Raw genomic sequence first — 115,343 nt, forward strand, 5'->3', positions numbered from 1 at the left:
GCTGCCCGTGAACGACGAGTTCTCGTCGAACGAGATCGGCTCCGCGTGGACCACCTTCGGCCCGTCGGAGGACAAGTACTCGGTGACGGACCGCCAGGGCTGGCTGCGGATCAAGCCGGGCGCCGGGGAGACCACGCGGGTGGTGCAGAAGGACGCGCTGCGCTCGAGCAACGTGGTCGTGAAGCTGCAGTTCAAGCCGGAGGCCGAGGGCGACGCGGCTGGCATCAGCGTGGGCAACGGTTACTGGCAGGACGAGCAGGTGCTCGCGGCCCCGACGTGGATGAACAGCGGCGAAGGCTTCATGCTCCCCGCCATCATGGAGGTCTCCGTGGCGCGGGTCATGGAGAACAAGACCGATACGATCCGGTTCTCGTTCCGGTCGCGCTCGGTGAAGCCGCTCGGCGAAGGGGCAAGCGCGTACACCGAGCTCGAGGAGCCGGTCGTGGTGGGCGGGTCGGTCCCGGCCCCCGAGGACGCGACGGTCTGGCTGAAGCTGGTCCGCACGGGCCACAAGGCCACGGGCTGGTTCAGCACCGATCGGCTCGAATGGACGCAGGTCGGCCCCGAGATCGACATCTCCACGCTCGACCACTTCTATGCGATGGCCCACACCTGGATCGGCAACCAGGCTGGCATGTTCGCGACCAACAAGCGCGCTGATTTCGATCTGTTCACGTACCGGGACGGGTTCACCCGGATCCCGGCGGCGGATGCGAACCAGCAATCGGGCGCCGGTGTCGCGTCGAGCGCGTCGGCGGGTCCGGTGCTGGACGGGCTGGAGAACGGCGACTGGGCCATGTACGGCAGCGTCGATCTGGGCAGCGGCGGCGTGCACGCGAAGGCGATCCAGCTGAAGGCCTCGAGCGCCGGCGAGGGCGGCGCCGTGGAGGTCTGGATCGATCCGCTGGCGGGCGGCTCGGCCATCGGCACCTGCAACATTCCCGGCACGGGGGAGTGGGAGGAGTGGAAGAACATCACGTGTGATGTGAAGCCGACCGCGGGCACCCATGAGGTCTATCTGAAGGTGACCGGCGGCACGGGCGAGCTGCTGCGCCTCGCGTCCCTGCGTTTCCTGCCCTCCAAGTGACCTGTCGGCCACGGCGCGCGGCGGCTCGCGGGGCCGCCCGCGGCGTGGCCCTCGTCGTGGGCTTCGCCGCTCGCGGCCCTCGCCGTCGACTCCGCCGCCGGCCCGGCGGGTGCGCCTCCTGGGCTCCGGCGCTGCGGTCGTGGTAGGGGGCGCGGATGCACCGCCGTCCTCGCTCCGCCGCGCCTGTTGCGGCGCTCATCACCCTCCTCAGCAGCTGCAGCACCACGCCCGACGCTGCCGCGCCAGGCAGCGGCGCCCCGCGCGATCCTGCAAGCCCCGCGCAGGCCACCCACGCGGGCCACGGCCCCCCGCACGAGCAGCAAGGCGCCGGCCCCCCGGGGCACGCCCACGGTGCGGGGCACGCCCACGGCGCGGGGCACGCCCACGGCGCGGGGCACGCCCACGGCGCGGGGCACGCCCACGGCGCGGGGCACGCCCACGGCGCGGGGCACGCCCACGGCGCGGGGCACGCCCACGGCGCGGGGCCGCTCGTGCACCGCTTCGAGCGGGCCGAGGACTGGGTGCCCGAGTTCGAGGGCCCCGAGCGCGACGCCTGGCAGAAGCCCGCGGAGGTCGTCGCCGCCATGCGGATCACCCCCGGCATGCGGGTCGCCGATCTCGGCGCCGGTACGGGCTATTTCCTGCCGCACCTGTCCCGCGCGGTCGGGCCGGCCGGCGCCGTGATCGGCCTGGATATCGAGCGCGACATGGTCCGCTACATGACGGAGCGCGCCGCCCGCGAGCGGCTCGGCAACGTCACCGCGCGCCAGGTCAGCCCCGACGATCCCGGGCTCGAGCCCGGCTCGGTCGACCGCATCCTGGTGGTCGACACCTGGCACCACATCCCGGGCCGCCCCGCCTACGCGGCGAAGCTGAAGACCGCGCTCCGCCCTGGCGGCGCGGTGGTCGTCGTCGACTTCACCGAGGCCGCGCGCCACGGACCCCCGAAGGAGTACCGCATCTCCGCCGAGGCGGTCTCCGCAGAGCTCCGCGCCGGTGGCCTCGTGCCGGAGACCGTCGCGGAGGACCTGCCCGAGCAGTACATCGTCGTGGGCAGACGCGCTGACACCAGCGCGCCGCGCTGACACCAGCGCGGCGCGCTGACGCGGGCGGAGCGCCCGTCAGCGCGCCGCCCCGGCTTCAGACGGCCATCGTGGGTCGGGTCATCGGCGCGTCACTGCCCGAGGTACGCGGCCACGTCCGCCGCACGCCCCTTGGCGTGGGCGATCAGCGCCTCGAGGCCCCTGTCGAAGTCCTCGGGCGACGCGAGGTGGGTGTGCCCCTCGATCTCGCCCTCCGCCCCGACGACATACGGCGCGATCAGGTCGTGCGCCGCCTGGAACCACGTCTCCGCGGCGGCCGGCTCGTACTCTTCCTGCGCGGCCTGCGCCACATAGTCGCGGTACACCTCGAGGTACACCGGATCATCCAGCAGGTAGCGGATGAGCGGCCACTTCTCGTCCACCCCCTCCATCGAGAGGGGCAGCGCCGGCATCGGGGTCACTCCGCCCGCCTCGGAGTCGATGAACGCGAAGGTGTGGTCCCACGGGATCCACGTGAATTGCCCGTTCTTGTTCGGGTCCGAGTAGAGGTAGTAGTTGTGCGGCAGGCGGCCGTACACGTCCCAGTCCTCGATCACCGTGTTCAGCGCGAGCCAGTGCAGGAAGCCGTCGACGTCGAGGCGCGCCTCGAGCCCCGCACGCCAGGCGGCGGCGTCGGTCCGGTTGGCGTGCAGCGCGTCGAACAGCGCGCGCGCGTCCGAGAAATCGGCCTCCTCCTCGTTGTTCTCCTTGACGAGGGTGTCGGGATCCCAGGTCTCCCATCGCGCGCCGGTGCCGTCGGGCTTGTAGACATTGCCCTTGTGACCGCCGAAGTGCGTGTCGAGGAACGAGTCGTCCGACGGGACCTCGATCCCCGTGTACAGCCCGAAATAGACCGGCCCCTCCCCGTGATCGATGAAGACGCGGTAGAACGCGGCCGCGGGCGCGGGGATCCCCGCCTTGGCGAAGATGTCGGTGCCGAGCTTCTCGCGCAGGAGCGACGGATCCAGGTAGCTGCTGGTGAACGCCAGCCCGTCGAACCCGTAGAAGCGCTGGTTCTTGGTCTCGGGGTAGGTGTCCTCGAAACGGTCGAAATTGAGGCGCAGCGGCAGCTTCCAGTTACCCGCCCCCCAGGGCAGGAGCAGGCTGGCATTGCCCCGGAAGCGGATGCCGACGTGCTGCCACTTTCGGTCCTCGGTGGCGACGTCGCACTCGACGTAGACCGGCGAGCGCGGGATGAGATCGACGCTGCTGATCAGCCCGGGGTCGCCGCCCACCCCTCCCGGCCCGTTGGGCATGCAGGCCAGGCCGGCCTCTTGCTCGGTGCACGTCCCCTGGGTCTCGGTCCCGAAGAGGTCGACCGTGCAGGGGTCGGACGCCGCGAGATCGTTGCAGGCGTCGATCCAGTCCTGCGGCGGCTCGAACTCGCCGGGATCCGGCGGCCTCGGCTGGCAGGTCAGGCCGCCGGGGAGCTCCCCGCACGTCCCCTCGGCGGGGGACCCGAAGAGATCGACCGTGCAGTCGTCGCCGGCCGCGAGCCCGTTGCAGGCGTCGACCCACTCCTGCGGCGGCACGAACCCGCCGGGTCCCTGCGCCCCGAACTCGCCGATCATCGACGTCAGGTCGTCGACCATCTCCTGCCACTTCTCGGGCGTGATGGTGATGTCGATGCGGGGAACCCGGTCCTGCGGGAACGCGTTTTCGTAATCGGGCTGCTCCTCGGGCTTGTCGTCCCCGCCGCCGGTTCCACCCGTGCCTCCCCCATCCGAGCCACCCCCACCCGTACCGCCGCTCGTGCCGCCGCTCGCGCCGGTGCCCGTCCCGGCAGGGTTGGATTCGTTTCCGCCACAGCCCAGGAGGGGCGCGGCGGTCAACACGGCAAAGGGCAACACGTAACGCAGGTCTCGTAATCTCATCGGCCACTCCTTAAACCCAGCGGTCCAATGACGATTCTATGTCGATAGCGCTTCGGTTGTGTGACAAAACCACTCGCCGCGGGACGCCGGTCACGCCCCCTACGCGCTGAGGTGCCGATGCAGAGGCCGTGAGCACAGCCCGCCTACAAAGAGACCGGCCTACGGGAAAATCCCTCGGTAAAAGCAAAATTTTGCTGAAGCACGGTACGGGCGGCTCGACGACCGGCTCGCGCCGGCGGCTCTGCTCCGGCGTCGACCCGCCGGCAGCGGCGCCTTCAGTGGTGCGCGATCAAGCCGTGCATCTCGATCGGATTCGCGTCGTATTCATCCGGCGTCACGAAGTCCTCGAGGTCGAGCCACTCCACCAGGCGCCGGCATTCATGGACCTTCCACGGTCCGATGAGCTCCGCCATCTCCTCGGGTCTGCGCGGGTAGACCTTCATCCCTGCGAGGGACGCGGCCGCGTTCACCAGGCCCCCTCCCGAGGCGGCGCGCGCCACGGCGAAGCTGACGGCCAGCACGCTGCCGGGGGCGCAGAACGCGTGCAGCTTCCGCATGAGGCCGCGCGCGTTCTCATCGTCCATCATGTACATGATGCCGATGCACCCCACCGCGAGGCGGCGCTCTGCGCCGAAGAACTCCGCCCCCGTCGCGAGCAAGGGCGACGGCTCTCGCACGTCCGCCTGGATGTAGCGCATGTTCGGCTTGTCAGCCAGGATCTGCTGTCCGTAGGTCACGCTCACCGGGTCGATGTCCGAGAACAGGATACGAGCCTCGGGCAGGTAGTCGTTGAGGTGGCCCTGCGTCGGCAGCCCCGAGGCGAGATCGAGCACGTTCGTGATGCCCCCATCCGACCATAACTGCCCGACGAGCTGGATGAACCAGCGGTTGAGCTTCGCCCATTTCGGATAGGTCGGCAGGATCTTCATCATCGCCGTGGCGGCCTGGCGATCCACCTCGTAGTTGTGGTGCCCTCCGAGGACATAATCGTAAACCCGACCGATGTGCGGCTTGGTGGTGTCGATCTCCATTGTTCCCTCCTGGATCGAATTCGCGGCGCGCTCGTCAGCGGCCGCGGTACCCGTGAGTAGACCTGCGCTGCGAGAGCGGGCTGCTGGAGACCTCGAGCCCTTCCCGGCGCAGCGCGTAGACGATGCCGCTCTGAAGGTTGGAAAGGACGACGATGCCCGCGAGGTCGACGCTGTGCTCGCTGAGGGCGCGGGCGATCTCGGGGCGGATGCCGACCAGCACCGGGTGGGCGCCGAGGAGCTCGAGCGCGCGCGCGGTGCGCACGAGCGCGGCGACGACCTCCCCGTCCACGGCCGGCACCCCGGTCACGTCCAGGATCGCGGTGTGCACCTGCCGCTCCACCACGGCCCGCAGCAAAAACTCCGTGATCCTGGCCGCCCGCTCGGCGTCGATCTTCCCGATGAGCGGCAGCACCACGATGTGGTCGTACACGGGCATGATCGGCGTCGAGAGCTCGAGGATGATGCGGCGAAGCTCGCTCTCGCGGTTCTGTATCGCGCTCTCGAGCGCGAGCTGCATCTCGTCGCGCTGGACGCCGATCTCGCGGCGCTCCTTCTCCGCCACCGCGTCCACGAGCAGCGTCAGGTAATCGTTCACGCGCGCCACCTGCTCCAGCGCCTCGGGCGCCGTCCCGGGGAGGCGCGCCAGCACCTCGCGCACGAGGGCGCGGCTCAGGCCGAGCAGGGCGCGCAGCCCGAGCCCCTGGTGACCGAGCTTTTCCCCGAGCGACAGGGCGGGCCCCGTGTCCCCCGTGGAGAGAAAATGGAGCAGCTCGGTGAGGATCTGCTGCGCGACCTGCGGCAGCCGGAACGGCGGGAGGCCGCTCCGGTTGTGCACGGCGTTGTCCTTGAGCGCCTTCGTCGCGCCCTTCGTCAGCGCCTGGTGCTCAGGGTCGATCCAGCTCTGCATACAAGCTCCGCTTTCTTGGCCTTGGCAATGCCATGTCGCATGGGCGCACAGGAAGTAGGAGACCCCCGACCTTCGAACCGCGCGCGCCCGTGAGAGCGCCGTCCGAAGCTGGGCCTCGGCGCCGCGCCGCGATCCGCTCGCCGTGACGACAAATGTCGTGACTTTGCAAGACTCTCCATGAGATGCGGCCGCGCGCCCCCCCGAGCCGCGCATCCATCCTATCAGTGTCCTGGACGGTTGTGCTCGATCGCAAACGCCGCGTGCGGCGGAGCTCTCATCGCACCAGGTGAGCCTGCACCTCAATTCACCTGGATCGCCGCGGATGTACCCAGGGCAGCCCACACCTCCGGTGGCGTCGGTCGCGTGCTCCGCGCGCGTGCGGCGGTCCGAGCGGCGTGCGAGCCCCGGCGGATCGGCCAGGAGCGGTCTTGCCGCCGGTCAGTCAGCCCAGGAAACCCCGCTCGGCCAGCCAGAGCGTCGCGCCGGCGCGGCTGTACAGGCCGAGCTTGTCGTACGCGTGGGCGACGTGATGCTGCACGGTCTTCTCCGAGATGCGGAGTACGAAGGCGATCTCGCGGTTGGTCTTGCCGGCCCCGACGAGCCGCAGCACCTCCAGCTCGCGCGCCGTGAGCGCCTTGCGCGGCCGGACGAGCCGACCGCGCCCTGCGCCTGCGAGATCGCCGCGCGGAGGAGCGGTGGGGACAGGATCGGTGGTGAGCAGATAGGCGTACGTCGTCCCGCGTCCCCCGGTCAAGCGATGCGTCCAGACCGGGTTGGCGCAATAGAGCTCCAGCATCTCCTTCGTGTACCCGACCACGAAGTATTCGAAATAGGGATGCCAGGCCGGGAGGTCACGGACCCGAAACTCGATGCCGGAATCGCTCAGGGTCGCCTGGGAGCGGCTCTCCGTATCGGCGAAGTACCGGTGCCATACATCCTGAATGGTCGTGACCAGCGAGGAGATCTCCGGATCCTGGACGAGGCGCTGCAGCGGGCCGTCGACGAGCGCCCACCGAGCCGACTCGGCCCCGAGCTCGAAGAGCGCGTCCTTGCCGTCCGGATAGAAGCGCCGCACGAGCTCGTCGTGGAACCCGAGGAACGCGGGCAGCGGAACCAGGCTGCTGGCCGTAATCGGCCGTCGGAACCACGGGTTGGCCAGCGCCACGTCACGAAAGAAGCCGCGCCACGCCTCCGAGCCGAACCTCCGGCTCACCAAGGTCTTCCGCGTCAGGATTGTGGTTCCGCTGACCTTCATAACCAAGCCGGTCGGCTCCTGCCCTGGCCCTGAACGACGAGGCCGCTCAGGAAGCAGGATCGCAAGATATCAGCTGCCAGTATGGACGATCGAGGCGTCAGCGGTCAACGCGCGCGCTCGCTCGCCCCACGGCAGCCGCGACCAGCGCGGTGCAGCAAGAGCAGATTCTTCCGGCAAGGCTACGGCAGGGTGTGCCGTTTCAGCACGGGCCATCCGATCCGCGCGTCGCCGGGCTCGTGACCACCGCCCTGCTTCGTGCACAGGATCACATCGACGCCGTCCTGGCAGTTCGAATAGGTCGAGCAGCCCTGGGCATCCTCGGCCGAGGCCGGGCCGGTGCATCCGTTGATCTCGGCCCACTTCTCGGAGCTCGCCTTCGCGCCGAGGAACGTGATGGGCATGCCCCGCACCACCGAGGAGTATCCACCGGCGTAGGGCACGATGGGATCCGAGGTGCCGCGGAACGAGATCACGCTGATGGGACGTGACGGGTTGCAGCCGCCTTCGTTCTCCTGCGCGAGATCGAAGGCGGCGGGCGCCACCGCCGCGAACACGTCGGCCGCGTGGCAAGCCACGTAGTGGGACATGCCGCCGCCCATGGAGAAGCCGACGGCATAGACGCGCTTCGGGTCGATGCAGGCGGTCTCCTGGACCTTGGCGACCAGCGCCCTGGCGAAGGCCACGTCGTCGGTGTCGGCGACGCAGCAGGGGCCCACGTTCCAGGCGCCGCCCGAGGGTCCGGACAGGCCGCTCGGGAAGGCCATGATCACCCCTTCTGGGTCGGTCTGCGCCGGGTAGGGCGAGCCCGATCGCTCCGACGGGCCAGAGCCGCCGAGAGGGTGGAAGTCCACGACGAGCGGCACCGGCTTGCTGCCGTCGTACGCGGCCGGGACGTGCAAGACGAAGCTGCGGCTCGAGGATCCCACCGTCACCGTCTGGTTCGTGTCGCCAGCCCTCAACGCGGGGGACGGGCACGTGATGCTCCCGCCGCCGCCCGTGTCGTTGCCCCCGGTGCCCGCGCCCCCGGTGCCCGCGCCGGTCGCGCTTCCACCGGCGCCGCTCCCGCCGGTGCCGTCACCGCCGGAGGAGGCCGTCGTGCCTCCCGACGCGGGGCTGCCGCTGCTGCCCGAGGAGGTACCACCCGCGCTGGTGCCGTCGCCGGGACCGCCGCCGTCACCGCCGCCGCTGGTGTTCCCGTCGCCGCCGCTGCCGCAGCCCCAGAGGGCAGCACCGAGCGCTCCTACCAGCAGAACCTGCTTTGGTAAACTCGTTCGTCCGTTCATCATTGGTCGCACCTCGCTCCGAGGAGCTCATAGCCGGGATCGCGGGCTCGCGGCATAGGCATACTGGCCTATGCCTCGATGCGAGTCGTCGCGCCCGCGCTGGTGGGCTGGGCGATCCGGGCGAACGTGGGACTCAGGTCAATCAGCGACCGCGGCGCACTGTCCCCAGGCGCTGCAGCTTAGGCCCGCGGCGCACGCGCCGCACGTCGTGCCGCACCCGTCGTCGCCGCACGAGGCGCCCGTGCAGTCCGGCTGGCAGGCGTGGTCCGCCGTGCCGAGGTAGAGGTCATCGATGTACACCTCGGTGCCGCCGTGGCTGTTCGCGCCGTCGCCGCCGAGGTCGATCTCGAGCTTGTAGGCGCCGGCGCTCGGCGGCGTGAAGCGCGGGGGGCTGCAGGTCGACCACGCCGTCCCGACGTCGCAGTCGAAGGCGGCGACGGTCGTCCAGGGATCGTGGGCCAGCACGACTTTGATGGGCACGACGCGGGGCGCGCTGGCCCGGAGGTCCACCTGCCACGTGTACTCCGTGGCGGCTGCCAGCGGGAAGCCCTCCTGCCGGACCTGGACGTGCCACGGCTGGGTGCCGCTGTTGTCGACGCGCACCCACTGCACGTAGCCGTGGTCGCCGCCCTCGTCGACGATCTCGGTGAGGCCGCCGGCGCCTTCGAAGAAGATGTCGCTGCGGTGGTACGTGTGGTCCTCGTTGAACCCGCAATTCTTGATGATGTTGTCGGGCTCGCCGTCGCCATCGCCGTCCTGGCAGGCGGCCGACGGCGGCCTGGGGTACCCCGAGGCGCGGTGATACCAGCGGACGTAGTCGACCTCGAGCTTGGCCAGGTCGCCCTGCGTCGCCCAGTCGACGTCGATGCACGACGCCGCGGTCTCGTCGCATTGGCCGTCCACACACGCGGCGCCGTTCGCGCACTGCGCGGCGGAGGAGCACGTTCGGTCCTTCCAGCCGAGACAGCCGAGCTCGCCGCCCACGGCGAGGTTCATGATGAGGTACATGGGCTGGCGGAACTCGGTCGCGCCCTCTCCGACGCTGAACACGCCGACGGGCGTTCCGCCGTCCTGCGGCAGGTCGTCGATGTAGATCGCGAAGTGGTCCTCGTCCCAGAGGAATCCCCACGTGTGCCAGGCGTGGTAATCGATGGTCGCGCCGTCCCAGGTCGACCGCGCGCCGCCCACGTCGGCGTCGCACTTCGCGTCGCCGCCGTTCGGCCACGCGCTGCAGGCGTTCGGCTCCCAGCCGCCGGGGTTCGCCGCGAGCTCCCCCGCCTCGGGGCGCTCGCGCCAGAGCGCGTTGAACCCCATGGCTTTGTTGTCGGGGTACAGGGCGGGGTTCTCCTTGATCTGGGTGTACTCCATGACGTCGATCTCGCCGGTCATCGGCCAGCCGACGCTGTCCTCCACCCCGCCGTCCTTGAGGGCGCCGTTCGCGCCGAGCAGCCAGATGGCGGGCCACATGCCGTTCGGCGGGACGTCCCCCGCCGCGAGCTCGGCGAAGGGCATACGCGCCCGGAACTCGAGGTAGCCGTACCGGAGCTCGACCTTCTCGTCCGTGCTGAGGCGGCCGGACGTGTACGTCATCCCGTTGGCAGGCGGGTTGGCGATGCCGGTGTGCGGGGCGCACTCGTCGTGATCCCAGACGCCGTTCTGGTTCTGGTCGTTCAGGCAATAGCCGTCCATGCAGGTCCCGTTCGCGTCGCAGTCCGCGGGGCCCGCGCACGTCTTCCAGACCACGCAATCGAGGGGCTCTTCCCGCGCGAGCAGGGTGAGCTTGCCGTCTTCAACGCAGTAGTTCCAGGTATCCGGGTGATCGGTGCACTCGCGGTTCGTGTAGGCCTGCTGCTCGAAGTTGACGCCCAGGTTTTCTTTGCCCCAGAAGCCGGCGTTGATCTGCGATCTCGGCTGGCCTGCGCCGAGCTCGCCGCCGAACTCGTCGGCCCAGGTGAGGGTGTGCGTCTCGCCGTCGATGACGATCGACGGGACGGCAGGCGCGCCGCCGCCCGCGCCGCCGCCGCCGCTGTCCGACCCGCCGCCGCCGCTGTCCGCTCCACCACCGCCGCTGCCCGTCGTCGCCTGCGTCGTGCTCCCGGTGCTCGAGGTGGTCCCGGTGGGTTCGCCGCGGCTGTCCTCACCCTCGCATCCGAACACGACGAGGCCGAGCGCGAGCGCGCCGCAACCGAGGGGGCCCGGCAGCCGGCTGATCGCGCGGGAGCTCGAGTGTCGTCCGTGAGATCTACCATCGAGGTCTTCGTTGCGCATGAGGCGACCATACACAAGAGAGAGAGCTCGCTCCAGATTTCATGACGAGCACCTGGGCTCGTCCACCGAAACTTGACTCAACATTTCAAGCTCATGACGACGAGACGAGGAGGTAAAGCCTCTTTCTTAAGTTTTCCTCCATCGCCACGCACTTCAGCTCGAATGCCGACGGACCTCCGGTTTTCACCACGTCAGCAACGAAGGCTGCGCTGCTCCTGCGGGCCCTCGCGAGATCCGAGGCGCCGTCGTCCCGCGGTGGAGCGACCACGAGCGCATACAAGCGCCCACTCACCAGCTGGACGAACGTCTCGTATCACGCGTCGAAAACCTGCGGCGAAACCGCCGATCGACGTCCAGCCCACGCGCCCCTTCACGCCGCGACGTGAGACGCCGCGCTCTCCATCACAACCGCAACTTTACAATGTCGTCGACGAGCCGGGAAGCGGCATTTTGCAGTGCGACGGATTATGGCTTTCCTGGTTGGGAAGTGGATGTGATGGAGCGCTGGCGTTGACGGAGCTCCGCGACAGCGGCTACGATTGTCCATCATTGCTGCGTCCTCCTCAACGGTGGCCGCGCTGTGCTCATCAGCCTGGGGCGAGACGCCGTGAAGGAGCTCGACACGCCGGTACATGTAGGAGACGTCCTGCTCGGCAAGTACGCGGTGGAGCGCGTCCTCGGCTGCGGCGGGATGGGGATGGTCGTGGCGGCTCGCCACCGTGAGCTCGGCGAGCTCTTCGCCATCAAGCTGCTGTTGCCCCGGGCGCTCGCCGATGCCCAGGCCACGGAGCTGTTCCTGCGCGAGGCGCGCGCCGCGGTGCAGCTGAAGGGCGATCACGTCGTCCGCGTCCACGATGTCGGCAAGCTCGAGACCGGCGCCCCCTACATGGTGATGGAGCACCTCGTCGGGAGCGACCTGCAGCAGATCGTCTTTGAGCGCGGGCCGCTGCCCGTCGGCGAGGCGGTGGACTACGTCCTGCAGGTCTGCGACGCGCTGGCCGAGGCGCACGCCCAGGGGCTCGTGCACCGCGACCTCAAGCCGGCCAACCTGTTCCTCACGCGCCGCCCGAACGGGGCGCCGCTCGTCAAGGTGCTCGACTTCGGCATCTCCAAGCGGATCAAGCCCGACGCCGCGGATCTGACCAACACCCTCGTCCTGCTCGGCTCCCCTTTTTATATGGCGCCGGAGCAGATGGCCCGCGCCAGGCGCGTGGACACGCGGAGCGACGTCTGGTCGATCGGCGTGGTCCTGCACCACCTGGTGACGGGGATGATGCCCTTTCCCGCAGAGACGCTGACGGAGGTGGTGGCGAGCGTGCTGCAAGAGGAGCCGATCCTGCCCAGCCGGCAGCGGACGGGGCTCCCCGACGAGCTGGACACGGTGGTGGCGTTGTGCCTGCAAAAGCGGCCGGAGCACCGGTTTCAGGCGGTCGAGGAGCTGGCCGCCGCGCTGCGCGTGCTCACGTCCGCCCGCGGGCCGGATCCCGCGGCGCCCTTGGCCATGAGCTCGCGGCCCGCCGCGGCGTCGGCGCTGGCGGACACGCAGTCCGCGCTGCACCGGATCCCCGCGCGCCCGCCGTTGCCGACGGCGGAAGCGCCGGCGCCGAGCTCGGGCCACGAGCAGGCAGAGTCCCTCTCGGAGAGCGCAGAGCCGGCCGCGCGCACCAGCGACTGGGTGTGGAGCAGGCTGCACAGGGTCCCCCGGAGGGCGTCGATCGCGGGCGCGGCGCTGGCCGCGCTCGCCGTCGGGATCGGCTGGCTGCCCTTGTCGGAGCAGCAGCGGTCCGCTCCGGCGGCGCCGTCGATCGCGGCGCAGGAGATCGCCGGTCCCGTCGTGCCCCCGGCCGGACACGAGGTGCCTGCTCCGACCACGGTGAACACCGCGGCGTCCAGCGCTGTCGAGCGCTCCCCGGCGGCGGCGCCGGCGCCGCGGCCGGGCGCCTCCGCGCTCTCGGCGCCGGCCGCGCCGGCGAGCTCGCCCAGCGCGCCGCTGCGGCGGACAGCGCCCGTGCGCCCGCGCTCGGCGCCGGCGCCGAGGCACACCACGACGGCGGCCGGCGCGGCCGGCGCCACGATCGCGGCGCCGGCGGTGCCGCCCAGGAAGTACGAAGGAATCTACTGAGCGCGTGCTCGCGCGGCAGCCCAAGCCGGACCCACGGGAGGAGTGAAGCACCGATGTTCTCAGCGGATCGAGGCGCGCGCGAGCTCGCCCCAATCGCACTTGCCGCGGCCCTGATCGCGCCCGGCCCGGCGCAGGCCCAGGAGGTCGACAGGCACGCCGCCTTGACGGCCCAGGCGCTCTACGACCAGGCCACCGCGGAGATGGACGCCGGGAGCTTCGCGAGCGCGTGCGGCAAGCTGGAGGAGGTCGCGCGGCTCGTGCCAGACGGGCTGGGCGCCAAGCTGACGCTGGGCCAGTGCTACGAGGCGTGGGGGAAGCTCGCGAGCGCCTGGGCGCAATACACGATCGTCGAGGCGCTGGCGGCCAAGGCCGGGCAGGCGGAGCGATCGGCGCGCGCGGGCGCGTGGGCCGCGGCGCTCAAGCCCAGGCTCGCGACGCTGACGGTCGACGTCCCGGAGGTGGTGCGGGGCTACCGAGGGCTCGAGATCAGGCGCGACGGCGTGCCGCTCGGCCAGCCGCAGTGGGGCGCGTCGCTGCCGGTGGACACGGGAGAGCACGAGATCGTGGCGACAGCGAGGAACCGCAAGCCGTGGAAGCGGTCCGCGGTCGTGACGGCGGACGGAGAGGCGGTGTCGGTGGCGATCCCCGCGCTGGAGCCCGACGGGCGCGACGCGCCTGCAATCGCGCCGGGAGGCTCACGCTCCGCGACGGGAGGCGCCCAGCGCACCGCGGGTCTCGTGGTCGGCGGAGCCGGGCTGATCGCGGCCGGCATCGGTGTGTTCTTCGGGGTTCGCGCGGTGATCAAGCTGAACGAGAGCAACGCGGCTGGCCATTGCCACGACGGAAACGTCTGCGATGACGTCGGGTACGAGGCGCGCGAGCAGGCCGTCGTGGCGGGCGACGTGAGCACGGTGCTGCTCCTCGCCGGCGGCGCCGCGCTCGCCGGCGGCGTCGCGCTGTTCCTGACGGCGCCGAAGCCGGAGCGCCCGGACGCGCACATCGCCCTGGGGCCGCGCGGGATCGCCCTGCGAGGGAGCTTCTGATGCGGCGTCGCCGGCGCAGGGCGGACGGCGGGGCCATGGCGCGCGTGCCTCTCGCGGCGGGAGCCGGCGCGCTCTGCGCTGCCGCGGCATGGCCCGGATGCAACGCCATCGTCGGGATCGAGGCGCCCGTGCGAGAGGACGTCGCGGTGGCGACGGGCGCCGGCAGCGGGAGCGCTGGAGCCGGCGGCGATCGCCCCGACTGTACCAGCCTGGAGGTATCGCCGGAGGAGGCCCTGGAGCTGTCGATGATCGACGACATGGAGGATGGCAACATCGGCATCCTCAAGAGTGACGACGCAACCCCTCGGCAGGGGTCCTGGTTCGCGTACAACGACGGATCCGAGGGCGGAGCTCAAGCGCCTTCCGAGCGGGCCGAGCTCGTCGCGGCGATGATGCCTGCGCGCGTCGACAGCGAGAGGGCCGTGCACACGAGCGGCAACGAGCTTTTTACCTCCTGGGGAGCCGGCGTCGGCTTCGAGCTGAGCACCGCCTATTACGACGCCACCGGGTACCGCGGCATCACCTTCTGGGCCCGCGCCGAGGGCGAGTCGTCCAGGGAGATGTTCGTGACGTTCGTCGATCAGCAGACCGACGCGGGCGGTGGGATCTGCGGCGCCATGGCGGGTCAGGTGCCCTGCTACGACCATTTCCACACGAGCGTCGCCCTGACCTCGGACTGGAAGCACTTCAAGGTCCCTGTCGGGTGTCTCACCCAGAGCGGATATGGCCTCTTCGAGGCGATCGCGCAGGACAGGATTTCAAAGATACAGTTCAGCTTCGGTCCGGGCCAGGCGTTCAACTTCTGGATCGACGACGTCGCGTTCTACAAGTGACCGCTGCTGTCGCCCTCCGCTGTCCGCGTTCGCGAGCGCGCGTCGCGTCGATGCGAGCCAATCACCAGCGGAGGCCGGAGGCTCTGCCACTCATTCGCTCTCTTCCAGCTGCAGCGCCGCGCCCGGACAGATGCTCACCGCCTCGCGCACCGCGCTGTATTGCTCCGGTGACGGCGTCTCGTCGAGCAGCATCACGATCCCGTCATCGCGCTGATCGAAGACCTTCGGCGCGACCACCACGCATTGCCCCGCGCCACAGCACTTCTCATATTCCACGAGTACGCGCATTCTCATGACGCACCTTCTTCATCTCGGAGCTCTGGGAGCGTCGCCGCCGCCTCTATCATCGGCTCCTGTCACCAGGTGACCGGAAACTCGTGCATGCCGTACACGGCGGCGTCATCCTTGAATGACAGCTCCTCCTCGCGCGCGGCAGGGCGCAGCGTGGGGATCCGCCGGAACAGCGTGTCGATGACGATTTGCAGCTCGAGCCGGGCCAGGTTCTGACCGAGGCACTGATGCGGACCGAAGCCGAAGGCGACGTGGTTCCGGGCGCCACGCTCGACGTCCAGCTCGCCTCCGTGCTCGAAGACCGCCGGGTCGCGGTTGCCCGTATTCGCCAGCACGACGACGCCTTCCCCGGCCCGGATGAGCGCGCCGCCGAGCTCCACGTCCTCGATGGCGACCCGAGCGACGGCGCCTTCCGCGATGGTGAAGTAGCGCAGCAGCTCCTCGACGGCCGCGGGTGTCTTGGCAGGGTCTTGCCGGAGGACCGCGAGCTTCTCGGGATGCTTCAGCAGCACCAGCGTGCTCAGCGAGATCATGTTCGCGGTGGTCTCGTGCCCCGCGAGCAAGAGGAGGAACGACATGTTGACCATCGCCTCGCGATCGTAGGCGCCCTCCTCGCGCAGCTTGACGATCTGGCGACCGAGCAGGTCGTCGGTCGGGTTCTGCTCCTTGTCGCGCACCAGCTTGTCGAGATAAGCCAGGAGCTCGAAGAAGGAGCGCGCCTTTTCTTCGTTCGACGACTTGCGGCTCACCAGGCTCGCGGAGCGCGCCTGAAAAAACTCGTGATCGGCGTAAGGCACGCCGAGCAACTCGCAAATGACCAGCGAGGGCACCGGCAGGGACAACGCCCGCACCAGGTCGACCGGGCGGGGCCCGGCCAGCATGGCGTCGATATGCTCGTCCACGATCTGCTGGATGCGCGCCGCGAGCGCGGCCATCCGCTTGACGGAGAACTCACCGACCACGGCCCGGCGCGAAGACGCGTGCTCTTGCCCGTCCATGTCGAGCAGCAGCGGCTTCGAGATCAGCTGCGGCGGCGGCTCCGGGGACAGGTGGGGAAAGCTCGGGTGGCGCCGGTTGGCGCTGAACCGTGGGTCGGACAGGACCGTCTTGATGTCCTCGTGCCGGGTGACGGCCCACGCCGTCGCGCCCGACGGCAGCTTGACCTTGGCGACGGGGGCCTCTCTTCGGAGCTGTTCATGCTGCGCAGGCGGCGCGTAAGGACAGGTCCTGTTGATGGCGAGCGTCGGAATGGCATCGGCGGTCATGGTTCCTCCTCGGTTCGTCGGATGCGGCACGGAGAAGTCCGGTCAGCGCCTCCGGCAAGCTAGCCGATCGGCTAGACAGGCGCAAGCCGATCGGCTAGCAGGAACTTCCCGACCGGCTAGTCTCGTGCTGGACCATGGGAAGGCCTGGGCGAGCGACGAGGAGCAGAGTTACTCTCTTGCCGTCCCGCGAGGAGCACGCATGACCGCCGGCACCGCCATCCACGACACCCGGGCACGTCTTCTGGACACCGCGCTGAAGCTGTTCAGCGAGCATGGAATGGAGGGCACGTCGTTGCAGATGATCGCCGACGCGCTCGGCGTCACGAAGGCCGCCGTCTACTACCACTTCAAGACGAAGGACGAGATCGTCGAGGCCATCGTGGGCCCCCCGGTCCAGGAGCTGGACCAGATGCTCGACGAGGCGCTGACGAAACGCAGCCGGAGCGCGCAAATCGACCACGCCTTGCAAGGGTTGGTCGATCTTATCGTCCGCTACCGCGCGCTGTTCGGTCTCGTCAACAGCGATCCCGGGTTCCGACGGGTTGTCAACATGACGTCGGAGGCGGCGAGGGTCGATGACGTCAAGACCAAGATGCAAACGGTGCTCGCCGGCGCCGCTCCCAACCTCGCCGCCGCGATCGCGGTGCACGTCGTGTTCGCGGGGCTCTCCATCGTCGGCGGCGACCCCGCCTACGCCGGCATCGACGACGCCACCCTGCGCCAGCACCTCCTCGACGTCGGAAGGCGCCTGCTGGGCCGTCCCCGGCGTTAGCGAGCGCCCGGCTCGGGCGCGGCCGTTCGGCGAATACGGGCGCTGCGCGCGAGCGTGGATGGAGTCACCGCTGCTCCTCCATCGAGGCGCCGCGGGGGTAAACGGTGCGGGTATCGAGGGTGCCCTCGCCCGCGAGGCGATGGCCGCGGTCGAGGTGCGACCCGGCGCGTGCAGTACAGGCAGCGTCCCCAGCGGGATTCGAACCCGCGTAGCAGCCTTGAAAGGGCTGAGTCCTGGGCCGGGCTAGACGATGGGGACCGGCGATGCGGCGCGGGAAGCTAGCGTCCGTCGCCGAGCAATGCAAGCCTTTAGCTGCTCCCACGCGGACATCGCCGCGGCTTCCTGAGCTCGCTGGCTCCGAGGCGTCTTTTCCGCCGCGGGCATGGGCTCCACGCGCATGCCCCAGGTACCGACGGCTCCCCGTGCCGCTCCGGGCTGCGCCCGCGTGGACCACCGCCCCCGGCGCGCCCGCTCCGCCGCCCCAGCCGACGGCCGCGCCTCTCGCCCGTCCCGCGTGCGCCGAACCCGCTGGACGGCCGCCGCTGATTCGGGCAACCATGCCGCACCTCCTCCGACGCGCTGCGACGCGCCGACCAGGCCCGAGATCGCCCGCATGCCTCCGCTCCCGGCGCCGCGAGCCTGCTCCTTGCCTTGCTGCGGAAGGCTCGTGCTCCGCGACCTCGTGCCCCGCGGCCCGGGCCTTCCGCGCCGCAGGTCGCTCGCATCCTGCCTCCTGCTCGCGGCGAGCTCCTCGTTCACCTCGCCGCGCCCCGCGCTCGCGCAGCCTTCTCCTGCCGCCCAGCCCTCTGCTGCCGCCCGGCCCTCCACCGCCCCCTCTCCCCCCGCCCCGCCCCCGCTTGAGGTCGTCGTCACGGGCACGCGCACCCCCGAGAGCACCCAGCGCGCCACCGTGCGCACGCGCGTCGTCACCCGCGAGGAGGCCGAGCGCCGCGGCGCGACCAACGTCGGCGAGGCGCTCGACGGCGAGCTCGGCGTCCAGGTGAACCCGAGCTCCTACGGCTCGCTCGGCAACCCGAGCGCCATCCAGATCCAGGGCTTCGACCTCCAGCGCGTGCTCGTCCTCGAGGACGGCGAGCGCGTCATCGGCGACAGCGGCGGCGCCATCGACCTCTCGTCCCTCCCGCTCGGCGACGTGTCGCGCATCGAGCTCGTCACCGGCCCCACGAGCTCGCTCTACGGCACGAGCGCCATCGGCGGCGTCGTCAACGTCCTCTCCGCCCCGCCCGCGCACCCCGGCGGCAGCGCGCGCGCGCGCCTCGAAGGCCGCTCCCGCGCGGGGATCCTCCTGCAGGGCTCCGGCGCCTACCGCGGCGAGTCCGCCTGGGCCAGCGCCGACGCCTCGTTCCAGCGCGGCGACGCGGTCGCGCTCGACCCGGACGACCCCACGACCGCGCTGCCCGAGCGCTCGCAGCGGCTCATCGGCCTGCGCGCCGGCGCCTCGCTCGGCCGCGGCGTCGAGCTCCGGCTGCGCGGGCGGTGGATCCACGACGCGCAGGACGGCATCGAGACGCGCTCCTTCCCCGCCACCGCCACGGGCGCCCCCCGCCGCTTCGTCTACGACCTGCCCGAGGTGACCGACCGGCTCACCGTCCACCTCGCCGAGACGATCGACCTCGGCCAGGGCTCGAGCCTGCGCTTCGCCGCCGGCCGCCAGTGGGCGCTCCGGACCAGCGACCGCCGCCCGCGCGGCTCGCCCGAGCGGGACCTCCGCGACCGCTCGGGCGTCCTCCAGAGCTTCGAGGCCATCACCACCCTCGCCGAGGGCCAGCGCACCTGGGTCGCCGGCGCGCGCTTCGAGGTCGAGACGCTGGAGCAGCGGCACAAGACCACGACCGTCTCGCAGATCGACACCGCGCAGGGCGACACCGCCGAGGTGCCCTGGACCAAGCTCGGCAGCGCGTCGCTCTACGGCCAGCTCGCGTGGAAGCTCGGCGACGCGCTCACCCTCATGCCGGGCGTCCGCGGCGAGCTCCACCTCTCCCACGGCGGCGCCGTCGCGCCGCGGCTCGCGCTCGCGTACCGGCCCGCGCCGGCCGTCACGCTGCGCGCCTCCGGCGGGCAGGGCTTCCGCGCGCCCAGCGCCAAGGAGATCGGCTTCTCCTTCGACCACGCCTACCTCGGCTACGTCGTCATCGGCAACCCGTCGCTCGTCCCCGAGACGTCCTGGGGCGTGAACGCCGACGCCACGCTGAGCCCCGACGACCGGATCACCCTCCGGGCCGGCGGCTTCGTCAACTGGGTCAAGGACCTCATCGACATCAGCCTCGATCCGATCCGGTCGTCCGACGGCGTCGACACGTACGAATACGTCAACATCGGTCGGGCGCGCACCGCCGGCGTCGAGACGTCGGCGACGTTCCGCCCCGCCTCGTGGCTGCGCGCCGAGGTCGGCTACGCTTACCTCTGGACGCGCGACGACACGAACGATCAGCCGCTCAGCAGCAAGCCGCCGCACACCGTCCAGGCGTCGATCCGCGCCGATCTGCCCTGGAAGCTCGAGCTCGTCACCCGGTTCCGGGGCATCGCGAGCACGTTCGTCGGCGTCGACGAGCCGACCTCCCCCGGCGGCCCGCGTCGCGCGCTGCGGGCGCGGGGCTTCAGCACGATCGACGCGCGGCTCGCGCGCCCGCTCTGGCCCTCGTCGCAGGTGTACCTCGGCGTCAGAAACGTGCTCGACGTGCAGAAGGAGCCGAGCCGCTCCGACGATGTGCAGCCGGATCAACGGCCCCTCGAGGGCCGCACCCTCTATCTCGGCGTCACCGCCGAGCTACCGTGGGAGGACTCATGACCAGATGGGCAGTCGCCACAGCACTTCTCCTGCTCGCCGCCGGGTGCAGCGAGGAGGTCGGCCCGGGGACCTCGAGCGGCGGCGCGCCGACCGACGACGGCGCGCGGCTCGTGGTCGACGTGCCCGCGTCCGGCCGCGTCTTCCTCCGGCTCGCCGCGCCGGAGGTCGTGGTCCCGGCCGGCGACGGCGCCGAGTCGACCGACTGGGATCTCGCGTTCTCGGGCTACGACGTCCTGACCAACAGCGGCCTCAGCGGCCCGGGCGAAGGCGGCGCCCTGCCGGTCAGCCTGGAGGACTACGAGACAGGCGAGCTGCCGGGCACGCCGTACCTCATCGAGGACGACGCCGGCGGCGCCTTCACGCGCTGGTACGCGTACGACAGCGCCGAGCACGTCATCTACAGCCGCTTCCACGTGCACGCGATCGAGCACGAAGGGCGCTACTGGAAGCTCCAGATCATCACCTTCTACGGCGAGGTGCAGGGGACGCCGGTGCGGGCGCTCTACCGCCTCCGCTACGCCGAGGTGCTCCCCGAGGGCCCGGGCCCGACGGTGGACATCGAGGCGCTCGACGCGACCGCGGGCGGCATCGAGACGGACGACACGGCGCCGAGCGCGTGCCTCGACCTCGCGGGCGGCCAGGAGCTCATGCTCACGCCCGAGGAGGCGCGCGCGTCGACCGCGTGGCACGTCTGCTTCCGCCGATCGCTCATCACCGTCAACGGCGAGCTCGGCGGCCCCGGCAAGACGCGCGGCGCCGATCTCCAGGACGCGGAGACGGCCGACGAGGACAAGGACCTCGCCGCGGTCATGCAGCGGACCGCCGAGTCCGAGGCAGCGCGGTTCGAGGCGATCGGGTACGACACCGTCGCCGACCCCGCCATCCCCTACCGCGGCGACCACATCGCGACCGCCTTCACCGGCAGGTGGCTCGAGCCCGGATCGACCCCTCCCGCCCCGGCGAAGGACGTCGCGTGGCTCATCCAGGGCGCAGACGGCCAGTCGCGGTTCGTCCTTCTCGTCGACGGGTTCGAGGGCGCGACGGCGTCATCGCCGGGGCGGGTCTCACTGCGCGTCAAGCAAGTGGAATGACCTCCACTCCGCCTCTCTCGCGCGTCGCCGCCGCGGGACCGTGCGGCGCGCGTGACATCGCGAGACCGCAGGATCATACTGCTGGCCCAGCGAAGGCTGACTTCACGGAGCGTCAAGAAACATGCTTATGACAGAGTCGCTTGCACCCGCATCGATGGCGCCGGATCCGTCGCCCGGACAGGGGGCGCCGGGCGGCGGGCGCGGGGCAGCGCGGGCGCGCCGCGGGGGCCTGCTCGCCGCGGGCGCGCTGGCCGCGCTGGCCGCCGGCGCCTGCGGCGGCAAGGTGGTGGTCGACGGGTTCGCGCCGGAGGGCGCGGGCGGCGCCGGCGCGGCGAGCTCCGCGGTCTCGAGCGCCGCGGTGACGAGCGCCTCGAGCTCCGGCGCGGGCGGCGACCCCGGCGAGGGCGGCGCGCCGCCCATCGCGCCGCTCGTGGAGGAGGACTTCGGCGAGGTCGCCTTCGGCGTGCCGGTCGGGGTGGAGCTCCCACCGGGCACCCTCGGCTTCACCGCGATCGCGGAGCTCCCGAGCTCGCCCTCGACCTTCGATGTGATCGGGATCGAGCAGATCGTCGGCCCCAGCGGCCGGCTGCACGCGGCGGACTACTCGCTCCCGGGGACGTGGGCCTTGTTCTACAACTACGGGATCGGCACGGCGGCCGTCCCGCAGACTGGCACGGACGCGGCTGTGCCCTTTGTGCCAGGCACGTACTGGATCACCCTCGGCGACGGCGGCACCGGCGTCGCGCCGCGATCGGCGCGCCTCAAGGTGTGGCGCCGCCAGACGCTCGACGGGCGCTTCCACGGCGGGAGAATCGACGTCAACGCCTTCATCGCCGGGAACGCGGTCTCCGAAGAGTACCTGGAGAGCGCCTTGCGGACGGCGTACCACGGCTTCGTGGGCCTCCGCATCGGCCAGATCACGTTTCACCGCCTCGGGCGAGAATGGGCCTACGTCGACGAGGCCGTCGTCCCGCTCCTGCTGGAGCAGACGGCCGGCGCCCCGGGCAGACCTGCACTCAATGTGATCGCGGTGTCAGCATTTGGTGGCGAGATCGCCAACGCATCCGGCGTGACGCCGTCCGTCCCCGCGGTCGCCGTTCAGCACGGCACCCATCTCAGCGGCATCGTCGTCTCGCTCTTCGGGGAGCCCACGGCCGACACGGTCATTTTGCGCCACGAGCTGGGCCATTTCGCCGGGCTCTTCCACACAACCGAGTTCGAGCCCGATTTCGGCGACCCGCTCGACGATACCCTGCGGTGCGACGACGTGATGTCGAAGCTGGAGTCTTGCCCCGATTACGACAACATCATGTTTCCGACGGGCGGCGACTTCTCGGCCAGGATGACGCCGCAGCAGAGGACGGTCGTGCAGGCGAGCACGTTCTACCGCGGAATCGTCGAGGACGGCGGCGGCGCGGCCGACCCGCTCCCGACCGATCCGGGCACCCCGGCGCGGGGGTCGCGCTCCTCGCCTCCGACCGGGGGCGACGCCCCGGCGCCGGGCCACGGGCACGGGGCCTGGGCGGCCGCGCTGCCGCCGCGCGCCGCGACCCTGCTCGCGGGCCATTTCTGCGGGCACAGCGCGGCCGCGGGCGCGGATTTCTTCGCGCTGCTCCGCGCTGCCGGCGGCGCCGATCTCGCCCCGCTGCTCGCGGTGGGCCGGGATCCGGCCGCGCCGGTGCAGGTCCGGGCGCGCGCCCTCGCCGCGGCCGGCCGCGCCGCCGCGGAGCTCCACGTCGCCGCGCCCGCCGCGCGTGCGGTCGCGGATCTCCAGGCGCTCGCCGCCGACCCGCGGCAGCCGCGCGGCGCCCGGCTCGGCGCGATCCAGGGGGTCGCCTCCGCCTCCCCCGCCGCTGCCCGGGCGCTCGCCGCGCGCCTCGTCGCCGACCCCGACGACGTGGTCGAGCGGGTGGCCCTCCGGGCCGCGCGCTGACCAGGCGCCGCGCGTCCCGCCGCGACGTGAAGGCGAGGGATCCGACAGGGATCCCTGGTGCCCCGACTCAGCCCGCCCGCGACCGCGCGGCCACGGAGATCACCCCCGTGCCGGCGACGGCGCGCGCGAAATCCAGCCCGGTCAACACGCCGCGGAGCCGCCGCCCCTGCACCACGAGCACGCGCCGCGCCTGCGCCGCGTGCGCGGCGGCCGCGGCCCGGTGGAGCGGCGTCCGGACGTCGAGGCAGACCATCGCCGGGCTCATCACGTCCTCGACGGGTGAATCGGAGAGCACGCCGTGCGCGAGCAGCGCCTCCGTCTGGGTGAACATGCCCACGGGCCAGCCGTCGGGATCCACCACGACGAGCCCGCTCACCTGCGCCGTCGTCAGCCGGTCGGCGGCGAGCGCGAGCGGCGCCTCGAGCGGGATGGTGTACGCCGGGGCTGACATCAGCTCGGCGATCGGGGTCGCCAGACGCGACTCGACCAGGGCGAGAAGGAGGTCCTTCGTGCTGAAGACGCCGGTCAAGGCGTCGCCCTCGCGGACGAAGACGCGGCGGATGCCGTGCTTGAGCAGCACGCTCGCCGCCTGCACGACCAGCGTCGTGCGCCCGATCGTCAGGATCCCTGGGCGCAGCACCTCCCGCGCTTGGACGTCGGGCAGGGTGAGCAGCATGCCGCGGCTGTTCGTCTTGGTCTCGAACCGGCCGAGCCGGAGCAGATCGGTGCGCGAGAGCACGCCGCTCGCGCGCGATTCCGCGTCGACGATGGGGACGCAGGAGATGGAGTGCTCGCCGAGCATGCGGTGCACCTCGGGCAGCGGGGTCGTGTCCAGCGCCGTGATGACGTCGCACGTCATGTAACGCGAGACGGGTGTCGCAAAGCGCATCATGGGGAAGTACCTCGACGGGACGCCGGCGCGGGGCTCGAGCAGGCGGCGCATCAGCGCGCAGCTCAACATTCAGCAAGAACCGATCCGTAATGAGCATGCGCCTGGTCGAGCTCGGTGGCACGGACGCGCCTGCCTGCTCCCGGTGCCGGGCACAACGTTGCGCCGCACGGTCGCGCTCGCGCCCGGCGCCGGCGCAAACGCGGCGCGGCGGCGCGCACTCTGCGCCGTTCTGGGCAGCGGGCTGGGCAGCGCTGAGAGGCGGCTCACCCACGCAGGTTTTGCCGACAGGGTATGTCCTAAAATGCAACACCTGGGGAGCCCTGGAGCGCTTGCGCCGCAGGAACACCGGTGTTGCAGGACGTGGAGGTGGGCGCCGGGGCGCGCGGCGCGCAGGAAGCGCGCGCTGCGCGCTCCCGGCGGCCGGCGCCTCGGTGATCCTCCGGAGCAGCGATCCGCCGCTCCGCCGCCGGCCTCAGGGCGCGGCGGCGGCGGCTCGCAGCCGGAGCCCTCCCTCTTCCGGCGGAGGCGCGGGTCCGGATCCCGCCTCCGCGAGAGGGCGCCGAGCTACCAGGGCCTGGAGCAGCCGAACGACGGGCGCCCGCACGGCGAGCGCCAGGCGCCGCCGCAGCCGGGGCCGCCGAAGCCGGGGCCGCCGAAGCCGGCGCCGCCGAAGCCGGGGCCACCAAAGCCGCCGGTGATTCCAGGGGTGAATCCGCCGGAGCAGCCGCAGTTGCCGGAAGGACCGAAGTTGCCGAACGGCGGCTTCCAGCACGACGGCGACCAGCTCGACCCCGGCCCGAAGCCGGAGTACGGGCGCCCGAAGCCCCAGACCGGGTTGCCGCCGCCCCACCCCGACGAGAACGGATAACCGCCGTACAGCGCCTGGGAGGTCTCCTCGACCTCCACGGCGTCGGTGTCCTCCATGTCGCTATCGTCGACGCCATCCTGGCCCGCCGCGCAGCCGGCGGTCAGCGTGGCCATCACCATGGCGACGCGCATCAACCTGCTATTCAACAGCTCGATCATTTGTCCTCCTCCCAAGGCCCGCGCCTTCGCAGGGCCGTTTGCCAGTCGGACCGCGGAGAGAGCAGCGCTCATGCCTGAGAGCTCGTGTGCACAGGCTGCCGCCGGAAGGCGCGCGCGGCGGGCGCGGGTCGCAGAGAAAACGACATTCCTAAACAGCGCCCACCGCCGCGACGCCGCGCTGTCCAATCGCGCCGGATCGCTGCGCAGAACCAGCGCTCCGAGGCGCGCAGGGCGTGCAGCGGAGCCGCCCGGCGCGCCGCCGCGCGACTAGAGGACTCCGACAAAAAGGCCTTTCACGAGGGATAGACTTTCGCAGCACCGGGCGGCCCGACAACAAGGCATCTCCGACAACTTGAAGCGTCGATGGCGACAGGGTAGGCAAACAGGCGACAGCGACACCGGACCCCTCGCTGTCCTCGGGCGATCGACGCTGCCAGACGCGACGTGCTCGACACATCTCGCCCTGCGCACATGTCAACCCAAAGTAGGTCAATGCATACAAGCACTCACCTTGCACGCATAAGCGCCCGCGCGAGGCGCTCAAGGAGTCGCGCCGCCTTGCGAGAGTGCCTGTCGCGTGGGCGCGCCGCTCAGGGTGCGGCGGTCCAGGTCTGCCAGGCGAGCGCGAAGTCGTCCGCGTGGATCTCGTGGCCTCGCCCGGGGTGCGTCACGAGCGTGTGCTCCCACCCGTGCTGGGTGAGCACGTCGGCGAGGTTCTCGGCGCTGGCGATCGTGGACGCGAGCTCGCGCTCGCCGACGGCGATGTAGATCGGCGGCCTCGCCTGCGAGAAGAGGTGCTCTTCGATGACCTGGCGCCCCGCGCCGACGAGCCCGGCGCCGTCGACCTCCACGAGGCCCTCCAGCGCGACGTAGCTCGAGAAATATCCCCCGTTGGAGAAGCCCATGACATAACGCCCGCCGAAGGCCGCCCCGAGCACCCGCGCGAGCAGCGCCTCGGCGCGCATCCATTCCGCGACGAGGGCCGGCGCCGCGGCGTCGACCGTCTCGCGGCGCGTCGGCCAGCAGAAGTAGGGCTCGACGGACGGATCCCACGTGCAGAGCCCCGGCTGTCCGCGCGGGAACACCGCGACGACCCCGAGCGCGTCCGCGGCCTCGGCGGCGATCTCCTGCAAACCCACGGGCAGCGAATCGGGCGCCATCGTCCCGTGCAGCACATAAAGGATCGGCGCGCCGCGCGCGGCGGTCTCGGGCACATGGAAACAGGTGTGTTCGTCGAGGCCGATCCACCCGTCCGAGCACCAGTCCGTCTCGACCGGCTCCCAGCTCAGCGCCCCGCCGCCGCCACCGTCGCCGGCGCCGCCCTCCCCGCCGCCGCCCGCGGAGCCGCCCTCCCCGGAGCTGCCGCTGCCGGCGCTGCCGCTGCTCGCCGCGGCCTCGTGCGAGCCGGCGCCGGCGGCGCCGGCCTCCCCGCCGCCGCCCTCCGCGAGGGCCGCGGCCGGCGCGCCGCCGACAGCGCCGTCACACGCGGTGAGCCCGAGGGCCGCGACCAGCGCTGCGCGATTGGCGAGGAGGATCCCACGCTGCGTCCGGCTCATGAGCCCTGTCACGGTGCCCTGTCGCGCGCGGCGCCGCAACCGTCTAGGCTCGTTCGTATGCTTCGCCTCGCAGCCCGTCCTGCGACCCCGGCCGATTACGACCGCTACGCCCGACTGTTCCCGGAGCTCGGCGCCGACCAGGCGGTTCCGTCGCGCGACCGCTGGGAGCGCGCGCTGGCCAAGGACACGCTGCTCTTCGAGGAGGACGGCGCGGTCATCGCCTATGCCTACGCCCAGCCGCTGCGCGAGACGGGCTACGTGCGCAACGTCGTCGTCACGCGCGCCCATCGCGGCCGCGGCGTCGGCGGCGCCGTGATGCGCGCGGTCGCCGCGCACCTCCGGGCGCGCGGCTGCTCGCGCTGGTGCCTCAATGTCGTTCCGGACAACACGGCTGCCGTCCGGCTCTACCGCGGCGCCGGCATGGAGCAGGCCTATACCTCGACCTCCTTCCGCTTCACCTGGGACGTCGTGGCGCGCCTCCCCCGCCCCGATCGCGCGGTCGCCGTCCGCCCGGTGGACCCCGCCGACGACGCCGCCGTGGAGGCGGCGTTCGGGCTCGTCCCGGGCCAGGTCGCCGAAGCCCGCGGCCGGGGCAAGCTCGTGCTGCTCTCCCTCGTCGATCCGGCGGCGCCGTCCGCGCCCCCGCTCGGCTTCGCCAGCTTCGACCCGCAACACCCCGGCGCCTTCCCCTTCCGTGTGGTCGCTCCCGGCCTCGCCGTCCCGCTGCTCGAGGCCATCCGCCCGCACGCCCCGCCCGACCCGGCGTTCATCGGGGTCGTGGTCGAGGACGACGACGCGCTCGCGTCCGCCTTCCTCGCGGCCGGCGCCGCGGTGCACCTCGCGCTCCTGCACTTCCGCGGCGACATCCCGGCCTTGTCCTGACGCGCAAAGGCGGCTTGCCGTCTGACACGCGAAGGCGGCTTGCCGTCGCCGCGACGCCGCAGTACCGAGCCGGCCATGAGCCCCTTCCCCGCCGCCTTCACCGCGGCCCTCGAGCGCGATTTCCCCTCGGATTTCCTCTCCACCGACGCCGCCGACCTCGCGACGTTCGGCCGCGACTGGACCAAGGTCGTCGCGCCGAGGCCCTCGGCCGTGGCCCTCCCGCGCTCCACCGACGAGGTCTCCCGGCTCCTCCGCCTCTGCTCCGAGCACCACATCCCGGTCGTGCCCTCGGGCGGGCGCACGGGGCTCGCGGGCGGCGCCGTGGCCGCCCGGGGCGAGATCGTCGTGTCGCTCGAGCGGATGCGCCGCATGGGCCCCGTCGACGTGCTCGGCGCGACCGTCCGCGTCGAGGCCGGCGCCGTCACCGAGGCGGTGCACCAGCACGTCGCGCCGCACGGCCTCACCTGGCCGGTCGACTTCGCCTCCAAGGGGTCGAGCCAGGTGGGCGGCAACATCGCGACCAACGCCGGCGGCGTGAAGGTCATCCGCTACGGCCTCACCCGGCAATGGGTGCTCGGCCTCACGGTCGTGCTCGCGAGCGGCGCGGTGATCGAGCTGAACGGCGCGCTCGAGAAGAACAACACCGGGGTCGACCTGCGCCAGCTCTTCATCGGCAGCGAGGGCACGCTCGGGATCATCACCGAGGCGACGCTGAAGCTCACGCGGCTGCCCGAGGGGCTCAACGTGTTCCTGTTCGCGGTGCCGGACCTCGCCGGCGTGCTCGCGCTCTTCCGCGAGGCCCGGATGGGGCCGTTCGTGGTGATGGCGTACGAGTTCTTCACGGAGAAGTGCCAGGCGCGGCTGCGCCGGCACCGGAACGTGCGCATGCCGCTCTCGGCGCCGTCGGACTACTACGTCCTCATCGAGGTCGAGCGCGGCGAGCCCGAGGCGCTCGAGGCGTGGATCACCTCGCTGTTCGAGCGCGGGCTGGTCACCGACGGCACGCTCGCGCAGCACTCCACGCAGGCGGCGGAGCTCTGGGCCCTGCGCGAGGGCATCAGCGAGAGCCTCTCGGCGACGGGGCTGCCGCACAAGAACGACGTGGCGCTCCCCATCCAGGAGCTCGAGGGCTTCTGCGCCGAGCTGGAGAGCGTCTTCGAGGCGCGTTACCCGGGCTGGGAGATCGCGCTCTTCGGGCACATCGGGGACGGCAACCTCCACATCAACGTGATGAAGCCCGACGACCTCGATCGCGAGGAGTTCCTGCGGCGCACCCACGAGGCGGACCACGCGATCTTCACGCTCGTCAAGAAGTACCGCGGGAGCATCTCCGCCGAGCACGGGATCGGGCTGCTCAAGAAGGACTACCTGCCTTACTCGCGCTCGGCCGAGGAGCTCGCGATCATGAGGTCGATCAAGCGGGCGCTGGATCCGCTGAACATCATGAACCCGGGGAAGATCATCGACGTCGGCTGAGCTCCAGCGCGGAGCCGGTATCGCCCTCCGGGAAGAAAGCGATACCGGCTCTTCTATTTCATTCGCAGCGCCCCGCCTCGTCCCCTGATCACCGGGTCTCGGCGAAAGAGATGGCCGCGGCGCTCAGTTGGGGGAGCCGGTCGGCGAGCCGCCGATCGTGAGCTCGTTGTCCACCAGAGACGTCGGCGGGGCGGTCCCGTCGCAGCGATCGTTGATGAACGTCTCGAGGACCCTCTTCCTGCCCGGGAGGAACGTCCCGGTCAGGGCCTCGGACAGCTGGCTCGCCTCGTCGATCTGCACGAAGAAGAGCGAGCGGGGCCACGTGACGCCGCCGCCGAGGTCCTGCCCGTCCGAGAGCAGGTGGCAGCCGGCGCACGTCTGCGTCGTGGCGCGGTTCAGGATGTTGTCCACGGTGAGCGTCGAGTTTCGCGCGACCAGCTTGTCCGCGATCTTCTGGCGAATGACCGGACCCGCGGTGTTCGCGTAGATGACGTCGTCGCGCTGCGATACGCTCTCGAACTCGTTGTACAGGTCGCCGGTCTTCATCTTGATGTCGTTCGCCTTCTGGGCGGAGAGGTTGCCGACCTGCCGGACGAACGCACTCTCGAACGCGGCCGAGTTCTCGTGCGTCCCCTCGAAGACCTCGTCCGCAGGGTTCGTCTTCACCGTGACGTGATCGACGAAGAGCGAGCACGTCGACGCGTCCGCGGTGTCGCTGCACTTCCGCCGCAGCTTGAACTCCCGGAGGTGCCACTCGGTGAAGTCCACGAAGAAGTTCGTGCGGATCTGCCCGGGGATGCTGGGCCCGGGGACCTTGTTGGTCGCGAGGCCGTAGTTCGCCGCCTGCACGACCGGGCCGAAGCCGGGCACGGCGTAGCCGGTGAAGTAGAACTGCTCGAGCTTGTACGCGCGGCTCGCGACGTCCTCGTCGTTCGAGAGGTCTTGCCAGAACTGGGCCACGGGCAGGCAGGCGTTGACCCCCTGCTCTGGCGTGGGGTTCGGCAGCGCGCCCTCGAAGATGATGAACGCCCTCCCGCTGACGTTCGGATCCGAGGTGCTCATCGCGTACACGATCCGGAACTCGCCGCAATGCGCGCCGTTCGACGGGGCCAGGTCGAACCGGTTGAAGAGCCCGACGGGGTTGAACCTCACGAGCGACGAGGGCGGGAACGGATCCACCGAGGCGAGTTTCAGCTCCGGCGCCCTCGGGCAGGCGAGGCCGTAGCCCTCCCGGTCGATCCGGCTGTCGTTGCAGTCGCCGGCGGCGTCGCTCGATCCGAAGGTCCGCATCCACTGCTGGAAGATGCCGGCCGAGGTCTCGGACGCCCGGACGCCGGCGCTCGTCCGGATCTGGTCCATCGTGCGCTCGAACGAGAACCGCGAGAGGATGTCCTGATCCGTGATCACCAGCGAACGCTGGACGTCCGTGTCGCTCACGTCGGGGCACACGGCCGCCTGCGCGGCGTCGTCGACCGACTCGATCTCCCCGGCGTCGTCGCTCGACGCGACACAACCGGCGATCGACGCCGCGGACACGAGACAAACACTGAAGACGATATTTGCCCTCATACCCTATCCTTTCGATGTAGCGCTGGCTTGGCCGCGCGTCGGTGCCAACCCGACTTGGTTGATTCTTGGGGCGACGACGGCATCTCTTAGGCTAAGTCGCGATCTCCCGCTCGCCACGCGGCGTTCATGCTTCGCACTGTTCCGTCGTCCGCCCGAAGTCCGCTGTCGACGCCCGCTCAGCAATCGAGCGCAACGCCGCGACTCCCCTGTCCCTCAGCGGGCCTCGGGCTCCGGCGGAGCGCCGCGCGCGGGCGCGCGCCGCAGCTGCCCTGGCGGCCGCGGCGTCGTCAGGGGCCGATTGCGCCGTCGACGGACAGCGCACCTCTGCGCCGAGACCCTCTCTCGGACGCGCGGCAGGCGCCGCGGTGCCGTGCCTTCGTCTCCTTCTCCCTGGGGCGAAGAAGGCGCCGTCGTGGTCATCGCTTCGTGGTACACGGAAGGGACGATGAAACTCGACGAATCCCTGCTGTCGCACCGCTTCACCGAACGAAACGGCGTCCGTCTCCACTACGTGGAGGCGGGCGAGGGGCCGCTCGTCGTGCTCCTCCACGGCTTCCCCGAGCTCTGGTTCTCGTGGCGCCACCAGATCCCCGCGCTGGTCGAGGCGGGCTTCCGCGTGATCGCGCCGGACATGCGCGGATACAACCTCTCGGACAAGCCCGAGGGCGTGGCGGCGTACGCCATCGACGAGCTGACCGCGGACGTGGCGGCGCTCATCCGGGCATCTGGCGCCGCGCGCGCCGCGGCCGTCGTCGGGCACGACTGGGGCGCCGGCGTCGCCTGGGCGTTCGCGGCGCGTTACCCCGAGCTCTACGACCGGCTGGTCATCCTGAACGGGCCGCACCCGGCCCGGCTCATCGCCTCGTTCCGCACCGCGCGGCAGCTCCGCAAGAGCTGGTACATGTTCTTCTTCCAGCTCCCGAAGCTCCCCGAGCTCCTCGCGCAGCGGAACGATTACGAGCTGTTCCGCGTGGCGCTGAGGGACGATCCCCGGAGACCCGGCGCGGTCACCGACGAGGAGGTCGCGCGTTACGTCGAGGCGTGGTCGCGGCCGGGCGCGCTCACGGCGACGATCAACTACTACCGCGCTGCCTTCCGCCCGGCCAGCTTGGCCGGCTCCGGGAAGCTGCCCCGCATCGAGGCCCCCACCCTGGTGATCTGGGGCGAGCACGATCGTTACCTCGGCGCCGAGCTCGCCGCGCCGGACGCGGCGGCGGTCCCGAACGCCCGCGTGGCCCGCGTCCCCGACGCCGGCCACGCCGTGCACTACGACCGGCCGGAGAGGGTCAATCAGCTCCTCCTCGAGTTCCTGCGAGAAAACCGCGCATGACGCGCCGGCTCCCCGGACCCATTTGACATGGGGCAGCGGCCGATCGAATGTGCCGGCCGAACATGCTCCGCCGCATCCCTGACCGGAACATCTGGCTCATCTACGGCGCGATTTTCCTGCTCGGGCTCGCGTACGGCATCGCCATTTCACTCACGGCGGTCTTCCTCAACGATCGCGGGTTCACGAAGAGCGATATCGGGCTGCTCGCGTCGTGCTTCGCGCTCGGCATCGCCCTGTTCTCGCTGCCGATGGACGCGCTCATCCGCCGGTTCTCGGCGAAGACGACGCTGGTGTTCTCGCTGGTCGGGTACGCGGCGGCGGTCGGCGCCTTCCCTTTCCTGCCCGGCTTCGCCGCCATCGCCGCCGTCCGTTTCCTGGACGGCGCCTGCTCGGTCGGCATCTGGGTGAGCTGCGAGACAATCCTGCTCGCCCGGTCGGACCGGGAGAACAAGGCGTTCGTCACGAGCCTGTACGCCGTCTCGATGGCGCTCGGCTACGTGCTCGGCCCGCTCTGCGCGCCGTACATCGTCGCGTTCTCCTCGATGCAGGCGGCGTTCCTCCTCTCGTGCGTCATCTCGACGGTCTCGGCGTTCCTCGTGCTGGCGCGGCTCGACCGCGACCTGCCGGGCGCGGCGCACGGGGAGGCCGCCGCGGCGAGCGGCGCCGAGCCACCGGCGACCTCGGCCTCGATCCTCTGGCGCATCAAGACCGCCTGCTTCGCGACGTTCGCGTACGGCTATTTCCAGGCGTCCGTCGTCCTGTTCCTCCCCCTCTACCTGATGGCGTCGAAGGGCGTCACGCTCGATCAGACGATCCGGATCCCCGCGTTCTTCGCGGTGGGCATGCTCGCCTTCAGCAACGTCGCCGGCCGGATCGGCGACCGCCGCGGCCACCTGTTCCTCATGCGCGTGCTCGGCGCCATCGGCACGCTGATGGTCCTCGGCTTCGTTTACCTCAACCGGTACGACGTGATGTGCGCGGTCGTCCTCGTCGCGGGCGCGACGCTCGCGTCGATCTCGCCGCTCAGCCTCGCGCTCCAGGGCGTGGTCACCGCGCCGCGGGACTACAGCCGCGCGAACTCGCTCTACAACGTCTTCTACGCCGCGGGGATGCTCCTCGGCCCCCCGCTGTCGAGCATCATTTACGAGCGGCTCAGCGGGGTCGCGATGATTCTCCACCTCGCCGCGCTGTGGGCCACGTTCGTCGTGTTCACCATCGTCTTCGCCGGCGACGATCCGGCGGCGCGCCGCGGCGAACGAGGCGGCCTCCAGGCCGCCGCCTGACCGCAGCTACGGTATCGACGCAGACCGCCGGGGGCCGGACGGCCCCCGACTTCGTCCGTGTGAGTGACAGCGTGAAGCGTCAGTAGAGGACGCGCGTCCGGATGCTGGTCTCCAGGGCCCCGATACGCCGGCTCACCTCCGCCGACACGTCCTGCGACAGATCCATGATCAGGTAGCCGATGTTCGCGTCCGTCGACAGCACCTGGCTGTCGATGTTCGCGTTCACGTCCGACACGATGCGGTTCACGTCGCGGAGCACGCCGGGCACGTTGCGGTGCACGTTGAGGATGCGGTGCGTGCCCTTCAGCGGCGGGAGCTCCACGTTCGGGAAGTTCACCGCGCTCGTCGTCGCCCCGATGGTCACGAGCTGCGTCAGCGCGCGCGAGACCTCGCGGCCGATGGACTCCTGCGCCTCCTCGGTCGAGCCGCCGATGTGCGGCGTCAGGATCACGTTGGGCAGGCGCTGCAGCGCGGTGTGGAAGCCGTCCGAGTTCGACTCGGGCTCCTCCGGGTACACGTCGATCGCCGCGCCCGCGAGGTGCCCGCTCTTCAGCGCCTCGGCCAGCGCCGGGATCACCACGACCGAGCCGCGGCTCGCGTTGAGCAGGTACGAGCCCTTGCGCATGTGCGCGATCTCGGCGGCGCCGATCATGTTGTGCGTCTCCGGCGTGGCCGGGACGTGGAGCGACACGAAGTCCGACTCCGCGAGCAGCGCCTCCAGCGTCGGCAGGACGCGGTTGTTGCCCATCGGGAGCTTCTGGGCGATGTCGTAGTAGACGACGCGCATCCCCATCGCCTCGGCGAGCACGCCGAGCTGCTGGCCGATGTGGCCGTAGCCGATCAGGCCGATCGTCTTGCCGCGGATCTCGTAGCAGGCCTTCGAGACCTTCTTCCAGGTGCCGTCGTGCACCTCGCGCGACCGGTCGCCGAGCTGCCGGGCGAGCATGATGCACTCGCCGATGATCATCTCGGCCACGCTGCGCGTGTTGCTGAACGGCGCGTTGAACACCGGCACGCCGCGCCGGTTGGCGGCCTCCAGGTCGACCTGGTTCGTGCCGATGCAGAAGCAGCCGATGGAGATCAGCTTGTCCGCCTTCTCCAGCACCCGCGCGGTGACGTGCGTCTTGCTGCGGATGCCGAGCACGTCGACGCCGGCGAGCGCGGCGATCAGCTCGTCCTCCTTCAGCGCCGAGCTCCGCGTCTCGATCTCGAACGACCGCGACCGGAAGATCTCGTGCGCGCTCTGGTGGATGTTCTCGAGGAGGAGCACCTTGACGGGCTCCTTCACGGCCGGGGGGGTGGTCTGAAATTTAGTAGAAGAGGGCATGGTCGAATCCGTCAGCGCCACCTCTACCGCAAGTTGGCCGGATTGCACCCGGGATCCGATCCGGCGCGGACGCCGAGGTCCCGCCGCCCCGCGCAGCCGCTCGGCGCCGGGCCTCCCCCGCGCCGCCCGCGGCGCCGCCCCGCCGTCGCCGCGCGCCCCCGCAAAGAAGACGCCTCGCCCGCCGCGGGCTAGATTGCGCCGCATGCGCCACCACCGACACGCTCGCCACCCTGCCCTCGTCGCCGTCGCCGCGCTCGCCGCCGCCCTCAGCTGCCTCGGATGCAAGGGGAAGCCCAGCCCGGGCGGCCAGGCGCCGAGCGCGACGCCCGTGCCCCTGACGCCCCAGGCGTCCCAGGCGCCCACGGCGATCGAGACGCAGCCGCCCGTCACGCCGCCGTCGAAGAGCTCGCTCATCGAGGACGAACGCAACTCGATCTCCGTGTTCCGCGAGGTCGCGCCCTCGACGGTGTTCGTCACGCAGCGGCGCCTCGTCGTCGACCGCATGTGGGGGACCGCGGTCGAGGTGCCCGCCGGGTCCGGGTCGGGCTTCGTCTGGGACGCCGACGGGCACATCGTCACGAACTTCCACGTCGTCGACAACGCACAATCGCTCCTGGTCCGCCTGCAAGGCGAGAAGACGTTCCCGGCGCGGCTCGTCGGGATCGAGCCGCGCAAGGACATCGCGGTGCTCAAGATCGAGGCGCCGAAGGAGCTGCTCAAGCCGATCCAGGTCGCGCCCCTGCGCGAGCCGCTCGAGGTCGGCCAGAAGGCGATCGCGATCGGCAACCCGTTCGGCCTCGACCACACGCTGACGACCGGCATCATCAGCGCGCTCGGGCGCCAGGTCGAGGGCGCCGGCGGCGTCACCATCCGCGACATGATCCAGACCGACGCCGCCATCAACCCCGGCAACTCCGGCGGCCCGCTGCTCGACTCGAGCGGGCACCTCATCGGCATGAACACGATGATCTTCTCGAAGAGCGGCTCGTCCGCCGGCATCGGCTTCGCCGTGCCCTCGACGACGATCGCGCGGATCGTCCCGCAGATCATCAAGACCGGCAAGGCCGAGCAGGTCGGCCTCGGCATCCAGCTCGACCCGGCCCACCGCCTCGAGCGCCGCAACGGCATCCGCGGCGTCATCGTGATGGCCGTCATCCCGGGCGGCCCCGCCGACAAGGCGGGCCTGCGCGGCCTCTCCGAGGGCGACCGCGGGCTCGTGCTGGGCGACGTGATCGTCGGCATCGACGGCAAGCCCATCGAGGACTACGACGCGCTCTACAACGAGCTCGACCAGAAGAAGCCGGGCGACAAGGTGAAGGTCGACCTGCTCCGCAACGGGCAGAAGGTCACGGTCGAGGTCGCGGTCGAGCTCATCTCCTGAGCCGCGGCCCCGCTCCTCTCCTGAGCCGCGGGCCCGCTCCTCTCCCGAGCCGCGGCCCCGCCCACACCGCGCCGGGGCCGCCGTCCGGGCGCCCGGGCGCGGGCCCCCGCGCCGCGATCACTTGATGATCTCGCCGAGCAGCCCGCCCTCCAGGCTGGGGTCGCCGAAGTCGTCGAGCGGGCCGCCGGAGGTGTTCTTGCACCCGACCGCCGCGCCGATCGTGCTCAGGAGCTTGTTGTTCTTGGCCGACACGTCGACGAACTGGCCGGTCTTCAGGTAGCCGGCGGCGCCGCCGGCGAGGATGTACGGGACCCGGCGGAACGAGTGCCACTTGTCGCCGAGGTCGTTGAGCCACACGGCCACGCCTTGGTCGAGCAACGTCCCCGACCCGAGCTCGTACGCCGAGAGCCTGTCGAGCAGGTGCTTGAACATCCGCGCGTGGATCCGGTCGATCTGGTGGTGCAGCTCCTGCGCGCCCTCGATCGGCGGGCCCTCCTCGCCGTCGCCGTCGATGCGGTGCGAGATCTTGTGGAAGCTCTTCTGCCGCACGCCGTGGATCGTGTACTCGGTCGAGTCGTTGCCGTCGCCCACCTGCAGGGTCGCGGCGCGCGTGACGCCGCACGCCATCGCGAGCGCGATGATGTCGAGCTGCATGCGCGCGACGGCCTCGATGTTGTCGTGGCTGCCGACCGCCCCGGCGATCGCCTCCATCTCCGCGACCCTCTCCGGCGGCAGCGCGCACGTCATCGCGACCTCGACGTCCCGGATGCTGTCGAAGTGGAGCTCCAGCCGCTCGCGATCGCCCTTGCTGAGGTCCTTCCGGCTCATGAGCGCCTGCATCTGCCCGCGGACCAGGTCGTTCACGCTGGCGCGGCGCTCGGAGAGCGCCTTCTGGACCTCGGGATCGACGTCGGAGAGCCCGAAGAGCTTCTGGTACGCGTTGTACGGGTTGCGCTCGGCGGCGCGGAGCTGCTTCGGCCCGCGGTACGAGAGCACCTCGTCGAGGTACCCGACCTTCCTGCCCGCGTAGAGCGTCAGCGGCTCGACGCCCGCCGGGTTGAGCTCGCGCGCGATGCGGTTGTCGATCGACTCCCCCATCGCGAGCGACTCGTTCCCCGACGGGTCCTCCGAGACGCGCGCGGCCGTGAGGCACTGGTTGCCGCCGCCGGCGTGGCCGCACCCGTTGTCCCGGAACGCGAAGCTGATCCCGCGCACCATGATCAGCTTCTCCGCGTAGTCCTTGAGCTCGCTCACCGCCCGATCGGCGTCCTGCTCCAGGGCCTCGGCGGTCAGGGCGCCGACGCGGCTCGGCCAGAACATCTCGGGCTCGTCGTCGAGCTCCTGCGCGACGCCGTTCGCCTGGCGCATGAAGATCGCGAAGGGGGGCACGTCGCCCGTCCCGGCCGAGGCGCGCCGCGGCGCGAACGTCTCGAGGAACGGGAGCGCGACCGTGACGCCGAACAGGCCTCGAAGCACACGTCGTCGGGTGATCATGGCGCCTCCGCAGGGACACGAGCAAGGAAGGGAGTGGACGAGACGATCTGGAGGAGGAGCTCCTTGGTCGAGGCGCCGCCGCGCGACGCCTCGCCGAGCTCGTCGATGAGCGCGCGGTCCTCGTCGCCCGCGGCGCGGCCGTGCGCGAACTCGATCCAGTGCTTCGCGTAACAGGCGTGCGCCTCGCTGCTCTCGGCGAGGAGCTGGCTGAACTCGATCGCGTCGGCGTAGGCCCGCTGCTGCCCGCCGAGCACGTAGACGTCCGCCGCGTTGACGGGTGCCCCGTTGTCGGTCGTGCGGTACTTGCCGATGGCGTCGTAGTGCTCGAAGGCGAAGCCGACCGGGTTGATGAGCGTCCCGTGGCACGACGCGCCGCACGTCCCCGTGTGCGCCGCGACGCGCTCGCGGTTCGTCGCGTGCTCGCCCGGCGGCAGCGAGGTCGCGTTGTTCGGCGGCGGCGCCAGGAAGGCGCAGAGGATCCTGAGGTTCACGAAGACGCCCCGGTGGATCGAGTCGGGCTGCCGCGCCGTCGCCTTCGCCGCGAGGAAGCCGAGCCGCGTGAGCAGCCCCGAGCGCTGCGCCGGATCGAGCTCTACCTCCTGGAACTCGCTCGTGAATTTTCCCTGGACGCCGTAGACGGGCGCGAGCTTGTCGTTCACGAACGCGGTGCGGGCGGTGAGCAGATCGGTGAGCCCGCCGCCCTCCTCGAAGACGACGTGATCGACGAAGAGCTCCGCCTCGCGCTGCATCGCGTCCCCCATCCCGGGGACGAACTCCGGGTAGAGGTCAGGGTCCTTGTTCAGGTCGTGGTACAGCTTGTAATCGTAGAGCTGGCGGTGGAACGCGCCGACGACCTCGCGCGCCCGCGGGTCCTCCAGCATGCGCGCCGCGTACGCGCGGACGCCCTCGCGGCTCGAGAGCTCGCCCGCCTTCGCCGCCTGGAGCAGCTCGTCCGACGGCATGGTGTTCCAGAAGAGGTACGCGAGCTTGGTCGCGATCTCGTGCCCGCTCAGCGGGACGAGCCCGCCCTTCGCCGGCCCGGCGCCGACCTCGACGCGGTAGACGAAATGAGGCGACTGCAAGAGCGCCTCGAGCGTCACGCGCACGCCCGCGGCGAAGGGATCCTGATCGGCGAAGAGGTCTTTGCCGCGGCCGAACAGGGCGACGTAGGTGTCGACCTCCCCGGCCTCGAGCGGCCGGCGATAGGCCCGCTCGCCGAACCGCTCGACGAACGCCCGCGCCCGCGCCTCCGGCTCCCCGGGCAGATCCGCGGGCAGGAGGCGGCTCAGCCGGGCCTCGTCCGCCGTGACCATCGCCGCGAGCTCCTCGGCCGCTTCCTGGTAATCGGCCCAGAGCAGCGGCGCCACCAGGAGCGCAGCCTCGTTGTTGTCGAACACGCCGCCGAGCGGGTCTGTCGTGAACGACGCCGTGAGACCGGGCCTGTCGTCGAGCCGCAGGAGGTCACGTACGGTGTTCTCCCACTGCGCGTGGCTGAGCCGGGGGAACATGCTGCGCTCCGCCACCTGCTCCTCTGCCGCGCCGCCAGGAAGAGGGGTGTCGTCCTGAGGCTCGCCCACCGTCCCAGTACACCCGGAGATCAAGAGCGCCGCGGCGCAGGATCCCGCGCCGAGGAGCCGCCTCCACCGAGAGCGAGTCAACGCATGAGACGGTGCAGTCATGGATCTCTCCTGATTAAGCCAAGCGACGATTTCAAGTTATGTCAGAGAGCGCATTAACCTCAACCCCAAATTCGAACCGAAGAGTTGATAAAGGCACCTTACTATGCCTCGGTGTTGCACAAATCGAACAGCATCGTAACGCTCGTGTCGTTCTCTCCGCCGCGCGGCGATGGCGCATGCGTGGAGGAGCGCGCGCACGGGCGCGGCGGGTGTAGGTTCGCTGTTGCTGCCGCGGCGGCGATTCAGCAGGCTCCTCCCGTGCGCCGCTCCCGCTCCCGCCTCCCCTCCGCCTGGCTCGCGCTCGCGCTGGCGTCGCTCGCCGCCCTCGCCTGCGAGCGGCGGGCAGCGCCGCCCGCGGGGGGCGCCCCGGCCGGCTCCGGCGCCGGGCCCGAGGCGCCGCCCGCCGCGCCGGTCGCGAGCGCGCCGGGCCCCGCCGCGCCGCCGGCCGGGGTCGAGTACCTGGAAGTGGTCACGGGCGGCGCGGACGCGAGCGAGGCGCTCCCCCTGGTGGTCGCCCTCCACGGCCTCGGCGACCGGCCCGAGTCGTTCGTGGGACTGCTCTCGGACGCCGACTTCAAGGCGCGCCTCATCGTGCCGCGCGGCCTCACGCCGTACCACGACGGCTACTCGTGGTTTCCGCTGCGGCAGGCGCTCGCGAGCGACGCCGTCGGGCAAGGCGTCCTGCGCGCGGCCGGCGCGGTCGCGGCGACGATCGAGCGGCTCGCGGCCGAGCGGCCGACGCGGGGCAAGGCGATCGTGACCGGCTTTTCCCAGGGCGGCGCGCTCAGCTTCGCGCTCGCGCTGCACCACCCGCGCGTCGTCGGCGCCGCCTTCCCCGTCGGCGGCTGGATCCCCGCCCCGGTGCTGCCCAGCGCGAGGCCGCTGGATCCGGCGACCCCCGCGATCGTCGCGCTGCACGGCGAGCAGGATCAGCGCGTGCCGATCGGCCCCACCCGCGAGGCGATCGCGGCGCTCCGCGGGCTCGGCGCGAAGGCGCGCCTCGAGGGCTACCCGGGCGTCGGCCACAGCGTGAGCGGCGACATGCGGCGGGACCTCCTGCGGCTCATCCGCGGCGCGATCGACGAGCTGCGCTGAGGGCCTCGCGGACGGCTGATCGCCGGGCGAGGGGCCGGGCCAGGCCCGGGGGGGCCGGGCCAGGCCCGTGCCTTCCAGGATCGGTCGCTCAGCCGCAATCCTTCTTGTCGTCGCAGATCTTTTTACAGTCCTCGAGCTGCTTGCGGACCCTCTTCACCACGTCCTGGGGATTCTTGACGTTGTCATCGCCGGCCTTGATCTCCGGATCGTTGACGATCCACAGGGCCTTGTCCAAGCATTCACAGACATCTTTACACTCGTATTCACCGTCGTAGCCGCCGCCGTGATCGGGCGCGCTGTCGCCGCTGGCCAGGGCCTCTGGCGAGCCGAAGAAGAGGCCGCAGGCACCGGCGATGACGAGAATCGAGGCACCGTAACCGACAATCTTGTTCATGGCTCAACCCCCTCTCGACACGTCCGACGCACCGTCGCGTCGCGATGTCGACTCGTTACGATGGCAGAACGTAGCCGCGAGAATCGGCCCGTCAATAAATTTCATAGCATTGACTTTCTCCTCTCCGGCGCCGCCAACCAATGGTGCGTGCGCAACAGACTCGCTAGCTCAGGCGTCGTGGTGCGCCGCGGCCGTGTGCGCTGCGGTGGCCGCGCGGCGCTCGGCGCGGTGGTCCCTTCCTGCTGTGTGAAGTTTCGAACAGCGGAGTCAGGCAGGAGCCCAGACGGGCTGAGGCATCACCACGAATGCATGGATCCGCCCCGAGCGAGTCCAGCCGGAACAACGGCGGCGACGCGCGCTGCCGCGCTCAACGCCGACGCAGCATGGGGCTCGCGGAGATCGCGCGATCTCACCATGTTGCGCGCGGAACGTAACGGCCGCGCCTCAAGATCACGCTGCGCTCCTCTGCAACAGGGCTCGAGCAACGCGACCCGCGCGAGGCGTCCTGCGTCACATTGGTGAGGTTCTTCACACTAGCGTCGCGCGGGAAACGCCGCGGTCACCATCTACACCGCGCGCGCGGCATACCCTACGTGCTCGACCGGCATGGCATCGCACCCCTCAAGCCGCATCGAGCGGTGGCTCTGTCACCCGTATTTCTACAGAGCCGTCCTGCTCCTCGCCGCCGTCCTGGCGGCGCCCTCGATCGCGGTGGGCTTCTACGCCGACGATTACCACTTCTTCAACTATCTCGCGAAGAAGTACCCGGGGTCGCCTCCGTGGTATGATCTCTATCGCTTCCTCACCGGAGACCCGCGCGCAACGCAGGCGCTCATCGAGATATCGGGGGTGCCGTGGTGGACCGATCCCGAGATCAAGATTCACCTCGTCCGGCCCCTGTCGAGCGCGCTCCTCTCGCTCCAGCACGCCCTCTTCGGCGAGGCTCCGCTCCCTTACCACCTCGTCTCCATCGCGCTGTACGTCGCGCTGGTCGCGGCCGCCGGCAAGCTCTTCCAGCGCGTGCTCCCCGGCAGGACCGGGGCGCTCGCGCTCTTGATCTTCGCGATCAACGAGAGCCACGCGGGGCCGGCCGGCTGGATCTCCTGCCAGCACCTGCTGCTCGGCACGCTCTTCGTGGTGCTCGGGCTGCTCGCCTCGCTCCGTTACAGCGAGGAGGGATGGCGGCCCGGACGCTACCTCGGCCCGCTCGGCCTCCTGGTCGGGTTGCTGAGCGGAGAGGTCGCGCTCGGCGGGGTCGGCTACTGGATCGCGTACAAGCTCGCCGGACCGGCGCCGCAGGGTCGCGCGGGTGGGTGGCGCGCCCGGGTGACTGCCGCGCTCCCGGCGCTGGGCGTTTTCGTTTACTTCACCGCTTACAAGGCCATCGGCGGCGGGGCCGCGATGACGGACGCCTACATCGAGCCCTTCTCCGATCCGCTCGGGTTCGCGGCGGCGGCGGCCCAGCGCCTGCCCGTCCTGCTCGGCAACGCGATCGCGTCCATCCCCAGCGAGTTCTATACCGCGTTCCCGAACGTCGCCTTCATCGCCGCCGGGCTCGCGGCGATCGCCGGGGCCGCGCTCCTCTACCGGGCCTGCCTCCCGTCGATTCCCGACCACGAGCGGGTCGCGCTGCGCTGGCTCGTCCCCGGCGCGGTGCTCGCGCTCCTCGTCACGGTCGGCGGCTTCCCCGGGGCGCGGCTGCTGCTCCTGCCGAACCTCGGGTTCGCGCCGCTGCTCGCGGTCCTCATCCTGCACGGGCTGCGCCGCGCGCCGTCGCCCGGGATCGCGGCCTCCGCACGCCGCGCCGGCGCGGGTGCGCTCGGCTTCGTGCACGTCGCGCTGGCGCCGCTCCTGTTCGTCGGCGGCACCGCCATGCTCGCGGACGTCGCGCGCAAGGTCGAGGACATCGCCCGCACCGCGGAGGTCGGCGCGCCGCCCCGCAAGCGCGTCTTCATCACCAACGCCTCGGATCCCATGGCGGCCACGTACCCGGCGCCGATCCTCTTGGCGAGCGACTCCGACGCGATCTCCTGCTGGGCCGCCCTCTCGATGAACAAGGCGCCCCACCGGCTCACGCGCACCGGCGCGTCGTCGTTCACCCTCGGGCCCGCCGAGGGGACCATGCTGACCGGGATGTTCGAGACCCTGTACCGATCGACCGAGGTGGCGCCGCTCCGGGTGGGCGACACGATCGACCAGTGCGGCGCCGCGATCCGGGTCGCGGGCGCCCTCGGCGGGAAGCCGACGCGGATCGAGGTGGATCTGGGGGCGCCGCTCGAGGATCCGGGGGTCACGCTCCTCACGTGGCGCGATGGGCGCCTCCGGCGGCTCGCGCTGCCGCAGATCGGAGAGACCGTGGAGCTGCCGTGGTGGCAAGGGCCGACCGGGTTCTTTTGAGGGGCGGAATCGCGGCGCGCGGCGTGTGCCGGGCCGGCGACGAGGAGCTGAATGGCGAGGGGGTTGCTGTGCAATCGAGCACGATCACGATCACGAGGACGAGCACGAGAGACGAGAGACGAGAGACGAGAGACGAGAGACGAGAGACGAGAGACGAGAGACGAGAGACGAGAGACGAGAGACGAGAGACGAGAGACGAGAGACGAGAGACGAGAGACGAGAGACGAGAGACTCAGGCCCCCTCGGGCGCCGGCCGCCACACGGCGCGGCCGCAGAAGAAGACGAGCAGGCCGAGGGCGATCCAGACGATCTCCTTGGCCCGCTTGACGAGGACGAAGGCGGCGCCGACCGTCGCCGCGCCGGGCACGCCGAGCGCGCTCAGGAACGCGACGTACCCGGCGTCCTGCACGCCGAGCCCTGCCGGCACCATGAAGGCGGCCGCGCGGAGGAGCGCGAGCACGACCTCGAAGGAGAGGACCTCGGCGAGCGAGACGTCGACGCGGAGCAGGTGGAGCAGGAAGAACGTCTCCAGCCCCTCGGCGAGCCACATCCCGAGCAAGAGGAGCGCCGCCCACGCGAGCGCGCCGCGCCGCTCCCCGAGCGCGGCGCCGTACCGATCGGTGGCGGAGAAGGCCGCCGCCTTCGCCTCGACGTAGGCCCGCGCGCGCCGGCCGGGCAGCCGCTTGAGCAGCGCGAGCACGCGCGCCGCGACCGTGCCCGAGAGCAGGGCGCCCGCGATCGCGAGCGCCCCGGCAAGCAGGCCGAACCCCGAGAGGACCACGAGCCACGGGAGCCCCGGCGCGCCGAGCAGCGGGCGCGAGGCGCGCTCCAGGTGGCCGTAGCCGAGCGCGAGGGCGATCGCCACGTACGCCGCGTTGGCGAGCAGGATGAGCGACCTGCGCGCCGCGAGGCCGGCGACGCCCTGCGGCCCGGGGACCCCGCACCACCTCTGGAGCAGGACGAACGTGACCGACTCCGAGAGGGCGGCCCCGGCCGGGACGCTCATGTTCAGCGCCTCGGTCGACAGCGTGAGCGAGAGGTACCGCCCGAACGGCGCGGGCCGCCCGAGCGCCTCGAAGACGCGCCGGCTCGCCTCGGCCTGGAACACGCGCGCGAAGAGGTTGGGAATCAGGGCGAGCGCCATCATCGGCGCCCCCACCGACGCGATGAGCGCCGCCACCCCGGGCAGGTCCGCGCCGCGGAGCGTGCTAGAGAGCGCCGCCGCGGCCACGGCGACGCCGAGCCACTTCAGCAGGGCGGCGCTCGCGCCCGTGCGCTCCTTCGCGCCGGAAGGCGGCTTGTCGGTGAGGGCGGCGTTCATCGTGCGTGGCCGTTCGGGGCGTCGCCCGGAGGCCGCTCGTATCACCCACGCGCGTCTCGACCTCATGACACCGACGCAACTCGGACGCGACACACGCGCTCTGCGCCGCGATGGAACACCGCGTTTGCGCCGGCGTAACCGGGCAGCCGCGCGGCGGTCGCGCGACGGCCACGGCCGGGTCATCGCGTCATCGAATCACCCCATGTCCGGGGAGGGCTGAACCCGGACATGGGGTTATCGCTCACGCCGAGGCCGGCGGGAAGACGAGCAGGAACGTCGCGCCCCGCGCCTCCGGGCCGGGCTCCACCGAGAGGCGCCCGCCCATCTCCTGCATCGCCGTCGCGCAGAAATGCAGCCCGAAGCCGCGGCCGAAGCCCTTCGTCAGGAACCCGTGCGAGAAGAGCCGCTCGACGTCGTCTCCCGCGATTCCCCCGATGCCCTCCCCCGAGTCGGAGATGCGCACGGCCACCTCGCCCTCGGCGGTCGGCTCGACCTCGACCGTGAGCCGCCGGTCTCCAGGGGGCGCCTTGTTCATCGCCTCCTTGGCGTTGTTGATGAGGTTGATGAACACGTGGGTGAGCTTCGTGCGCTGCGCGCGCACGAGGCCGACGGGCGCGAGCCGCCGCGCCACGACGACGCCGTGGCGCGCGAGCGCCGCGCCCTGGATCTTGAGCGCGTCCTCGAGGACCTCCGCCACGGAGAGGAGCTCGGTCAGCGCGACGCCCTTCGCGTAGTCCTGCTGCGACGCGATGACCTCCTTCATGAGCTGCACCCGGAGGAGCAGCTCCCCGGCCCGCTCCGTGGCGCGCCGGAGCTCCTCCTCGAGGGCGCCGCCGAGCGTGATGTAGTAGCTCGGCAGGAGGCTCAGCTTCGGGTGGCCGGCGAGCGCCGCGTCGACCTCCGCGCGGTGCTCCGCGAGCAGCTCGTTCGCGCGGAAGAGCCGCGGCAGCCTCGACTCCCTCAGGATCTGCGCCACCTCCTCCGCGTCGAAGAGGACGCTCGTGCACAGGTTGCCGAGGTTGTGGAGCACGTGCGCCGCGACCTCGGCCATGCCGGCCCAGTGCGCCTGCGCCTCCTGGATGCGCAGCGCCTCGAGCTGGCGCTGCTCGGTCACGTCGCGCACGAGCAGGCAGCTGCCGATCCCCCCGACGAGCGGCAGGCGGATGGGCCGCATCTTCACCGCGAGGGAGCGCTCCCGGTACCGGAACGCGTCGCGGACGACGCCGCCCCCCTCGCGCCCCGCGGCCTCCTCGGCCGCCTCGCGGACCCGATCGAACTCGGCCGTCCGCACGAGCTCGAAGAAGTCGAGGCCCAGCACGGCGTCGTCGCCGAGCACCCCGAGGGCGGCGCGGAGGTCCAGGATCTCGATGAAGCGGGCGTTGCACTCGACGAGGCGCCGCTGCTCGTCGAGGATCGCGATGCCGTCCTCGCAGCCGCGGAAGACGCTGTTCCACCGCTCCTTGGCGAGGAGCATCTCGTAGACCAGATCGCGCTCGACGAGCGCGTGCTCGACGTAGACGAGGTAGCCCGCGTCGAGCCGCTTCATGCGGAGCCGGGCGTACGTCTCCCTGCCCGCGATGCGGAGGCCGAGCGCGACCTCGATCATCGGGCCGCCGTGGCGGCTCACCCGGCCGAGGAAGCCCTGCGCCCCGTCGACGTCGCTCGGGCTGAACAGGTCGTCGAGCGGCCTCCCGACCACCGCGTCCGGCTCGCACCGGAAGATCTCGCAGAACCGCCGGTCCGCGGCGACGATCTGGTACGCCTCGTCGAGCCTCAGCACCCCGATGGGGAGGTGCTCCAGCGCGGCGCTCTCCTGCATCGGGGGGACCTCCGGCGCCGCCGGCGTCAGCAGGAGAGGCCCGCCGCGCGCTCAGGCGTCATGGTTCACCCGGATCCGGGCGATGAGCTCGCCCGCCGAGCCGACCTGCGGCCCGAGCGGGGTCAGCGTGACGCTCGCCTCGATCGGGCGGCTGTGCGGGCAGACGAGGCGGCTCCGGGCGACCGCGCGCGCGCCCGGGAGCGGGGCCTGCACGTCGACGAGCACCGACGCGACGTCGCGCCCGTAGAGGAGCCGCTCGTCCACGCCGAAGAGGTCGTGGGCGCTCGGGTTCGCGCCGAGGATCTCGCCCTCGCGGTCGAGCAGGAGGCAGGGCTCGGCGATCTCGGCGAGCAGCGCCCTCGACCGCTCCTCGAGCTGCGACACGCTCTCCATCGCGATCACGAGCTCTTCCTCGAGCTGATTCACCGAGGTCTTCACGCCAGAGAGCGAGTCGTACATCCGCGCGAACGTGGTGGCGATCTGGCGGACCTCGATGGCCTCGAACGGCTTGCGGAGGATCAAGAGGTTCGGCGCGCACCCGAGCTCGCTCGCGATCTCGTCCCAGCTGTAGTCCGAGTAAGCGGTGCAGATGACCGTATAGATGTCGGGCGCGACGCTCCAGATGCCCTTGATCGTCTGGATCCCGTCGATCCCCGGCGGCATCCGCATGTCGACGAAGGCGAGGAAGTACTTCCTCGGATTGGCCTGCACGAGGGCGATACCATCCCTGCCGGAGTGGGCCGAGTCGATGGAGAACCTCAGCCCGTGGAGCAGATCGGGCGGCTCCGCGGGCGGCTCGGCGCCGAACAGGCGGGCCTCGAGATCGTTCAGCCCGCGGAGCATGTCAGGATCGTGAATCGGCTTGGGGACGAGCATCCGCTCCATCAGCACATGGATGTCCGGATTGTCGTCCACGACGAGGATGGCTCGATTCATCGGTTCCGCAGGCATGAAGCTCCTCTCAAGTCCACCCCGGCCCGGCAGCGGGCCCCCCGAGGCCTACCGCCGACTCCGCTGCTCGAGGCTGCGCCGGACCGCCGCGACGCGCAGCTCCGTCCGCGCGATGCTGGCCGCCGTGCCGATCACCCCCGGCAGCGCCGCCAGGCTGTCGAGCACCTGGTAGGCGGCCTCGAGCGGCAAGTTGGCGTCTTTCTCCTTCAACCCGAGCTTCTTCCCCTCCCGATCAACCACCTCGGCCGCCACGGTGCTCCCGAGCGTCCGACCGAGGAGCTGCACCAGCTCGGCGCGCTCACATCGAGGGTTGCTGCCAGGAGGTCCCATACCTGCGTTTCCTCAGCGATCGCTACTCCGCAGAGCATTGGACTCCCTGGGACCGGAGGTGTCAACCACTAGCTCGGTCGCCCGCGGACACACCTCACGCATTGACCCAAACTCAATAGACGTAATCCCAATTACATGCCGTCCGGGATCCGGGCCCCTACACAGGGGAACGCTGTCGGGCGCTGGCCGAGGCGCGTCTCCTCGGGGTCGGGCGCGCCCGCCGCGGCGCGAGCTCCGCGAAGGTCCGTGTTCCCCGTCCCCATGGCAAAAAAGGCGTTCCTCTCGACGAGAAATGAGCGATTCTAGGGCCCTTGCGAGCATGCGATTCTCGTCCGCCTTGCAGGGGCAGGCCGCTCAGGAGGGAGCCCGATCCGTGAGCGTGCGCTCGATCCGGCGAGCGCCGAGGCCGCGGTGGAGCTCGGCGGCTGTCCCGCCGGGCGGCGCGCCCCGGGAGCGGCCCTGCTCGGGGTGCGGCGGTGCGCGGCGAGGTGCGGAGGAAGAGCGAAGGTGACGACGGATCAGGACGGCATCGAGCGGCTCCGGGCGGAGAACGCCGCGTTGCGCGAGGAGCTCGGGAAGCTGCGGGAGCTGATGGCGAGGCGGGAGGAGCGGACGCGGCGCATCCTGCAGTCCGCCCGCGAGGGGTTCCACGAGGTGGGGCTGGACGGCAAGATCCTCGACTGCAACCCGTTCTTCGCGAGCATCGTCGGGTACGACCGGAGCGAGCTCCTGACGATGAATATCGGCGAGCTCGACAAGCGGCCGCCCGATGAGCTCGCCGCGGCCATCGCGGACATCAAGGCGAAGGGTGCGGCCCGCTTCGTCGCGCGGCACGTGCGCAAGGACGGCGTCCCGGTCGACGTCGAGGTCAGCACCCACCTCGTCACGCTGGAGGACGAGCAGTTCTTCTCGTCGTTCTCGCACCCGATCACGGAGCAGCTGAGGCGCGAGCGGGCGCTGCGCGAGAGCGAGCAGAAGTTCCGCGCGATCTTCGACGAGACCTCGATGTTCATCAGCCTGCTCACGCCGGAGGGGCACCTGCTCGAGTGCAACCGGACGATGGCCGATTTCACGGGGGCGCTGCCGCGCGGGGGCGAGGGCGAGCCGCTCTGGGAGGCGCCGTTCTGGGGCGACACAGGCGAGTCCGCGGAGCACGTCAGGGCGTGTGTGCAGAGAGCGGGGTCGGGCGCGTCGTCGTCGTGCGAGGTGGAGCTCCACGGGCCGGGAGGCCGGGTGGCGACGCTCGATCTCAAGATGAAGCCGATCCTGGACACGGCGGGCAAGACCGTCCTCGTGATCGCCGAGGGCTACGACGTGACCGAGCTCCGGCGGGCCGAGGCGGAGCGGGCCTCGCTGCAAGAGCGGATGATCGACGCCCAGGAGGCGACCATCCGGGAGCTGTCGACGCCGCTCATCCCGCTCGACGAGGGGATCCTCGTCATGCCGCTCGTCGGCCGGCTGGATCGGGTGCGCATCGGGCAGCTCCTGGAGCGGCTCCTGCAAGGGGTGGTGGCGCAGCGGGCGGCCACGGTGATCCTCGACGTCACCGGCGTGCCGGTGGTGGACGCCGAGATCGCGGACGCGCTGATCAGGGCGGCGCAGGCGGTCAAGCTGCTGGGCGCGGAGGTCATCCTCACCGGGGTGGGCCCCGAGGTGGCGCAGACGATGGTCAGCATCGGCACCGACTTCCGGGAGATCATCACGCTGAGCTCGCTGCAGAGCGGGCTCCACCATGCCCTCGGGCGCTCGCGCCGCGGGGGCAGGTCCGGGTCGGCGCGGCGGCGCGACCGGCGATAGGCGTCAGCAGGTCGACGCCAGGGGAGCCCGGCGCTGCGCGACGGCAGCAGCGGGCACCTTCGGCGCGACGCCGGCGCGCCTGGGAGAGGCATCACCCCGCGCGAAACGCCTCACGAGAAGACGTCGTCCGCGGTCTTGGCTCCGAGGACGTTGTCGACCCACCGATCGAGGGTCGCCGCGTCCGCACACTGCTGGACGCGGGCACGCTCGTCCTCGGTCAGCGGGATCCCTGCGCGCGCGAGGAGCCGCAGCAGCATGTCCCGTTTGCCTTGCAGCTTGCCCTCGGCGAGCCCCTCCCGGTGCCCTTCCCGGTGCCCCTCCCGGTGCCCCTCCTGGCGCGCCACCACGAGCGCTCCCCGCGCGTCCTGCTCGGCCATCTTCGCCCGCTCGTACGCCTCCCACTCCCCGGGCGAGAAGGTCGCCGTCCGGGCGACCTCGAGCGCGTCGCGGAACGGCCCCTCCGACAGCGCGGGCGGCACCACGTTCAGGTTCTTCGCCTCACGGAAGAAGTAAGCCCACTTGTCGATGAGCGTCTCCGGAGCGTCCCCCGCCGCATATTTGGGCAGCTCGAGGAACACGTACTGCACCTGCGACAGCCCTCGCTCGCCGCTGTGCTGCTCCTGCATGCGCCACCGGCTCAGCATCGGCACCCTGGGGCGGCCGCACTCGTCCCGCTCCGGCCACAGGTTGAAGTTGCATATCGTCACGCCAACGACGTCGCACAGCGCCGGATACTCGTCCGCGTTGCGGAGCTGCATGACGTACGCCTTGCTCGCGTTGTACACGACGCGCTTCTCGAACCCCTCGACCTTGAGGACCTGCATCTCCACGACGAACCGGCGCCCGGTCGCGTCCGTACACTTGACGTCCACGATCGAGAGCTTCAGCTCCGGCACGCCCACGTGCTGGTCGCCGCTGAGGTGCTGCACGTCGAGGATGCGGCGCTCGCCGTCGAGCTCGAGCAGGTGGTTGAGCAGCGCGATGAGCAGCGGTTTGCGCCCCTCGGCCCCGAAGATCCGCTTGAAGACGAAATCGGTCTTGGGGTCGGCGAAGACGGCGTACACGGCCAGGTTCTACGCCCCGCGGACGGGGCTGGCAACGGACCCCTTCGAGGGGCGGCGTCCTCCGCCGGCGCCACCGAGACGGGACCCCGCGAGCCCGTCCCGCCGCCAGCCGCTCAGGCGGTGCGCCCGCGCGCCTCGCGCACGAGCGCCACCATCACCTTCCGGACCTCGTCCGACGTGGACACCGCCGCGGGGAACGCGAGCCGCGCCGCCTTCGGGCCGGCCGGCGTGATGACGTCGAGCTCGAACCCGTAACGATCGACCGCGATCATCGTGGCGCCCGTCGCGTCCTTGATCCCGGCGAGGCTCTTCGCATACGCGAGCACGGCGTCGGCGTGATCGGCGTTCATGTGCTCCAGGATGCGCGCGGCGTCGGCCGCGAGCGGATCGGGCTCGGCCGCCGCGTAGTCGCTCGCGTCGACCCACGACATCCGGCCGAAGCCGCCGACGTAGCGGATCGACACGGGGTCGAGCCGGTAGAAGGCGAAGTCGGTGAAGTCGACGTAGTACGACGCGCGCGGGTGCGCCGCGAGGAACCTCGTCCGCGCGGCGGCCGCCTCCGCGCCGTCGAGCGGGCGGCACGGGCCGATCAGCGTCGCCCGCCCGAGCGCGAGCGGGTCGGCGCGGCCCTCCGCTGGCTCGGCCACGAGCAGCGACGCCTCCGGGCGCTCCTTCAGGTTGCCGGTGTGCTCGGCGAGCGCCGACAGGAGCAGCAGCGGGCGCCCGTCTGCGTCCACGGCGACGGTGACGAGCGATCCGTACGGGTACCCCGCCGGGTCGCGCGCGATCGTGCACAACGTGGCGGAGCGGGCCTTTTGCGCCAGCGTGCGGCAACGCTCGGCGTGGCTCGGCGCCGTCGCGCTCGGGGCAGGGAGCTCGGCGTTCGATCCGTCCGATCCAGCGCCCGGCCGGCCGTGGTCTGTGCTCGTCGTCGTCGACATGCGAGGGCGGGTAGCACGCCCCGAGGACCGCCGGAACCGGGACGCGCCGCGCTACGACGGCACGACGCGGAGCCGCCCGCGCTGCGCGGCCGCGTCCCTGCCGGCCTCGGCCGCGCGGGCCGGCGCCGGGCGCGGCGCGGCGGGCGCCCACGTCGCGAAGTCCTCGGGCAGCGGCCCCGGCAGCGCGGGCTGCACCGTGCGCTCCAGGAGCTGGAAGTCGCAGCGCGCGACGAGATCGAGCGGGAGACCCTTGCCCGGCCCGCCCTTCGCGTACCACGCCCGCGCCGCCTGCACGTTGCGGATGAGCACGGCGTGCTGCGGATCGCGCTTCGCCGCCGCCGTGAAGTGATCCTGCATCGCTTGAAAGGCGCCCCGGCGCGCCGCGACGCAGGCGAGCGTGTTGTACGCGAGCCCCGGCACCGGGACCTCGAGCTCCAGCGCGCGCGCGGCGTGGCGCTCCGCCAGGTCGAGCTCCCCCGCGTCGAGGTACGCCACGCCGAGCTCCAGGTGCGCGGCGTGGTGGTCGCCGAGCCGGGCGAGGATCGCCCGGCGCTCGTCCACCCCCTCGCGGTAGAGCTCGCGCAGGCCCTTGTTCTCCTGGAACCACGCGCTCATGAGCGCGGTGTCCTCCTCCGAGGCGTCGAACGGCGTCTTGAGCTCCTGGAAGTCGCCGCGGAAATAGACCTCCCGGTCGAGCCAGCCGGCCGCCTCCGCGTCGTCGAAGTCGCGCGTCCCCGGGTAGATCGACAGGCACGAGAAGATGTACTGGTGCGGCCTCGCGGCCTCCAGGAACGCGAGCGTCTCCCGGAACGTCTCGGCCGTCTCGCCGCGATTGCCCAGCATCATGTAATACCGCACCTGGATTCCGTACTTCTTCGCCAGGTCGGTCGACTCGATGATCTTCTTGACCGTGATCTTCTTGTCGATGTTCTTCAGGATCGACGGCGAGCCCGACTCGACGCCGAGGCTCAGGCGCTGGCAGCCGGCGAGCCGCATCTCGCGGAGCAGGTCGTCGCCGAGCACGTCGACGCGGGTGTCGCAGCTCCACAGGAACGAGATCTTCCGCTCGCGGATGCCGCGGCAGATGTCGATGACCCGCTTGCGGTTCGTCGTGAAGGTGTCGTCCTTGATCTGGAGCATCTTCACGGGGGCCTTCGCCACCGCGGCCTCGAGCGAGTCGAGCACGTAACGCACCGACTGGCCGCGGAAGCCGCGGCCCCACGTCGCCTCGGCGCCGCAGAACGTGCAGGCCCAGGCGCAGCCGCGCGACGTCATCACGATGTGCGTGGCGAAGTGGTCGTGCGGCGACGCGAGCGCGTCGAGCTCCTCGATCGCCGGCCGGGGCGCGCCGAGCTCGACGCGGCCCTCGGCGCGGTAGGCCGTGCCGGCGATGCCGAGCGCGGGACGGCCGGCCTCGAGGCGCTCGAGCAGCTCCATGAACGAGAGCTCGCTCTCGCCGAGCGTCACGGTGTCGATCTCGGGGTGGTGCCGGAGCATCTCGGCCGCGAGCGGGGTCGCGTGCGGCCCGCCGACCACGATGTGCGCGCCGGGGTGGAGCCGCCGGATGCACCGCGCGGTGAGCGCCACGCCGCGCCGGTTGGCGGTCCAGCAGGACATGCCGAACACGTCGGCGTCGAGCGCGCGCACGATCCGCTCGACCTCGGAGAACGGGTACGAGGACAGGTTCAGGACCTTCACCTGGTGGCCCGCGCGGAGGGCCTGCGCCCCGAGCGAGTAGAGCCCGTAGGGCGTCTGGTGGAAGTCCGGATCGAGGTCGCCCTCGTGGTAGTCGGCGGGCGGGCCGTCGCCGTTCGGGTCGGGCGCCTCGCCCGGCGCGGGGATCTTCCAGGGCGGTGGGTACAGCAGCGCGATCCGCATGGGTCCTGCCTTTCGGGTGCCGCCGTTCACGCCGGCGCGGCGCCGCCCTCGAGCGGCACGCCGGCCGTGCCGTCCGCGTCGATGCGGCGCGCGCGTGCAATCCGGGCGTAGAGCTCCGCGCTCGGCCGCGGGCTGCGCTCCTGGGTCGTGTGGTCGACCTCGACCAGCCCGAAGCGCGGGGCGTAGCCCTCGGCCCACTCGAAGCCGTCGAGCAGCGACCAGTGCATGTAGCCGCGCACGTCGATGCCGCGCTCGATCGCCCGCGCGACCTCGGCGAGGTGCCGCACGAGGAACTGCGGGCGCTGGTCGTCGTCGGCGTCGGCGATGCCGTTCTCGGTGATGTAGATCGGCACCCCGGCGCGGGGCCACCACGCGTCCAGCACGTAGCCGAGCCCTTCCGGGTAGATCTCCCAGCCGAGGTCGCTGACCTCGGCCCCGTCCGGGACCAGGCGCCGGACGAACCCCTCGCGCGCGTGGGCCGGCGAGAAGCGGACCAGGTCGCGGCTGTAGTAGTTCACGCCGAAGAAGTCGTGCAGGCGGCTGTCGCAGACGGCGCGGGCGAAGGCGTCGTTGAACAGGCGCTCGAAGAGCGCGGCCCACATGCGGTCGGCGAGGCGCCCGAACCGCTCCGGCTCGATGACGCGCAGGTGGTGGGCGACGCCGACGGCGATGGAGTGGCCGCGGCGGCCCGCGGCCTCGTGCATGGCGCGGTACATGGCGGCGTGGGCGCGGAGGAGGTTCTGGTGGGCGCGCACGGCCTCGACCGGCGAGCTCCGGGCCGGGGGCCAGACGCCGAGCAGGTGCGCCTGGAGGGCGAGCATGTTGGGCTCGTTGAGGGTGACCCACAGGTCGCACAGGTCGCCGAGCGCCTCGACGGCGCGCTCGGCGAAGCGCGCGAGGAGCGCGGGCAGCTGCTGGGAGAGCAGCCCGCCGCGCTGGGCGACCCAGCGCGGCAGGGTGAAGTGGTGGACGGTGACCATCGGGGTGATCCCGGCCTCGCGGTGGGCGCCGAGCACGTCGCGGTAGTGGTCCCAGGTGGCGGGATCGAACTCTCCCGGCTGCCGCTCGACGCGGGCCCACTCGATGGACAGCCGGTGCGCCCCCATGCAGAGCCGGGCCTGGAGCGCGACGTCCTCGCGGAAGCGGTGCAGCTGGTCGCACGCGCTGTCCGGGGTATCGCCGCCGCGGACGCGCCCGGGCTCGCGCGCGAACGCGGCCCAGTCGCTCTGCTCGCAGTGCCCTTCCACCTGCGTGGCGGAGGTGGCGGTGCCGAACAGGAACGCGTCCGGGAAGCGCAGGACCTCACCCATGGCCGCGCATCCTACGCGAACTCGCGCCGCGTGGCTGCTTCGGGGCACACATTGCCCGCCCGTCCGGCCGCGGTAGGCTCCGGCCGGTGTGCGCTTGGCGGAGCGGAGGTGCGGCGAGCGCGGGGCGCGGGCGCATCGGGGGATGGTGCGGCGAGGCGCGGCGCGGCGCGGGATGGCGCGGCGCGGGGCAGCACGGAGCGGGATGGCGCGGCGCGGGATGGCGCGGCGCGGGATGGCGAGCGCGGGCCGCCGCGGCGGTCGCGCTCGCCGCGGCGCTGCTGCACGGGGGCGTGCAGGCCCGGGCGGACGCGCCGGCGAGGGCGGATGCGCCGGCCCGGGCAGACGCGGTCGGCTGGGCGACGGCGCAGGCGGCCGAGCTGACCCGGCAGGCGGGCGCCCGCGCGGCGGCCGGCGAGGCCGACGTGGCGCTCTCGCGGTACCTGGAGGCGATCCGCTTCGACGCGACGTACGGCCCGGCGTACCTCGGCCTGGGCGCGTTGTATGAGCGGGCGGGTGATCCGCGCGAGGCGGAGCGCGCGTACTCGGTGGGGCTGGACCACGTGAACGGCTTCGTCGAGGGCTACCGCGCGCGGGCGGCGCTCCGGACGCGCGAGGGGCGGCGCGGCGAGGCGCTCGCGGATCTGGAGGCGGCGGTGGCGCTGCGCGGCGACGACGCGGTCCTGCTCCGGGAGCTCGCGGCCGCGTACGTGGCGGCGAGCGCGCTGCCGGCGGCCCTCGGGGTCGCGCGGCGGCTCGCGGCGCTCGGCGCGGCCGCGGGCGACGGCGCGCTCGAGGCGGAGGCCACGACGCAGGCGCGGGCGCTGTCGGTGCTGGTCGGCGAGGCGGATCCCGTGCGCGCGGGCGGCGGCGATCGGGGGCACGTCCGGCGCGCGCTCGCGCGCTACGCCGCGGCGCCGGCGCGGGGACGGGCGCGCGGCGCGGGGACGGGGCGCCACGGCGGCGCCACACCGGGGCGCGAGGGGCGGTGAACACGCGCCGGGGACGCCGCGCGAGCAGGCCAGTCGGCGCCGGGACGGACTGGCCAGCAGGCGGCGGGCGAGCGGTGGCCTGAGCCTCGTCGTGCTCTTCTATGCCAAGGGTGGCCCCCCGTTGCCTGCCTGCGGCCGCCCCTTTCTCGCGCCGCGCGCTGCCAGTACCCCGATCACCGCCATGAGCTCCGTCGGCTGGATCGGCTTCGCAAGGTGCGTCTGGAACCCGGCGAGCAGCGCTTTGGTGCGGTCCTCGTTTCCGGCGTACGCGGTGAGCGCCACCGCCGGCACGTCCCCGCCGCGCTCCTGCGGCAGCGCCCGCACCCGGCGGATGAGCTCGTAGCCATCCATCCCGCGCATCCCGATATCGCTCACGAGCACGTCCGGCCTCTCCAGCTCGAGCAGTCGCAGCGCCTCTTCCCCTGATCCTGCGAGCCTGACGCGCGCCTTGCGCTCTTCGACGAAGGTCCTGACCATGTCGCGCGTATCCGGGGCGTCGTCCACGAAGAGCACCGAGATGCCGCTCAGGTCGGAGAGCTCGCAGAGGTTATCGCCGCTCGCCCGGGTATTGAGCTCCCGCCCGTCCGCGGCGTCGTCCGCCGGGGCGTGGGCGACGCCGAGCGGGAGCTCCACGGTGAAGGTCGTGCCCTTTCCCACGCCGGCGCTCGTCGCCCGCACGGTGCCGCCGTGGAGCTCGACCAGGTGCTTCACGATGGCGAGCCCCAGGCCCAGCCCGCCGTGCCGCCGCGTCGTCGAGGCGTCGGCCTGGCGGAAACGCTCGAAGACGTAGGGGAGGAACTCCGGCGCGATGCCTTCCCCGGTGTCCGAGACGGTGATTTCGACGTGATCGCCGGCGCGGGAGACCTCCACCTGCACGCTCCCGCCCTCCGGGGTGAACTTGATGGCATTGCTCAGGAGGTTCCACGCCACCTGTTGTAGCCGGCTCGGGTCGCCGCGCGTCACGCCGACGGCGGGACTCGAGATCTTTACGAGCCGGATCCCTTTCGCCTCCGCCGAGGGCGCGACGGACGAAATGGCCGCGCCGACCACGTCGTGCAGGTCCAGAGGCTGCACGTCCAGACGGATCTTGCCAGACGTGATGCGGCCCATGTCGAGCAGGTCCTCGATGAGCTGCGCCTGCGCGCGGGCGTTGCGGTCGATGACCGCGAGTCCCTTGCAGAGGTCCTCGTCCTCGCGGCTCACCCGCCGGCGCAGGAGGTGCGACCAGCCGAGGATGGCGGTGAGCGGGGTGCGCAGCTCGTGGCTGACCGTCGAGAGGAACTCGTCCTTCATCCGATTCGCCCGCTCGGCCTCGCTGCGCGCGGCCTGCTCGACCTCGAGCAGGCGCGCCCGCTCCTCCTCGGCCTGCTTGCGGTCGGTGATATCGATGACGGAGCCGACATACCCGAGAAACTCGCCGCTCGGGCTGAACCGCGGGGCCGCCGCGTCGATGCACCACCGGTACTGCCCATCACGGCGGCGGAGGCGGTAATCGAGGCGGAACGGCTCCCGCCTCGCGCTGGCGGCGCGGAAGCTGCTCGCCGAGCGCTCGACGTCCTCCGGATGAAGCATGTCGAGCCAACCGAACCCGAGGCCGGCGGCCTGAGCCTGCCCCGTGAAATCGGACCAGACCTTGTTGAGGTAGGTGCAGCAGGTGTCGGGCCGGGTCACCCATATCATCACGGGGGAGTTGTCGGCGATGTTGCGGAATCGCTCCTCGCTCTCGCGTATCGCGTCCGCGGCCGCTCGCTTCTCCGTGATGTCGGTGACCATACCGATCATCGAATGAGGCTGTCCCGCCTCGTCGCGCTTGATGGTGCCGAGGTCCGTGACCCAGCGGATCTGCCCGTCGGGGCGGACGATGCGGAACTCGATCGCATAACCCGCCCGCCCGTTGACGGCCGCTTCCGCCTCCGCCCGGACCCGCGCCCGGTCGTCAGGGTAAATCCTCCGCTCGAACGCCTCGAGTGTCCCCTCGAACGTGCCCGGCTGGATCCCGAAGATGCCGCACACCTCGTCGGACCAGACGACGCGGCCGGTGACGAGATCCCAATCCCACACGCCGGTCTGCCCGGCGCGCAGCGCCAGCCGCAGCCGCGCCTCGTTCTCCCGCAGCGCCGCCTCCGCCCGCTTGCGGTCGGTGACGTCCACGTCGATGCCGCCAACGCCGATCGCTCGCCCGGCCGCGTCGCGGCGGATGCGCGCCAGATCGAGGATCCACCGCTCGCCCCGCCGGGGGTGAAGCACGCGAAACTCCTCCTGCCAGCCCTCGGTCCGCGATTCCAGCGCGCCCCGGATGGTCTCGAGCATGCGCGGGAGATCGTCCGGGTGGACGCAGCGCTGCCATCGCTCGTCGTTTGGCGCCTCGCCCTCGGCGATCCCGTACAGGACGCGGAACTCATCGCTCCAGTAAATCGTGCGCGGCTCGAGCGCGACGTCCCATACACCCGCCCGCGCGCCCTTCAGCGCGAGCCTGAGCTGCGCCTCGCTCTCCCGCAGCGCCTCCTCTGCGCGCTTGCGCTCGGTGATATCCCGGACGACCCCGAGCATCACCAGCTCGTCCCCCGCGCGCTCGAAGGCGCCGGTCGACGCCAGCCAGAGGACGGTGCCGTCGGCGTGCAGGACGCGGTACTCATCCTGGTAATGGGCTTCGGACAGCCTGGATCGAGCTTGCTTTATCGCCTGGTCGGCCGTGCGGACGACGGCCGCGCGGTCCTCGGGATGGATACACGCAACCCAGCGCGCGTAGTCCACGGGGCCGCGCCCCGGACGGCCCCCCACGAAGAGCGCCCAGGCCTCGGGCGTCCAGGCTGCCGCTCCGCTGTCGATGTTGAATTCCAGCAGGCCGATCCGCCCGGCGCGGCAGGCTCGCCGCAGCCGCTCCTCGTTCTTGTGCAACGCCTCGCTGTTGCGTCTCTCGTCGGCGACGACAGCCAGCACCAGCGTGGTCACGGCGGTGGCGCCGATGAACTGCTGGAGCAGCTCGAACTGCAGCGCCGCGGGGGTGCCGAACGGCCCGTGCCCCGCGGTCGTGGCCTGGGTCGCGACGGCGGCGACCGGGAGCATCGCCGCCGTCGCGCCTCGAACGCCCCATGTCAATGCCGCCCAGGTCAGGGCGGCAAAGGCCAGCCATGGGCGGACCATGCGGGAGGTTTCAGGCCCGAAGCTCAGCCAGGCCAGGGCCCAGGCAGCCGCCGTGCTCAGCGCGAGGTGCAGCCACCGCCCCCAGTCCCGGCCGACCGGCTCGCCACGCGCCCAGCTCAGCACGAGGGGCGCCACCACGATCACCCCCGTCACGTCGCCCGCCCACCCGTTGAGCCATGTCACAAGAGCCTGCCTGAAGCCCTGGTCGAACGCGCCGGCCAGCGCGAAGGTCCTTGCAGTGGCGGAGACGGCCGAGCTGCCCAGGGCGGCGGCGCTGACGAGGAGCACGTCGTTCAGGCGCGTGAGCGCCGGCCGCAGGCGAGCGCGGCGCAGCGCCCACGCGCCGCCCAGGGCTGCCAGCGTGTTCCCGGACGCAAGGGCGGCCTTCCCCCACAGCGGGAGGGACGGCGCTTCCAGGAAGAACGCGGCCATCGTCCCGGCGAACACCGCCGGCCACAGCCTCTGGCCCCCGAGCAGGAGCCCGGCGAGCGCGACCCCCGCGGCAGGAAACATCGGGGAGGCGACGCCGCGGACCGTCCCCCACCGGAGACCCAGCACAGCCAGGAGGAAGTAGCTCGCAAACAACGCCGCGGCAGGGCCAAGGGGACGTGGCCAGCCAGCGTTTCCGCCTGTTTTCACGACGCACCTCCTTCCGCCGTCCGCCGCGCGATGCGCGGGGCGTGCCGGCCGGCTGTTGCTCCGTTGGCGGTTTCAGCCTCTCGCGGATCACTTCGCTCGCAGGGCCGCAGACGCTGGAGAAAACCTTCTGGGCGATGCGTCTCCGAGGCCCCAGAGCGAATTAGATGGTGAAGGGGCATTTCACGGACAAAACATCCTTCATGACTTGCGTGCGAGCTTTCTCTTACGCACGAAGGAGGAGCCGTCCAGGCTCCCAGTCGCTGCGCTGACAAGCGCATCACGCGGCGGCGGCGGGAACGGCGGCGGCGGGCGGCCGGCTGAGGCCGCACCGGCAAGCGCTTGCGGTCTACGAGGCGCTGGGGGACCGGCGCGAGCGCTCGGTGACGCTGTTCGACGTCGCCCGGATCGTCGGGTCGCGCACACCTGTGTCCAGGCAAACAGGCCCGTGGCTCCCGGAGCGCTGCGGCGCGGTGTAGAAGCCATCGCTCGTTCACCGCGAGAATTCGATACGGACAACCGTGGATGGGTGGACGCGGAATCTTGAGCTTGCCCCCACCTGCGCAGTGGGACAGCCCACAGCCACGATGTGCTTGTCGTCAGGGTCGGCGCGCCCGTAGCATATGGGCGCAGCGTGCGATCACCGGCTTGGTATCACCCGGAATCCGGCGTGAAAAGGGGGGCGCATGAAATACATCGGGAAGCACACCGCTTGCGTCGGTGATGTCGAAAATACGTTTGAGGTGGCCTTCCGGGGCGATCTGTCGGTGGAGGATGCGAAGCAGCTCCTCGACTTCATGACATCCGAGTCCGCCGGCTGGAGTTACGTGCTGCTCACCGGCGACCTTTCCGAGATGGGCAAGCTCTCGCCGGATGTCCGGAAAACCCTCGCCACGCTGGGGCGCCGTCTGCCGCCCGTCCGCGGGATCGTCTATTACCGCGCGTCCTTCGCGGTGCGGGTCACCAACGAGCTGGTGATCCGCGCGTATGCGCTCCTCACGGGAGTCGACGTCGCGTTCCACTTCGCCGACGACGCGGCGGAGGCGCGGGCGTGGCTGGCGCGGCGGCAGGAGGAGATCGCATCCAAAGCGCAGCACCAGGTGAGCTCTTGATCGGCGGAGCTTACCTACGGCATCGCCGACGGTCTCTCCGGGGCAGCTGAGCTCACCGCACGCATCGCCGACGGTCTCTCCGGAGCAGCTGAGCTTACTGCCGGCACCGCCGACGGTCTCTCCGGGGCAGCTGAGCTCACCGCCCGCATCGCCGACGGTCTCTCCGGGGCAGCTGAGCTCACCGCCCGCATCGCCGACGGTCTCTCCGGGGCAGCTGAGCTCACCGCCCGCATCGCCGACGGTCTCTCCGGGGCAGCTGAGCTCACCGCCCGCATCGCCGACGGTCTCTCCGGGGCAGCTGAGCTCACCGCCCGCATCGCCGACGGTTCTCCGGAAGCAGCTCCACTGCATTTTCCGCACCCTATTGTCCCCAACCGAGACAATCCGCCACGACCTGCCCTCCAGAGGAGCACCCCGCCCCACCGACCTCGGCAGCCCCCTCGCCCCGCCCCCGGCTTCCCCCCTCCCCCCACGCCATCCCGCCCGTTCCCTCGATCGCCCCCACCTCCGCCCCTCGCGCTGGCACGGGATCCGCACAGACATCCCGCGTCCGACCCCTCAGCCATCTCAGCGGCGCTCGCCGGCCTGCTCCTTCCGCGGCAGCCCGGCGCGCCATCCACCCCTGAAGGGAGAAAGCGAGAACCAATGAAGGCGGTAGTCTTTCACGGCATCGGCGACATCCGGATGGACGACATCAAGGAGCCCAAGATCAAGGAGCCGACCGACGCGATCCTCCGCATCACGGCGAGCGCCATCTGCGGCACCGACCTCCACTTCGTCCGCGGCACCATGCCCGGGATGGTGCCGGGCACCGTCCTCGGCCACGAGGCGGTCGGCGTCGTCGAGGAGCTCGGCAAGGACGTCAGGAACCTGAAGAAGGGCGACCGGGTCGTCGTGCCGTCGACCATCGCCTGCGGCTATTGCTCGTACTGTCGAGCCGCGTACTACGCGCAGTGCGACAACGCCAACCCGAACGGCAAACACGCGGGCACCGCCTTCTTCGGCGGCCCCAAGATGTCCGGCCCCTTCGACGGCCTCCAGGCCGAGTTCGCGCGCATCCCGTTCGCCAACGTCGGGCTCGTCAAGCTCCCGAACGGCGTCAGCGACGACCAGGCCATCCTGCTCTCGGACATCTTCCCCACGGCCTACTTCGGCGCCGAGCTCGCCGAGATCCGGCCCGGCGACACCGTGGTGGTCTTCGGCTGCGGCCCCGTCGGCCTGTTCACGATCGCGAGCGCCAAGCTCATGGGCGCGGGGCGCATCATCGCGATCGACCAGGTGGCCGACCGGCTCGAGATGGCGCGCGACCAGGGCGCCGAGACCATCGACTTCTCCGCCGAGGATCCGCTCGTCGCGATCATGCGCCTCACCGGCGGGATCGGCGTCGACCGGGCCATCGACGCGGTGGGCGTCGACGCCGAGCGGCCGCACGACGGCCCCGCGCACAAGCAGGCGAAGCAGGACGCCAAGGCGTTCGACCTGGAGGTCAAGCAGATCAACCCCGACGCGCGGACCAAGGGCGACACGTTCGTCGCCGGCGACGGGCCGTCGCAGGTGCTGCAATGGGCCGTCCGGTGCGTGGCGAAGGCGGGGACGATCTCGGTGATCGGGGTCTATCCGCAGACGTCGCGCACGTTCCCCATCGGGGAGGCCATGAACAAGAACCTCACCCTCCAGATGGGCAACTGCAACCACCGCAAGTACATCCCGAAGCTCGTGGACCTCGTGCAGTCCGGCCAGGTGGATCCCACGACGATCATCACGAAGCAGGCGCCCCTCGAGTCCGCGATCGACGCCTACAAGGCCTTCGACCGGCGCGAGGCCGGCTGGGTCAAGGTCGAGCTGCGCCCCTCCGCGTCGGGCACGCCCGCCAACCTGAACCGCGCCGTGGCGTAGACCGCTGCGCGCGGCGCCCCCGCCGTCCGCCGCGCGGCGCCCCGGCGGTCCGCCGCGCGCGGCGCTCTCCGGCAGTCTTCCCGTTCGAGCGGGGAATTTCCCGCTCGAGCGGGGACAGTCCCCGCTCGAGCGGGGAATTTCCCGTTCGGGCGGGGAATTTCCCGCTCGAGCGGGCCGCGCCGCCGAGGGTAGTCTCGGAGCCCGCCATGGCCCTCGAACCTCGCCGCGACGCCGACCGCGCCCGCGCCGCGCTGCGCGCCGGCCGGATCGCGGCGATGACCGCGGGCGGCCTCGCGCTCGGCAAGCTCGTCGCTGGCCAGCTCGGCCACTCGATGGCGGTCACCGCGAGCGCCGTCGACTCGCTGACGGACCTCTTCGCCTCCTCGGCGAACGCCCTCGCCATCCAGCTCGCGCACGCCGCGCCCGACCGCTCCCACCCGTTCGGCCACGCGAAGATCGAGACGCTCGCCACGGCCGGCCAGGGCCTGCTCATCGGCGGCTCCGGCGTCTACCTGCTCATCGAGGGCGTCCGGCGCCTGATCTCGCCCCAGCCGCTCCGGCTGGCCGCGGTCACGCTCGGCGCGATGGCGGTCGCCGCGGCGATCACCGCCGCGCTCGTGGCCTATCTCGGCCGCGTCGCCGCGCGCACCGGCTCGAGCGCCATCCAGGCCGACGCCATCCATTACCGCACCGACATTGCCGCGAACCTCGCCGTCTTCCTCGGCGTCGCCCTCACCTATGTCACCGGCATCTCCCGCGTGGACGGCGTGCTGTCGATCGCGGTCGCCGTGTACGTCCTCACCTCCGCGGGCTCCCTCCTCCGCCTCGGCGTGCGCGATCTCATCGACACGAGCGCCTCCGAGGACCGCGTCGCCGCGATCGAGGCCGCGCTCTCCGCCATGCGTTCCCGCGGCGAGATCCTCGGCCACCACGCCCTGCGCACGCGCATCGCCGGCCGCACCCTGTTCGTCGACGTCCACATCGAGCTCCCGGGCGATCTCCCCCTCGCCCGCGCGCACGCGACGAGCGATCGGGCCCGCGACGCCATCCTCGCCGTCGAGCCCGACGCCGAGGTCCTCGTGCACATCGATCCCGGCCGCGACGAGCCCTCGTGATCCCCCGGCCCCGACTCACGTGGGGCTCAAACAACGACAGTCCCAGCCCGGCGCAGCCCCGTCCAGCACCGCAAGTCGACAGCGCTCTTCAACGAACGCGCGAGCGGCTCGCGGCCCCCCATCGCCCGCCTGGTCCCGCAAACACGGCAGGCCCCCGGCGAGGGTGTCCGCCGCGCGGCGTGGGGGACGGGCTGTTGTCTGAGCCCAAATGACGTTGTGTTCCCGGAGTGCGCAGCACGGAGGGGACACAACGTCCATGGCGAGTTCAGCCCGTCCCCTGCGCCGCGCGGCGGACACCCTCGCCGGGGGCCGTGCGACTCGGCAAGCCCCCCGACGACGACATCCCCGTTATCAGCCGCCCGCCTCTCCTTCGTCGTTGTGCTCGTGCTCGTCGAGGTACCGCTCCGGCGCGAGCTCCCACCGCTCCGGCGACCGCCAGAGCTGCGCGAGCAGCAGCTCGCGCATCAGCAGGAACTCCTTGGGCAGCCGGTCATAGAGCCGCTCGAACAGCTCCCCGTGCGAGCCGAACTCCGCCTTCCACGCCTCCCGGTCGACGGCCATGAGCTGGTAGAACTTCTCCTTCGAGAAGCCGTCCATCCCCCGCCACTCGAGGTCCTCGTACCGCGGCATCCACCCGAGCGGGCTCTCCTCGGCGAAGCCGCGGCCGTGCACGCGATCGACGATCCACTTGAGGACGCGCATGTTCTCGCCGAAGCCCGGCCAGAGGAAGTTGCCCTGGTCGTCCTTGCGGAACCAGTTGACCGAGAAGATGCGCGGCGGATTGGCGATCTGGCGCCCCATCTGCAGCCAGTGGTTGAAGTAATCGCCCATGTGGTAGCCGCAGAAGGGCAACATCGCCATCGGATCGCGCCGGACCTGGCCGATGGTGCCGGCCGCCGCGGCCGTCATCTCGGAGCCGATCGTCGCCGCCATGTAGACGCCGAAGCCCCAGTTCAGGGACTGGTACACGAGCGGCACCGTCGTCGCCCGCCGCCCGCCGAAGATGATGGCGCTGATGGGCACGCCGTTCGGGTCGTCCCAGTGCGCGTCGATCGACGGACACTGCGACGCGGGGGTCGTGAAGCGCGCGTTCGGGTGCGCCGCCTTGCGCCCGCAGTCCGGGGTCCACGGCTTCCCCTGCCAGTCGATGAGCTCCGGCGGCGGCTCGTCCGTCATCCCCTCCCACCACACGTCGCCGTCGGGCGTGAGCCCCACGTTGGTGAAGATGGTGTTCTTCCGGATGGTCGCCATCGCGTTCGCGTTCGACTTCTCCGACGTCCCCGGGGCCACGCCGAAATAACCCGCCTCGGGGTTGATCGCGTAGAGCCGCCCGTCGGTCCCGGGCTTCATCCAGGCGATGTCGTCGCCCACCGTCGTGACCTTCCAGCCCGCGAAGGCCTTGGGCGGGATGAGCATGGCGAAGTTCGTCTTGCCGCACGCGCTCGGGAAGGCCGCGGCGACGTACGTCTTCTCGCCCTTCGGCGACTCGACGCCGAGGATGAGCATGTGCTCGGCGAGCCACCCCTGCTCCCGGCCGAGCACCGACGCGATGCGCAGCGCGAAGCACTTCTTGCCGAGCAGCGCGTTGCCGCCGTAGCCGCTCCCGAACGACCAGATCAGCCGCTCGCCCGGGAAGTGGACGATGTACTTCTCCGCGTTGCACGGCCACGGCACGTCGCTCTGCCCCGGAGCGAGGGGCATGCCGACCGAGTGCAGGCAGGGGACGAAGCCGCCGTCCCCCAGCGCCTCGAGCACCTTGCTGCCCATGCGGGTCATGATCCGCATGCTCGCGGCCACGTACGGCGAGTCGCTGAGCTCGACGCCGATGTGCGCGTACGGCGAGCCGACCGGCCCCATGCTGAAGGGGATCACGTACAGGGTCCGGCCCCGCATGCACCCGGTGAAGAGGCGGCGCAGCGTGGCCTTCATCTCCTGCGGATCGGCCCAGTTGTTCGTGGGGCCGGCGTCCTGCTTGCGCCGGCTGCAGATGAACGTGCGGTCCTCGACGCGGGCCACGTCGCTCGGGTCGGAGCGCGCGAGGTAGCTGTCCGGGCGCTTCTCCGGGTTCAGGCGGATCAGCGTGCCCGCCTTCACCATCTGGTCGCAGAGCGCGTCGAACTCCTCCTTGGAGCCGTCGCACACGTGCACGCGATCCGGCTGGCACAACGCGACCACCTCGGCGATCCACCGCCGGAGCTTCTCGTTGGCGATCGACGCCCTGAGCCCGGGGATCGACGGCGGCGGCGGCGGCTCCGAGATGACCGGCGGCGGCGGCTCCGAGTGGACCGCGTTCTGGCTGCGCTGGCTGGGTGCTACGGACACTGGCGTACCCTCCTCATCTCTCAGTCCCCCGTGCATTGCAGGACGCGGGCCGCGCCCGCCCTGACGACAATTCTGGCCGAAATACGCCCGCTTGGCTGCGCCGATTGCCCACGAGCTCGTCCGCCGGGGAGCAGGCGCGCGCACCAGGTGCGCCCCCCGAGCAAACCGTGCGCCGCCGCGCGGGTCGTCAGAGCAGCCGCACGAGGAGCTGCGCCGCCACGATCTTCACGAGCGTCGCCACCGGGTAGACCGACGCGTAGCCCGCGTTCGGCGCCTCGCTGCGCGCCTGCTCCAGGCTGAACGCCAGCACCGCCGGCTGCGTCTGGATCCCGGAGAGCATGCCGGTGAGCACGCCCATCGGGATCCGGAGCAGCCGGTAGCCGACGAGCAGCGTCCCGAACGCGACCGCCGCGGTGATGAGCGCGCCGCTCCCCACGAGCGCCGCCGCGCCGCCCTGCGCCAGCGTGTGCGCGAAGGAGTAGCCCGAGCGGGTGCCGACGCCGGCGAGGAACATCACCACGCCGAGCTGCCGCAGCGTGAGGTTCGTGCCGTACGGGAGCGTCCACACGAGCGGCCCCGTGCGCCCGAGCCGGCCGAGGACGAGGCCCACGAGCAGCGGCCCGCCGGCGGAGCCGAGTTTGATCGGGGCCCCGCCGGGCAGCGGGATCGGCACGCTGCCGAGGAGCAGCCCGAGCGCGATCCCCACGCTGAACGTGATGACGTCGATCTCCGAGATCGCCTTCAAGGAGTCGCCGAGGTACCGCGCGATCGCGTCCATGCGCTCGCGCGGCGCGACGACGCGCACGCGGTCGCCGAGCTCGAGCGTGGTCTGGTCGTCGGGCAGGATGTCCACGTCGCCGCGGCGCACGCGCGTGATGATCGCCCCGAAGCGCTCCGGCAGCCTGAGCTCGCGGAGCGGCCGCTCGGTGATCCCGGGGCGCGAGACGAACACCCGGCGGAAATCGATCTGGGTCCGGTCGAACTCGAGGTGCTCGGCCGTGGCCTCGCCGAGCAGGAGCGCGGCGGCGTTCACGTCGTCCTCGCCGCCGATCACGCCCACGAGGTCGCCGCGCTCGAGCGCCGTCGCGTCGGTCGCGATGGCGAGCTGCCCCCCGCGGCGCATGCGGCCGAAGAGCACGTGCAGCCCGTGGCGCCGCCGCAGCTCGCCGGCCGGGACGCCGAGCGCCTCGTCGCGGGTGACGCGCACCGTGACGTTGGTGAGGCGCTGCGGCGCCCCTCTGGCGTCGCGGCGGCTCCGCAGCTCGGCCTCGTAGTCCACGCGCAGCAGGCGCTGGAGGAGGCCGATCGCGCCGAGCGTGCCGAGCACCCCCGCCGGGTAGGTGACCGAGTAGCCGACCACGGCGCCGCTCGCGAGCGCCTCGCGCGCGGCCTCCGGCGCCGATTTGATCACCTCGAGCGCGCTCGCCAGGGCCGGGGTGCTGGTGGTCGCGCCCGCGAACACCCCGGCGGCGGCCGCGCCGCGCAGCCCGGCGAAGCGCGCCGCGAGCGCGGCGAGGCCGGCGGCGGCGAGCAGCGCGCCGGCGGCGAGCAGCGCGTCGCGCAGGCCGCGCCGGCGCAGCGAGGCGAAGAACCCGGGGCCGCTGGTGAGGCCCACGGTGTAGACGAAGAGGGCGAGGCCGAAGACCGTCACGAACTCGGGCAGCTGCAGCGACGGGTCGACGGCGCCGGCGCCGAGCCCGACGAAGAGCACCGCCGCGACGCCGAGGTGAAAGCCGCCGATCCGGAGGCGCCCCACGAGGAAACCGAGCGCGGAGACGACGAAGAGGAGGAGGAGCGGGCTACCCGCGAGCAGGCGAACCATGGCCGGAACGCCAGAGGGAACGAAACGCACCACCCCGTGTCAAGCGCCTCTTCTCGCGCCGCGCCGCCGTCGAGCTGTGGTGTTGTCGTGCGATCTTCCCGCGACCTCCGCGAGACAACCGCGCTCGCTGCGCGCAGCTCATTGCGCGATGAGCTGCGCGCAATGAGCCATGCGCAATGGGCTACGCCCAATGAGCCATGCGCAATGAGCTACGCGCAATGAGCGTGACACGCCGCGCGCGCTCCCCGTGCGAGCTCATCCATCGAGTCCGCCGCGCCGGGTTTCGCGGTAGCGGCGGTAGCGGCGCCCCGCGCCGCTGCTACCCTGCTCGCCTCGAGCGAGCCCATGTCCAGGAGCCCCGTCGAGCGCGCGCTCTCGTACCACACGCGCACGAAGCACCACCTGAGGCGTTATGCGCGCGCCCTCGGCTACCTCGACTGGAGCACGCAGCCCGAGCCGTTCCGCACCTTCGAGGGCGCGCCCGAGGTCCTCTTGCCGCTCCGGGCCCGCGGCCTCACCGCCGCTTACCGCGACCTCTACCGCCCCGGCGCGGTGGCGCCCGCCGCGGTCGAGCTCGGCGCCGTGGCGGCGCTGTTCGAGCTCTCCCTCGGCCTGTCCGCGTGGAAGGAGCACCGGGGCTCCCGCTGGGCGCTCCGCTGCAATCCCTCGAGCGGGAACCTCCACCCGACCGAGGCATACCTGCTCTCGGCCGGCGCCCCCGGGCTCGCGGCGGGCCTCTACCATTACGTGAGCCGCGACCACAAACTCGAGCGCCGCGCCGCGCTGGACGCCGCGTCCGCGCGCGCGCTCGCGGCCCTGCTCCCTGCGGGCGGCCTCCTCGTCGGGCTGAGCTCCATCCACTGGCGCGAGGCGTGGAAGTACGGCGAGCGGGCGTTTCGTTATTGCCAGCACGACGTGGGGCACGCCATCGCCGCGGTCCGTTACGCTGCGGCGGCGCTCGGCTGGACCGCCCTGCTGCTCGACGACCTCGGCGACGCCGAGCTGCGCGCGCTGCTCGGCCTCGACCGGGACGCGGATTTCGCCGGGGTCGCCGCGGCCGATCGCGAGCACCCGGACGCCGCGCTGCTCCTCGTGCCCTCCGCCCCGGCGCGCCCGGAGGAGGCGCGCGCGCTCGCGGCCGCGGCGCGCGCGGTGGCCGCGAAGGCGCCGGAGCTCGTCCGCCTCGCCGCGCGCGAGGGCGCGTGGGCCGGACGGGCGAACGCGCTGAGCCCGAGCCACGTCGACTGGCCCGTCATTGACGACGTCGCCGAGGCCACCTGGAAGCCCCACACCGAGGAGCCCGCGGCCGTCCCGCGGGGCGACCTGCCGCCGCTCCCCGGCGGCGGCGGCGCCCCGGCCGCGGAGATCATCCGGATGCGGCGGAGCGCGTCCGCGTACGACGCCCGCACCTCGATCGGCGCGGAGACGTTCTACGCCATGCTGGATCACCTCCTCCCCCGCCCCGGCGTGCCCCCGTGGGACGTGCTCCCGTGGGCGCCCGCGGTCCACGCGGTCGTCTTCGTGCACCGCGTCCGCGGCCTCCCCGAGGGCCTGTACGTGCTCGAGCGGTCCGAGGCGGCGCACGACCGGCTGCGGGCCGCGCTCGCCCACCCGTTCGACTGGGAGACGCCGGCCGGCTGCCCGGCGCACCTCGGGCTCTACCGCCTCTCCCAGGCCGATCTCCGGGACGCGGCGCAGATCGTGAGCTGCCACCAGGAGATCGCCGCCGACGGCGCGTTCAGCCTCGGGATGGTCGCCGACCTCGGCGCCGCGCTCCGGGAGCGCGGCGCGCCGTGGTACCGCCGTCTCTTCTGGGAGGCCGGCGTCCTCGGCCACACGCTCTACCTCGAGGCCGAGGCCGCCACGGACAGCGGCGGCCGCGTGCGCGCGACCGGCATCGGCTGCTACTTCGACGACGTGTTCCACGAGCTCTGCGGCATCACCGGCGACGCGCTCCAGAGCCTCTATCACTTCACGGTCGGCGGCCCCGTCGAGGACCCGCGCCTCGCGACGCTCGCGCCGTACGAGCACCTCGAGAAGGAGCGGCGCGAGGCGCTGTCAACCCCGGGTTGACACGGTGGACACCTCCGCGCACCCCGCGCGGGCTCAGGGGGAGATCCGCACGAGCGCGACCGAGTCGAGCTTGGAGCCGTCCTCGCGGCACGCGAACGAGACGATGTGCCTCCCGGGCTCGAGCGCGAAGGTGAGCAGCTTCGTGGTCTCGGACGTCGAGTCGTTCACGTAGTCGAAGTGGAACTCGGTGCCCGTGTATTCGTAGCGGTATCCCTCCGACGGCTCGTAGTTCACGCGGATCCAGAACGAGCTGTCCTTGCCTTCCATGGGCCCGGCGGCGAGCCGGGCCTTGATCTGGTAGGTCCCGGCCTCGGTGACGTCGAGCGGGCACTCGACGCGGTCGTCGTCGCAGCCCGACTCTTCGGGGACGACCACGTAGCCCGCGCCGTGCGCCGTGGGGTCGTCCATGACGACGAAGCTGCCGAAGAGGTTGCAGTCCTCGGCCTCGCACGCGAGCGAGCCAGGGGCGCAGTTCGACTGCCCGCCCGTCGCGCCCGCACCTCCCTGGGACGTCGGGAGTTCCGTGGACGTCGAGGAGGCGTCCCACGCGTCGGACAACCCCTCGAGCGAGCAGGCGCAGACCAGCGCTGGCGAGAGCGCGATCCAGCGTCCCCACCGCGGCAGCCGCACGCCGACACGGGTCGTGCGCGGGCGAGAGGCCGACTTCCCTCCGCCGCACGCCCCACGCCTCTTCGCCCTCTCCGGTTCCGAGCTCGTTGTCACTGCCATGCCTCCAAGCAACACGCGTACCATGCACGAGGTGCTGCCCCCACGCCGGGATCGCGGCACGTGCTGCCGCGGAGCCGGCCGCCGTCCCCCCCGGCGAGCCCGGCGCCACGCCGCGGCGTTGCCGGATCCTACCACGGCCATGGCACATAGAGCGGCTCCCCCGCGAACGCCGCCCGAGCCCCACGCCCCTTGTCCGAGACGAAGAGCGTGCGCTCCCGGGACGGCGGCCACCGCGCACGCCTGCGGCGTCGACATCCGATGCGCAGGGATGGATCGGGGCAGATCGCAAGAATGCCATCGGGAATATCCTTCTTCGCGTTGAAGGGCAGTGTCGGGGGGTATGGCACACCTGCGACAATCTTTTGAAACGACGCGATTCTCACGATGCTAACGCAATGACGGGATGATGCCATGACGCGCTGATGCATCGCCGACACGCGCGATGCGCCAGCGCTGGCGCCCATGCCGGCGCCACGGCATGGCAGCACCGCCGCGCGACGCCGCATTCTCGGCAACCTGAACGCGAATGGAATGGGAGCCGAACGCAAGCCGAAGCAAGCCGACGCAAGCCGACGCAAGCCGACGCGAGCTAACAGGGGCTGAACGTTGAGTTAGCTGAACGCGAGCTGAACGCGGCGCGCGGCCGTCCGAGGCGTTGACAACGAAGCCTGCTGTTGCTTCCATGTTGAATCCGCTCGGCGCAGCGCGCGCCCTCCGGGGCGGCGAACGATGGTGGCCACGGGTCGACAAACCTCGGAGACCGAGCAGACTCAGACGGCGGTCATGGGCAAGTACCGCCTCATCGCGAAGCTCGGCCGGGGTGGGATGGGGGACGTGTTCCTGGCCGTCGCGCACGGGCCCGGGTCCTTCAACAAGCTCGTCGTCGTCAAGCGCCACCGCGGCGTGACCGGGGAGAGCGATAAGGTCGTCTCGATGTTTCTGGACGAGGCGAAGCTCTCCGCCCGCCTCAACCACCCCAACATCGTCCAGACCTACGAGGTCGCTCAGGACGAGGACGGGTACTTCACGGTGATGGAGTACCTGGAGGGCCAGCCGCTGAGCGGGCTCATCAAGGCGGCGACCCAGCGCGACGCGGGCGCGGAGGACTTCACGCGCGGCGTCTGGCTCCGGATCGTCGCCGACATGCTGAGCGGCCTCCACCACGCGCACGAGCTCCGCGACTACGACGGCACGCCGCTCGGCATCGTCCACCGCGACGTGTCCCCGCACAACATCTTCGTCACCTTCGACGGCGCGGTGAAGCTGCTCGATTTCGGCGTCGCCAAGGCGGCCATCAACGAGAGCCTCACCGAGACCGGCAAGCTGAAGGGCAAGACCTCCTACATGGCGCCCGAGCAGGCGCTGGACAGCGCGACGATCGATCGGCGAGCCGACATCTTCGTCGCCGGCATCGTCCTCTGGGAGCTGCTCACCCAGGAGCGGCTCTTCGGGGGCGACGCCGTCGACGCGCTCTGGAAGCTCGCGTCCCTCGACGACATCCCGCCCCCCTCGCGCCTCGTCGCGGGTCTGCCGCCCGGGCTCGACGCCATCGTCGCGAAGGCGCTCGAACGCGACCCGGCGAGGCGGTTCGAGACCGCCCAAGAAATGCGCGAGGCGCTCGAGGTGTACCTGCGCGTCTCGGGCGAGGACGTCCGGTCGGACGAGATCGGCGCGACGATGCTGCGCGTCTTCGGGGAGCGCCGGGCCAGCATGCAGCGGCAGATCAAGGCGTACCTCGACGCCCCGCCGCCGGGCGCCGCGGCCGAGGCGAGCTTGCAGCGCGCGAGCCGGATCGTCATCGAGGCCCCCCGGCGGCTCCCGACGCTGCTCCCCCTCGGGGAGGATCCCGGGCAGCGGACCCCGGGGCCAGGTCGCACCGCGTCCGAGCAGGAGCTGACGGGCCTGAAGGCGGTCCTGAGCCCCACCGCCTCGCCGCCGCGCGGCTACCTGGTCGGGGCGATCGGCATGGCCGCGCTGGGCGCCGCGGTCGCGGTCGCGGCGCGCGGCCCGGGCGAGCAGCGGCCCACGCCCACCGCCGCCTCCGCCGTGCCCGCCGCGGGCGCCGCCGCCGCGGCGCGCCGCTGCGAGGGGGTGCTGCGGGTCCGGATCACGACCAGCGACACCGGGCCGGCCACCGACATCGCGCCGCCCTATAACCAGGGGATCTACGATTACCTGCGCCACCTCAACGACAGCCAGGGAGGGCTCCGGGGCTGCCGCATCGAGGTCGACATCAAGGACGCGCGGTACGACCCGGCCACGACCGAGGAGGTGATCGACGCGTGGCGAGGGGCGCCCGAGTGGCCCGAGGTGAACACGCTGTTCGTCTTCGGCACCGGCCCGACCACCCGCGTCGCGCCGAAGCTCTCCGACGAGAAGAAGCTCATCATCCCCGGCTCGTACGCCGGCTCGCTCGCCACGCCCGCGCCGATCTCGGTCGACGTCTCGCATGCCGAGTTCAACGCCGTGGGCCAGAGCGTCACCGCGACGGAGCACAAGACGAGCCCGGGATATCCGTACGTCTTCTTCCCCGCCACCGACTATTCCACCGCGATCCGCATCGGGATCAAGGCCGCCTGGAAGATCGCGCCCGGGCGCATCGCGATGGTGCACGACACCGTCGATCAGTGCCTCTACTGCGTCGATCCGCTCGCGGCGGGCAAATCGTACGTGGAGCAGCTGCCCGGCATGCTGCTCGGCGAGGATCTCGTCGTCCCTCAGACCTCGTCCCTCGAGCACGAGGCGCTCATCGTCGGCGCGGTGACCGGCTACGTGAAGCGGGAGATCGAGAGGAAGAGGGCGAACCCGGCCTACGTCCCCGTGAGCTGGCTCTGGGCCGGCAACAGCGTCGTCTCGTCGGCCTTCGTCGGCAAGGGCGCCGCGGCCGGGCAGAAGCTCGTCGATCAGGCGTTCCCCGAGAAGGAGCGCTGGCGGCTGCGCGTGATGGCGAACAACTGGGGGATCGGCGAGCAGACGCTCTCGATCTGCGGGGCCGACTGCGCCGGCGCCTTCTACGGCCTCTTCCCGGTGCCCGTCTACGGCGACACCCAGCACTCGAGCGGCATGGCGGAGATGCTGCAGATCCACCGGGCGTACCGCGAGAAGGACAACCACCCGCGGGGCCGGCACCAGGACCAGCTCTACGTCCAGGGCCACGCGGCGGCGCTGATGTGGCGCGAGGCCGTCGAGCGGGCCGTCGAGGCCGGGCACTCGAGGCCGACGGGCGAGCACCTGAAGGCGGCCCTCGAGGGCTTCAAGAACGTGGTGCTCGACGGGATGACGGCCGGGCCGATCTCCTTCAGCCCGACCGATCATCGGCCTCAGGCGAACGAGTCGGTCTACGTGATCGCCGCGGGCGAGCCCGACGGCCGGCTCGCGCTCAAGTTCGTGGATCGGGTCTCGATAGAGCTCGATCCGAGGTGGCTCGGCTACTGAGGCGGCGCGCGGCCGCGCCCCGGCGGCGCGCTCGCGCCGCGGCTCACGTCTTGCCGGAGATCCGCCAGAAGCCGAGCCGCTCGGCCCCGCGCAGATCCGGGCCGACCGGCCCCATGCCCCAGAAGTGATCCTCGTAGTTGGGGAGGGTCCACTCCGGTCCGTAGACCCCCATCACGGCGTAGATCACCTGGTCGTCCGGCTGGACCTCGATCGCCGTCGTCGCCCACGCCTGCCGCAGCGGCGCCGGGCTCGCCTCGTCGAGCAGGCGGCCCGCGAACGCGGCCCCCTCGCTCGTGTCGTCGAACGACTCGGTCGCATACCCGAGCAGCAGGTGCAGGCCGTCGAACGCGCCCGCCCACCGGTAGCGCCACGCGCCGCCGTCGTCCTGGAGCGGGCCGCACGCGGCGACCACCATCCACTCCAGCTCGGCGTTGCCCCAGCGGGCGTCGGTGAAGTGCAAGAACCCATCGCTCATGTTGGTGCAGAACATGAAGCCGGCGCCGTTCGCGTGCCCCGTGTAGAACGTGAGGTCGACCGAGTCCGCGAAGGACGCGTCCTGGCCGCCCAGCGCGGGATCCTTGAAATCGACCTCCCAGGCGCGCTGGTCCCCCCAGTTGAAGCGGGGCGCGACGCCGCCCGCCTGGAAGCGCGCCACCAGCCCGTCGACGTTCGCCTTGGAGTGCGAGAGGCCGCCGCAGCGCCCGACCCACTCGGTGCCGACCGTGCCCAGCGCGCCCTGGCCCGGCGACGGGTCGGGCGGGCGCGGCTCGTCGGACCGCGCCGACGGGTCGGGCGGGCGCGGCTCGTCGGACCGCGCCGACGGGTCGGGCGGGCGCGGGGAGAGCGCGGAGCGCGCGGCCGCCGGAGCGCCCAGGGCCGCCGGCACGATCACCTTGCGGACGTCCGCCACCTCCTCGCCGGAGCGCCGCCGCGCGCTGCACACGTAATGGGGCAGGATCCACCGGACGTCGCTGGAGAGCGGCGGCGCGTAATAGACGAGCTCCGGCGCGGCCGCGAGTTCGGCGCCGTCGCCGAGCGCGGCGGCGCACAACGCGGCGGCCTCCGAGGGGGGGACGATCGCGACGTCCTCGCCGCGCTCGAGCTCGCGCCGGGCGTAGAGCAGGTGGGTCACGACGCCCTCGGGGTCGAACGTGACCTTGACCTTGGCGCCCGGGCCGATGAGCCGGAGCCCCTCGAGCGTCTCGCGGAAGCTCACCTGCGTGTCGAGCTCGGCCCGCGCCACCTCCCGCCCCTCGATGTCGCTCACCTCGAAGAGGGAGTGGTCCACGGCGACCTCGCGGCCGACCGGCAGGCGCGCCGCGTCCAGCGCGGCCCGCGCCCGCGCCGCCGCGTCCGGCCCGGGCAGGACACGCGCCGCCGTCAGCGCGTCGAAATCGACGGCGTCGTCGCCGAGCGCGGTGGCGAGGCCGCGCTCGTCGCGGAACCCGGGCGCGGGCGGGGCGGCCTTCCGCGTGGGCACACGCTGGAACCGCGCGCGATCGAGGTAGCGGATCGCGCCGTCCGGCGCGAGCGCGGCGCCGCGCGCGAAGCCCTCCCGGGCGAGCCCGAGCGCCGCGGCGAGCGCGGCCGCCCGATCGAGGTCGGCACCCGGACGGAGCGCGCGGTAGCTGGGCAGGGCGCGCGGCTCCGGGGCGACGGGCGCCACGCCGCGCGCCGTGCCGGACGCACCCCGACCGGCGCCCTCCGGGCGATCCGCGCGCGGGTCGCCGCCGCTGCACCCGGTGACGCCGCAGGCCACGAGGAGGAAGAAACCAACCACCTGAGCCGGCGCTCTCTTCATGAAAAACCCCCGTTTTCCCTCGGTTGCGGCGCGGCCCGGCGCGCAACGCTGGAGGAGCGGCCTCGCAGGGAGACTGCGCGCGGCGCTCCCGGCCTGCAGCGCGCGGCCTGTGACCCGCGCCAGCGCGCATTGCAGGAGCCAAGCCACCGCGCCGCGGCGCGGCGCGCCGTCTGGCGCGGACGAGCGCCTCGCCGCGCGCGCCGCCGCCGCGCCTCGATCGCGGCCGCCGCCGCGCCTCGATCGCGGCCGCCGCCGCGCCGGGCGCGCCGCCCGCGCCGGAAGCCGAGCAGAAGCGGCCGACTCCGAGGCGCGATTGACCGGCTCCCCGCCGGCTCCTAGGCTCGCGCACTCCATGGCCGAGCACATGAAGGACGGACCGAGCGCACCGCGGGCAGATGCCGGGGCCAGCGATCGAACGCTCGAGGGGACGGCGGACCCCGGCGCGCGCCTGTTCCTCGACTTCCTCTCCTCGATCCGCCCCCAGATCGACGCCTCGCTCGAGCGGCGGTGGCGCGACAAGGTGCGCGACGTGGAGCGTTACGGCCGCGAGGTCGCGGCGATGGCCGCGGAGGCGAAGAGCCTCACCCTGCGGGGCGGCAAGCGGTTCCGGGCGGGGCTGCTCGTCGCCGCCTACCAGGGCGTCGCGCCGGACGCGCCGCTCGAGCCCGCGATCGACGCCGGCGTCGCGCTCGAGCTCCTGCAGACGTACCTGCTCATCCAGGACGACTGGATCGACGGCGACACGGTGCGGCGGGGAGACCGCACCGTGCACGTCGCGCTGGCGGAGGTGCTGGGCGACGTGCACCTCGGCGCCTCGTCGGCGATCCTCGCGGGCGATCTCACCTGGAGCTTCGCGCTGGGCGCGCTCGCGTCCGCCGCGGCGCCGCCGGATCGCGCGCTCGCGGCCGTGCAGCTCTTCTGCAGGATGCACGAGGACGTCGTGATCGGGCAGCACCTCGACGTGGTCGGGCGGGCCGAGGACGTCGAGCAGATGCACGCGCTCAAGACCGGCAGCTACACGGTGCGCGGCCCGCTCGCGCTCGGCGCCACGCTGGCCGGCGCGTCGGCCGAGGTCGTGGCGGCGCTCGAGCGGTTCGCGGCGCCGGTCGGCGTGGCCTTCCAGCTGCGCGACGACCTGCTCGGCGCGTTCGGGAGCGCCGCCGCGACGGGAAAGCCGGTCGGCAACGACCTGCGCGCCGGCAAGCGCACCGCGGTGCTCGCGGCGGCCGAGGGGCGCCTCGACGCCGCCGGCCGGGGCGCGGTCGCGCGCGCGCTCGGCCAGAAGGACGCGAGCGACGAGGCCGTGGCGGCCGCCACCCTGGCGCTCGAGGCGTGCGGCGCGCGGCGCGTGGTGGAGGAGCGGCTCTCCGCCCTGTGCGGCGAGGCCGAGGACCTCGGGCGCGCGTTGCCGGTCACCGAGCACGCCCGCCGGATCCTGAGCGGCGCGGCGAGCGCGCTCCGGTGGAAAGGCGCATGACCGAGGCGCTCGGCACCGCGTCCGGCAAGATCATCCTGCTCGGCGAGCACGCCGTCGTGTACGGCGCGCCCGCGATCGCCGCCGGCCTCGCCGAGCGCGGCGCGCGCGCCCGGGCGACGCGCGCCTCCGGCGCGAGCGCGCTCTGGCTGGGCGGGCGCATGCACGCGGCGTCGCCGGGTGGATCGGGGGCATCGGACGCTGCGAAGGAGCCGGCCACCTCGAGCGGACCGAACGGCGACGGCGTCGCGAGGGCCTTCGCGGCCCTGCTCGAGGCGCTCCTCGGCGCAGGCCCGGTGCACGTCGAGGCGGAGAGCGACCTGCCGCCCGGCGGGGGCCTGGGGAGCTCGGCGGCGCTGGGCGTCGCGATCGCCCGCGCGATCACCGCGCTCGCGCCGCTCGGTCCGCCGGCGGAGCCCCCGCCCGCGGAGGCCGCGGGCGCCGCCGGCGCCGGTCCTGCAGCGCGCGTGCGCGCAGCGGCGGCGGCCTGGGAGGCGGTGTTCCACCACGGCAGGGCGTCGGGCATCGACCTGATGGCCGCGGCCACGAGCGGGTGCTTCCGTTTCACCCGGGCCGAGGGCGCGACGCTCCTGCCCGCGCGCGACGACCTCTGGCTCTGCGTGGGCTCGACGGGGACGTCGCACGACACGGGCGCGATGATCGAGCTCGTGGCGCGGCACTTCCAGCGCAAGCCCGACCTGGCCGAGCGCTCGATCGCCGGCATCACCTCGCTCGTCAACAACGCGGCGCTGGCGATCGAGGCGGGGGACGCGACGGGGCTCGGCCGGCTGATGGACCTCAACCACATGATCCTCGCCGGGATGTTCGTCTCCAACGAGGCGATCGAGGCGCTCTGCCGGCTCGCGCGCGAGGCCGGCGCGCTCGGCGCGAAGCTCACCGGCGCCGGCGGCGGCGGCTCGGTGATCGCGCTGCTCCCACCCCCGCCCCCGGGCGGCGGCCGGGCGCCCGAGGCGGCGGAGCGCGTGCTCGCCGCCTGGCGCGGCGCGGGGTACAGCGGCTTCGTGACCAGGATCGAGGCGCGCGCGACGAGGGCCGCGCGAGAGGAGCAGGCATGAGCGTCGTGAGCCGGGCGACCGCGGTCGCCCACCCGAACATCGCCCTCGCGAAGTACTGGGGCAAACGCGCGGACGGGCACAACCTGCCCGCCGTCCCGAGCCTCTCGGTGACGCTCGCCGGCATGGCGACCACCACGGAGGTCGTCTTCGACGCGTCGCTCGAGCGCGACGAGCTCCACCTCGCCGGCGCCGCGCTGCCGCCGGAGGCCGAGGCGACGCGCCGGGTCGCCGGGCTGCTCGACCGGGTCCGCGCCGCCTCGGGGCGGCGCGAGCGCGCCCGCGTGGTCAGCCGGAACGATTTCCCCACCGCGGCGGGGCTCGCCTCGAGCGCGTCCGCGTTCGCCGCGCTCGCGCTCGCCGCGAGCGCGGCCGCGGGCCTCTCCACCGCGCCGGCGGCGGTGAGCGACCTCGCCCGGAAGACGTCGGTCTCCGCCGCGCGCTCCGCGTTCGGCGGCTTCGTCGAGCTGCGCGCCGGCCGCCCCGGCGACGAGGCGCTCCCGGCGACGCCGATCGCGCCGGAGGACCACTGGCCGCTCGCGGTCGTGATCGCCGTGACGCGCGAGGGCCCGAAGGACGTGGGCTCCAGCGACGGCATGCGGCACACCGCGACGACGAGCCCGTACTTCCCCGCCTGGGTGGACGCCGCGCCGGCGCTCTTCGCGGCGGTGCGCGCGGCCGTCCTCGCCCGGGACTTCGCGGCGCTCGGCGCCGCCGCGGAGTCGAGCGCCCTCTGCATGCACGCCTCGAGCATCGCCGCCTCGCCGGGCCTGCTCTACTGGACGGGCGCCACCGTGGAGGTGATCGCCGCGGTCCGGCGGCTCCGCGGTGAGGGCGCGCCGGTGTTCTTCACCATCGACGCCGGCCCGCACGTGAAGGTCTTCACGACGCCCGAGGCGCGGGGCGCCGTCGAGCAGGCGCTGCACGCCGTCCCCGGCGTCCTCCGCACGATCTCGGCCGTCCCCGGCGGCGGCGCGCGCCTCGTCGCGAGCGGCGGCGCGCCCGGGAGCGCGGGCCCGTGATCGTCCGGGCGCCCGGCAAGCTGGTGCTCTCGGGCGCGTACGCCGTGCTCGAGGGCGCACCCGCGCTCGTGGCCGCGGTCGACCGCTACGTGCTCGCCGATCCGGAGCGCCCCGCCGAGCACGAGACCGAGGAGGTCCGGGCCGCCATCGCCGCGGGGGCGCTCGACCGCGCGGTGTGGTTCGACGCGTCGGCGCTGCGGGCGGAGCAGCCGGTCGCCGTGGGCGGCGAGGGCGCGGGCACGGCCGCGGCCGCGCCGGAGCGCCGCGCGAGCCGCAAGCTCGGCATCGGCTCGAGCGCGGCGATCCTCGTCGCAACGCTCGCGGCCCGCGCGCGCCGCGCCGGCGCGCCCGCGAGCGCCCCCGGGTGGGACACCGCGAGGATCTTCGCCGACGCGCTTGCCGCGCACCGCCGGGCGCAGGGCGGCGGCAGCGGCGTCGACGTCGCGGCGAGCGTCTACGGCGGCGTGCTCTGCTGCCGCCTCGCGCCGGGCGGCGAGCTCGCGGTGACGCCGCACGCGCTGCCGGCCGGGCTCGTGATCGAGGTCTTCGCCAGCGAGTCCTCGGCGCGCACGAGCGTCATGCTCGAGCGCGTGCGCGCGCTCGCCGCCCGCGAGCCCGAGGCGCACCGCGCGCTGCTCGGCGCGGCCGCCGAGGGGGCGAACGCCGCCGTCCGGGCCGCCGACGTGGCCGCCTTCGTGACCGCGCTGGACCGCCAGGTCGACGCCCTCGCCGCGCTCGGCGACCGCGCCGGCGCGCCGATCGTCACCCCCGAGCTCAGGCGCCTCCGCCTCGCCGCGGCCGCCGAGGGCGCCGCGTTCGCGCCGAGCGGCGCGGGCGGCGGCGACGTCGCCCTCTTCGTCGGCGGCGCGCCGCCCTCGGCGGCATTTGTCGCGGCGGCCCGCGCGTCCCGCCTCGAGCGCGAGGTCATGTCGATCGGCGCCCCCGGCGTCCACGTGCTGGACGCAGCCCATCCGCCCCACGCCTAAGCGCGCCCCCCCGGCGATCGTGCGCCGCGCGGTGCCGCGGCGCTTGGCACGGCGCCCGCTCTGCTCGCTCTGCCATCCACCGCGGCGTCGCGCTCTGGCGCGGCGCCGCGGACCTCCGCGAGGCGTATCGAGATGCGAAGGACGGAACAAGCATGAACTCCGTGGAGCTCGCGGCGCCCCGACGCCGCCAGAAAGCTCTGTTATTTCATGTAGATATCGTCCTCTCGACCGAGGGGCGCGGCGGGCGCCCTCGGCCCGGCGGTGCGCGCCGCCGGGCTGGGCGGCGCCGGCGCGCGCGCGGCGAGCGTGACCTGCGTTCACAGGGCGCGGGCGCCGTCGTGCCGACGCGCTGGTGCGCCGGTCGGCCGACCGGCAGTTCGCTGCCAGAGGGGGTGGTGAACGGAGCGAGGTGGCACGAGGACCAGGTGAGGAGGGGGGCTCCATGACGACGTGCGATCGAGAGCTTTGCCGTTTCGAGGATGTGCTTGCTGCGAGCATGGCCGAGTCGAGGGCGACGCTGGCAGCGTTCGGCGTCCAGGTCGCACCGCTGCGGCGGCGCACGGCGCTCACCTACGTCGGCCGGGTGCTGATCCACCCCTACAACCTGCTCTTCGTGGGGAGCGCGCTGCTCCTGAGCTTCATCGGCTGGAGCCCGCTGCTCTTGCTGCTCGGCCTCGGCGCGGAGCTCGTGATCCTGTGCATCGTCCCGTGGCGCGGTTACGTCCGGCAGCGCATCGACGCGCAGCTCGACGAGTGCGATCGGGCGGCCTGGTCGAGGGCACGCGAGGCCTTGATCCGGCAGATGGACATCCGGCATCAGCAGGAGCTCGCGCGGCTCGACCGGCTGATCGATCGCACCCGCGAGAACATCCGGCGGCGCGGCGGCGCGGTCCCGCTCCTGCTCGACGGCGACGGCGACGTCGGGCTGAACCGCCTGCTCACGAGCTACATCCGCCTGGCGATCGCGCACAAGGCCGGCCAGGAGTCGCTCGCGATGACGAACCACAACGAGCTCATGGACACGATCCGCTCGCTCGAGGCGGTCCGGAGCACGTCCTCGGGGCGCACGCGCGGCCTGTCCGAGCGGCGGCTCTCGATCGCCTACCGGCGCGCCGAGTGCTGGAGCAGGACCCGCGAGGGCCTGGAGCTCGTCTCGCAGAAGCTCGCGACCATCCTGGAGCTCATCCAGCTCATGCACGAGCAGTCCATGACGCCGGTCGACTCGTCGTCGACCTGCGCGGAGATCGACCGGTTCATGCGGGAGCTCGACGGGTTCGACGGCGGCGAGAGCGCGCAGCGCGAGCTCGACGCGCTCGACCTGGAGAGGGCGTTCGAGTTCGAGGAGCTCGAGGCCGAGCACGGGCAGCAGGGACGATCCGCGATGCGGCTCGTGGCGCGGTGAGGGAAGGTCCCGAGGGTCACTTCCGCGCTGGCGGTCACCCCCGCGCCGGGACATCGACCCCGCCTTCGGCGGTCGATGGCGTCCATCGCCCGGGTGAGATATCGCTCCCTGACCCCCGAGGCCCGCGACGACCGCGGGCTGAGCCGATGCCGCCGCCCGACTTCCTCCCCGCCCTGCTTCGTCCCGAGCTCGCCGAGCTCCACGCCTACACCCCGGTCGCGGGGGACTACCCGGTGCGCCTCGACGCGAACGAGAGCCCGCCGCTGCTCTCGCCCGAGGCGCGGGCCGCGCTCGCGCGCGCGGCGGCGCCCGAGAACTGGGGCCGCTACCCCGACGCGCGCCTGGTCGAGCTCCGCGAGGCGATCGCGGCCCGCTCGGGCGCCGAGCCCGACGAGATCCTGGTCGGCGTCGGCTCGGACGAGGTGATCGCGATGGTGCTCACCGCGCTCAGCCGCCCGCGGCAGGGCGCGCGTGAGGCCAGCATCGTCACGGTCACGCCGACCTTCGTGATGTACAAGCTGAGCGCGCGCGCGCGGGGCATCCGCGCCGTCGAGGTCCCGCTCGACCGCGGCTGGGACCTCGACGTCGCCGGCCTCGCGCGCGCCGTCGAGTTCGCGCGCCCCAACGTCGTGTTCATCGCCTCGCCGAACAACCCGACCGGCGCGCTCATGTCCGAGGACCGGCTCGAGGCGGTCATCGCCGCGGCGAAGGACGCCCTGGTGATCGTCGACGAGGCGTACATCGATTTCGCCCCGCGCGATCAGCTCGCCCTGCGCCGGAGGCACCCCAACGTCGCCGTCCTGCGGACGCTCTCGAAGATCGGCCTCGCGTCGCTGCGGGTCGGCTGGCTCATCGGCCACCGGGAGCTCGTGGCCGAGCTCGACAAGGTCCGCCAGCCCTACAACGTCCCCGTCCCGTCGCAGCGCGCGGCCACGTTCGCCCTGCGCGAGCTCGACGGGGAGCTCCGCCGCGTGGTCGCGGTCGTGACGAGCGAGCGCGAGCGCCTCGCGCGCGCGCTCGCCGAGCTCGGGCTCGACGTCGCGCCGAGCCACGCGAACTTCCTGTGGGTCGGCACGCGCCGCCCTGCCGGCGAGGTCTTCGAGGCGCTCGCCGCGCGCGGCGTGCTCGTGCGCAGCCCCGGCGCGGCGGGCGGGCGCCTCGCGCACCGGCTCCGCATCACCGTGGGCCTCCCCGAGGAAAACGACCGCCTGCTCGCCGAGATCGCCGCGTGCGTGTAGCCCTGCCGCGCCCTGCCGCGCTGCTCGCGTCGCTGGCGCCGGTCGTGTCCCGCGCGCCGCTCATGTCCCGCGCGCCGGTCGTGTTCCTCGTGTCCGTCGCGTTGCTCACCGGCTGCGGCGGGACCACGGTCGCGCGGGCGGTGGACGGCCAGGTCATCGAGGGCCGCTTCATCTCCCCGCGCGCGTACACGCTCTACGCGATCGGCGCCGAGGCCGAGGCGCGCGGCGACCTCGCGATGGCCCTCGCGGCGTACGAGCAGGCGGAGGACAGCGATCCCGAGAGCGCGGACATCTGGACCCGCGTCGGCGCCGTCCGCTGCCGCCTCGGCCGCGTGGAGGCGGCGGCGGACGCGTTCGAGCGCGCCCTGGCGATCGACGCGGAGTACGAGCCGGCGCACCGCGAGGCGGCGCGCTGCGATCTCGCGGCCGGCCGGCTTGCCGCCGCGCTCGTGCGCGTCGAGCGGGCGATCGCGCTCGATCCCGATCGCGACGACGGCCTCCTGCTCCGGGCCGAGATCCTGCGGCGGCTCGGCCGCACGGACGACGCCCGCCTGTCGCTGCGGGCGCTGCTCGTGCGCCGCCCTCGGTCGGTGGACGCGTGGCGGGCGCTCCACGCGGTCGCGATCGACGCCGGCGATCGTGCGACGGCCGAGCAGGCGGCGCGGCGGTTGCGCGAGCTCACGTCGTGGAAGGGCGCCGCGCTCGGGCTCGCGGCGCCCGCGCGGGCGCCGCTCTCGGAGCTCGACGCGGCGCTGCTCGACGGGGAGCTGCGCCGCGCCCGTCGTCTCGCGCAGGACGCCGGCCTGCCGCCCGCCGAGGTCGCGGTGCGAGCCGCCGCGCTGGGCCGCGCCCGCGAGGCCCGCGAGCAGGCCGAGCTCGTCTACGGTGCGGACCCGTCGAGCGCCTCGGCGCTCGTGGCGCTCGCCGTGGCGGCCGATCTGAGCGGCGACGAGGAGGCGCTCGCGCGGGCCTGCGATGCGCTCCACTCCCCCGCCGCGGGCGGCGGCCCCACGGTGCCCCCGTCGCCGCTCGCCCGTCTCCTCTTCGCCGATCTGCTCTCCCGCCGTGTCGGCCGCGACGCCGCGCTCGCGTGGCTCGGCCCGTTGCCGCCGCCCGCGCCCGGCGCGCGGGATCTGCTGTCCCGAGAGGTCGAGCGGCGCGTCCAGCGGCAGCTCGCCCGGAGCGCGCCCGCGGCGCCCTGAGGCCACGCGGCGCCCCGAGGCCGGGCGCCGGCGCTCACTTCTCAGCGCCTCACCGCGCCCGGTTGCGCCCTGTCACTTCTTGTTGCGCTTGGCCTCGTTGAATTTCTCGAGGTCGAACTCGAGCTCGAAGTCGACGGTGTTGTCGCCTTCCTTGATCTCGATCTGCTTCTTCACGTCCTTGCTGATGGCTGGCAGGAGGGCGGCTGTGAGCACCTTGCCCACGGGGATGTTCTTGATCTCGAACCGGCCATCCAGGTCGGTCACGTCGTGCGTCGGGAATTTCAGCACGAACACGTCGGCCTTGAGGAACGGCTTCGGCAGCTTGTCGGTGAGCGTGTAGTACCCCGGTTGCGGCGGATAGAACTTCACCGGGTCGCCTTGCGGCATGGCGACGAGGACGGCCGTGAAGGGTGCGCCGTCGAGGTTTGGCATGTACGGCTCCAGCGGATCGCGGTTCCAGACCTCGACGCGTTGCCCGTAGGACATGGCGACGGTCCGGCTGGAGAAGGCGCATCCGTGGATGGTCACCTTCTCGACCTCGTCGCGTTCGGGCACGTACCCGCTGTAGTTGACGACGGTGACGAGCGCGTCGGCGAGCGCGTTCTGCTGGCCCACGCGGAACAGTCTCCCGTACGTGGCCGCGGCCTCGCCGCACTTGCCGGTCGGAAAGCTGAGCCCCGTATCGGGCGGCGGGTCTCCCTTGATGGTGACGCGTCCGCGCAGCGTCCCTGTGGCCCCGCTGTACGGCGCCTGCCGTTTCGGGTTCATGACCTTGATGACGTCCTCCGACGTCAGCGAGATCTCAGGCACCGGCGGCAGCGCCGCCGCGCTCGCGCCAGCCGCCGCGCTCGCGCCAGCCGCCGCCTCGCTCGCGCCGGCCGCCGCCGCGCTCGCGCTGGCCGCCGTGCTCGCGCTGGCCGCCGCGTTCCCCGCCGGCGCCGCGCTCGCGCTGGCCGCCGCGCTCCCCGCCGGCGTCCCTCCGGTCGTGTTGCCTCCTTGACACCCCACGACCCCGAGCAGCCCGAGCGCCGCCGCCCGCATCCGCGCCGTCGTCGCCGCTCCCACCTTCCTCTCACCGCTTCGCATCGGCCGCGACTTTAGCAACTCGCGAGCCCCGCGCAGCACCCCTGAAATCCCGCGCGCCGCCCCGCGCCCGAGCCCTCCAGCTGCCACCTCAGCCAAGCAAGTTGGCGCCCCGCAGCGCCCCGCCCCATCGCCGAGCCCCATCGAGTCCCCGATGCCCCCCCGCGCGTCCCCCCCACGAAGCCCCGCCGCCTCGCGCAATTCCCCGCTCACAAAGGCCCCCCCTCGTCTCCACCGCTGCAGCGAGCAGGGGCTCGCCCGCACAGGAGACGGGCCCAGATCGGCGTTTTCGGCGCGGAGGCGTACTCCTGTACGCCGAGCACCGAAAACGTCGAGGTGGGCCCGTATCCGAAGCGGGCGAGCCCCTGCTCAGAGGGTGGCGAGAACGGAGCGGACGGCAATTCCGAGGGACGTCGTCGGCCAGATGCCGAGGACCATCACCAGCACCGCGGCCACGACCAGGGCCGCGTTGACGTAGCCCGAGCGCATGGGGCGGGCGATGGGCGCGCCGGGGGCCGGCTCGCGCATGTACATGAACACGAGCACGCGCAGGTAGTAGTACGCGGAGAGCACGCTGTTGAGGAGCAGCGCCACGCTCAGCCAGTACAGCTCGGCGCCCATCGCCGCCTTGACGATGTACAGCTTGCCGAAGAAGCCCGCCGTCGGCGGGACGCCGGCCAGCGAGAGCAGGAAGAGCGAGAACGCGAGCGCCGCCACGGGGTGCCGCTTGCCGATGCCGGAAAGATCCTCGTAGCTCACCGCCTCGGCGCCGCGGCTGCCGCAGAAGATGAGCGCGCCGAAGGCGCCGACCGTCGAGACCGTGTAGGCGAGCAGGTAGAACATCACGCTCGCCTGCGCGTCCTCGCTCGCGCGCACCGCCGCCGCGACCCCGACGAGCAGGTAGCCGGCGTGCGCGATGCTCGAGTAGGCGAGCATCCGCTTCACCGACTCCTGCCGCCCCGCGATGAGGTTCGCCACCGTCATCGTGAGCAGCGCCATCAGCGCCACGGCCGGCGGCCAGCCCGCCGCCCACGACGAGAGCGCCGGGCCGCTGAACGCCCCGAGCAGCACCCGGAGCAGCGTCGCGAACGCCGCGCCCTTCACCGCGACCGCCATGAACGTCGTCGCCGGCGTCGGAGCGCCCTCGTACGCGTCGGGCGTCCACATGTGGAACGGCACCGCGCTCACCTTGAACGCGAGCCCGACGAGGATCAGCGCCGCCCCGATCAGCAGCAGCGCCGCGTTCGGCGCCTTGTCCCCGGTCGCGCCCGAGATGGCGGCGCCGATGCCGGCGAGGTCGGTGTGCCCCGTGGCCCCGTAGAGCAACGCGCCGCCGTAGAGCAGCAGCGCCGCCGCGAACGAGCCGAGCAGGAAGTACTTGATCGCCGCCTCGGTGCTCCTCGGCGACGTCCGGCGGAAGCCGGTCAGCGCGTACGCCCCGAGCGACATCGTCTCCAGGCCGAGGAACAGCGTCAGCAGGTCGCCCGCGGCGGCGAGGATGATCGCGCCGACCGTCGAGAAGGTCAGCAGCGGGTAGAACTCGCCGCGATCGAGCCGGTGCTCCGGGAGGTACCCCCCGGCGAGCAGCGCCGCCAGGGCGCCGCCGAGGCAGAGCACGAACGAGAAGAACAGCGTGAACCGGTCGATGATGAGGTACGGGGCGAGCGCGTCGGCCCCGTCCAGCGTCTCCGGCCCGACGAACCCGACCGCGCCCGAGAAGATCGCCCCGGCGAGCAGCGTGATCGCGGTGCCGAGCGCGATGTCCGAGGACGGGCCCGAGCTGCGGTCGTGCGACTCCTCGCGGCGGTGCGAGAACGCCTCCGCGAGCATCAGCAGCGCGCCGCCGAGCGAGATCACGAGCAGCGGCGAGACGGCGAGGTACGGTCCGAAATTCATCGCGCCGCCTCCTGCCCGCGCGCCGCGAGCTCGCCGGCCGGGCGCCGCTCGATCCGGGCCTCCTCATCGCCGCCCGCCCCCGCCTCCGGCGCGGCCTCGCCGGCCCCGAGCTCCGGCGCGCCCTTGAGGAACGCCGGGGGGAACGTGTCCGTGGGCAGGAGCTTCGCGTTGCGTTCGTCCGCGAAGAGGATCGCCTGCCCGGAGACGACCTTGAACTGGTTGTAGGTAGACAGGACCGACTCCTTCATTCGATCGAGGAAGATCGCCGGGAACAGGCCGATCACGAAGATCATCAGGATGAGCGGCGCGAGCGCGAGGCCCTCGCGGGGCGTCACGTCGGGCAGGTGCCGGTTCTTCGGGTTCGAGAGCGGCCCGAAGAACATCTTCTGCACGACGCTCAGCATGTAGACGGCGGCGAGGATGACGCCCGCGGAGGCCCCCACGGTGTGGAGCCCGCTGAACGTGCCGAGGCGCTCGGAGACGTACGTCCCGGTGATCACCATGAACTCGCCGATGAACCCGTTCGTGCCGGGCACGCCGACGGAGGCGAACGTCACGATGAGGAAGAGCGTCGCGTAGACCGGCATCACCTTGGCCAGCCCGCCGAACTCGGAGACCTGGCGCGTGTGGCGGCGGTCGTAGATGACGCCGACGAGGAGGAACAGGGCGCCGGTCGAGACGCCGTGGTTCACCATCTGGAGCACCGCGCCCTGGATCCCGCTCGGCGTCACGCCGAAGAGCCCCAGCATCACGTAGCCGAGGTGGGCCACCGACGAGTACGCCACGAGGCGCTTCACGTCGGACTGCTTCCAGGCGACGAGCGCGCCGTAGATCACGCCGCCGAGGATGGCGACGCCCGCCAGGTTCGCCGCGAGGCTCGACGCCGGGCCGGGGAAGAGGCCCATCGAGAACCGCAGGTAGGCGTACGTCCCGATCTTCAGCATCACCGCGGCCAGGATCACCGAGCCGCCGGTCGGCGCCTGCACGTGGGCGTCCGGCAGCCACGTGTGCACCGGCCACATCGGCACCTTGATGAAGAACGCGATCGAGAACGCCCAGTAGCAGAGCATCTGGGCGCCGCGCGGCAGCACCACCCGCGACAGGGCGAGGTAGTCGAACGTGTAGGCGCCCGTGAGCTTCTGGTGCGCCCACACGAGGTACACGATGCCGGCGAGCATCAGCATCGAGCCCGCCATCGTGTACACGAAGAGCTTGATCGCGGCCTTGATCTTCTCGACGCCGCCCCAGATGCCGATCATCACGAACATCGGCACCAGCATCAGCTCCCAGAAGAGGAAGAACAGGAACAGGTCGAGCGCGACGAAGGCGCCGAGCATCGCCCCCTGCAGGAACAGGAGGCAGAAGCAGAGCTCCTTGATCCGGGTCTTGATCGACCCGAACGACGCGTACGCCGCGATCGGCGCGATGAACGTCGTGAGCAGGACGAGCCAGAGGCTGATCCCGTCGATCGCGACGTGCCACCGGATGCCGAGCGACGGGATCCACTCCTTGATCGACTGGAAGTGCCAGCCCGCGGTCATCGGCACGCTGAGCAGCCAGAGCGACGCCGCGAAGCCCGCGACGAGCACGGCCAGCGTGAAGCCCCGGAGCAGCGAGAGCATCTGCCGCGGCATGAACAGCACCGCGGCGGCGCCCACGAGCGGCAGGCCGATGAGCACGTTGAGGAGCGACGACCACTCCCCCGCCGCGGCGTCGGCCGCCTCCGGCGCGGCGCCGGACGGCCAGAGCCACTGCACGCCGAGCACGGTGAGCGCCGCGATGAGCCCGAGGCCGAACCGCTGCCAGCTGGTGTACCCGCCGGCGTGCGCGTGCGCGTGCGCGTGCGCGTCGCCGTGCCCGTGCCCGTGCCCGCCGGCGTGGTCGTCTTGACCCCCGTGAGCGTCGTGGCCCCCGTGGGCGTCGTGAACCGCGTGGTCGTGGCTCGCGGGGTGATCGTCGTGGTCCGCGTCCGCGCCGTGCGCGCCGCCCCGCGGGAGGAGCGCGCCGACGACGCCGGCGGCGAGCGCCGGCCAGTAATGGGTCACGAGGTCGAGCGCGCTCATTGCATGCCTCCCGGCTGGATCTGGTCCTGCATCTGCTCCGCGGGGCGCGCGGCCCCGCCCGGCGCCGACATGGTCGTCGGGCCCGCGGGGTTCTTGCGGCCCGGCGGCCGGGAGAACGAGAACGTCTCGGTCGCCTCGCGATCGAACGCGTTGCGCACGCGGAGCACGACCTCCTTCGTCTCGCCGGGATCGAGCTTCACCGTGACGTCGGTCGCCTCGGAGAAGTCGCTCGGCGAGAGCCCCGGCGCCTCCCAGCGGTACCGGTAGCCGAGCCCCGGCGCCGCGGAGAGCCTCACCTCACCCGACCGGCGCAGCTCCGCGTCGTCGACGACCGCGGCCGCGTGCGGGTGCACGAGGAACCAGCCGACGCCGGCGAGGCCGAGGACCATCGCCGCGGCGTAGACCTGCACGCGGCCCGTCTGGAACGCGCGCAGCACCGTGCCGAAGAAGCTGACGAGCGCGGCGGAGAGCTTCGCGAGGATGCCGTCGACGATCCACTTGTCGGCCATCGTGAAGATGTCCGCCAGCGCGTCGACCATGCCCACGACCGTGGCGTTGTAGAGCTCGTCGATCCGCCACTTGTCGTAGATGAGCCGGTAGACCCCCGGGAAGCTCTCGGCGAAGCGCCGCTCCTGCTCGCCGCGGCGGTTCCAGTACACGAACATCGCCGCGCCGCTGCCGAGGAGGAACGCCCCGACGCCGGGCAGCATCATCGGGACGAGCAGCCCCTCGGCCTCCTGCCGCATGAGCACCGACCGCGAGGGCCCCGCGAACACCGGCTCGAGCAGGTGCGCGAGCGGCGCCACGTGGATCGGCTCCGCCATCAGGAAGCCGGCGAACACCGCGAACACCGCGAGCACGAGCAGCGGGACCGTCATCGGGAGCGGCGACTCGTGCGGCACCGGGCCCTCGAGCTTCTCTCCCGGCGCGTGGTGGTGGTGGTCGTGGTGGCCGTGCGGGTTCGGATCCTTCCACCCGCGCACGATCGTCCAGCCGCGGAACTCGCCGTGGAACGTCATGAAGTAGGCGCGGAACATGTAGAACGCGGTCATCGTCGCGGCCGCGATGCCGGCCCAGTAGATCGCCGGGCCGAGCCAGTCGGGCCACTGCCACACCGGCTGCCCGCGCGTCGTCGCGGCCGAGGCGACCTTGCTCGAGAAGGCGCGCCACAGGATCTCGTCCTTCGACCAGAACCCGGCGAACCCGGGGAAGCCCGCGATCGAGCAGCACGAGAGGAGGAACGTCCAGCGCGTCAGCGGCATGTACGCCCGGAGGCCGCCCATGTTCCGCATGTCCTGCGACTGGTCGGTGTCGTGGATGCGGGCGTGCATCGCGTGGATCACCGAGCCGGCGCCGAGGAAGAGGCAGGCCTTGAAGAAGGCGTGCGTGAAGACGTGGAAGAAGCCGGCGGCGAACGCCCCGACGCCCACGCCGATGAACATGAACCCGAGCTGGCTCACCGTGGAGTACGCCAGCACCTTCTTGAGGTCGTGCTGGAAGAGCCCGATCGAGGCCGCGAACACCGCCGTCAGCACGCCCACCACCGCGACCACCGCCATCGCGAACGGCGACAGCACGAAGACCGCCGAGAGCCGGGCCACGAGGTAGACGCCCGCGGTCACCATCGTCGCGGCGTGGATCAGGGCGGAGACCGGGGTCGGGCCGGCCATCGCGTCCGGCAGCCAGACGTAGAGCGGGATCTGGGCGCTCTTGCCGGCGCAGCCGAGGAAGAGCGCGAGCCCGATCAGCGTCGAGGCGTACACGAGCACCGGCTGCGCCGGGACCAGGAAGCTCAGGAAGCCGGGCACCGTCTCGGCCGACATGTTGCCGATCGGCCAGACCTTGACCGCCGAGAGCAGGCTGCTCGCGTTCGCCGCGATGCCGTCGAACGTGAGCGAGCCGCCGTAGTACGCGAGCATCGCCATCGCGACGAGGAGGCCGAAGTCGCCGATGCGGTTCACGACGAAGGCCTTCTTGCCCGCGCTCGCGTTCTTGTCCTCCTTGAACCAGAACCCGATGAGCAGGTAGCTGCACATGCCGACGCCCTCCCACCCGACGAAGAGGACGGGGAGGTTGTCGGCCATGATCAGCACGAGCATCGAGAAGCAGAACAGGTTCAGGTAGGCGAAGAACCGGTAGTAGCCCGGGTCCTCGCGCATGTACTCGGACGAGTACAGGTGGATGAGGAAGCCGACGCCCGTGACGACGAGCATCATCGTGGCGCTCAGCGCGTCCACGCTGAAGGCGACGTCGATGGGGATCGACTGACCCATCCGGCCGGTGATCGAGAACCACCGCCAGGCTGTCCAGCTGAGCTTCCCGCCCTCGTGCGGCAGGAGCAGGAACGTCACGACGCTGGCCAGGAAGGCGCCGCCGAGCGCGGCGAGCGCCATCAGCCGGACCGCGTCCTTGCCGAGCCGCTTGCCGAAGAGGCCGTTCACGAACGCGCCGAGCGCCGGCAGGCCGAGCACGACCGCGAGCAGCGCGAACTCGGACGCGGGGAATAAGACTCTCAGGGCTTCCACGCTAACTCCTCAGGAGATCGGCGTCGTCCGAGCGCATCGTCTTCCGGATGCGGTAGAACGCGAGCACGATCGCGAGACCCACGGCGGCTTCCGCCGCCGCGATGGCGATGACGAAGAACGTGAAGATTTGCCCGGCGTGATCCTGCGGGTGCATCCGGTTGTACGCGACGAGCGTGAGGTTCACGGCGTTGAGCATCAGCTCGATGCTCATCAGGAGGACGAGGAGGTTCCTGCGCAGCAGGAAGCCCATCGACCCGATGACGAACAGCACCGCTGCGACGACGAGGTAGTACTCGATGGGAACGGAGGTCATGACTTCGGCTCCTTCGTCGACATGGTGAAGTGGCCCGTGAAGGCGCCCGGCTGCGCGTCCGGCGTCGCGGCGTCGCGGACGGGGACCTGATCGCGCGGGTCCGGCGACTCGGGGTGGGCGGGGAGCAGCGTGGGGTCGACCTGCTTGCCGCGGGCGACGGCGACGGCGCCGATGACCGCGACGAGGAGCAGCGCGCCCGAGAGCTCGAACGGCACGACCTCCTTCGTGAAGAGCTCGTGCCCGAGCGCGTCGATCGTGCCGAGCGACTCGGGCGCGGCGGGCAGGGCCGCGACCCCGGGCTTCGCCGCGCTGTACACGAGGGCGAGCGCGCCGAGGCTCGCCGCCGCGAAGACGCCGGCGCCGAGGTAGCGCGGCACCGCCGTGCGGGCGTCGCGCGGCGACGTCGCCGACGGGCCGAGCAGCATGATCACGAAGAGGAAGAGGATGACGACCGCGCCCGCGTACACGAGGATCTGGATCGCGGCGAGGAACTCCGCGGACAGCATCAGGTAGAGGCCGGCGATCCCGACGATCGACGTGAGCAGCCCCATCGCGCCGCGGATCGGGTTCCTGGCCGCGACGGTCGCGAGGCCGCCCAGGAGGACGAGCAGCGACGCGAGCGCGAAGAAGCCGAGTTCGAAGATTTTCACGGCGAGAGCACCCCTGTGGAGGACCGGCCCTTGGTCTGAATGTACGCCTCGAACTCCTTGCGGAACTTGCGCAGGAAGCCGAGCGCGGGCATCGCGGTGCCCTCGCCGAAGGCGCAGATGGTATTGCCCATGATGTTGTCGGCGATCTCGTGCAGGCGATCGAGCTCCTCGATCGTCCCCTCGCCGTGCACGATGCGGTCGAGGATGCGCAGGATCCACGCGCTGCCCTCGCGGCACGGCGTGCACTGGCCGCACGACTCGTGGCGGTAGAAGCGCATCAGGTTGTGCATCGCGAGGACCGGGCACGCCCTGTCGCTGAGGACGATGGCGCAGCAGGTCCCGAGCATGGTCCCGAGGGCGCGGAACGTGTCCACGCCGAGCGGCACGTCGAGCACGCTCTGGCCGTGCCACGGGTGGAGCGGCGACTTCTCGTTCGGCGCGTTCACGACCTCGTCGGCGCGCAGGATCGGGCACGAGGAGCCGCCCGGGATGACACCGAGCAGCTTGCCGTGCTTCACGCCGCCGCCGAGGTCGTAGATGAGCTCGCGGAGCGTGAGCCCGACGCACGCCTCGAAGATCCCCGGGTTGTTCACGTGGCCGCTCACGCCGAAGAGCCGACAGCCGCCGTCCTTCAGGTTGTGCAGCGCGGAGAGCTTCGAGAAGTTCTCGCCGCCGAGCTCGAGCGCCGTCGGCACCGCGGCGATCGTCTCGAGGTTGTTCACGGTGGTCGGCATCCCGAACGCGCCGAACTGGGCGGGGAACGGCGGCTTGAGCCGCGGCTCGCCGCGCTTGCCCTCGAGGGAGTTGAGCAGCGACGTCTCCTCGCCGCAGATGTACGCGCCGGCCCCCGTGTGGACGTAGACCTCGACGGGGTAGTCGATCCCGAACGGGCGCTTGCCGAGGTAGCCCTTCGCGCGCGCCTCCTCGATGGCGCCCCAGAGCCGCGCCTTCGAGAGGTGCAGCTCGTCGCGGACGTAGATGTACGCGGCGTGGGCGCCGATCCCGAAGCAGCCGATGATGCACCCCTCGACGACCGAGTGGGGGTTCTTCTCCATCAGCGTGCGGTCCTTGAAGGTGCCGGGCTCGCCCTCGTCCGCGTTGATGACGAGGTAGTGCGGCCGCTCGGGCTTCGGCGGCCAGGGCATGAAGCTCCACTTCACCCCCATGGCGAAGCCGGCGCCGCCGCGGCCGCGGATGTTCGCCGCCTTCATGTCCTCGACGAGCGCCTCGCGGGTCATGCCGAGGGCGCGCTTCGCCTGCTGGTAGCCGCCCCCCTTCTCGTAGGCCGAGAGCTTGTGGCCGTCGGGCGTGTCGTAGTTCTTGGTCAGATAACGCGTGAGCCGGAGCATCTCGTCACCTCGTCAACCGGTCGAGGATCACGTCGACCTTCTCGAGGGTGAGGCCCTCGTGGTAGTCGCGATCGACCTGCATCATCGGGGCGGTGCCGCACGAAGCGAGGCACTCTGCGGTGCGCAGCGTGACCCTGCCGTCCTTCGTCGTCTCGCCCACGCGGATCCCGAGCCGCTTCTCGCAGTGGTGCAGCACCGCGTCGGCGCCGTTCAGCGCGCAGCTCAGCGTCCGGCAGACCCAGACCTGGTGCTGGCCCACGGGCTCCTTGTTGAAGAGCGTATAGAAGGTCGCGACGCCCTGGACCTGCGCGGCCGGGACGCCGAGGTGCTCGGCCACCCAGCGAAGCACCCGCTCGGAGACCCACCCCTCCTGGCTCTGGCAGAGGTGGAGCACCGGGATGCACGCGGCCTGGCGGTTCGGATAACGCGAGAGGATCTTCTCGAACTCGATCTGCCTCTCGGCGCTCAGAGCAAATTCGTCGGTCATGTCGGCTGTTGGCACGGTCCGCTGGCTCCCTGGGCGCGCCGTGTTCGCGGCGCGCCTGCTTCGACATGGAGTCGGGACGCCGCGAGGCGGGTCCCTTCCAACGAGGGGCTCGCCCGGCAGAGCCGGGCGCACCCTCGTGCGCCTCCCGGTGCGGAGGCGTTCGCCGGAGGCGGACAGCCCCGCGCTCCGGCGGCCGGGCATTCGGTTATCCGTCGTACGGAGCCGTTCCCGAGGCGCGGGCACGCTAGTGAGCGACGGTGGCGCCTGTCAAGGCGCGCCAAGGGGAAACCTCCAGCAAATCACAGAAGACCTGTCGCTGCCCAAAAAGCTGGTGCGCTGCTGCACCGGCGCCTCGGGCCGGCCCGCAGCGGCCGGGGCGAGGGTGCAGGCGAGCGGCCCACCGCGACGGTGGCCAGGGGCGAGCGCCTCCGGGCCGCTGCGGGCGGGGAGCGGGGCGCGCCGGGGCGACCGGAGCGACCGGGTAGCGCGGCGTGCAGCAGGCCGCGCGACGCGACGACCGGAGACGACCGGAGCTCCTCCGCGGGGCTCGGGCCGTCCTCGCGGGGCCCTTTCTAGACGTTCTCGCTCAACCTTCAAGGTGCGAGCGCACGCGCGTGGGGCGCGCGGCAGCTCCATGAGCCAGCGCGTGAGGGGGCAGCCCCGATCCCGAGGAACTCCTTGCGGTTTCTGGCGAGGAACGCGCGGCCTCGGAGCGCGGCCGGAGCGTTCTTCGTCTTTCACTTGAGAACCGGACGGCGCTTCAACTACGCTTCGCGCCCATTGCGACGCGCGCGGGGCGCGGTCATGCGTAGCAGCAGCGAACCCCCCTCCGGAGGTGGTGCGTGTTCTGTCCGAATTGTGGGACGCAAAACTCGGAAACAGCGTCCACGTGCACGAAGTGCGGCTTCAACCTGAAGGGGGCGGCCGCGCCGAAGTTCAAGGGCACCATGCTGATGAGTCAGCCATCCGGGGCGAGCCCGCCGCGCGCCCCGGGTGCGCCTCCGCCTCCGGCTCCTCCGGCCGGCGCTCCGCCGGGCCTGCCCGCGGGCATCCCGGCCCCACCCCAGGGTCTCGCGGGAACGGTCGTCGGCGTCCCGCCGGCGGGCCTCGGCGCCTCTGCCGGGCCTCCGCCGGCGCCGCCGCCGCCCGGGATGGGCGGCTACGGCGCGCCGCCCCCCGCCGCGGCGCAGCCGTCGGGCCCGGCGTTCGGCGGCGCGGCCGCGAGCCCGTCGGGCGGCTACGCGCCGTTCGGCCAGCCGCCCAACCAGGGCGTGAACCCGCTCGGGGGCACGATGGCCATCGACCAGCTGTCGCCGTTCGGCCCGGCGGGCGGGCAGCAGCCCGGCGGCGGGGCCGCCGGCACCCCGCCCGGCGCGTTTCCGCCGCCCGGCGGCGGCTACGGCCAGCCTCCGCAGGCGGGCGGCGCCGGCGGGAACCCGTTCGCGCCCCCCGGCCAGGACCCTGCGGGCGGCCTCGGCGGCGCGCCTCCCGGCTACGGGCAGCCCCCGGGCTACGGCCAGCCTCCGGGCGGCTACGGCCAGCCTCCCGGCTACGGGCAGCCCCCGCAGCACAGCGCCAGCGGCTATGGCCCGCCTCCCGGCCAGGATCCGCAGGGCGGCTACGGCAGCCCCCCGGGCGGCGGTTACGGCAGCCCTCCCGGCGGCGGCTACGGCAGCCCTCCCGGCGGCGGCTACGGCAGCCCCCCGGGCGGCGGCTACGGCAGCCCTCCCGGCGGCGGCTACGGCAGCCCTCCCGGCGGCGGCTACGGCGGCAGCTCCCCGGCCGGCGGCCCTCCGGGCTACGGCTCGCCCGGGGTGAGTGATCCGGGCGGCTACGGCGGGTCGCCTGCGTACGGCGGCTCGTCGCCCTCCGCCTACGGCGGGGCGCCGGGCGGCGGCGCGTCGCTGGCGGTGCCTGGCGCGGGGGCCGGCAGCCTGGGCGCGTTCGGCGGCGGCGGCTCGCTGGCCACGGGGACCAGGGGCGAGACGCGCAACCCGGTCATGGTCTGCGTGATCGGGATGGTCTGCTTCATCTACGCGATCTGGCAGCTCTGGGCGATGTTGAACGAGCTGCAGCAGACGACCAAGGACCCCGAGTTCAAGCCCTGGTACGTCTTCATCCCGCTGCTCAACTACTACTTCCTCTGGGTGAAGGTGCCGGAGCAGGTGACCAAGGCCAAGCAGCTGGCCGGCTCGCGCAACCCGCAGGCCGAGGGCATCGTGCTCTACATCTTCCTCCCGCTGTATGCCCTCGCGAAGGACCTCAACGAGGTCTGGGACCCGAACGCCGCGTGACGCGCGGCGCCGTTCTCCTCCGTTGACCTCACCCCGCTCGAGCGGCGGCTCGCCGCCCGCTCCGTCGGCGCCCGCGCGATGGAGCGCGGCGTCGCCGCTCGGCCGCGCTGCGCGCCTCGGGGCGGTGGCGTCGCTGCTCGGCCTCTGGACGGCGTGTGGCCTCCCGCTCTGCCCGTTCGCGATCGTCACCCGCCACCCCTGCCCCGGCTGCGGGCTGACGCGCGCGACCTTCGCCCTCGCCCACGGCCACGTGGCCGAGGCGCTCCGGCTCCACCCGCTCAGCCCCGTCGTCGCGCCGCTCGTGATCGCCGCCCTCGTGTACAACGCGGCGACCTACGTGAAGGACGGCCGCGTCGCGGCGGCCGAGTCGCTGCAGGGGGCGTGGGTGACGAGGCTCGGGCTCGCGCTCGCGGCCGCGATGGTCTTCGTCTGGATCGCGCGCTTCTTCGGGGCGTTCGGCGGCCCCGTGCCCGTGTGAGGGGAGGTCAGACGCCGCGAACGCGGAGCGCCTCGGTGCGCCGCCGCGCGGTCGGGCGGATCACGCGGCAGGCGTGGGCGCCGCGCCTCGGCCAGCCGCGCTGCGCGCGCGGCAGCGGGCTGCTCGCGGGGACGCCGACGCGCAGCAGGACCTCGTAGGCGCGCTCGAGATCGCAGCCGATCACGTCGAGCTGCTCGTCCGTGAGCCCGCGCTTCGCCTTCGGGAAGAGGACCCCCTCCTCCTCGTCCGCGTGGTGGGTGAAGACGTCCCGGAGGAGCCGGAGGCGCGCCTCGAAGCGCACGTCGGTCGCGCGCGTGCGCAGCAGGTTGTCGGCCGCGAAGCGCGCGAGCCCGTGCTTCTCGTACGCGTCGTGGAGCGGCTTCCGGTCGCCGGCCATCCGCTCGGCACACACGGGGTAGAGGTAGGTCTCCTCGATGCGCACATGCGCGTCGATCATCCGGGAGAGCCGCGCGACCATCGATGTCCGGAGGCCCGGGCTGGGCTCGGCGGCGATGCGCTCCATCAGGGCGCTGACTTCGAGATGCTGCTGCTCCAAGAGATCGAGTGCGTCCATGGGGTTCCCCTCGCGTGAGCTCACCGCGTTCGCGCCGCCGCCCCTGGGCAGCGCTTGCACAGCCCGGATCGCGGCGCGGCGCGGCGCGGTGCAGGCGGCACCGTCGTGGCAAGGAGCGGGCCGCCGGCGGCGCCGGTCGCGGGCGAGGCGCGCGTCAGGCGCGCGGCGCGGCGCGGCGCGCGCTACGCCGGGACTGCGGCGAGCGCGTCGCGCATGGCCGAGGCGCCGGCGAAGCGGTGGTCGGGGTGCTTGGAGAGCGCGCGGGAGAGCACGTCGTCGAGCACGCGCGGGACGTCACGGCGCTCCCGCCGGAGGGGCACGGGCGCGGAGCGCACGATCGCCACGAGCACGTCGAGGTCACCCCGGCCCCGGAAGGGGAGCTTGCCCGACAGCGAGTAGTAGAGGAGCAGCGCGGCGGCGAACAGGTCGCTGCGCTCGGTGATGGCGCGGCTGCGCATCGCCTGCTCCGGCGACATGAACAGCAGCGTGCCCACGAGCGAGCCGGGGCTGTCCGGCGTCACGCCGTCGCCCGTGTCCGCGCCGGGCTCGTGGGCGAAGCCGAGGTCGATGAGCTTGACCGTGGGCGTCTCCTCCCCTGCCCCGCCGCCCGGCGCCCCGCCCACGAGCAGGATGTTCCCGGGCTGGAGGTCCAGGTGGACGACCTTCGCCGCGTGCATGGCCGCGAGGCCGGCGAGGATCTGGTCCGCGAGGGCGAGCGCGCGGCGGAGCGGCAGGGGGCCGCTCCTCCGCACCTCCTCGCCGAGCGTGACGCCCTCGTAGAGGGGCATGAGGAAGAACGGGCGCCCGTCCTCGAGGAGCCCGTCGCCTAGCACAGGGCAGACGTTCGGGTGATCGATGCGCCGGGCGAGCCGCACCTCGCGGGCGAACCGGCCGGCCGCGCCGGGGTCCCCCGCGTGCACGGTCCGGAGCACCTTCAGCGCGACCGGCTCCCCCGTCGCGACGCGGTGGGCCGCGTACACCGCGCCCATCCCCCCCTCGGCGATGAGCCGCTCGATGTGCAGTCCCTGCTCTGTGCGGCCGACGAGCGGATCGCCCGCGGTGGACCGGCGGCGCGGGAGCCCCGCGGCGGCGCGCGGCGGCTGCGGCGCGACGGCGTCGTACGCCGCGAGGTGCGGCCGCGCCGCCTCCCGGTCGCGGCCCACGTGGCGGACGATGCCGGAGCGCGGCGGTTCGGGATCCGCCGCAACGCCGTCGCCCTCGGCGGCGGCGGCCTCGGGCAGCACCTCAGCCGCCGCGGAACGGTCCCTGGCCGGAACGGAGGAGCAGTGACGATGGAAGCCAGGGGTCACGATGAGAACCTCGTCAGAAATTACCTGACAAGTGTCCATGGACCGAGCCCCCCGCGCAAGGAGATTGGGGGCTTAAACGACCACTTCGCAGGTGGGGCTTCGTCGTCTTATGTCCGGTTTTTACTCAGTTTTTGCGCGGACAAAGCGAACCGCCCAAGGCGTTCCTGGATGGTCAGGAAAATCCTGAATGAATTGTGTCCAGGGAGCGTTACCCTGGCGTCGGACTGATCCGTTCCATGTAAGGGCACCAACATATGGCGAAGCGGCTTGACCTGATCCTGGTGGTGGATGTCGAGGCGACGTGCTGGGAGGGCGCCCCGCCGCGCGGGGAGGAGAACGAGATCATCGAGATCGGCGTGTGCATGCTCGAGGTCTCCTCGGGGCAGCGGCGCGACCGGCGCTCGATCCTGGTACGCCCGGAGCGCTCGCGCGTGAGCCCGTTCTGCACGGCGCTGACGACGCTCACGCAGCAGGATGTCGACGCGGGCGTCTCGTTCAGGGAGGCGTGCGTGGTCCTCCGGGACGAGCTCAAGGCGCAGGACCGGCTCTGGGCGAGCTACGGCGACTACGACCGGCGCATGTTCGAGCGGCAGTGCCAGGCGCGCGGCGTGCCGTTCCCGTTCGGGCCGAGCCACCTCAACGTGAAGACCCTGTTCGCCGTGACGCACGCGCTGTCGCGCGAGGAGGGCATGGCCGAGGCCCTGGAGCGGGCGGGCTTGCCGCTGAAGGGCACGCACCACCGGGGCGGCGACGACGCGTACAACATCGCCGGCCTCCTCGCGCACCTCCTGCTGGCCGCCCGGCGGTGACGCGCCGGGCGGGCGCTCACGCGATCGGCGCCACCTCGGGCACCTCGGGCTGCGCCCCCGCGGCCGGGGCCTCGGGCGGAGGGGCGGCCGCGGCGGCGCTGGCGCGCTCCGGCGCCCCCTCGTCGTCGCCCAGGGCGGCCGCGCCGGCCGCGGCGGGCGGAGGCACGGCGGCCGCGGCGAGGAGGTAGGCGACGCCCGCGGCGAGCAGCTGGACGCTGTAGCCGAGGAGCACCGCGCACAGCACGCCGAGGGCGGTCGCCACGGCGCCGGCGAGGGCGCAGAGCCCCCAGCACCACGGCAGAAGCGCGGGCGAGGCGGAGGCCACCAGCTTGACCCCGAGGGGCGCGAGCGAGCCCGCGAGCAGGCCGAGCGGCAGGAGGAGCGCGACCGCCAGGACGGCGCGCGTGAACGAGCCGGCGCCGTAGCTCCACTGAACGAGCGGGACGAGCCCCGCCGCGGCGAGCGCCGCGGCCGCGGCGAGCACCAGCGCCGCCGTCGCGGCGGCGCCGTCCGCGGCGCGCGGCGCCACCCGGGCGGTGAGCAGGCCGCCCACGCCGGCGGCGACGAGCAGGATCACGAGCGCGACCAGGAGCTCGTGCGCGGGCACGTCGAGCAGGAGGACCACGTGCCGGATGACGGCGAGCTCCAGGAGGGCGAAGCCCGCGCCGATCGCGGCGAAGAAGAGGAGCGGGCGCGCGCGCGGCGCCGGGGCGGCCGCGGCGCGGGGGTCCGCCGCCGCGCCGCCGGGCCGGCGGCGGCCGGCGAGCAGCGGCGCGAGGACGGCGAGCGCGAGGAGCCCCGACCCGACGGCGAGCAGCGCGAGCAGCGCGAAGAGGCCCATGTGCTCGGCCCGGAGCGCCTTGAGATCCCCGAGCAACGCGGGGAGCCGGCGGGCCGGGACATCATAGGCGAAGAACGGCCGCTCGTCGGTCGGCGGCGTGAGATCGGCCGCCGCGTCGGGCGCGGCGGCGCGGGCGTCCGCCCCCGCGACGAGCTGGGCGCGGAGCGGGGTGCTCGGCCGGTCGGGGGCGAAGAGCTCCGCGAACTTGCCCTTGCGGCAGTGGCGGCGCAGCGTGTCGATCTCGGCCTGCGCGAGCGGCGCGCGGGTTGCGAGGAGCGACGCGAACCGCGCGGCGCTGCACCCGAAGAGGTGGCCCTTCGGCTCGGCCACGCCCGCGCGGCGCAGCGCCGCGGCCGCGAGGGAGAGCAGGCGATCGAAGTCCGCCTCGGGGCGAGCCATGACCAGCGTGCCGTCCGGCGCGAGGCGCGCGAGCAGGTCCTGGACGCCCTCGAGCGTGTGGAGCCGGGTCTCCGACAGCGCGAGCGCGCCGGCCGTCGACGCGGCGACCGTCTCGGCCGCCGGGACCACGATGCTCCTGAAGAGCAGCGGCGTGCGGCGGACGAAGCTGCGCGGGTCGGCCACGATCAGGTGGACCTCGGGCTTGTCGAAGAGCCGGCCGCTGAACTCCGCGTAGGGGCCGCGCATGACGTCGACGACGCCAGGGTCGGCCTCGACGGCGTACACCTCCTTTTGCCCGGCCTTGAGCGCGGCGCGCACGTCGCGGCCGCCGCCGGCGCCGAGGACGAGCGCCGGGCCCTCGCCCCGCTGGAGCGCGTAGCCGAGCTCCTCGGGCTGCGGCGACGGCGCGGTCTTCGCTTCGAGGATCTGGCTGGCCGCGGCGCCGTCGCGCCGCAGCCACGCCGCGCCGGACCGCGGGCGGTCGACGGTGATCAGCCCCCGCTCGCTCCAGGCCTCGAGCTCGACCTTCTCGAGCGGCGTCCGGCGGAAGCCGGTGAGCTTGAGCCACGGCGCGCCGAGGTCGCCGGCGAGCAGCACGCAGCTGCCGAGCGCGAACGTGGCGACGAGGCCGCCGGGCGCGCGCCGCTGGTCCACACCGCCGCCGCCGCGCGACCCGAGGTAGAAGAGGACGCCCGCCGCGGCGAACACGATCGCGGCCACGAGCGCGGCGCGCGGGGCGCCGGCGGCGCGGAGCGCGGCGGCGGCCGCGAGCCCGCCGAGCGCCCCGCCGGCCAGGTCGAGCAGGTAGAGGCGGGGCGCCTCGAGGGCGACGTGCCGGATGGCGGCCGCGAGCGCGAGGCCCGACAGCGCGAACGGGGCGGTCGAGGCGGCGTAGACGAGCGCGAGCGAGGGGAGCGACGCCGGCTCGGAGCCCGCGGACGGCGCGCGCTGCGCGACGACGATGATCGCGGCGAGCGCCGCGCCCGACGCCAGCGCCGAGAAGGCCGCCATGCGGGCGAGGAGCGCGGGCGGGCGGGCGAGCGACGGCGCCAGGTAGAGCAGCACGCCGGAGGCGCCGGCGCCGACGAGCGACAGCGTCACCGCGAGGAGCGCATAAGGCTCGCCGAGCAGCGCCGCGTAGATCCGCGACAGCGCGATCTCGAGCAGGACCGTGGCGCACGCGAGGGCGGCGATGCCGCTGAAGAGGCCGCTCCGCTGGGAGACCCGCATGCGCCCGCTCCTACCACAGCGCGAAGCGGTCGCTCACCTCTCTCGACCGAGCGGCGCGAGCGGCCAGGGCGCGAGCAGGGGCGCCGGGCTGCTCGGCCGGAACCCGGGCGCGCCGCCGCCCGCGCCGCGCGCCGGCGCGGCCGCGCTCGGGGGCGGCGGGGCCGCCGCGCCGCTCTGGCGGATGGCGCGGGCGCACTCCTCGACCGTGAGGCGGCGCGGGCCGTAGGCCGAGGCGTTCGCGGCGTCGGCGTCCATCAGGCGGGTCGGGGTGTCGATGCCGAAGTCGTCCGGGTGCCCCGGCTCGTCGAGCAGGACGTGGCCGAGCTCGTGGGAGAGCGCGAACGAGGCGCGGTCGGCGCGGAGCCCGGCGCGGTCCTCGACGATCGCGTTCCGGATCGCGCCGCCGTCGGCGAAGATGAACGACTCGCCGATGCGGCCGCCGCCGGCGAAGCTCGGGACCATCACGACGTCGACGGTCGCGGGGTCGCCGTCGTCGAACGCCTTGATCAGCGCGCGCTCCTCCACGGTGCCGGCGATGGCGTCCGTGTCGGTGAAGTGCTGGAGGCCGTCGTCGAGATCCACGGCGCCGATGCACGCGGTGAGCGTGGCGTCGGTGCTCAGCGGGCCCGACGCCGGCGGCTCGAGCGTGGCGAGCGCGCCGCCCGGGCGCCGCACGAGCACGTCGGTGGTCCCGTGGGCGCCCGCGCCGATGACCGGGTTGTCGGAGAGGCGCGCCGAGAACCCCGCCGCGCTGAGGGCCGCGGCCACGGCGCGGGCCGCGGCGTTCGGGCGCATGCGGGGCGCGATCGCCGCGGAGACCTCGTGGCCGTCGACGCGCACCCGGATGGCGCCGCCGCTCGCCGGGAGGCCGTGGTCGCAGCCGATCGCGAGCAGGTGCGGGCGCGGGGGGTCGACGAAGGAGATGTCGAGCTCCTCCGGCGGGCCGAAGCTCACGCCGCACGCGCCCCAGAGGGCGTTCGCGCGCTCGACCTCCGCGCGCGCGATCGCGATGGCGCCGGCGTCGTCGCCGCCCATGGGCGGCGGCCCGCCCGGGCGCGGGCGCACCATGAGGATCCGGAGGCGGGCGCGCGTGCGCCCGAGCGGCCCGAGCGGCGAGCTGCGCGGGCCGGCGATGCGGATCATCTGGAGCTTCTGTCCTCCGGGCAGCGCGACGACGAGCGCCCCGCCGACCTCGCCCTTCACCGAGCGATCGGCGATCATCGGGTGGTTGCGATCGATGTCGTCCGCGACGGCGCGGATGGGGCGGGTCGATCCGCACACGAGCCCGGGCGGCACGTCTTCGGGGCACCGGACGTGGCCGAGCGGCACGCTGGACAGGCGGTCGATCACCTTGCCGGACGGCGCCGTCGAGTGCAGGTCGAGGGTCGCCGGCACGTCGTCCGGCGCGCCGATCACGAGCAGCCGGATGGCGTCGGGGTCGTCGAGGTTGGCGAAGGGATCGTCGCCGAGCCGGTCCGGGGGCGTGCGCTGGAGCGACGCGTGGGAGCGCGCCATGTCGATGCGGTGCCCGGCGCCGTCGAGCGCGCGGACCTCGAACGCGCTGATCCGCTGCGCCTCGCCGGCGATCTCGATCTCGGCGCGGCCTGCCTTGACCGCCTGGATCTCGAGGCGGCGGGCGCTCGCGGGCACGGCGCCGCCCGGCTGGACAGGGCGGCCGTCGGCCAGGAGCCGCAACTCTGGGGGGATCGACGTGGTCCCCCGGCTCTGGCCGCGGGGCGGCCGCAGGGCGAGGAGCTCCGGGGAGGGCGGCACGTGCGGCTGCTCGCCGTCGGGTACGCCGTCGGCGTCGTCGTCGTCGCGATCGACGACGATCAGCCTGGGCGGCGCCTCCGCGGCGGACGTCGCCGGGCCGAGGAGCGCGCCGAGGAGGGCGGAGATCGCGGTCAGTCGCCGGTTCATGATGGTCGCCGCCCGTGCCCGCGCGCCTTCCTGCACGCATCGAGTCTATCGCGCCGCCGGAGCGGCGCAGCCCGCGGGTGCGGCGGCGCGAGGTCCATCCGGAACGCTCCGAGGGAGGCAGGCGAGCTCAGGAGTTTCCGGGCGCGGGCCCCGGGGGCGCCACACCGGTGCTCGAAGGGCGCTGGCCCTCCTCGGCGGAGAGCTGCTCGAGCAGCGCGCGCCGCCGCGGCTCGTCGACGGGCGACGCCGTGGTCGAGCCGCCGCGGAGCTCCACGGCGTAGACGGCCTCGGGCGGCAGGAGGTCGAGCAGGGCGGGGCTCTCCGTCGTGAGGAGGACGTGGCGCTGGGCGGAGGCGCCGCGCAGGTACTCGAGGAGCGCCGGGAGCGCGCCGCGGTCGACGCCGGCCTCGGGGTGCTCGAAGCCGGCGAGCACGAGCGGCGGCTCCTGCGAGAGCGCCGTGACCATCGCCGCGAGCCGCAGCGCGGCGTCCGGCTCGTCGGCGGCGGGCCGCCAGCGCTCGCGCCCCTCGGCGTCCACGCCGTGGCGCAGCTCCGGGACGAGGAGCCCGCCGGACGAGACCGCGCGGGCGCCGTCGACATCCCCGGTCACCCGGGACAGCCCGGCGAGGAAGTGGTCCTTCCACCGCTCGCGCTCGAGCGCGCGGAGGACGGAGCCCCAGTTGTCGCCGCTCGCGCGGAGCCGCCGCGAGGCGCTGAGCTTCTGGGGCGTGCGGAGCGTGCGCGGCGCGAGGGAGTAGACGACCGCGCGGCGCAGCTCGTCGAGCATGGGGGTGAGCGGGCCGTCGGAGAGCAGGGGCAGGACGAGCCTGGCGCCGCTCACGGCGATCGGGGCGACGCCGCGGTACGCGAGCGTGCCGCTCCGCCCTTTGTCCTTGCGCGAGAACCCCTTGGGGCTGCCTTTCAGCCGGTCGAAGGAGACCTCGGGCGGGTCGCTGCCCGCGTCGAAGACGTCGCGGAGCCCCGGCTTGACGAGCCGCGTGAGCGCGCTGCGCTGCCACCACGCCGCCGTCTCGCTCTTGACGCGCGTCTCGCCTTCCCGCTCGCCCGGCGCGAGCTGCACCAGCCAGAACCCGTGGCCCTCGGTCCTGGAGACCGCGACGCCGAGGGTGGTGAGCGCGGCGTCGTCGCGCGCGCGCCGGAGCGCGCCGCCGCTGCGCCGGGCCGCGGCCTGCTCGAGCGCGCCGTTCGCGCACTCGGCGAGGAAACGCACGGCGTCGAGCAGGCTGCCCTTCCCGGAGCCGGTCGGCCCGACCAGCGCGGTCAGCGCCCCGAGGGTGAGCTCGATGCCGGCGCCGATGCTGCCGAAATTGCTGACGTAAACGTGGGTGATCATGGCGCCGCGGCCTCGAGGTCACCTCGCCGGGGCGGCACCACCGCGCGCTGGCGGGATGCCCGGCCGACCTGCACCTCAGGCTCAGGGAGGGCCCCCGCCTGCTCGCCTCGGGGCCCTCGCGTCACGGTGAGGTGCCGCACCCCTCCGCGTGGACACCCGCGCCCCCGGGCAATGTCGTGAGAATTCTCAATGCACCCCACCCGGCGATCATCGAACGCCTCGCTGGCGACGGGCGCAACAGGATCCCGTCGCGAGGAGCGTCGATCGCTCCAGGCACAGCGGCCGCGCTCCGAGGATCGTAAGGCGCTGCACGGATACCACCTGCGAGCTCGGGGGTCGCGCGCCGCGGCGCGCGGCGGCGGGCAACGCCCGGTGGAGCGGCCCCCCCGGCGCGCTCACGCGGTCCGCGAGAGCGCGATCGTGAGGGCCTCGCCGTCGACGTTGACCTCGCGCCGCTCGGCCTGCCCCCACGCCGCGGGCGCCGCGCCGATCACGATCTCGGCCGCGAGCGCCTCCTCCGCGAGCATCCCGCGCGTCGCCTCGGCCACCCTCCTGGCCCGCTCGCTGCCGTCGAGCGCGAGCCGGATGCGCTCGGTGAAGCCGAGATCGAGCTCCTTGCGCAGCCCCTGCACGCGCGAGAGGATCTCCCGCCCGAGCCCCTCGTCGCGCAGCGCGTCCGTGAGCGCCGTGTGCAGCACGACGACGCCGGCGCGGCCGCCCGCCGCCGCGAACCCCTCGCCCGCCTCGACCGCGACGTCGATCTCCTCGGGGCCGAGCTCGACCTGCTCGCCGTCGAGCGCGATCGCGATCTTGCCCTCGGTCGCGAGCGCCGCGCGGAGCGCCGCCGCGTCGGCCTTCGCGAGGACCTGCTTCGCGAGCTGCACCTTCTTGCCGAGCTTCGGCCCGAGCGCGCGGAAGTTCGGCTTCAGCACGTAGCGGACCGCGCTCCCCTCCTCGCCGGGCTTCAGGAAGCGCACCTCGTGCACGTTGAGCTCCTCGGCGATGAGCGGCACGTGCTCGGCGAGCGCCGCGGCGAGCCCCTGCTGCGACAGCACGATGTCCGCGCGCGAGAGCGGCTGCCGCACCTTGAGCTTGTTCGCCGTGCGCACCTGCAGGCCCAGCGACACGAGCTCGCGCACCGCGCGCATCTCGATCGCGAGCGGCTCGTCGATCGCGCCCGGGTCGGCCTCTGGGAACGCCACGAGGTGCACGCTCTCCGGCTGCGACGCGGGCCACGGGCGGCGCACCAGGTTCTGGTACATCGCCTCGGCGAGGAACGGCGTGAACGGCGCGCTCAGCTTGGCGATCGCGACGAGCGCCTCGTACAGCGTGAAGTACGCGTCGCGTTTGTCCTGCGCCGCCCGCACGGCGCCGGCGGAGATCTCCAGCGGATCGCTCGGAGAGGACGGCGACAGCCGATCCTCGACCAACGTCGGAGAAGGGGCCCAGAAGCGCGCGCGGCTCCGGCGGACGTACCAGTTCGAGAGCGCGTCCACGAGGTCGACCAGCCGCTGCGCGGCCTCGTAGAGGTGGTACTCGTCGAGGTGCGCCGTCACCTCGCGCGTCGCGAGCGCGAGCTCCGAGAGGATCCACCGGTCGAGCAGCGACCGCTCCTTCGCCGGCCGGTACCCGGCGCTCGCCGCGAGCGCCGCGGGCGACGTGCCCGTCGCGCCCTCGTTCCCCTCGGCGGGCGAGAAGCCGTCGATGTTCGCGTAGATGGTGAAGAACGAGTAGACGTTCCGGAGCTTGACCGCGAACTCCTTCTGGTACGCGCGCACGTTCGTGAGCGAGTGGCGCGTGTTCGTCCACGGCGGGGAGGACGCGTAGAAGAACCAGCGGAACGCGTCGGCCCCGGGCGCCGGCGTCGCCGGATCCTCGATGTAGACGCGCTCGGGCTGCGGGAGCCGGGGCACGTCGTTCGGCATCACCGACGCCGCCTTCTCGCCCGGCGACAGGCCCAGGCGATCTAGATCCGCGTCCGAGAGCGCGACGATCCGCCGCGGCATCCCCTTCTGCGGCCGGAGCTCCATCGCGAGCGGCTGCGCCTCGCGATCGGCGCGGTACATCCGCACCTTCGCGGCGTCGCCGGTCAGGTCGAGCCCCTCGTAGTCCTCGCGCGCGATGAGCGCCACCCCGTCCTTCGGCTGGGCGCCCTTCCACTTGGTCGGGGATCCGCCTTCGCGGTCCCCTCCGACATCCGTCGCCCGCACCGCCGCGAACTCCATCCGGACGCGGTCCAGGATGACCTCGGGCGGCGTGTAGTTGCCCTTCGACTTGCTCTCCTTCTTGCCCTCGCGGTCGCAGACGTGCCCCAGCACGACGCACGTCTGGTACGGGTGCGGGTAGCTCCGGACGCGCGACAGCCCGAGCTTCTCCTGCGTCGCCTCGTCGAAGACGAGCGTCGAGACCATCAGGAGCGAGTAGAACCAGCCGCGCGTCTGGTCGATCGCCTCGCTGATGAAGTCCGCCGGGAACGCGCGGTCGAACAGCTCCTTCGAGCCCGGCGCGTGCGGGTAGCCCCACTGCGCGAACGGCATGCTCCCGCTGTCGAACCACGCGTCGATGACCTCGGTCACGCGCCGCATCTCGCCGCCGCACGGGGGTCTGGGGGCGGAGCCCGGCTCGCCGGGCGTGCCCCCAGCGGCGAACGGACACGGGAGCGTCACCCGGTCGATCCACGGCTTGTGGACGATGAGGTGGTCGTTCAGGCCCGGGTCCGCCCGCTTCGCCTCGTGGAAGTGGTCGAAGGCGCGCGGGTTCAGCGCCTCGATCTCGGCGACCGACGCGGGGGCGAGCTGGTGCTCCTCGTCGTTCTTGCAGACCCAGACGTTGAGCGGCGTCCCCCAGTACCGCTCGCGCGAGAGCGCCCAGTCGACGTTGTTCGCGAGGAAGTCGCCGAACCGGCCCTCCTGGATGTGCGACGGGAGCCAGTGGATGGCGCGGTTGTTCGCGATCGCCTTGTCGATGTTGTCCCGCGTCCTGATGTACCAGGCCGGCCGCGCGAGCTGGATCAGCGGGTCGTCGTCCGCGCGCCAGCAGAACGGGTACTCGTGGCGGTACTTCTCCTCGTGGACGAGCAGCCCGCGCGCCCCGAGATCCTTGATGATCAGCGGGTCGGCGTCCTTCACCCAGATCCCCGAGAACGGCGTGAGCCCGGGCTCGAACGTGCCGTCCGGCCGCACCGCGCAGAGCATCGGGATCTCGCCCCCGGCGCTCGACTCGGCGAGCTCCGCCACGCGCCGCTTGTGCGCGTTGAAGTCGTCCTCGCCGAACGCGGGCGCGACGTGGACGATGCCCGTGCCGGAGTCGAGCGTCACGAAGTCCGCGCCGAGGACCACCCAGTAGAGCGGCTCTTCCTTGCCGTCCTTCCGGCGCGCCACGGCGCCTTCCAGCGACCGCGCGAAGCTGTCGAACGGCGGGCGGTAGCGCTTGCCGATGAGGTCGCTCCCCTTGAGCTCGCGGAGCACGGGCAGGTCGCGCTTGAACTTCTTCGCGAGCTCCTCGCGCAGCGCCGCGGCGACGATGAGCTTCCCGACCGCCGGCGCGGCCCCGCCGCCGGCGCCCGCCGAGGCCCCCGCGTCGACGACGACGTAGTCGAACTCGGGCCGGACCGCGGCGTAGCCGTTCGAGGGCAAGGTCCACGGGGTCGTCGTCCACGCGCAGAGCGCCGTGTCGGGCTCGTCCACGAGCGGGAACGCCACGAACACGCTGGGGTCGTCGACCGTCTTGTAGTTCGAGCCGACCTCGGCCGCGCTGAGCGCCGTGCCGCCCTGCGGCCACCACCAGCAGACGCGGTGGCCGCGGTAGAGCAGCCCCTTCTTGTGGAGCTGCGACAGCGCCCACCAGACGCTCTCGACGTAGCTCCGGTGGTAGGTGACGTAGGCGCTGTCGAGGTCGACCCAGAAGCCGATCTTGTCGGTCAGGCTCTCCCAGGCCTCGGTGTACCGGAAGACGGAGTCGACGCAGCGCGAGATGAACGGCTCGACGCCGTAGCGCTCGATGTCGGCCTTGCCGTGGATGCGCAGCTCCTTCTCGACCTCGACCTCGACCGGGAGCCCGTGCGTGTCCCAGCCGGCCTTCCGCGGGACGTCGTAGCCGCGCATCGTCTTGTAGCGGGGGAAGACGTCCTTGACCGCGCGGGTGAGCACGTGGCCGTTGTGCGGCATGCCGTTGGCGGTCGGCGGGCCCTCGTAGAAGACGAACGTGCCCTTGGACGGGCCGGTCGCGCGCGTCTCGGCGCGCAGGGTCTTCTCGAAGATGCGGCGCTGCTTCCAGAAGGCGAGGATCTTCGCCTCCTCCGCGGGGAAGTTCAGCTCGGTCGCCACCTTGTCGAACAGGGGCTCTTGCAGGCCGCCGGTCGGTTTCTTCGAGGACGCTTCGGACATGGCCCGGCCTAGTAGCAAGGCGGATTGCTAGCGTCGAGGGAGGCGCGGCGGCGCGCGGGCGCCGGGATGGGTGTAGGATCCAGGGATGAGCGCGCAGCACCCGCTGTTTCCAGGCAACGCGCCCGAGGTGGAGGCTGCGTTCCAGGCGACGCCGGAGGAGATGGTCGCCGAGATCCTCGACGGGGAGCTGTTCACGTTCCCGCGGCCGGCGCGGCCGCACACGCGCGCGGCGTCGCGGCTCGGCCGTCGGCTCGGGCCGTTCGACGATGATCCAGGCGAGCCTGGGGGCTGGGTCATCCTCAACGAGCCCGAGCTCCACCTTGGGCCAAGGCCGGACAAGGTCGTCCCCGATCTCGCCGGCTGGCGTCGGGAGCGCATGCCGGATGCGGTCGGGTCCGAGGACGCGCCCGCGCACTACGACGTCGCGCCCGACTGGGTCTGCGAGGTGATCTCCCCGCGCACCGAGCGCGTCGATCGCGGCAGGAAGATGCGGATCTACCGCCGCGAAGGGGTGCGCCACGCCTGGCTGATCAATCCAGTCGCGCAGACGCTCGAGGTGTACCGGCTCGACGACGGCCGGTGGTGCCTGCTCGACACCTACGAGGGCGACGAGGCCGTACGGGCCGAGCCGTTCGACGCGATCGAGCTGCCGCTCGCCGTCCTCTGGGCGCGGTAGGAGCATCCGCCGCACGGCCGGCCGCGTGGGCGCGGCGGCGGACGCCGACGAAGTCACCCCGTCGAGGTCACCCCGCGGGCGGCGCCGGCAGCGCGCCGCCGAAGTCGGCGCGGATGGCGGCCACCCCGTCCGCGCCCGCCGCGAGGCAACCCGGCGCGGAGGCCGCGTCGACGCCGCCGAGGGCGATGATCGCGACGCCGCGCGACGCCGCCGCGAGGCGGGCCCGCGCCTCGCGCAGCGCCGAAAGGCCGAGCGGCGGGCCCTTGCCGGGCGTCGCGAAGATCGGCGAGAGCACGGCGGCGTCCGCCCCGGCCTCCGCCGCGCCGAGCACCTCGTCCACGCTGTGGCACGCGACCGAGACGAAGACGCCCGCCCCGAGCAGAGCGCGCGCGTCGGCCACCCCGACCGAGCGGCGGCCGAGGTGCACGCCGTCCGCGCCGAGCAGGAGCGCGAGGTCGAGGCGGTCGTTGACGACGAGCGAGGCGCCGAGCGCGGCGGTCGCGTCGCGCAGGCGCCGGCCGAGCGCGTGGAGCTCCTTGCCGGACAGCTCCGGGTCGCGGAGCTGCACGGCCACGCGCGCGCGAGCCTCCGGCGGCAGGGCGCGGAACGCCACAAGGCGCGCGAGCAGGACCGGCTCGGGGACGTCCGCCGCCTGCGTGATCAGGGTCAACCTCGGGGTGAGCATGGCGTGGGAGAGGTTAGCGGGCTCCGTCGCCCGGATCGCGCCCGCCGGGAGCGCCCGCGTCGCCGAGCGCCTCGAGATCCCGCCGGGCCATCTGCGCGAACCGGCTGGACGGGTAACGGTCGATCAAGAAGCGCAGCGTGTCGGCTTGCGCGCGGCCGTCGCCGCTCGCCTTGAAGCGCTCGGCGAGATCGTACAGGACCTCGCTGGGATCCTCGACGAGGCGACGCTCCGGGTCGACGTCGCTCGCGCACTGGTAGGGAGCGGTCGCGACCGCGGCGAGCAAGGCGATCGAGCCCAGGGCCGCGCGGAAGGCGGGGAGCACGGGCGGCATTCGCCGACGGGGGAGCGCGAGCGTCAAGAGTCCGCGCGCCGCGCCCGCGCCCGCCGCTCGGCCAGCGGCTCGGCGGCCAGGACCGCTAGGCGCCGGGGTGCGCCGCGCCGTTCTCGAGGCCGCCCTTCGCGGCCGGGCCGCCCGGGCCCGCGTCGCCGATCTCTTCCCCGCCCGCGCGCCACCTCCGCCCCGTGCGCGCGGCGCGCAGGAGCGTGTCGTAGAGGGCGCGCGCGCTGTCGTTCCAGTCGCGCCCGCCGGCGAGCTCCGCGATCCGCGCCGGGTCGTACGTGTGGCCCGCGGCGCGCACCAGCGCCTCGGCGAGCGCCTCCTTGTTCCCCGGCGGGATGAGCTCCCCGAGCTCGGCGTCGTGCAGGATGTCGGGGATGCCTCCCACGCTCGACGCGACCACGCGGCGCCCCGAGGCGAGCGCCTCCAGCACGACGTTGGGCGTCCCCTCGTGCAGGCTCGGGAGCACGAGGGCATCGCAGGCCCCGAGCCAGAGCGACACCTGGTCGTGCGGCAGGTAGCCGGTCACCGTCAGCTTCCCGTGCAGCCGGGCGGCGGCCGCCTTGCACGCCTGATCCTCGGCGCCGCTGCCCACGAGCACGAGCTCGAGGCCCGGGTGCTGGGGCGCGATGCGCTCGAACGCCTCGACCAGATCCAGCACCCCCTTGTCGCGGTTCAGGTGGCCGACGAAGAGCAGGATCCGCGCGTCCGCGGGCCGGCCGAGCGCCGCGCGCGACGCGCCGCGATCGCGCGGCTTGAACAGCTTCGCGTCGACGCCGTTCATGATGAGGTCGATGCGATCGCGCGGCACCCCCAGCGCCGCGACGCCGTCGGCGAGCTTGCGGCTGACCGCGACCACCCGCGCCGCGTTCGAGAGCCCCCAGCTGAGCGGCCCGCGCAGCCGCGGATCGCGCGGGATCACGTCGATGTCCGAGCCGTGGCACTTGATCACCGCCGGCACGCCGAGCAGCCGCCCGAGGCACACGGCCGCGAAGCCGTCCGGGTAGGCGAACGCCCCGATGATCACGTCGGGCAGCGGGCCGCCGCGGGCGAGCTCCGGGAGCACGGACGCCGCGTAGAGCGGGCCGTTCAGCGCCGGCGCGACCCGCGGCACGTAGAGGGTGCGCGGGTGCCGGACCGGCAGCCCGTCGATGACCTCCTCGCGCGGCGCGCCGCCGGCGACGGGCCACTTCGAGAGCCGCTCCATGCCGGGGAACCACGGGATCGTCGCGAGCACCCGGACGTCGCAATAACGCGACAGCGCGGCGAACTGCCGGCGGTTGTACGGCGCCTCGTCCGGGTGCACCGCGTTCGGGAAAATCTTCGTGATGAGCAAAACGCGCAAGCGCCGCAAGAGCTCCTCCTCTCTGTCGACGGCGACCGCGCCGAGGCGGCGAGCGCCGTGGGTCGGTCGCGCCGGCCGCACATTGCGCGGCCGGCGCGAGGGCGGCCGCGCAGCGGACGCCGGGTCCGGAGCGATGCCCCCCGGACAAGCCATAAAAGACCAGGGCGCTGGGCGTCTACATCCTCAGCCCGACGCGACCGGCGAGCCGTTCGCCGCGTTCCCCCCGACGGCCGCTGGAGAATGCCCGGCCTCCGCAGGCTCCGCCCGCCCCGGCTGCGCGCGCTGCCGGGACGGGACCTCGCCCCCGCGCCGCCTGGCGACGAGCTCGTCGAAGAGCCGCACGTGCGCGTCGACCATCGCGTCCAGGCTGAACTGCTGGGCGAACTTGGCAGGGCCGCGCGTGCGCGCGCGCTCGCGCAGCGCTTCGTCCCGGGCGACGCGCGAGAGGTGCTCGACGAGCGCGCCCGGGTTGGCCGAGGGGACGAGGAACCCATCCTGGCCGTGCTCGACGATCTCCGGGACGCCGCCGACGCGGCTCGCCACGATCGGCTTGCCGAGGGCGAGCGCCTCGAGCAGCGCGAGCGGGAGCCCTTCCCAGAGCGAGGGCAGGACGTAGGTGTCGAAGGAGGAGATGAGCTCCGGGACATCCGACCGGTAGCCGGGGAAGATCACCTTGTCGCCGAGCCCCGCGTCCCTGGCGCGCTGCTGCAGGTCGGGCCGGAGCGGGCCGTCGCCCGCGATGACGAAGCGCGCCTCCGGCACGCGCTGCAGCACCTCGGGCGCGGCGTCGAGCAGGAACCGGAGCCCCTTCTGCTCGATGTGCACCACGGCGCACCCGAACACGAACTCCCCTTCACCGATGCCGAGCTCCGCGCGGATACGGGCCCTGGCGTCGCCCTGCTGGGCGCGGACGAAGCGCGACCCGTCGATGCCGTTGTGGATGACCCGCACCGGCGCGCGGACCTTCACGTCCTCGACGAGGATGCGCTTCAGGTCGTGCGAGACCGCGACCATCTCGTCGGCGAGGTAGGCGTAGTAGCCGAACTTGCGCCGGTCGAAGCCCTTCGCGCGGTTGATCTGGTTGTGCTCCGAGTAGAGGACGATCGGCCGATCGCGGAGCATGCGCGCCGCGATGCCGGCGAAGATGAGCGGCGCCCGGTTGTGGACGTGGACCACGTCGACGGCGCGCTGGTGCAAGAACCGCCGGATCCAGAGGATCGCCTCGGGGTCGCTCTTGACGCCGGGCAGCACGGGCCGCAGGTCCTTCGTGATCACCAGGCAGTTCGAGCGGGGGAGCTTCACCTCCGAGAAGAGGCGCCCCTCGCCGTCCAGGCAGATCAGCGACAGGCCGAAGCCATGGTCGCCGAGCCGATCGAGGAGGCCCAGGACAACCTTCTCGAGCCCGCCGACCTCGAGATTGTTCACGACCATGCAGACGTGGGGCTTGCTCATAGTCTCCTGAGCGGACCGTCAGGTCGCCGCGGGCGTTATCAGAGCGCAATGGCGCGCATCGACAAACAGCCGACTGTGCGATGAGCGTTCCGTGTCATTTTGCCTCAGGTGATGAGCGTATCATGACGGGGCCGTGCTGATCGGTTGACTTCGTGGGTGGGTCTGCGCCGTCCGGCGAGGCGTCGGCCGCGCGCGGAGCGGCCGCCTCACGTGTGGGCCGCGGCCTCACAGCGCGGCGATCACCAGCCCGGGGCCGCGCCGCGGCCGGCGCTTCACGGCGCGCCGATCTTGCCTTGCTCCGGCGACGACGCGGTCGCGTAGAGCCGCTTCGGCATCCGCCCCGCGAGGTACGCCATCCGACCGGCCCTGACCGCATCCCTCATGGCCTGCGCCATCAGGATCGGATCCCGCGCGGCCGCGATCGCCGTGTTCATCAGCACGCCATCACACCCGAGCTCCATGGCCACCGCGGCGTCGCTCGCGGTCCCGACCCCCGCGTCCACAATCACTGGAATTTTCGCGGTCTCCCGGATGATCATCAGGTTGTACGGGTTGCGGATCCCGAGCCCGCTGCCGATCGGGGCGGCGAGCGGCATCACCGCGGCGCACCCGATGTCCTCCAGCTTCCGACAGACGATCGGGTCGTCGATGCAGTAGGGGAGCACCGTGAAGCCCTCCTTCACCAGGATCCGCGCGGCCTCCAGCGTCGCCTCGTTGTCGGGGAACAACGTCCGCTCGTCGCCGATGACCTCGAGCTTCACGAGATCGGACAGCCCGAGCTCGCGCGCGAGGCGGCAGGTGCGGACGGCCTCCTCGGCGGTGTAGCAGCCGGCCGTGTTCGGCAGGATCTTGAAGCGCCCCTGCTGGAGCAGCGACATCATCGACCCCTCGCCGCGATCCTTCAGGTTGACGCGGCGGAGGGCCACCGTGACCACCTCCGCGCCGGACGCCTCGAGCGCGCGACGGGTCTCATCAACGTCCTTGTACTTGCCGGTCCCCACGAAGAGACGGGAAGTGAATGTGTGGCTGCCGATCGTCAACACGTCGCTCGTCATCGCAGGCTCCTCGGGCTAGGCCCAGACGATCTGCTAGTCGGACCTGGACACAGGGTCCAGCGGGTCGACCGTCGTCGACACGCCCGTGCCGGCGACACGCCCGTGCCGGCGACACGCCCGTGCCGGCGACACGCCCGTGCCGGCGACACGCGGCGCCGGCGATGCGCCCGCGCCGGCGACGCGCCCGGCCGGCAACACGGCCGTGCCGTCGGCGGCGCCGCGCG

The 115,343-nt window shown here is 72.5% G+C and carries 82 protein-coding genes, 1 tRNA gene and 1 pseudogene (1 of these 84 only partly in view); 35 read left to right on the forward strand and 49 right to left on the reverse strand.

Going from position 1 to position 115,343, the window contains the following annotated elements; genetic code table 11:
• Positions 1–1,087: the final stretch of a family 43 glycosylhydrolase gene (locus WMF43_RS24355; protein WP_437683551.1), read on the forward strand. It extends 1,367 nt beyond the left edge of the window; the window shows 1,087 of its 2,454 coding nt (coding positions 1,368–2,454); the start codon falls outside the window, past its left edge; its stop codon occupies positions 1,085–1,087.
• A 155-nt stretch (positions 1,088–1,242) separates the two neighbouring features.
• Positions 1,243–2,172: a class I SAM-dependent methyltransferase gene (locus WMF43_RS24360; protein WP_437683553.1), complete on the forward strand. Its 930-nt coding sequence runs from the start codon at positions 1,243–1,245 to the stop codon at positions 2,170–2,172.
• An 89-nt stretch (positions 2,173–2,261) separates the two neighbouring features.
• Here WMF43_RS24360 and WMF43_RS24365 read toward each other — a convergent pair whose 3' ends face one another.
• From WMF43_RS24365 to WMF43_RS24390, 6 genes are all read right to left on the reverse strand, one after another.
• On the reverse strand, positions 2,262–4,043 hold the full coding sequence (locus WMF43_RS24365; protein WP_437683554.1) for a CotH kinase family protein: 1,782 nt from the start codon (positions 4,041–4,043) through the stop codon (positions 2,262–2,264).
• Between the two features lie 275 nt (positions 4,044–4,318).
• Positions 4,319–5,074, reverse strand: a complete 756-nt coding sequence (locus tag WMF43_RS24370; RefSeq protein WP_437683556.1) for an SAM-dependent methyltransferase — start codon at positions 5,072–5,074, stop codon at positions 4,319–4,321.
• A gap of 34 nt (positions 5,075–5,108) precedes the next feature.
• Positions 5,109–5,981 (reverse strand): STAS domain-containing protein, encoded by an 873-nt coding sequence (locus tag WMF43_RS24375; RefSeq protein WP_437683558.1) that lies wholly within the window; start codon positions 5,979–5,981, stop codon positions 5,109–5,111.
• Positions 5,982–6,423: 442 nt separating this feature from the next.
• Positions 6,424–7,194 (reverse strand): response regulator transcription factor, encoded by a 771-nt coding sequence (locus WMF43_RS24380; protein WP_437683559.1) that lies wholly within the window; start codon positions 7,192–7,194, stop codon positions 6,424–6,426.
• Positions 7,195–7,415: 221 nt separating this feature from the next.
• Complete coding sequence (locus WMF43_RS24385; RefSeq protein ID WP_437683561.1) at positions 7,416–8,522, reverse strand: alpha/beta hydrolase family esterase; 1,107 nt, start codon at positions 8,520–8,522, stop codon at positions 7,416–7,418.
• Positions 8,523–8,657: 135 nt separating this feature from the next.
• Positions 8,658–10,787 (reverse strand): glycosyl hydrolase, encoded by a 2,130-nt coding sequence (locus WMF43_RS24390; protein WP_437683563.1) that lies wholly within the window; start codon positions 10,785–10,787, stop codon positions 8,658–8,660.
• A 607-nt stretch (positions 10,788–11,394) separates the two neighbouring features.
• Between WMF43_RS24390 and WMF43_RS24395 the strand changes: the two genes are divergently transcribed.
• The 3 genes from WMF43_RS24395 to WMF43_RS24405 are packed head-to-tail and all read left to right on the forward strand — an operon-like array spanning position 11,395 to position 14,785.
• Complete coding sequence (locus WMF43_RS24395; protein ID WP_437683565.1) at positions 11,395–12,909, forward strand: serine/threonine protein kinase; 1,515 nt, start codon at positions 11,395–11,397, stop codon at positions 12,907–12,909.
• A 53-nt stretch (positions 12,910–12,962) separates the two neighbouring features.
• A complete protein-coding gene (locus WMF43_RS24400) occupies positions 12,963–13,952 on the forward strand; it encodes a hypothetical protein (protein WP_437683566.1) in 990 nt (329 codons plus the stop codon).
• Between the two features lie 35 nt (positions 13,953–13,987).
• Positions 13,988–14,785, forward strand: a complete 798-nt coding sequence (locus tag WMF43_RS24405) for a hypothetical protein (protein WP_437683568.1) — start codon at positions 13,988–13,990, stop codon at positions 14,783–14,785.
• 90 nt (positions 14,786–14,875) lie between these two features.
• On the opposite strand, the gene WMF43_RS24410 is transcribed toward WMF43_RS24405, so the two are convergent.
• Together WMF43_RS24410 and WMF43_RS24415 are read right to left on the reverse strand one after the other, a co-directional pair.
• Positions 14,876–15,073, reverse strand: coding sequence for a ferredoxin (locus tag WMF43_RS24410; protein ID WP_437684071.1), 198 nt, complete (start codon positions 15,071–15,073; stop codon positions 14,876–14,878).
• Positions 15,074–15,141: 68 nt separating this feature from the next.
• Positions 15,142–16,341, reverse strand: a complete 1,200-nt coding sequence (locus WMF43_RS24415) for a cytochrome P450 (RefSeq protein WP_437683570.1) — start codon at positions 16,339–16,341, stop codon at positions 15,142–15,144.
• A 199-nt stretch (positions 16,342–16,540) separates the two neighbouring features.
• Here WMF43_RS24415 and WMF43_RS24420 point away from each other — a divergent pair, with 199 nt between their 5' ends.
• Positions 16,541–17,113, forward strand: a complete 573-nt coding sequence (locus WMF43_RS24420; protein WP_437683572.1) for a TetR/AcrR family transcriptional regulator — start codon at positions 16,541–16,543, stop codon at positions 17,111–17,113.
• A 183-nt stretch (positions 17,114–17,296) separates the two neighbouring features.
• Here WMF43_RS24420 and WMF43_RS24425 read toward each other — a convergent pair.
• Positions 17,297–17,371, reverse strand: a tRNA-Glu gene (locus WMF43_RS24425).
• A 409-nt stretch (positions 17,372–17,780) separates the two neighbouring features.
• Between WMF43_RS24425 and WMF43_RS24430 the strand changes: the two genes are divergently transcribed.
• From WMF43_RS24430 to WMF43_RS24440, 3 genes are all read left to right on the forward strand, one after another.
• Positions 17,781–19,922, forward strand: coding sequence for a TonB-dependent receptor plug domain-containing protein (locus WMF43_RS24430; protein ID WP_437683574.1), 2,142 nt, complete (start codon positions 17,781–17,783; stop codon positions 19,920–19,922).
• Positions 19,919–21,013, forward strand: coding sequence for an HmuY family protein (locus WMF43_RS24435; RefSeq protein WP_437683576.1), 1,095 nt, complete (start codon positions 19,919–19,921; stop codon positions 21,011–21,013). Before WMF43_RS24430 ends, WMF43_RS24435 begins: the two co-directional genes overlap by 4 nt.
• A 127-nt stretch (positions 21,014–21,140) precedes the next feature.
• Positions 21,141–22,946 (forward strand): hypothetical protein, encoded by a 1,806-nt coding sequence (locus WMF43_RS24440; RefSeq protein WP_437683577.1) that lies wholly within the window; start codon positions 21,141–21,143, stop codon positions 22,944–22,946.
• A 67-nt stretch (positions 22,947–23,013) separates the two neighbouring features.
• Here WMF43_RS24440 and WMF43_RS24445 read toward each other — a convergent pair whose 3' ends face one another.
• The 3 genes from WMF43_RS24445 to WMF43_RS24455 all read right to left on the reverse strand — a co-directional run bounded on the left by WMF43_RS24445 (position 23,014) and on the right by WMF43_RS24455 (position 26,420).
• Positions 23,014–23,907 (reverse strand): CBS domain-containing protein, encoded by an 894-nt coding sequence (locus WMF43_RS24445; protein WP_437683579.1) that lies wholly within the window; start codon positions 23,905–23,907, stop codon positions 23,014–23,016.
• 495 nt (positions 23,908–24,402) lie between these two features.
• Positions 24,403–24,864 carry a hypothetical protein gene (locus tag WMF43_RS24450; RefSeq protein WP_437683580.1) on the reverse strand — a complete coding sequence of 154 codons (462 nt, stop codon included), beginning with the start codon at positions 24,862–24,864 and terminating at the stop codon, positions 24,403–24,405.
• 590 nt (positions 24,865–25,454) lie between these two features.
• On the reverse strand, positions 25,455–26,420 hold the full coding sequence (locus WMF43_RS24455; RefSeq protein WP_437683582.1) for an alpha/beta hydrolase: 966 nt from the start codon (positions 26,418–26,420) through the stop codon (positions 25,455–25,457).
• A 57-nt stretch (positions 26,421–26,477) separates the two neighbouring features.
• On the opposite strand from WMF43_RS24455, the gene WMF43_RS24460 reads away from it, so the two are divergent.
• The gene (locus tag WMF43_RS24460; RefSeq protein ID WP_437683583.1) at positions 26,478–27,302 is read left to right on the forward strand and encodes an N-acetyltransferase family protein; all 825 of its coding nucleotides are present in this window, start codon (positions 26,478–26,480) and stop codon (positions 27,300–27,302) included.
• A 75-nt stretch (positions 27,303–27,377) separates the two neighbouring features.
• Positions 27,378–28,778, forward strand: coding sequence for an FAD-binding oxidoreductase (locus WMF43_RS24465; RefSeq protein ID WP_437683585.1), 1,401 nt, complete (start codon positions 27,378–27,380; stop codon positions 28,776–28,778).
• A gap of 123 nt (positions 28,779–28,901) precedes the next feature.
• Here WMF43_RS24465 and WMF43_RS24470 read toward each other — a convergent pair whose 3' ends face one another.
• The gene (locus WMF43_RS24470; RefSeq protein ID WP_437683586.1) at positions 28,902–30,347 is read right to left on the reverse strand and encodes a hypothetical protein; all 1,446 of its coding nucleotides are present in this window, start codon (positions 30,345–30,347) and stop codon (positions 28,902–28,904) included.
• Between the two features lie 445 nt (positions 30,348–30,792).
• Between WMF43_RS24470 and WMF43_RS24475 the strand changes: the two genes are divergently transcribed.
• Both WMF43_RS24475 and WMF43_RS24480 read left to right on the forward strand, forming a co-directional pair.
• A complete protein-coding gene (locus WMF43_RS24475) occupies positions 30,793–31,677 on the forward strand; it encodes an alpha/beta fold hydrolase (protein WP_437683588.1) in 885 nt (294 codons plus the stop codon).
• Between the two features lie 62 nt (positions 31,678–31,739).
• Positions 31,740–32,960, forward strand: a complete 1,221-nt coding sequence (locus tag WMF43_RS24480; protein ID WP_437683589.1) for an MFS transporter — start codon at positions 31,740–31,742, stop codon at positions 32,958–32,960.
• A gap of 79 nt (positions 32,961–33,039) precedes the next feature.
• On the opposite strand, the gene serA is transcribed toward WMF43_RS24480, so the two are convergent.
• Positions 33,040–34,287 (reverse strand): phosphoglycerate dehydrogenase, encoded by a 1,248-nt coding sequence (gene serA, locus WMF43_RS24485; RefSeq protein ID WP_437683591.1) that lies wholly within the window; start codon positions 34,285–34,287, stop codon positions 33,040–33,042.
• 202 nt (positions 34,288–34,489) lie between these two features.
• Between serA and WMF43_RS24490 the strand changes: the two genes are divergently transcribed.
• Positions 34,490–35,668: a S1C family serine protease gene (locus tag WMF43_RS24490; protein WP_437683592.1), complete on the forward strand. Its 1,179-nt coding sequence runs from the start codon at positions 34,490–34,492 to the stop codon at positions 35,666–35,668.
• Positions 35,669–35,785: 117 nt separating this feature from the next.
• Here the strand turns inward: WMF43_RS24490 and WMF43_RS24495 are convergent, their stop codons facing one another.
• Together WMF43_RS24495 and WMF43_RS24500 are read right to left on the reverse strand one after the other, a co-directional pair.
• Complete coding sequence (locus WMF43_RS24495) at positions 35,786–37,162, reverse strand: DUF1552 domain-containing protein (RefSeq protein ID WP_437683594.1); 1,377 nt, start codon at positions 37,160–37,162, stop codon at positions 35,786–35,788.
• The gene (locus WMF43_RS24500) at positions 37,159–38,670 is read right to left on the reverse strand and encodes a DUF1592 domain-containing protein (RefSeq protein ID WP_437683595.1); all 1,512 of its coding nucleotides are present in this window, start codon (positions 38,668–38,670) and stop codon (positions 37,159–37,161) included. Before WMF43_RS24500 ends, WMF43_RS24495 begins: the two co-directional genes overlap by 4 nt.
• 429 nt (positions 38,671–39,099) lie before the next feature.
• Between WMF43_RS24500 and WMF43_RS24505 the strand changes: the two genes are divergently transcribed.
• Positions 39,100–39,936, forward strand: coding sequence for an alpha/beta hydrolase (locus WMF43_RS24505; protein WP_437683596.1), 837 nt, complete (start codon positions 39,100–39,102; stop codon positions 39,934–39,936).
• A gap of 88 nt (positions 39,937–40,024) precedes the next feature.
• Here WMF43_RS24505 and WMF43_RS24510 read toward each other — a convergent pair whose 3' ends face one another.
• Positions 40,025–40,330 (reverse strand): hypothetical protein, encoded by a 306-nt coding sequence (locus WMF43_RS24510; protein WP_437683597.1) that lies wholly within the window; start codon positions 40,328–40,330, stop codon positions 40,025–40,027.
• 606 nt (positions 40,331–40,936) lie between these two features.
• Between WMF43_RS24510 and WMF43_RS24515 the strand changes: the two genes are divergently transcribed.
• Complete coding sequence (locus tag WMF43_RS24515) at positions 40,937–42,727, forward strand: hypothetical protein (protein ID WP_437683598.1); 1,791 nt, start codon at positions 40,937–40,939, stop codon at positions 42,725–42,727.
• Between the two features lie 232 nt (positions 42,728–42,959).
• Here the strand turns inward: WMF43_RS24515 and WMF43_RS24520 are convergent, their stop codons facing one another.
• The 4 genes from WMF43_RS24520 to WMF43_RS24535 form a co-directional block, all read right to left on the reverse strand.
• Positions 42,960–44,048: a lysylphosphatidylglycerol synthase domain-containing protein gene (locus tag WMF43_RS24520; RefSeq protein ID WP_437683600.1), complete on the reverse strand. Its 1,089-nt coding sequence runs from the start codon at positions 44,046–44,048 to the stop codon at positions 42,960–42,962.
• Positions 44,049–44,289: 241 nt separating this feature from the next.
• Positions 44,290–45,867, reverse strand: coding sequence for an ATP-binding protein (locus tag WMF43_RS24525; RefSeq protein WP_437683602.1), 1,578 nt, complete (start codon positions 45,865–45,867; stop codon positions 44,290–44,292).
• A 51-nt stretch (positions 45,868–45,918) separates the two neighbouring features.
• The gene (locus WMF43_RS24530; RefSeq protein ID WP_437683604.1) at positions 45,919–46,803 is read right to left on the reverse strand and encodes a PAS domain-containing protein; all 885 of its coding nucleotides are present in this window, start codon (positions 46,801–46,803) and stop codon (positions 45,919–45,921) included.
• Positions 46,804–46,866: 63 nt separating this feature from the next.
• Positions 46,867–47,148, reverse strand: a complete 282-nt coding sequence (locus WMF43_RS24535) for a hypothetical protein (RefSeq protein WP_437683605.1) — start codon at positions 47,146–47,148, stop codon at positions 46,867–46,869.
• Positions 47,149–47,655: 507 nt separating this feature from the next.
• On the opposite strand from WMF43_RS24535, the gene WMF43_RS24540 reads away from it, so the two are divergent.
• A complete protein-coding gene (locus WMF43_RS24540) occupies positions 47,656–48,945 on the forward strand; it encodes a PAS domain S-box protein (RefSeq protein ID WP_437683607.1) in 1,290 nt (429 codons plus the stop codon).
• A gap of 110 nt (positions 48,946–49,055) precedes the next feature.
• Here WMF43_RS24540 and WMF43_RS24545 read toward each other — a convergent pair whose 3' ends face one another.
• The 4 genes from WMF43_RS24545 to WMF43_RS24560 form a co-directional block, all read right to left on the reverse strand.
• Positions 49,056–50,009 carry an Rpn family recombination-promoting nuclease/putative transposase gene (locus WMF43_RS24545; RefSeq protein WP_437683608.1) on the reverse strand — a complete coding sequence of 318 codons (954 nt, stop codon included), beginning with the start codon at positions 50,007–50,009 and terminating at the stop codon, positions 49,056–49,058.
• 113 nt (positions 50,010–50,122) lie between these two features.
• Positions 50,123–50,950: a HugZ family protein gene (locus WMF43_RS24550; RefSeq protein ID WP_437683609.1), complete on the reverse strand. Its 828-nt coding sequence runs from the start codon at positions 50,948–50,950 to the stop codon at positions 50,123–50,125.
• A 51-nt stretch (positions 50,951–51,001) separates the two neighbouring features.
• A complete protein-coding gene (locus WMF43_RS24555) occupies positions 51,002–52,828 on the reverse strand; it encodes a radical SAM protein (protein ID WP_437683610.1) in 1,827 nt (608 codons plus the stop codon).
• A 26-nt stretch (positions 52,829–52,854) separates the two neighbouring features.
• A complete protein-coding gene (locus WMF43_RS24560) occupies positions 52,855–54,138 on the reverse strand; it encodes a glycoside hydrolase family 1 protein (RefSeq protein WP_437683611.1) in 1,284 nt (427 codons plus the stop codon).
• A gap of 86 nt (positions 54,139–54,224) precedes the next feature.
• Here WMF43_RS24560 and WMF43_RS24565 point away from each other — a divergent pair, with 86 nt between their 5' ends.
• Positions 54,225–55,127, forward strand: coding sequence for a tetratricopeptide repeat protein (locus tag WMF43_RS24565; protein WP_437683613.1), 903 nt, complete (start codon positions 54,225–54,227; stop codon positions 55,125–55,127).
• 99 nt (positions 55,128–55,226) lie between these two features.
• Here the strand turns inward: WMF43_RS24565 and WMF43_RS24570 are convergent, their stop codons facing one another.
• On the reverse strand, positions 55,227–58,910 hold the full coding sequence (locus WMF43_RS24570; RefSeq protein ID WP_437683615.1) for a PAS domain-containing protein: 3,684 nt from the start codon (positions 58,908–58,910) through the stop codon (positions 55,227–55,229).
• Between the two features lie 683 nt (positions 58,911–59,593).
• On the opposite strand from WMF43_RS24570, the gene WMF43_RS24575 reads away from it, so the two are divergent.
• The 3 genes from WMF43_RS24575 (at position 59,594) to WMF43_RS24585 (ending at position 63,030) form a co-directional block, all read left to right on the forward strand.
• Positions 59,594–60,019, forward strand: coding sequence for an STAS/SEC14 domain-containing protein (locus tag WMF43_RS24575; protein WP_437683617.1), 426 nt, complete (start codon positions 59,594–59,596; stop codon positions 60,017–60,019).
• Between the two features lie 645 nt (positions 60,020–60,664).
• Positions 60,665–61,915, forward strand: a complete 1,251-nt coding sequence (locus tag WMF43_RS24580) for a zinc-dependent alcohol dehydrogenase (protein WP_437683619.1) — start codon at positions 60,665–60,667, stop codon at positions 61,913–61,915.
• 206 nt (positions 61,916–62,121) lie between these two features.
• Positions 62,122–63,030, forward strand: coding sequence for a cation diffusion facilitator family transporter (locus WMF43_RS24585; protein ID WP_437683620.1), 909 nt, complete (start codon positions 62,122–62,124; stop codon positions 63,028–63,030).
• A gap of 351 nt (positions 63,031–63,381) precedes the next feature.
• Here WMF43_RS24585 and WMF43_RS24590 read toward each other — a convergent pair whose 3' ends face one another.
• Together WMF43_RS24590 and WMF43_RS24595 are read right to left on the reverse strand one after the other, a co-directional pair.
• Positions 63,382–65,262, reverse strand: coding sequence for a phosphoenolpyruvate carboxykinase (GTP) (locus WMF43_RS24590; RefSeq protein ID WP_437684073.1), 1,881 nt, complete (start codon positions 65,260–65,262; stop codon positions 63,382–63,384).
• Between the two features lie 277 nt (positions 65,263–65,539).
• On the reverse strand, positions 65,540–67,174 hold the full coding sequence (locus tag WMF43_RS24595) for an aspartate:alanine exchanger family transporter (RefSeq protein WP_437683621.1): 1,635 nt from the start codon (positions 67,172–67,174) through the stop codon (positions 65,540–65,542).
• Positions 67,175–67,519: 345 nt separating this feature from the next.
• Here WMF43_RS24595 and WMF43_RS24600 point away from each other — a divergent pair, with 345 nt between their 5' ends.
• Positions 67,520–69,247, forward strand: a complete 1,728-nt coding sequence (locus WMF43_RS24600; RefSeq protein ID WP_437683623.1) for a nitroreductase family protein — start codon at positions 67,520–67,522, stop codon at positions 69,245–69,247.
• 33 nt (positions 69,248–69,280) lie between these two features.
• Here the strand turns inward: WMF43_RS24600 and WMF43_RS24605 are convergent, their stop codons facing one another.
• Positions 69,281–69,877, reverse strand: a complete 597-nt coding sequence (locus WMF43_RS24605; protein WP_437683625.1) for a hypothetical protein — start codon at positions 69,875–69,877, stop codon at positions 69,281–69,283.
• 882 nt (positions 69,878–70,759) lie between these two features.
• Between WMF43_RS24605 and WMF43_RS24610 the strand changes: the two genes are divergently transcribed.
• On the forward strand, positions 70,760–73,411 hold the full coding sequence (locus WMF43_RS24610) for a protein kinase domain-containing protein (protein WP_437683627.1): 2,652 nt from the start codon (positions 70,760–70,762) through the stop codon (positions 73,409–73,411).
• Between the two features lie 43 nt (positions 73,412–73,454).
• Here WMF43_RS24610 and WMF43_RS24615 read toward each other — a convergent pair whose 3' ends face one another.
• Positions 73,455–75,212, reverse strand: coding sequence for a DUF6345 domain-containing protein (locus WMF43_RS24615; protein ID WP_437683629.1), 1,758 nt, complete (start codon positions 75,210–75,212; stop codon positions 73,455–73,457).
• A gap of 352 nt (positions 75,213–75,564) precedes the next feature.
• On the opposite strand from WMF43_RS24615, the gene WMF43_RS24620 reads away from it, so the two are divergent.
• From WMF43_RS24620 to WMF43_RS24650, 7 genes are all read left to right on the forward strand, one after another.
• Entirely contained in the window at positions 75,565–76,689 is a 1,125-nt protein-coding gene (locus WMF43_RS24620) for a polyprenyl synthetase family protein (protein ID WP_437683631.1), read from the forward strand.
• Positions 76,686–77,762, forward strand: coding sequence for a mevalonate kinase (gene mvk, locus WMF43_RS24625; protein ID WP_437683633.1), 1,077 nt, complete (start codon positions 76,686–76,688; stop codon positions 77,760–77,762). Before WMF43_RS24620 ends, mvk begins: the two co-directional genes overlap by 4 nt.
• Complete coding sequence (gene mvaD, locus WMF43_RS24630; protein ID WP_437683635.1) at positions 77,759–78,781, forward strand: diphosphomevalonate decarboxylase; 1,023 nt, start codon at positions 77,759–77,761, stop codon at positions 78,779–78,781. Before mvk ends, mvaD begins: the two co-directional genes overlap by 4 nt.
• Positions 78,778–79,767, forward strand: a complete 990-nt coding sequence (locus WMF43_RS24635) for a GHMP family kinase ATP-binding protein (protein ID WP_437683637.1) — start codon at positions 78,778–78,780, stop codon at positions 79,765–79,767. Before mvaD ends, WMF43_RS24635 begins: the two co-directional genes overlap by 4 nt.
• A 442-nt stretch (positions 79,768–80,209) precedes the next feature.
• Positions 80,210–81,169 carry a hypothetical protein gene (locus WMF43_RS24640; protein WP_437683638.1) on the forward strand — a complete coding sequence of 320 codons (960 nt, stop codon included), beginning with the start codon at positions 80,210–80,212 and terminating at the stop codon, positions 81,167–81,169.
• A gap of 146 nt (positions 81,170–81,315) precedes the next feature.
• On the forward strand, positions 81,316–82,407 hold the full coding sequence (hisC, locus tag WMF43_RS24645; RefSeq protein WP_437683639.1) for a histidinol-phosphate transaminase: 1,092 nt from the start codon (positions 81,316–81,318) through the stop codon (positions 82,405–82,407).
• Positions 82,398–83,609: a tetratricopeptide repeat protein gene (locus WMF43_RS24650; protein WP_437683641.1), complete on the forward strand. Its 1,212-nt coding sequence runs from the start codon at positions 82,398–82,400 to the stop codon at positions 83,607–83,609. The genes hisC and WMF43_RS24650 overlap by 10 nt, the downstream gene beginning before the upstream one ends.
• A 72-nt stretch (positions 83,610–83,681) precedes the next feature.
• Here the strand turns inward: WMF43_RS24650 and WMF43_RS24655 are convergent, their stop codons facing one another.
• From WMF43_RS24655 to nuoE, 8 genes are all read right to left on the reverse strand, one after another.
• Positions 83,682–84,695 carry a hypothetical protein gene (locus tag WMF43_RS24655; RefSeq protein WP_437683643.1) on the reverse strand — a complete coding sequence of 338 codons (1,014 nt, stop codon included), beginning with the start codon at positions 84,693–84,695 and terminating at the stop codon, positions 83,682–83,684.
• 366 nt (positions 84,696–85,061) lie between these two features.
• Positions 85,062–86,588, reverse strand: coding sequence for an NADH-quinone oxidoreductase subunit N (locus WMF43_RS24660; protein WP_437683644.1), 1,527 nt, complete (start codon positions 86,586–86,588; stop codon positions 85,062–85,064).
• Entirely contained in the window at positions 86,585–88,651 is a 2,067-nt protein-coding gene (locus tag WMF43_RS24665) for a complex I subunit 4 family protein (RefSeq protein WP_437683645.1), read from the reverse strand. The genes WMF43_RS24660 and WMF43_RS24665 overlap by 4 nt, the downstream gene beginning before the upstream one ends.
• Entirely contained in the window at positions 88,648–91,176 is a 2,529-nt protein-coding gene (gene nuoL / locus WMF43_RS24670; protein ID WP_437683647.1) for an NADH-quinone oxidoreductase subunit L, read from the reverse strand. Before nuoL ends, WMF43_RS24665 begins: the two co-directional genes overlap by 4 nt.
• 1 nt (position 91,177) lies before the next feature.
• A complete protein-coding gene (nuoK, locus tag WMF43_RS24675; protein ID WP_437683649.1) occupies positions 91,178–91,489 on the reverse strand; it encodes an NADH-quinone oxidoreductase subunit NuoK in 312 nt (103 codons plus the stop codon).
• On the reverse strand, positions 91,486–92,139 hold the full coding sequence (locus tag WMF43_RS24680) for an NADH-quinone oxidoreductase subunit J family protein (RefSeq protein ID WP_437683651.1): 654 nt from the start codon (positions 92,137–92,139) through the stop codon (positions 91,486–91,488). The genes nuoK and WMF43_RS24680 overlap by 4 nt, the downstream gene beginning before the upstream one ends.
• A complete protein-coding gene (nuoF, locus tag WMF43_RS24685) occupies positions 92,136–93,488 on the reverse strand; it encodes an NADH-quinone oxidoreductase subunit NuoF (protein WP_437683653.1) in 1,353 nt (450 codons plus the stop codon). The genes WMF43_RS24680 and nuoF overlap by 4 nt, the downstream gene beginning before the upstream one ends.
• Before the next feature lie 4 nt (positions 93,489–93,492).
• Positions 93,493–93,975, reverse strand: coding sequence for an NADH-quinone oxidoreductase subunit NuoE (gene nuoE / locus WMF43_RS24690; RefSeq protein WP_437683654.1), 483 nt, complete (start codon positions 93,973–93,975; stop codon positions 93,493–93,495).
• 842 nt (positions 93,976–94,817) lie between these two features.
• On the opposite strand from nuoE, the pseudogene WMF43_RS24695 reads away from it, so the two are divergent.
• From WMF43_RS24695 to WMF43_RS24705, 3 genes and pseudogenes are all read left to right on the forward strand, one after another.
• Positions 94,818–94,883: pseudogene (locus WMF43_RS24695) on the forward strand (zinc-ribbon domain-containing protein); the annotation flags it as partial.
• 39 nt (positions 94,884–94,922) lie between these two features.
• Complete coding sequence (locus WMF43_RS24700; RefSeq protein ID WP_437684292.1) at positions 94,923–96,269, forward strand: hypothetical protein; 1,347 nt, start codon at positions 94,923–94,925, stop codon at positions 96,267–96,269.
• 22 nt (positions 96,270–96,291) lie between these two features.
• Positions 96,292–96,747 (forward strand): DUF2752 domain-containing protein, encoded by a 456-nt coding sequence (locus WMF43_RS24705; protein WP_437683655.1) that lies wholly within the window; start codon positions 96,292–96,294, stop codon positions 96,745–96,747.
• A gap of 7 nt (positions 96,748–96,754) precedes the next feature.
• On the opposite strand, the gene WMF43_RS24710 is transcribed toward WMF43_RS24705, so the two are convergent.
• A complete protein-coding gene (locus WMF43_RS24710; RefSeq protein WP_437683656.1) occupies positions 96,755–97,321 on the reverse strand; it encodes a hemerythrin domain-containing protein in 567 nt (188 codons plus the stop codon).
• 182 nt (positions 97,322–97,503) lie between these two features.
• On the reverse strand, positions 97,504–98,631 hold the full coding sequence (locus tag WMF43_RS24715) for a serine/threonine-protein kinase (protein WP_437683657.1): 1,128 nt from the start codon (positions 98,629–98,631) through the stop codon (positions 97,504–97,506).
• A gap of 254 nt (positions 98,632–98,885) precedes the next feature.
• Here WMF43_RS24715 and WMF43_RS24720 point away from each other — a divergent pair, with 254 nt between their 5' ends.
• Positions 98,886–99,440 carry an exonuclease domain-containing protein gene (locus tag WMF43_RS24720; RefSeq protein ID WP_437683659.1) on the forward strand — a complete coding sequence of 185 codons (555 nt, stop codon included), beginning with the start codon at positions 98,886–98,888 and terminating at the stop codon, positions 99,438–99,440.
• 16 nt (positions 99,441–99,456) lie between these two features.
• Here WMF43_RS24720 and WMF43_RS24725 read toward each other — a convergent pair whose 3' ends face one another.
• From WMF43_RS24725 to WMF43_RS24740, 4 genes are all read right to left on the reverse strand, one after another.
• The gene (locus WMF43_RS24725) at positions 99,457–101,910 is read right to left on the reverse strand and encodes a hypothetical protein (protein ID WP_437683660.1); all 2,454 of its coding nucleotides are present in this window, start codon (positions 101,908–101,910) and stop codon (positions 99,457–99,459) included.
• 33 nt (positions 101,911–101,943) lie between these two features.
• Entirely contained in the window at positions 101,944–103,830 is a 1,887-nt protein-coding gene (locus tag WMF43_RS24730) for a hypothetical protein (protein ID WP_437683662.1), read from the reverse strand.
• A gap of 127 nt (positions 103,831–103,957) precedes the next feature.
• A complete protein-coding gene (locus WMF43_RS24735) occupies positions 103,958–105,184 on the reverse strand; it encodes an AAA family ATPase (protein ID WP_437683664.1) in 1,227 nt (408 codons plus the stop codon).
• Positions 105,185–105,579: 395 nt separating this feature from the next.
• Positions 105,580–109,569, reverse strand: a complete 3,990-nt coding sequence (locus WMF43_RS24740) for a class I tRNA ligase family protein (RefSeq protein WP_437683665.1) — start codon at positions 109,567–109,569, stop codon at positions 105,580–105,582.
• 85 nt (positions 109,570–109,654) lie between these two features.
• Here WMF43_RS24740 and WMF43_RS24745 point away from each other — a divergent pair, with 85 nt between their 5' ends.
• Positions 109,655–110,245 (forward strand): Uma2 family endonuclease, encoded by a 591-nt coding sequence (locus WMF43_RS24745; protein ID WP_437683667.1) that lies wholly within the window; start codon positions 109,655–109,657, stop codon positions 110,243–110,245.
• A 67-nt stretch (positions 110,246–110,312) separates the two neighbouring features.
• Here the strand turns inward: WMF43_RS24745 and WMF43_RS24750 are convergent, their stop codons facing one another.
• The 5 genes from WMF43_RS24750 to WMF43_RS24770 form a co-directional block, all read right to left on the reverse strand.
• Entirely contained in the window at positions 110,313–110,930 is a 618-nt protein-coding gene (locus tag WMF43_RS24750) for a thiamine phosphate synthase (RefSeq protein ID WP_437683669.1), read from the reverse strand.
• Positions 110,931–110,943: 13 nt separating this feature from the next.
• Positions 110,944–111,261 (reverse strand): hypothetical protein, encoded by a 318-nt coding sequence (locus tag WMF43_RS24755; RefSeq protein WP_437683670.1) that lies wholly within the window; start codon positions 111,259–111,261, stop codon positions 110,944–110,946.
• A gap of 85 nt (positions 111,262–111,346) precedes the next feature.
• Positions 111,347–112,612, reverse strand: coding sequence for a glycosyltransferase family 4 protein (locus WMF43_RS24760; RefSeq protein WP_437683671.1), 1,266 nt, complete (start codon positions 112,610–112,612; stop codon positions 111,347–111,349).
• Between the two features lie 183 nt (positions 112,613–112,795).
• Positions 112,796–114,064 (reverse strand): glycosyltransferase, encoded by a 1,269-nt coding sequence (locus WMF43_RS24765; RefSeq protein ID WP_437683672.1) that lies wholly within the window; start codon positions 114,062–114,064, stop codon positions 112,796–112,798.
• 272 nt (positions 114,065–114,336) lie between these two features.
• Positions 114,337–115,119, reverse strand: a complete 783-nt coding sequence (locus tag WMF43_RS24770; RefSeq protein WP_437683673.1) for a thiazole synthase — start codon at positions 115,117–115,119, stop codon at positions 114,337–114,339.
• Positions 115,120–115,343 lie beyond the last annotated feature (224 nt).

Origin of the sequence: Sorangium sp. So ce131, from assembly GCF_051519095.1 — a bacterium.
Lineage (GTDB): Bacteria > Myxococcota_A > Polyangia > Polyangiales > Polyangiaceae > Sorangium.

Bases quoted from the DNA above. Each gene is read 5' to 3' on its own strand.
- WMF43_RS24365 (WP_437683554.1), bottom strand. From the start codon at position 4,043: ATGAGATTACGAGACCTGCGTTACGTGTTGCCCTTTGCCGTGTTGACC.
- WMF43_RS24595 (WP_437683621.1), bottom strand. From the start codon at position 67,174: ATGGTTCGCCTGCTCGCGGGTAGCCCGCTCCTCCTCCTCTTCGTCGTC.
- WMF43_RS24390 (WP_437683563.1), bottom strand. From the start codon at position 10,787: ATGCGCAACGAAGACCTCGATGGTAGATCTCACGGACGACACTCGAGC.
- mvaD (WP_437683635.1), top strand. From the start codon at position 77,759: ATGAGCGTCGTGAGCCGGGCGACCGCGGTCGCCCACCCGAACATCGCC.
- WMF43_RS24530 (WP_437683604.1), bottom strand. From the start codon at position 46,803: ATGAATCGAGCCATCCTCGTCGTGGACGACAATCCGGACATCCATGTG.
- WMF43_RS24435 (WP_437683576.1), top strand. From the start codon at position 19,919: ATGACCAGATGGGCAGTCGCCACAGCACTTCTCCTGCTCGCCGCCGGG.
- WMF43_RS24575 (WP_437683617.1), top strand. From the start codon at position 59,594: ATGAAATACATCGGGAAGCACACCGCTTGCGTCGGTGATGTCGAAAAT.
- WMF43_RS24500 (WP_437683595.1), bottom strand. From the start codon at position 38,670: ATGTTCCCCCGGCTCAGCCACGCGCAGTGGGAGAACACCGTACGTGAC.
- WMF43_RS24750 (WP_437683669.1), bottom strand. From the start codon at position 110,930: ATGCTCACCCCGAGGTTGACCCTGATCACGCAGGCGGCGGACGTCCCC.
- WMF43_RS24510 (WP_437683597.1), bottom strand. From the start codon at position 40,330: ATGAACAAGATTGTCGGTTACGGTGCCTCGATTCTCGTCATCGCCGGT.
- WMF43_RS24515 (WP_437683598.1), top strand. From the start codon at position 40,937: ATGGCATCGCACCCCTCAAGCCGCATCGAGCGGTGGCTCTGTCACCCG.
- WMF43_RS24585 (WP_437683620.1), top strand. From the start codon at position 62,122: ATGGCCCTCGAACCTCGCCGCGACGCCGACCGCGCCCGCGCCGCGCTG.
- WMF43_RS24740 (WP_437683665.1), bottom strand. From the start codon at position 109,569: ATGTCCGAAGCGTCCTCGAAGAAACCGACCGGCGGCCTGCAAGAGCCC.
- WMF43_RS24415 (WP_437683570.1), bottom strand. From the start codon at position 16,341: ATGACCGCCGATGCCATTCCGACGCTCGCCATCAACAGGACCTGTCCT.
- WMF43_RS24460 (WP_437683583.1), top strand. From the start codon at position 26,478: ATGCTTCGCCTCGCAGCCCGTCCTGCGACCCCGGCCGATTACGACCGC.
- nuoE (WP_437683654.1), bottom strand. From the start codon at position 93,975: ATGACCGACGAATTTGCTCTGAGCGCCGAGAGGCAGATCGAGTTCGAG.
- WMF43_RS24560 (WP_437683611.1), bottom strand. From the start codon at position 54,138: ATGGGTGAGGTCCTGCGCTTCCCGGACGCGTTCCTGTTCGGCACCGCC.
- WMF43_RS24610 (WP_437683627.1), top strand. From the start codon at position 70,760: ATGGGCAAGTACCGCCTCATCGCGAAGCTCGGCCGGGGTGGGATGGGG.
- WMF43_RS24440 (WP_437683577.1), top strand. From the start codon at position 21,141: ATGACAGAGTCGCTTGCACCCGCATCGATGGCGCCGGATCCGTCGCCC.
- WMF43_RS24600 (WP_437683623.1), top strand. From the start codon at position 67,520: ATGTCCAGGAGCCCCGTCGAGCGCGCGCTCTCGTACCACACGCGCACG.
- WMF43_RS24620 (WP_437683631.1), top strand. From the start codon at position 75,565: ATGGCCGAGCACATGAAGGACGGACCGAGCGCACCGCGGGCAGATGCC.
- WMF43_RS24385 (WP_437683561.1), bottom strand. From the start codon at position 8,522: ATGATGAACGGACGAACGAGTTTACCAAAGCAGGTTCTGCTGGTAGGA.
- WMF43_RS24580 (WP_437683619.1), top strand. From the start codon at position 60,665: ATGAAGGCGGTAGTCTTTCACGGCATCGGCGACATCCGGATGGACGAC.
- WMF43_RS24755 (WP_437683670.1), bottom strand. From the start codon at position 111,261: ATGCCGCCCGTGCTCCCCGCCTTCCGCGCGGCCCTGGGCTCGATCGCC.
- WMF43_RS24495 (WP_437683594.1), bottom strand. From the start codon at position 37,162: ATGATCACCCGACGACGTGTGCTTCGAGGCCTGTTCGGCGTCACGGTC.
- WMF43_RS24720 (WP_437683659.1), top strand. From the start codon at position 98,886: ATGGCGAAGCGGCTTGACCTGATCCTGGTGGTGGATGTCGAGGCGACG.
- WMF43_RS24745 (WP_437683667.1), top strand. From the start codon at position 109,655: ATGAGCGCGCAGCACCCGCTGTTTCCAGGCAACGCGCCCGAGGTGGAG.
- WMF43_RS24410 (WP_437684071.1), bottom strand. From the start codon at position 15,073: ATGCGCGTACTCGTGGAATATGAGAAGTGCTGTGGCGCGGGGCAATGC.
- hisC (WP_437683639.1), top strand. From the start codon at position 81,316: ATGCCGCCGCCCGACTTCCTCCCCGCCCTGCTTCGTCCCGAGCTCGCC.
- WMF43_RS24490 (WP_437683592.1), top strand. From the start codon at position 34,490: ATGCGCCACCACCGACACGCTCGCCACCCTGCCCTCGTCGCCGTCGCC.
- WMF43_RS24520 (WP_437683600.1), bottom strand. From the start codon at position 44,048: ATGAACGCCGCCCTCACCGACAAGCCGCCTTCCGGCGCGAAGGAGCGC.
- mvk (WP_437683633.1), top strand. From the start codon at position 76,686: ATGACCGAGGCGCTCGGCACCGCGTCCGGCAAGATCATCCTGCTCGGC.
- WMF43_RS24660 (WP_437683644.1), bottom strand. From the start codon at position 86,588: ATGAATTTCGGACCGTACCTCGCCGTCTCGCCGCTGCTCGTGATCTCG.
- WMF43_RS24730 (WP_437683662.1), bottom strand. From the start codon at position 103,830: ATGAACCGGCGACTGACCGCGATCTCCGCCCTCCTCGGCGCGCTCCTC.
- WMF43_RS24765 (WP_437683672.1), bottom strand. From the start codon at position 114,064: ATGAGCAAGCCCCACGTCTGCATGGTCGTGAACAATCTCGAGGTCGGC.
- WMF43_RS24555 (WP_437683610.1), bottom strand. From the start codon at position 52,828: ATGCGGATCGCGCTGCTGTACCCACCGCCCTGGAAGATCCCCGCGCCG.
- serA (WP_437683591.1), bottom strand. From the start codon at position 34,287: ATGCCCTCTTCTACTAAATTTCAGACCACCCCCCCGGCCGTGAAGGAG.
- WMF43_RS24375 (WP_437683558.1), bottom strand. From the start codon at position 5,981: ATGCAGAGCTGGATCGACCCTGAGCACCAGGCGCTGACGAAGGGCGCG.
- WMF43_RS24360 (WP_437683553.1), top strand. From the start codon at position 1,243: ATGCACCGCCGTCCTCGCTCCGCCGCGCCTGTTGCGGCGCTCATCACC.
- WMF43_RS24465 (WP_437683585.1), top strand. From the start codon at position 27,378: ATGAGCCCCTTCCCCGCCGCCTTCACCGCGGCCCTCGAGCGCGATTTC.
- WMF43_RS24770 (WP_437683673.1), bottom strand. From the start codon at position 115,119: ATGACGAGCGACGTGTTGACGATCGGCAGCCACACATTCACTTCCCGT.
- WMF43_RS24525 (WP_437683602.1), bottom strand. From the start codon at position 45,867: ATGCAGGAGAGCGCCGCGCTGGAGCACCTCCCCATCGGGGTGCTGAGG.
- WMF43_RS24405 (WP_437683568.1), top strand. From the start codon at position 13,988: ATGGCGCGCGTGCCTCTCGCGGCGGGAGCCGGCGCGCTCTGCGCTGCC.
- WMF43_RS24700 (WP_437684292.1), top strand. From the start codon at position 94,923: ATGCTGATGAGTCAGCCATCCGGGGCGAGCCCGCCGCGCGCCCCGGGT.
- nuoF (WP_437683653.1), bottom strand. From the start codon at position 93,488: ATGCTCCGGCTCACGCGTTATCTGACCAAGAACTACGACACGCCCGAC.
- WMF43_RS24725 (WP_437683660.1), bottom strand. From the start codon at position 101,910: ATGCGGGTCTCCCAGCGGAGCGGCCTCTTCAGCGGCATCGCCGCCCTC.
- WMF43_RS24445 (WP_437683579.1), bottom strand. From the start codon at position 23,907: ATGTTGAGCTGCGCGCTGATGCGCCGCCTGCTCGAGCCCCGCGCCGGC.
- WMF43_RS24455 (WP_437683582.1), bottom strand. From the start codon at position 26,420: ATGAGCCGGACGCAGCGTGGGATCCTCCTCGCCAATCGCGCAGCGCTG.
- WMF43_RS24420 (WP_437683572.1), top strand. From the start codon at position 16,541: ATGACCGCCGGCACCGCCATCCACGACACCCGGGCACGTCTTCTGGAC.
- WMF43_RS24640 (WP_437683638.1), top strand. From the start codon at position 80,210: ATGACGACGTGCGATCGAGAGCTTTGCCGTTTCGAGGATGTGCTTGCT.
- WMF43_RS24450 (WP_437683580.1), bottom strand. From the start codon at position 24,864: ATGATCGAGCTGTTGAATAGCAGGTTGATGCGCGTCGCCATGGTGATG.
- WMF43_RS24535 (WP_437683605.1), bottom strand. From the start codon at position 47,148: ATGGGACCTCCTGGCAGCAACCCTCGATGTGAGCGCGCCGAGCTGGTG.
- WMF43_RS24615 (WP_437683629.1), bottom strand. From the start codon at position 75,212: ATGAAGAGAGCGCCGGCTCAGGTGGTTGGTTTCTTCCTCCTCGTGGCC.
- WMF43_RS24370 (WP_437683556.1), bottom strand. From the start codon at position 5,074: ATGGAGATCGACACCACCAAGCCGCACATCGGTCGGGTTTACGATTAT.
- WMF43_RS24710 (WP_437683656.1), bottom strand. From the start codon at position 97,321: ATGGACGCACTCGATCTCTTGGAGCAGCAGCATCTCGAAGTCAGCGCC.
- nuoK (WP_437683649.1), bottom strand. From the start codon at position 91,489: ATGACCTCCGTTCCCATCGAGTACTACCTCGTCGTCGCAGCGGTGCTG.
- WMF43_RS24665 (WP_437683645.1), bottom strand. From the start codon at position 88,651: ATGAGCGCGCTCGACCTCGTGACCCATTACTGGCCGGCGCTCGCCGCC.
- WMF43_RS24735 (WP_437683664.1), bottom strand. From the start codon at position 105,184: ATGATCACCCACGTTTACGTCAGCAATTTCGGCAGCATCGGCGCCGGC.
- WMF43_RS24655 (WP_437683643.1), bottom strand. From the start codon at position 84,695: ATGCGAAGCGGTGAGAGGAAGGTGGGAGCGGCGACGACGGCGCGGATG.
- WMF43_RS24550 (WP_437683609.1), bottom strand. From the start codon at position 50,950: ATGTCGACGACGACGAGCACAGACCACGGCCGGCCGGGCGCTGGATCG.
- WMF43_RS24470 (WP_437683586.1), bottom strand. From the start codon at position 30,347: ATGAGGGCAAATATCGTCTTCAGTGTTTGTCTCGTGTCCGCGGCGTCG.
- WMF43_RS24400 (WP_437683566.1), top strand. From the start codon at position 12,963: ATGTTCTCAGCGGATCGAGGCGCGCGCGAGCTCGCCCCAATCGCACTT.
- WMF43_RS24480 (WP_437683589.1), top strand. From the start codon at position 31,740: ATGCTCCGCCGCATCCCTGACCGGAACATCTGGCTCATCTACGGCGCG.
- WMF43_RS24475 (WP_437683588.1), top strand. From the start codon at position 30,793: ATGAAACTCGACGAATCCCTGCTGTCGCACCGCTTCACCGAACGAAAC.